Source organism: Paenibacillus sp. ACRSA, assembly GCF_022346845.1.
Lineage (GTDB): Bacteria > Bacillota > Bacilli > Paenibacillales > Paenibacillaceae > Paenibacillus.
In genome coordinates this window covers 173,014-288,356 of the sequence record NZ_JAKRNP010000001.1, presented here as the reverse complement: position 1 = coordinate 288,356, position 115,343 = coordinate 173,014, and the positions used below count along the sequence as shown (strand labels likewise).

At 45.1% G+C, this 115,343-nt stretch carries 113 protein-coding genes and 1 other annotated feature (2 of these 114 only partly in view); of the genes, 100 read left to right on the top strand and 13 right to left on the bottom strand.

The genetic code is table 11. The features are described from left to right. The 11 genes from MH215_RS01335 to MH215_RS28985 all read left to right on the top strand — a co-directional run. Positions 1–552, top strand: partial view of a D-alanyl-D-alanine carboxypeptidase family protein gene (locus MH215_RS01335; protein ID WP_239287170.1) — the 3' end only. It extends 636 nt beyond the left edge of the window; only the last 552 of its 1,188 coding nucleotides appear in the window; the start codon falls outside the window, past its left edge; it ends in the stop codon at positions 550–552. 15 nt (positions 553–567) lie between these two features. Further along, entirely contained in the window at positions 568–1,194 is a 627-nt protein-coding gene (locus MH215_RS01330) for a nucleoside recognition domain-containing protein (protein WP_056696640.1), read from the top strand. Positions 1,195–1,200: 6 nt separating this feature from the next. Beyond that, a complete protein-coding gene (locus tag MH215_RS01325; RefSeq protein WP_056696642.1) occupies positions 1,201–1,734 on the top strand; it encodes a spore maturation protein in 534 nt (177 codons plus the stop codon). Positions 1,735–1,832: 98 nt separating this feature from the next. Further along, positions 1,833–2,651 carry a S1 family peptidase gene (locus tag MH215_RS01320; protein WP_239287168.1) on the top strand — a complete coding sequence of 273 codons (819 nt, stop codon included), beginning with the start codon at positions 1,833–1,835 and terminating at the stop codon, positions 2,649–2,651. A gap of 235 nt (positions 2,652–2,886) precedes the next feature. Then, a complete protein-coding gene (locus tag MH215_RS01315; RefSeq protein WP_056696646.1) occupies positions 2,887–3,636 on the top strand; it encodes a pseudouridine synthase in 750 nt (249 codons plus the stop codon). A 199-nt stretch (positions 3,637–3,835) separates the two neighbouring features. Next, positions 3,836–4,363 (top strand): redoxin domain-containing protein, encoded by a 528-nt coding sequence (locus tag MH215_RS01310; RefSeq protein WP_239287166.1) that lies wholly within the window; start codon positions 3,836–3,838, stop codon positions 4,361–4,363. Positions 4,364–4,377: 14 nt separating this feature from the next. Beyond that, on the top strand, positions 4,378–6,051 hold the full coding sequence (resB, locus tag MH215_RS01305; RefSeq protein ID WP_239287164.1) for a cytochrome c biogenesis protein ResB: 1,674 nt from the start codon (positions 4,378–4,380) through the stop codon (positions 6,049–6,051). After that, positions 6,048–7,310, top strand: a complete 1,263-nt coding sequence (ccsA, locus tag MH215_RS01300; protein ID WP_056696653.1) for a cytochrome c biogenesis protein CcsA — start codon at positions 6,048–6,050, stop codon at positions 7,308–7,310. The genes resB and ccsA overlap by 4 nt, the downstream gene beginning before the upstream one ends. A 143-nt stretch (positions 7,311–7,453) precedes the next feature. After that, entirely contained in the window at positions 7,454–8,170 is a 717-nt protein-coding gene (locus MH215_RS01295) for a response regulator transcription factor (RefSeq protein WP_017687664.1), read from the top strand. Continuing rightward, positions 8,139–9,620 (top strand): ATP-binding protein, encoded by a 1,482-nt coding sequence (locus tag MH215_RS01290; RefSeq protein WP_343224500.1) that lies wholly within the window; start codon positions 8,139–8,141, stop codon positions 9,618–9,620. The genes MH215_RS01295 and MH215_RS01290 overlap by 32 nt, the downstream gene beginning before the upstream one ends. Positions 9,621–9,814: 194 nt before the next feature. Further along, positions 9,815–16,213, top strand: a complete 6,399-nt coding sequence (locus MH215_RS28985; protein ID WP_275445938.1) for a collagen-like repeat preface domain-containing protein — start codon at positions 9,815–9,817, stop codon at positions 16,211–16,213. 106 nt (positions 16,214–16,319) lie between these two features. On the opposite strand, the gene serA is transcribed toward MH215_RS28985, so the two are convergent. Then, positions 16,320–17,912, bottom strand: coding sequence for a phosphoglycerate dehydrogenase (serA, locus tag MH215_RS01270; protein WP_056696662.1), 1,593 nt, complete (start codon positions 17,910–17,912; stop codon positions 16,320–16,322). Between the two features lie 199 nt (positions 17,913–18,111). After that, positions 18,112–18,343, bottom strand: a binding site (T-box leader). Positions 18,344–18,686: 343 nt separating this feature from the next. Here serA and MH215_RS01265 point away from each other — a divergent pair. Then, positions 18,687–19,280: a type II CAAX endopeptidase family protein gene (locus MH215_RS01265; protein ID WP_239287162.1), complete on the top strand. Its 594-nt coding sequence runs from the start codon at positions 18,687–18,689 to the stop codon at positions 19,278–19,280. Beyond that, the gene (locus MH215_RS01260; RefSeq protein WP_056696667.1) at positions 19,277–19,732 is read left to right on the top strand and encodes a hypothetical protein; all 456 of its coding nucleotides are present in this window, start codon (positions 19,277–19,279) and stop codon (positions 19,730–19,732) included. The genes MH215_RS01265 and MH215_RS01260 overlap by 4 nt, the downstream gene beginning before the upstream one ends. 67 nt (positions 19,733–19,799) lie before the next feature. Here MH215_RS01260 and MH215_RS01255 read toward each other — a convergent pair whose 3' ends face one another. Then, complete coding sequence (locus MH215_RS01255) at positions 19,800–20,708, bottom strand: polysaccharide deacetylase family protein (RefSeq protein WP_239287160.1); 909 nt, start codon at positions 20,706–20,708, stop codon at positions 19,800–19,802. 95 nt (positions 20,709–20,803) lie between these two features. Here MH215_RS01255 and MH215_RS01250 point away from each other — a divergent pair, with 95 nt between their 5' ends. The 21 genes from MH215_RS01250 (at position 20,804) to MH215_RS01150 (ending at position 40,569) form a co-directional block, all read left to right on the top strand. Then, entirely contained in the window at positions 20,804–21,157 is a 354-nt protein-coding gene (locus tag MH215_RS01250; RefSeq protein WP_056696669.1) for a hypothetical protein, read from the top strand. Positions 21,158–21,345: 188 nt separating this feature from the next. Beyond that, positions 21,346–21,960 (top strand): genetic competence negative regulator, encoded by a 615-nt coding sequence (locus MH215_RS01245; protein WP_056696670.1) that lies wholly within the window; start codon positions 21,346–21,348, stop codon positions 21,958–21,960. Between the two features lie 44 nt (positions 21,961–22,004). Then, complete coding sequence (gene prsW / locus MH215_RS01240; RefSeq protein WP_056696672.1) at positions 22,005–22,700, top strand: glutamic-type intramembrane protease PrsW; 696 nt, start codon at positions 22,005–22,007, stop codon at positions 22,698–22,700. 409 nt (positions 22,701–23,109) lie between these two features. Then, positions 23,110–24,456, top strand: coding sequence for a germination protein YpeB (gene ypeB, locus MH215_RS01235; protein WP_239287158.1), 1,347 nt, complete (start codon positions 23,110–23,112; stop codon positions 24,454–24,456). A gap of 157 nt (positions 24,457–24,613) precedes the next feature. Next, positions 24,614–25,267 carry a flagellar brake protein gene (locus MH215_RS01230; RefSeq protein ID WP_239287156.1) on the top strand — a complete coding sequence of 218 codons (654 nt, stop codon included), beginning with the start codon at positions 24,614–24,616 and terminating at the stop codon, positions 25,265–25,267. A gap of 395 nt (positions 25,268–25,662) precedes the next feature. Next, complete coding sequence (cmk, locus tag MH215_RS01225; protein ID WP_056696678.1) at positions 25,663–26,367, top strand: (d)CMP kinase; 705 nt, start codon at positions 25,663–25,665, stop codon at positions 26,365–26,367. Beyond that, on the top strand, positions 26,364–26,951 hold the full coding sequence (locus MH215_RS01220; RefSeq protein ID WP_056696680.1) for a lysophospholipid acyltransferase family protein: 588 nt from the start codon (positions 26,364–26,366) through the stop codon (positions 26,949–26,951). The genes cmk and MH215_RS01220 overlap by 4 nt, the downstream gene beginning before the upstream one ends. Positions 26,952–27,093: 142 nt before the next feature. Next, on the top strand, positions 27,094–28,308 hold the full coding sequence (gene rpsA, locus MH215_RS01215; RefSeq protein WP_239287154.1) for a 30S ribosomal protein S1: 1,215 nt from the start codon (positions 27,094–27,096) through the stop codon (positions 28,306–28,308). Positions 28,309–28,494: 186 nt separating this feature from the next. Further along, positions 28,495–29,817 carry a ribosome biogenesis GTPase Der gene (der, locus tag MH215_RS01210; protein WP_239287152.1) on the top strand — a complete coding sequence of 441 codons (1,323 nt, stop codon included), beginning with the start codon at positions 28,495–28,497 and terminating at the stop codon, positions 29,815–29,817. A gap of 11 nt (positions 29,818–29,828) precedes the next feature. After that, on the top strand, positions 29,829–30,452 hold the full coding sequence (gene plsY, locus MH215_RS01205; RefSeq protein ID WP_056696688.1) for a glycerol-3-phosphate 1-O-acyltransferase PlsY: 624 nt from the start codon (positions 29,829–29,831) through the stop codon (positions 30,450–30,452). Further along, positions 30,445–31,485: an NAD(P)H-dependent glycerol-3-phosphate dehydrogenase gene (locus MH215_RS01200; RefSeq protein WP_239287150.1), complete on the top strand. Its 1,041-nt coding sequence runs from the start codon at positions 30,445–30,447 to the stop codon at positions 31,483–31,485. Before plsY ends, MH215_RS01200 begins: the two co-directional genes overlap by 8 nt. A gap of 96 nt (positions 31,486–31,581) precedes the next feature. After that, the gene (locus tag MH215_RS01195; protein WP_056696692.1) at positions 31,582–31,857 is read left to right on the top strand and encodes a stage VI sporulation protein F; all 276 of its coding nucleotides are present in this window, start codon (positions 31,582–31,584) and stop codon (positions 31,855–31,857) included. Between the two features lie 172 nt (positions 31,858–32,029). Further along, positions 32,030–32,209 (top strand): DUF2768 family protein, encoded by a 180-nt coding sequence (locus MH215_RS01190; RefSeq protein ID WP_056696694.1) that lies wholly within the window; start codon positions 32,030–32,032, stop codon positions 32,207–32,209. 87 nt (positions 32,210–32,296) lie between these two features. After that, positions 32,297–32,914 carry a hypothetical protein gene (locus tag MH215_RS01185; protein WP_239287148.1) on the top strand — a complete coding sequence of 206 codons (618 nt, stop codon included), beginning with the start codon at positions 32,297–32,299 and terminating at the stop codon, positions 32,912–32,914. A gap of 17 nt (positions 32,915–32,931) precedes the next feature. Continuing rightward, a complete protein-coding gene (locus tag MH215_RS01180; RefSeq protein WP_239287146.1) occupies positions 32,932–33,285 on the top strand; it encodes a 2Fe-2S iron-sulfur cluster-binding protein in 354 nt (117 codons plus the stop codon). Between the two features lie 79 nt (positions 33,286–33,364). Next, the gene (locus MH215_RS01175; protein ID WP_239287144.1) at positions 33,365–34,135 is read left to right on the top strand and encodes a hypothetical protein; all 771 of its coding nucleotides are present in this window, start codon (positions 33,365–33,367) and stop codon (positions 34,133–34,135) included. 482 nt (positions 34,136–34,617) lie between these two features. Next, the gene (gene spoIVA / locus MH215_RS01170) at positions 34,618–36,096 is read left to right on the top strand and encodes a stage IV sporulation protein A (RefSeq protein WP_056696702.1); all 1,479 of its coding nucleotides are present in this window, start codon (positions 34,618–34,620) and stop codon (positions 36,094–36,096) included. Positions 36,097–36,314: 218 nt separating this feature from the next. Continuing rightward, positions 36,315–37,409: a sugar ABC transporter substrate-binding protein gene (locus MH215_RS01165; RefSeq protein WP_056696704.1), complete on the top strand. Its 1,095-nt coding sequence runs from the start codon at positions 36,315–36,317 to the stop codon at positions 37,407–37,409. 168 nt (positions 37,410–37,577) lie between these two features. Continuing rightward, positions 37,578–39,095 (top strand): sugar ABC transporter ATP-binding protein, encoded by a 1,518-nt coding sequence (locus tag MH215_RS01160; RefSeq protein WP_239287142.1) that lies wholly within the window; start codon positions 37,578–37,580, stop codon positions 39,093–39,095. Continuing rightward, positions 39,092–40,078, top strand: coding sequence for an ABC transporter permease (locus tag MH215_RS01155; RefSeq protein ID WP_056696708.1), 987 nt, complete (start codon positions 39,092–39,094; stop codon positions 40,076–40,078). The genes MH215_RS01160 and MH215_RS01155 overlap by 4 nt, the downstream gene beginning before the upstream one ends. 218 nt (positions 40,079–40,296) lie before the next feature. Next, positions 40,297–40,569 carry an HU family DNA-binding protein gene (locus MH215_RS01150; RefSeq protein WP_024630670.1) on the top strand — a complete coding sequence of 91 codons (273 nt, stop codon included), beginning with the start codon at positions 40,297–40,299 and terminating at the stop codon, positions 40,567–40,569. A 67-nt stretch (positions 40,570–40,636) separates the two neighbouring features. Here the strand turns inward: MH215_RS01150 and MH215_RS01145 are convergent, their stop codons facing one another. Further along, entirely contained in the window at positions 40,637–40,798 is a 162-nt protein-coding gene (locus MH215_RS01145) for a hypothetical protein (protein ID WP_239287140.1), read from the bottom strand. A gap of 149 nt (positions 40,799–40,947) precedes the next feature. Here MH215_RS01145 and mtrB point away from each other — a divergent pair, with 149 nt between their 5' ends. The 32 genes from mtrB to MH215_RS00985 all read left to right on the top strand — a co-directional run bounded on the left by mtrB (position 40,948) and on the right by MH215_RS00985 (position 69,030). Next, a complete protein-coding gene (mtrB, locus tag MH215_RS01140) occupies positions 40,948–41,169 on the top strand; it encodes a trp RNA-binding attenuation protein MtrB (protein WP_056696710.1) in 222 nt (73 codons plus the stop codon). A 98-nt stretch (positions 41,170–41,267) separates the two neighbouring features. Further along, positions 41,268–41,819, top strand: a complete 552-nt coding sequence (locus tag MH215_RS01135; protein ID WP_239287138.1) for a hypothetical protein — start codon at positions 41,268–41,270, stop codon at positions 41,817–41,819. Positions 41,820–41,922: 103 nt separating this feature from the next. Continuing rightward, complete coding sequence (locus MH215_RS01130; RefSeq protein WP_239287136.1) at positions 41,923–42,786, top strand: heptaprenyl diphosphate synthase component 1; 864 nt, start codon at positions 41,923–41,925, stop codon at positions 42,784–42,786. A gap of 11 nt (positions 42,787–42,797) precedes the next feature. Continuing rightward, positions 42,798–43,526 (top strand): demethylmenaquinone methyltransferase, encoded by a 729-nt coding sequence (locus MH215_RS01125; protein WP_056696715.1) that lies wholly within the window; start codon positions 42,798–42,800, stop codon positions 43,524–43,526. Further along, a complete protein-coding gene (locus MH215_RS01120) occupies positions 43,519–44,385 on the top strand; it encodes a UbiA-like polyprenyltransferase (protein ID WP_056696717.1) in 867 nt (288 codons plus the stop codon). Before MH215_RS01125 ends, MH215_RS01120 begins: the two co-directional genes overlap by 8 nt. 2 nt (positions 44,386–44,387) lie before the next feature. Continuing rightward, complete coding sequence (locus MH215_RS01115) at positions 44,388–45,005, top strand: UbiX family flavin prenyltransferase (RefSeq protein ID WP_056696719.1); 618 nt, start codon at positions 44,388–44,390, stop codon at positions 45,003–45,005. A gap of 333 nt (positions 45,006–45,338) precedes the next feature. Beyond that, positions 45,339–46,313, top strand: coding sequence for a polyprenyl synthetase family protein (locus MH215_RS01110; RefSeq protein ID WP_239287134.1), 975 nt, complete (start codon positions 45,339–45,341; stop codon positions 46,311–46,313). A 160-nt stretch (positions 46,314–46,473) separates the two neighbouring features. After that, positions 46,474–46,917 carry a nucleoside-diphosphate kinase gene (ndk, locus tag MH215_RS01105; RefSeq protein ID WP_056696723.1) on the top strand — a complete coding sequence of 148 codons (444 nt, stop codon included), beginning with the start codon at positions 46,474–46,476 and terminating at the stop codon, positions 46,915–46,917. 24 nt (positions 46,918–46,941) lie between these two features. Further along, positions 46,942–47,736, top strand: a complete 795-nt coding sequence (locus MH215_RS01100) for a CheR family methyltransferase (protein ID WP_056696724.1) — start codon at positions 46,942–46,944, stop codon at positions 47,734–47,736. 265 nt (positions 47,737–48,001) lie between these two features. Continuing rightward, positions 48,002–49,171 carry a chorismate synthase gene (gene aroC / locus MH215_RS01095; protein WP_056696727.1) on the top strand — a complete coding sequence of 390 codons (1,170 nt, stop codon included), beginning with the start codon at positions 48,002–48,004 and terminating at the stop codon, positions 49,169–49,171. Between the two features lies 1 nt (position 49,172). Continuing rightward, on the top strand, positions 49,173–50,267 hold the full coding sequence (gene aroB, locus MH215_RS01090; RefSeq protein ID WP_239287132.1) for a 3-dehydroquinate synthase: 1,095 nt from the start codon (positions 49,173–49,175) through the stop codon (positions 50,265–50,267). A 4-nt stretch (positions 50,268–50,271) separates the two neighbouring features. Further along, positions 50,272–50,649: a chorismate mutase gene (gene aroH / locus MH215_RS01085; RefSeq protein ID WP_239287130.1), complete on the top strand. Its 378-nt coding sequence runs from the start codon at positions 50,272–50,274 to the stop codon at positions 50,647–50,649. A gap of 543 nt (positions 50,650–51,192) precedes the next feature. Next, a complete protein-coding gene (gene trpE / locus MH215_RS01080) occupies positions 51,193–52,764 on the top strand; it encodes an anthranilate synthase component I (protein WP_239287128.1) in 1,572 nt (523 codons plus the stop codon). A gap of 49 nt (positions 52,765–52,813) precedes the next feature. Beyond that, positions 52,814–53,875, top strand: a complete 1,062-nt coding sequence (gene trpD, locus MH215_RS01075) for an anthranilate phosphoribosyltransferase (RefSeq protein WP_239288649.1) — start codon at positions 52,814–52,816, stop codon at positions 53,873–53,875. Beyond that, positions 53,865–54,653 carry an indole-3-glycerol phosphate synthase TrpC gene (trpC, locus tag MH215_RS01070; RefSeq protein ID WP_239287126.1) on the top strand — a complete coding sequence of 263 codons (789 nt, stop codon included), beginning with the start codon at positions 53,865–53,867 and terminating at the stop codon, positions 54,651–54,653. The genes trpD and trpC overlap by 11 nt, the downstream gene beginning before the upstream one ends. 38 nt (positions 54,654–54,691) lie before the next feature. Continuing rightward, positions 54,692–55,390 carry a phosphoribosylanthranilate isomerase gene (locus MH215_RS01065; protein ID WP_239287124.1) on the top strand — a complete coding sequence of 233 codons (699 nt, stop codon included), beginning with the start codon at positions 54,692–54,694 and terminating at the stop codon, positions 55,388–55,390. After that, entirely contained in the window at positions 55,387–56,586 is a 1,200-nt protein-coding gene (trpB, locus tag MH215_RS01060; protein ID WP_056696737.1) for a tryptophan synthase subunit beta, read from the top strand. Before MH215_RS01065 ends, trpB begins: the two co-directional genes overlap by 4 nt. Beyond that, positions 56,583–57,389, top strand: coding sequence for a tryptophan synthase subunit alpha (trpA, locus tag MH215_RS01055; RefSeq protein WP_239287122.1), 807 nt, complete (start codon positions 56,583–56,585; stop codon positions 57,387–57,389). The genes trpB and trpA overlap by 4 nt, the downstream gene beginning before the upstream one ends. 73 nt (positions 57,390–57,462) lie before the next feature. Then, positions 57,463–58,563 (top strand): histidinol-phosphate transaminase, encoded by a 1,101-nt coding sequence (gene hisC / locus MH215_RS01050; RefSeq protein ID WP_239287120.1) that lies wholly within the window; start codon positions 57,463–57,465, stop codon positions 58,561–58,563. Positions 58,564–58,590: 27 nt separating this feature from the next. Beyond that, complete coding sequence (locus MH215_RS01045; protein WP_239287118.1) at positions 58,591–59,685, top strand: prephenate dehydrogenase; 1,095 nt, start codon at positions 58,591–58,593, stop codon at positions 59,683–59,685. Between the two features lie 713 nt (positions 59,686–60,398). After that, on the top strand, positions 60,399–60,992 hold the full coding sequence (locus MH215_RS01040; RefSeq protein ID WP_056696744.1) for an RNA polymerase sigma factor: 594 nt from the start codon (positions 60,399–60,401) through the stop codon (positions 60,990–60,992). After that, a complete protein-coding gene (locus tag MH215_RS01035; protein ID WP_239287116.1) occupies positions 60,989–61,624 on the top strand; it encodes an anti-sigma factor in 636 nt (211 codons plus the stop codon). The genes MH215_RS01040 and MH215_RS01035 overlap by 4 nt, the downstream gene beginning before the upstream one ends. A gap of 41 nt (positions 61,625–61,665) precedes the next feature. Then, positions 61,666–62,265 carry a histidine phosphatase family protein gene (locus MH215_RS01030; RefSeq protein ID WP_239287114.1) on the top strand — a complete coding sequence of 200 codons (600 nt, stop codon included), beginning with the start codon at positions 61,666–61,668 and terminating at the stop codon, positions 62,263–62,265. 250 nt (positions 62,266–62,515) lie between these two features. Next, complete coding sequence (locus tag MH215_RS01025) at positions 62,516–63,646, top strand: hypothetical protein (protein ID WP_239287113.1); 1,131 nt, start codon at positions 62,516–62,518, stop codon at positions 63,644–63,646. Positions 63,647–63,690: 44 nt separating this feature from the next. Then, positions 63,691–64,197, top strand: coding sequence for a gamma carbonic anhydrase family protein (locus MH215_RS01020; RefSeq protein ID WP_239287112.1), 507 nt, complete (start codon positions 63,691–63,693; stop codon positions 64,195–64,197). Positions 64,198–64,220: 23 nt separating this feature from the next. Beyond that, on the top strand, positions 64,221–64,400 hold the full coding sequence (locus MH215_RS01015; RefSeq protein ID WP_056696754.1) for an IDEAL domain-containing protein: 180 nt from the start codon (positions 64,221–64,223) through the stop codon (positions 64,398–64,400). A gap of 218 nt (positions 64,401–64,618) precedes the next feature. Beyond that, positions 64,619–65,041, top strand: a complete 423-nt coding sequence (locus MH215_RS01010; RefSeq protein WP_239287111.1) for a DUF2487 family protein — start codon at positions 64,619–64,621, stop codon at positions 65,039–65,041. Positions 65,042–65,234: 193 nt separating this feature from the next. Next, positions 65,235–65,777: a Rieske (2Fe-2S) protein gene (locus MH215_RS01005; protein ID WP_056696757.1), complete on the top strand. Its 543-nt coding sequence runs from the start codon at positions 65,235–65,237 to the stop codon at positions 65,775–65,777. Between the two features lie 15 nt (positions 65,778–65,792). Beyond that, entirely contained in the window at positions 65,793–66,464 is a 672-nt protein-coding gene (qcrB, locus tag MH215_RS01000) for a menaquinol-cytochrome c reductase cytochrome b subunit (RefSeq protein WP_056696759.1), read from the top strand. Between the two features lie 21 nt (positions 66,465–66,485). Next, positions 66,486–67,370 carry a menaquinol-cytochrome c reductase cytochrome b/c subunit gene (locus tag MH215_RS00995; protein WP_239287110.1) on the top strand — a complete coding sequence of 295 codons (885 nt, stop codon included), beginning with the start codon at positions 66,486–66,488 and terminating at the stop codon, positions 67,368–67,370. Positions 67,371–67,468: 98 nt separating this feature from the next. Continuing rightward, positions 67,469–68,095, top strand: a complete 627-nt coding sequence (locus tag MH215_RS00990) for a DUF1405 domain-containing protein (protein ID WP_239287109.1) — start codon at positions 67,469–67,471, stop codon at positions 68,093–68,095. Positions 68,096–68,160: 65 nt separating this feature from the next. Further along, positions 68,161–69,030: a sporulation protein YpjB gene (locus MH215_RS00985; protein WP_239287108.1), complete on the top strand. Its 870-nt coding sequence runs from the start codon at positions 68,161–68,163 to the stop codon at positions 69,028–69,030. Positions 69,031–69,127: 97 nt separating this feature from the next. Here MH215_RS00985 and MH215_RS00980 read toward each other — a convergent pair whose 3' ends face one another. Next, positions 69,128–69,997: a YitT family protein gene (locus MH215_RS00980; RefSeq protein WP_239287107.1), complete on the bottom strand. Its 870-nt coding sequence runs from the start codon at positions 69,995–69,997 to the stop codon at positions 69,128–69,130. Positions 69,998–70,216: 219 nt separating this feature from the next. Between MH215_RS00980 and MH215_RS00975 the strand changes: the two genes are divergently transcribed. From MH215_RS00975 to MH215_RS00855, 25 genes are all read left to right on the top strand, one after another. Further along, a complete protein-coding gene (locus tag MH215_RS00975) occupies positions 70,217–70,546 on the top strand; it encodes a nucleotide pyrophosphohydrolase (protein WP_056696770.1) in 330 nt (109 codons plus the stop codon). A gap of 51 nt (positions 70,547–70,597) precedes the next feature. After that, positions 70,598–71,122 carry a tetratricopeptide repeat protein gene (locus tag MH215_RS00970; protein ID WP_239287106.1) on the top strand — a complete coding sequence of 175 codons (525 nt, stop codon included), beginning with the start codon at positions 70,598–70,600 and terminating at the stop codon, positions 71,120–71,122. A gap of 77 nt (positions 71,123–71,199) precedes the next feature. Next, a complete protein-coding gene (dapB, locus tag MH215_RS00965) occupies positions 71,200–72,003 on the top strand; it encodes a 4-hydroxy-tetrahydrodipicolinate reductase (RefSeq protein ID WP_239287105.1) in 804 nt (267 codons plus the stop codon). Between the two features lie 54 nt (positions 72,004–72,057). Continuing rightward, entirely contained in the window at positions 72,058–72,498 is a 441-nt protein-coding gene (gene mgsA, locus MH215_RS00960; protein ID WP_056696773.1) for a methylglyoxal synthase, read from the top strand. After that, positions 72,495–73,196: a bacillithiol biosynthesis deacetylase BshB1 gene (gene bshB1, locus MH215_RS00955; protein WP_239287104.1), complete on the top strand. Its 702-nt coding sequence runs from the start codon at positions 72,495–72,497 to the stop codon at positions 73,194–73,196. Before mgsA ends, bshB1 begins: the two co-directional genes overlap by 4 nt. Before the next feature lie 96 nt (positions 73,197–73,292). Then, entirely contained in the window at positions 73,293–74,453 is a 1,161-nt protein-coding gene (bshA, locus tag MH215_RS00950) for an N-acetyl-alpha-D-glucosaminyl L-malate synthase BshA (protein ID WP_056696777.1), read from the top strand. A gap of 61 nt (positions 74,454–74,514) precedes the next feature. After that, a complete protein-coding gene (locus MH215_RS00945) occupies positions 74,515–75,822 on the top strand; it encodes a CCA tRNA nucleotidyltransferase (RefSeq protein WP_343224498.1) in 1,308 nt (435 codons plus the stop codon). Continuing rightward, positions 75,809–76,786 (top strand): biotin--[acetyl-CoA-carboxylase] ligase, encoded by a 978-nt coding sequence (locus MH215_RS00940; RefSeq protein WP_239287103.1) that lies wholly within the window; start codon positions 75,809–75,811, stop codon positions 76,784–76,786. Before MH215_RS00945 ends, MH215_RS00940 begins: the two co-directional genes overlap by 14 nt. A 381-nt stretch (positions 76,787–77,167) precedes the next feature. Then, positions 77,168–78,043, top strand: coding sequence for a 3-methyl-2-oxobutanoate hydroxymethyltransferase (panB, locus tag MH215_RS00935; protein ID WP_239287102.1), 876 nt, complete (start codon positions 77,168–77,170; stop codon positions 78,041–78,043). Further along, a complete protein-coding gene (panC, locus tag MH215_RS00930; protein WP_239287101.1) occupies positions 78,040–78,936 on the top strand; it encodes a pantoate--beta-alanine ligase in 897 nt (298 codons plus the stop codon). The genes panB and panC overlap by 4 nt, the downstream gene beginning before the upstream one ends. After that, entirely contained in the window at positions 78,929–79,312 is a 384-nt protein-coding gene (panD, locus tag MH215_RS00925) for an aspartate 1-decarboxylase (protein ID WP_056696783.1), read from the top strand. The genes panC and panD overlap by 8 nt, the downstream gene beginning before the upstream one ends. A gap of 93 nt (positions 79,313–79,405) precedes the next feature. Continuing rightward, positions 79,406–80,038 (top strand): tetratricopeptide repeat protein, encoded by a 633-nt coding sequence (locus MH215_RS00920; protein WP_145047447.1) that lies wholly within the window; start codon positions 79,406–79,408, stop codon positions 80,036–80,038. A 160-nt stretch (positions 80,039–80,198) separates the two neighbouring features. Further along, positions 80,199–83,063, top strand: a complete 2,865-nt coding sequence (dinG, locus tag MH215_RS00915) for an ATP-dependent DNA helicase DinG (protein ID WP_239287100.1) — start codon at positions 80,199–80,201, stop codon at positions 83,061–83,063. 202 nt (positions 83,064–83,265) lie between these two features. Then, positions 83,266–83,919: a redox-sensing transcriptional repressor Rex gene (locus MH215_RS00910; RefSeq protein ID WP_056696791.1), complete on the top strand. Its 654-nt coding sequence runs from the start codon at positions 83,266–83,268 to the stop codon at positions 83,917–83,919. After that, positions 83,906–85,210, top strand: a complete 1,305-nt coding sequence (locus MH215_RS00905) for an amidohydrolase (protein ID WP_239287099.1) — start codon at positions 83,906–83,908, stop codon at positions 85,208–85,210. Before MH215_RS00910 ends, MH215_RS00905 begins: the two co-directional genes overlap by 14 nt. 35 nt (positions 85,211–85,245) lie before the next feature. After that, positions 85,246–85,773, top strand: a complete 528-nt coding sequence (locus tag MH215_RS00900) for a hypothetical protein (RefSeq protein ID WP_056696796.1) — start codon at positions 85,246–85,248, stop codon at positions 85,771–85,773. 343 nt (positions 85,774–86,116) lie between these two features. Further along, positions 86,117–86,644 carry a hypothetical protein gene (locus MH215_RS00895; RefSeq protein ID WP_056696799.1) on the top strand — a complete coding sequence of 176 codons (528 nt, stop codon included), beginning with the start codon at positions 86,117–86,119 and terminating at the stop codon, positions 86,642–86,644. Further along, a complete protein-coding gene (locus MH215_RS00890) occupies positions 86,637–88,139 on the top strand; it encodes an AAA family ATPase (protein ID WP_056696802.1) in 1,503 nt (500 codons plus the stop codon). The genes MH215_RS00895 and MH215_RS00890 overlap by 8 nt, the downstream gene beginning before the upstream one ends. 133 nt (positions 88,140–88,272) lie before the next feature. Continuing rightward, positions 88,273–89,145, top strand: a complete 873-nt coding sequence (locus tag MH215_RS00885; protein WP_056696803.1) for a 3-hydroxyacyl-CoA dehydrogenase family protein — start codon at positions 88,273–88,275, stop codon at positions 89,143–89,145. Then, positions 89,142–90,347 (top strand): acetate kinase, encoded by a 1,206-nt coding sequence (locus tag MH215_RS00880; protein WP_056696806.1) that lies wholly within the window; start codon positions 89,142–89,144, stop codon positions 90,345–90,347. Before MH215_RS00885 ends, MH215_RS00880 begins: the two co-directional genes overlap by 4 nt. A gap of 101 nt (positions 90,348–90,448) precedes the next feature. After that, complete coding sequence (asnS, locus tag MH215_RS00875) at positions 90,449–91,744, top strand: asparagine--tRNA ligase (RefSeq protein ID WP_056696807.1); 1,296 nt, start codon at positions 90,449–90,451, stop codon at positions 91,742–91,744. A 17-nt stretch (positions 91,745–91,761) separates the two neighbouring features. Further along, positions 91,762–92,463 (top strand): DnaD domain-containing protein, encoded by a 702-nt coding sequence (locus tag MH215_RS00870; RefSeq protein WP_239287098.1) that lies wholly within the window; start codon positions 91,762–91,764, stop codon positions 92,461–92,463. Between the two features lie 260 nt (positions 92,464–92,723). After that, positions 92,724–93,215: an RNA polymerase sigma factor gene (locus tag MH215_RS00865; RefSeq protein WP_239287097.1), complete on the top strand. Its 492-nt coding sequence runs from the start codon at positions 92,724–92,726 to the stop codon at positions 93,213–93,215. Then, complete coding sequence (locus tag MH215_RS00860) at positions 93,208–93,654, top strand: hypothetical protein (RefSeq protein WP_239287096.1); 447 nt, start codon at positions 93,208–93,210, stop codon at positions 93,652–93,654. The genes MH215_RS00865 and MH215_RS00860 overlap by 8 nt, the downstream gene beginning before the upstream one ends. A gap of 28 nt (positions 93,655–93,682) precedes the next feature. Beyond that, a complete protein-coding gene (locus tag MH215_RS00855) occupies positions 93,683–94,957 on the top strand; it encodes a multi-tm2 domain protein (RefSeq protein WP_481857417.1) in 1,275 nt (424 codons plus the stop codon). A 252-nt stretch (positions 94,958–95,209) separates the two neighbouring features. On the opposite strand, the gene MH215_RS00850 is transcribed toward MH215_RS00855, so the two are convergent. The 7 genes from MH215_RS00850 to MH215_RS00820 all read right to left on the bottom strand — a co-directional run bounded on the left by MH215_RS00850 (position 95,210) and on the right by MH215_RS00820 (position 102,909). Continuing rightward, entirely contained in the window at positions 95,210–95,863 is a 654-nt protein-coding gene (locus MH215_RS00850; protein ID WP_056696813.1) for a methylthioribulose 1-phosphate dehydratase, read from the bottom strand. Between the two features lie 2 nt (positions 95,864–95,865). Then, positions 95,866–96,543 (bottom strand): 2-hydroxy-3-keto-5-methylthiopentenyl-1-phosphate phosphatase, encoded by a 678-nt coding sequence (locus MH215_RS00845; protein WP_239287094.1) that lies wholly within the window; start codon positions 96,541–96,543, stop codon positions 95,866–95,868. Next, complete coding sequence (locus tag MH215_RS00840; RefSeq protein ID WP_239287093.1) at positions 96,540–97,763, bottom strand: 2,3-diketo-5-methylthiopentyl-1-phosphate enolase; 1,224 nt, start codon at positions 97,761–97,763, stop codon at positions 96,540–96,542. The genes MH215_RS00845 and MH215_RS00840 overlap by 4 nt, the downstream gene beginning before the upstream one ends. Beyond that, a complete protein-coding gene (gene proC / locus MH215_RS00835; RefSeq protein ID WP_186380896.1) occupies positions 97,760–98,620 on the bottom strand; it encodes a pyrroline-5-carboxylate reductase in 861 nt (286 codons plus the stop codon). Before proC ends, MH215_RS00840 begins: the two co-directional genes overlap by 4 nt. Positions 98,621–98,654: 34 nt before the next feature. Continuing rightward, the gene (locus tag MH215_RS00830; protein ID WP_239287092.1) at positions 98,655–99,902 is read right to left on the bottom strand and encodes a glutamate-5-semialdehyde dehydrogenase; all 1,248 of its coding nucleotides are present in this window, start codon (positions 99,900–99,902) and stop codon (positions 98,655–98,657) included. Positions 99,903–99,969: 67 nt separating this feature from the next. Continuing rightward, a complete protein-coding gene (gene proB / locus MH215_RS00825) occupies positions 99,970–101,073 on the bottom strand; it encodes a glutamate 5-kinase (RefSeq protein WP_239287091.1) in 1,104 nt (367 codons plus the stop codon). A 627-nt stretch (positions 101,074–101,700) separates the two neighbouring features. Then, positions 101,701–102,909 carry a pyridoxal phosphate-dependent aminotransferase gene (locus MH215_RS00820; protein ID WP_239287090.1) on the bottom strand — a complete coding sequence of 403 codons (1,209 nt, stop codon included), beginning with the start codon at positions 102,907–102,909 and terminating at the stop codon, positions 101,701–101,703. Between the two features lie 286 nt (positions 102,910–103,195). Here MH215_RS00820 and MH215_RS00815 point away from each other — a divergent pair, with 286 nt between their 5' ends. The 4 genes from MH215_RS00815 (at position 103,196) to MH215_RS00800 (ending at position 107,334) form a co-directional block, all read left to right on the top strand. Continuing rightward, positions 103,196–104,215, top strand: coding sequence for an ABC transporter substrate-binding protein (locus MH215_RS00815; RefSeq protein WP_239287089.1), 1,020 nt, complete (start codon positions 103,196–103,198; stop codon positions 104,213–104,215). 215 nt (positions 104,216–104,430) lie between these two features. After that, positions 104,431–106,116, top strand: coding sequence for an ABC transporter substrate-binding protein (locus MH215_RS00810; protein ID WP_239287088.1), 1,686 nt, complete (start codon positions 104,431–104,433; stop codon positions 106,114–106,116). A gap of 69 nt (positions 106,117–106,185) precedes the next feature. Beyond that, entirely contained in the window at positions 106,186–107,004 is an 819-nt protein-coding gene (locus tag MH215_RS00805) for a carbon-nitrogen family hydrolase (protein ID WP_239287087.1), read from the top strand. Between the two features lie 144 nt (positions 107,005–107,148). After that, complete coding sequence (locus MH215_RS00800) at positions 107,149–107,334, top strand: hypothetical protein (RefSeq protein WP_145047428.1); 186 nt, start codon at positions 107,149–107,151, stop codon at positions 107,332–107,334. Between the two features lie 232 nt (positions 107,335–107,566). Here MH215_RS00800 and MH215_RS00795 read toward each other — a convergent pair whose 3' ends face one another. Continuing rightward, positions 107,567–108,490 carry a LysR family transcriptional regulator gene (locus tag MH215_RS00795; RefSeq protein ID WP_056696987.1) on the bottom strand — a complete coding sequence of 308 codons (924 nt, stop codon included), beginning with the start codon at positions 108,488–108,490 and terminating at the stop codon, positions 107,567–107,569. A 326-nt stretch (positions 108,491–108,816) separates the two neighbouring features. Between MH215_RS00795 and leuC the strand changes: the two genes are divergently transcribed. After that, the gene (leuC, locus tag MH215_RS00790; RefSeq protein ID WP_239288645.1) at positions 108,817–110,238 is read left to right on the top strand and encodes a 3-isopropylmalate dehydratase large subunit; all 1,422 of its coding nucleotides are present in this window, start codon (positions 108,817–108,819) and stop codon (positions 110,236–110,238) included. 30 nt (positions 110,239–110,268) lie between these two features. Next, on the top strand, positions 110,269–110,871 hold the full coding sequence (gene leuD, locus MH215_RS00785) for a 3-isopropylmalate dehydratase small subunit (protein ID WP_056696836.1): 603 nt from the start codon (positions 110,269–110,271) through the stop codon (positions 110,869–110,871). A gap of 120 nt (positions 110,872–110,991) precedes the next feature. Here the strand turns inward: leuD and MH215_RS00780 are convergent, their stop codons facing one another. After that, positions 110,992–111,561 carry a hypothetical protein gene (locus MH215_RS00780; protein WP_239287086.1) on the bottom strand — a complete coding sequence of 190 codons (570 nt, stop codon included), beginning with the start codon at positions 111,559–111,561 and terminating at the stop codon, positions 110,992–110,994. Positions 111,562–111,898: 337 nt separating this feature from the next. Between MH215_RS00780 and MH215_RS00775 the strand changes: the two genes are divergently transcribed. The 3 genes from MH215_RS00775 to MH215_RS00765 form a co-directional block, all read left to right on the top strand. Further along, positions 111,899–113,308, top strand: coding sequence for an N-acetylmuramoyl-L-alanine amidase family protein (locus MH215_RS00775; protein ID WP_239287085.1), 1,410 nt, complete (start codon positions 111,899–111,901; stop codon positions 113,306–113,308). A gap of 253 nt (positions 113,309–113,561) precedes the next feature. Next, positions 113,562–114,968, top strand: a complete 1,407-nt coding sequence (locus tag MH215_RS00770) for an N-acetylmuramoyl-L-alanine amidase family protein (protein ID WP_056696840.1) — start codon at positions 113,562–113,564, stop codon at positions 114,966–114,968. A gap of 35 nt (positions 114,969–115,003) precedes the next feature. Further along, positions 115,004–115,343 carry the beginning of a GerMN domain-containing protein gene (locus MH215_RS00765; protein WP_239287084.1) on the top strand. It continues 350 nt past the right edge of the window, so the window shows 340 of its 690 coding nt (coding positions 1–340); its start codon is at positions 115,004–115,006; its stop codon lies off the right edge, out of view.

Sequence of the window (115,343 nt, the reverse complement as noted above, 5' to 3'; positions counted from 1 at the left end):
AATAAAATGCTGCGATTGTATGAAGGAGCTGACGGGGTTAAGACTGGTTATACCAAAAAAGCCTTCAGGTGTCTGGTAAGCTCTGCGACGCGGGATGGGCAACAGCTAGCGGCTGTAACCCTGAATGATGGAGACGATTGGAACGATCATGCACGTATGCTGGATTTCGGATTCAAAAACTTTCCTTTAAGAGAAATCGCAGAAAAAGAACAGCCTGTGGCGAATACCACGGTCGTTACAGGACGAGGTTTTCAATATCCGCTGGCTGAAAGTGAGATCGACTCTATAAGTAAGAAGCTGATCTTAACGACCAATCGCGGTCAAAATGAATCGCAAAACGAAAGTAAAGCGAATGATCTTTCATTTGGTCTAGCTGGTCGTATTGAAATGCAACTGAATGGGAAGTTCATAGGCTCTATTCCCGTGTATCACAAAGGAAGTTATATTCCTCCCCAACCTGAGATGCAAGAAGCTGCATTTGCTGGAATAGGGGAAATTACAACTTGGGCAGCCGCATGGCGTGCCGTGATAAGTCACTTGTTGTCCCCGTAAAGGAGGTTTTCCTGGTTGATCAATCTAATCTGGTTACTGATGATTGTGATTGGGTTTGTTTTTGCAGCGGTGAATGGAAAGATTGAAGTGGTCACGCAAGCGGCTTTTGATGGGGCGGCCACCGGGGTTACGGTTTGTTTGGGACTGATCAGTGTGCTTGTATTTTGGATGGGTATGATGAAAATAGGTGAAGATGCTGGACTGCTTAGCAAAATTGCTAAGCTTCTTGGTCCAGTCGTTGCCTTCTTGTTTCCAGACGTGCCTCGTAATCATCCAGCCATGGGTTATATCCTATCTAACATGAGTGCCAACCTGCTCGGTCTAGGGAATGCTGCTACACCAATGGGCATTAAGGCGATGCAACAGTTACAAGAACTTAACCCTGATAAAGAAACGGCATCCCCAGCTATGTGTACATTACTCGCGTTAAATACGGCAAGCATTACGCTAATTCCTACGACGCTAATTGCTATTCGGTTGAATTATCAATCCGCCAACGCAACAGAGATTGTGGGAACGACGCTAATCGCAACAATTATCGCAACACTAGCAGCGATTATGGCAGATCGTTGGTATAGAAATAGAACGCTGAACAAACCGCCACGTATCGTGAAGAGCGGCAATCCTGGCATGAAAGGATGAATAACCTTGCTAACCTTCGTCAACTGGATCTCTGCCTGGGCCATTCCGGTTATTATCGCGTTTGTTCCATTATATGCGTTTACCAAGAAGGTTCCAGTCTATGAATCCTTCGTTGATGGAGCAAAAGAGGGGTTCTCCACTGCGATTAGCATTATTCCTCATCTCGTGGGAATGATGGTTGCGATAAGTGTATTTCGTGCTTCGGGAGCCCTTGATTTTGTGATTAGTTGGTTTGCTCCACTTGTATCCTGGATGGGTATACCAGGAGAAGTCCTGCCACTGGGAATTCTTCGTCCGCTAACGGGGACAGGCTCTCTAGCTTTTACAACCGATCTGATTAAGACCTATGGGCCTGACTCCATGATTGGTCGTATGGCCTCTACAATTCAAGGAAGCACAGATACAACGCTCTATGTACTGACCGTATATTTTGGGGCGGTAGGCATTCGAAACGGTCGTTATGCACTCAAAGTAGGTCTGTTTTCAGATGTTGTGGGCTTCATCGCGGCACTTGTCATCTGTTTAATCGTTTTTGGATAAACCTATTTCAATACATTCTATAATTATAGTTAACCAAGTTGCATTCTCCTTCCGATATACAAGATATGCTAGAATGGATAGCGGGAGGAGAGTTGCACATGCATAAGAGATGGAAACGAGTGCTTCAGTTTGGTTTGTCAGGCATGATGGCGATAGGATTGCTAACTGGCCCTACTGGAATGGTGGATGCGCAAGCGGTCAACACGATACATTTTACCGGATACTTTGATAAACAATCACGAGAGAAGTTTGCGGTTACCGCGGATTCTTTTCCAGTCGTTAACGTTCGTTTAGTCAAGCAGGATGAACCGGACGTGGTTTATTATGATGTCGGAACTTCCATTTTGATATCCAAGGACGAAGTGCTTACGAATTATCATGTCGTTCAGGAGTATGCGGAGCTAGCGAAGGGTGATGAGGGAACGTTAACCGTTGCTAGTCCCGGCGAGCTGAAGCGTCCAATTAAAGCCAAAATTATAAAGACTGATCCGGTAACGGATATGGCGCTACTGAAGCTGGACGAAGAAATAAATGCACAACCTGTAACGTTTGCAAACGCAAGGGATAATCAGCTTGTTTACACAATTGGTTTTCCTAAAAATCCTGATGGGGATTTAGTTATTCTCGATGATGAATTCCCTGCGACATACAATACAATTGCTAAAAGCCGGGTTTCCAGTCCTAATGCAACCGATGTTCCAGGTCGAAAAGGCATAGGCAGTATTGTAAAATCCATGGCACAAGGTAACTCTGGTGGCCCTGTGTTGGATCAGAACAATCAAGTCATTGGCATGATGACCTTTGTCTATGGTTCAAGAACGTACTTTATTACATCACAAACCCTGCAAGACTTTATCAAAGACAGCGCAAAACCTACGAGAAAGCAAGTGGTTGTTGCAGGCAAGGTCTCAAATTAATTAAATTATACTTATGAAGCTTTTGAAAAGTAGATCAAACAAAAACTCATAGCTGCATGCTGCTCATCCTTCTTGTTCTGGTAACAGAGATAAGAAGGGTGAGTTTTTTTGCGTTAAAAGTTATACGATTCGTACTCGAAATGGACATTTAGAGCCTCTGTTTACATTTTCCTTGGATTATCCTTGTGATTTCCCTCCTTGATGGGTATCATTAGTGTGAGGTGACATGACAAACATGGAAAGATTACAAAAAATTATTGCTCAAGCTGGTATCGCATCCCGTCGCAAAAGCGAGGAACTGATCCAGTCCGGCAAAGTAGAAGTCAATGGGGAGGTCGTGACCGAACTCGGCACGAAAGCAAACCCTGAAGAGGATATCATTACGGTAAACGGGAAGCCAATCCGCAGTGAGAAAAAAGTGTACTTGCTCATGAACAAACCAAAAGGTGTAATTACAAGTGCATCCGATCCAGAAGGACGGAAAATTGTTTCCGATTACCTTAAAGGGGTCAAAGAACGTGTATATCCAGTAGGAAGACTGGACTATGATACGGAAGGTTTATTGATTCTTACGAATGACGGCGAATTTGCACATTTGCTGACACATCCTAAGCACCATGTACCCAAAACGTATTTGGCAACAGTCAAAGGCGTTCCGCATGGATCGGCTCTGGAAAAATTAAAGACAGGGATTATGCTTGATGATGGTATGACCGCTCCGGCTGAGGTTGAATACAAGGATGTGGATACCGCAAACAATGAGGCCGTAATCTCAATTACTATTTATGAAGGTCGTAACCGCCAGGTTCGACGGATGTTTGAGGCGATTAACCATCCGGTGACACGCTTAAAACGTATTGCTTTCGGTGGGATTTTGCTGCAAAACCTGAAACGGGGACTGACTCGTAATCTATCCAAAGAAGAAGTCAATAACCTAATTCAACTCGCAAAATCAGAACCAGCCAAAAAAATGAAGAAAAGGTAATGTAAGGACACATAATTTTCATAAAACTGCCGCAATTTTGTGACGGAATTCGCTATAATTGTTCATAGGATGTTCACAGATATCTGGGACAGTTACGTATTGCGAATGATCTATATAAATTGAACTAAACATTTACACGGGAGGTTTGTGTACTATTCTTTAGTTCAATTTATATAGTCACCTTAAAAGGAGAGCGCACATGGGGAAATCAAGAAGAACGGTGCAGATCGTCATTTTGTTTTTGATCCTGGTGTTGGGCGGATATGCAATTAGTACATCCGCATCCGGCTCGAATGGCAAGCCAAAAGAAGGAGATCGAGCACCTTCTTTTGAACTGCTGGGCTTGGACGGTCAAGTACATACGTCTGAGGAATACGAGGGCAAGGCACTAGTCGTCAACTTCTGGGGGACATGGTGTGAGCCTTGTGTGAAGGAGATGCCTGCACTTCAAGCACAAGCGGAAAAGTGGAAAGACCAGGGTGTTCAATTTGTCGGGATTAATGTAGGGGAAGATCAGATGACGGTAGAGCATTTTGTGAAGCAGGTTGGTGTTACATTCCCTATTATGCTTGATCGTGACAAAAATTCAGTTCGAGATTATGGGATATCTCCGATGCCGACTACATTCTTCGTGTCTAATACGGGCAAAATTTCTACCATTCACATTGGTCAACTAGATTTAGACACACTTGACGCTCAAATTTCACAACTGGCTAAACAGCCCTGAACGGAGGTCCAGTCGTGTTCCAAAACACAAAATGTGAGTGTGGACACCAAAATCCAGTAGGCACGGTGCTGTGCGAGGCCTGCGGAAAGCCACTGCTTGAAGCTGAGGCCAAATCAGACGAAGTGCTCGAAATGCGTTATGATGGAATGGCTCGACGTTCACAGCGCAGCAATCCTAATATCATTGATAAGGTTTGGAACTTTTTCTCATCCGTAAAAATTGCTGTGTACATGATTGTGCTTACGCTGCTTGGATCTATACTTGGGACAATCTATCCCCAAGAAAGCACGTTTCTTAATATTGACCCTTCCGTGTACTACAAAGAGACGTATGGGCAATTAGGTCATATCTATTATCTACTGGGCTTATCCCATACATACGAATCATGGTGGTTTATACTTTTACTTGTGTTAATTGGTGCTTCGCTAGTCATATGCAGCCTTGACCGTGTACTCCCACTTTACAAAGCGCTGAATAAGCAAAAAATCCGAAAGCATATGCAGTTTCTTACCCGACAACGTCTCGTGTACCAAGGTGCAATTGAGGGTGATTCTGCGGATTGGATTAAGAAAGCGGTTACGCCGCTTAAAAAGAAGGGGTATCGTGTACATACCGAAGGTGATGCATTACTTGCTGAGAAGCAACGATTCAGCCGATGGGGACCTTATGTTATCCACATTGGACTCATCATATTTTTACTAGCTGTGCTTGCTCGGGGATTACCGGGATTGAACTTGGACGAGCATGTGGCATTTCCCGAAGGTGAGATTAAGAAGATTCCGAATACATCTATGTATTTGAAGAATGAACAGTTTAATGTGGAGTTCTACAGTGAGGAAGAGGTAACGGAACAATTTCGTAATTTGAATCGGATGGTACCTAAGCTCTTCGAAACCAAAGTTGTGCTGTATGAATGTACTGCTGATTGTTCGGATCTGACCAAAAAACCTCAGTTGTCTGAGGTTACAAGACATGATGTGCGAGTAAATCATCCACTAAACTATAACGGGCTGAAGGCATATCAATTTGATTACGATTTAACTCCAACCATTCGATCGGTTACTCCTGACTTGGTTAATGCTCAAACAGGTGAGAAGGTTGGCGAACTGAAGATCGATATGGTGGATACACAGCCAAGCTTCCAAGTTGGGCCATATACGTTAGAGGTCAAAAATAAATTTATGGACTTTGCTTTGGATGCGCAAGGTAAACCCACCTCGAAGTCGCCCTCACCGAATGCACCGGCCTTTTTATTTTTGATTACCGGGCCAGAGCTGCCTGAAGGGGGCATTCAATATTTGTATTTTGCCAAGCAAATCGACAAAGAGCGATTTCAACAAGATTCGATTAACCAACAGCTCTCGGGTGATCCAATCCCATTTCAGTTAGAAGTGGATAGTATGGATAAAGTGGACATCATTCAATCGGTAAGTTATCTCAATATCCGAATTGATAAAGCAATGCCTTTTGTCTGGGTAGGGGCTGGAATTGTTATGTTGGGCCTGATTATGGGCTTCTACTGGCATCACCGCCGTATATGGATACGTATTGATGATGGTCATCTTACGCTTGGAGGTCATACCAACAAAAATTGGTTTGGCTTTAGGCGCGAGGTTGCAACTGTGCTAAAACAGATGAATGTGGAAGTAGATGAGAAGTCGTTGGATAACGGGGGGAACCAAGCATGAGTTTATTGGATTTCAGCAGCGACGCATTTATTGTATCTTTTTTTCTCTATAGTGCAGCGTTTATGTTATATGGTGTGGCGGTTATGGGCAAAAAGTGGAGTAATCGTGATCCTCAGGCTCATGTTGAAAAATGGGGCAAGAGAGCCTTTATTGCCTCAACGATAGCACTTGCAGCTCATTTGATCTTTTTCTTCACTCGGTGGGCTGGTGCAGGGCACATACCTGTAAGCAATATGTATGAATTTATGAGCTTTTTATCCATGATGATTATGGTAGCTTTCATCGTAGTCTATGCCATTTATCGTAAAACATTGATTGGACTTTTCGCGTTACCACTTACCATTATTATTATGGCGTATGCGGCCGTATTTCCACAGGAAGTGCAGCCACTCATTCCTGCGCTACAATCTATTTGGTTGAAAATTCATGTCACCTTGGCAGCACTAGGTGAAGCTTTCTTTGCAGTGGGCTTTGCGGCAGGGTTTATGTATTTGTTGCGTACCGTGGATTTCAGTGGCAAGGATAAATCCTCTAGACGTCAGCGTGGTTGGGTCGAATTCACACTGATTACGATTGTGGTTGTCATTGGATTTATCGGTACAGTATTTGCTTTTCGTGCGTCTGGGTATGAAGCTGTGTTCGTCAAAGAAACAGCGAGCATTGACACAGAGGTACAGGGAAATAGTACAATAGAGAAAGTGATTTATCGCATGCCTCCTATTTTTGCACCGTATCAGAGTGAGGTAGAGAGCATGAAACCGTTTCTTGGTATGAAAGAACCGTTACTTGAGACACCATCTTGGATGAACGGGGTAAATGCTGGACGCAAACTGAACACGGTGGTCTGGTCTGTAATCATGGGTCTGATCCTGTATGGCATTATTCGTTTAATTGTAAGAAGACCACTTGGACAAGTCCTACAACCTGCATTAGATGGTATTGATGCTGATGATCTAGATGAGATTAGTTATCGAGCCATTGCCATTGGCTTTCCGATTTTTACGTTAGGCGCGTTGATTTTTGCTATGATATGGGCTCAGATTGCTTGGAGTCGATTCTGGGGCTGGGATCCAAAGGAAGTATGGGCATTAATAACGTGGCTTTATTATAGTGTATACTTACATTTACGTTTATCTCGAGGATGGCAGGGACGAAAATCTGCTTGGCTTGCTGTGTTAGGCTTCTTGGTTGTGATGTTTACATTGGTTGGTGTCAATCTGATCATTGCAGGGCTACACTCTTATGCTGGGGCAGATTAAGGCGGTTGTTTCGTAACGTTCTGGAGAGAAACCCATGAAACATAGGTGTGAGCCCTCACGTTAAAGCGGGCATTCAAATATTGTTCGCCAGATCGAACATAATAGAAGTGACGAGCAGTTATTGCAAAGGGGCTGGAGTTGGAATGGCAGAGCATGAGAATCGAATTCTCGTTGTGGATGATGAAGAACGAATCCGCAGACTTTTGAAAATGTATCTTGAAAAAGAAGGCTACGAAATTGATGAGGCAGAGGACGGAGAGACTGCTCTGCGAAAAGCTACGGCAGGAGATTACGGACTGATTCTTCTGGATGTCATGTTGCCAGGAATGGATGGCGTTGAAGTGTGTACGCGGCTCCGTCAGGTTAAATCAACTCCTGTTCTGATGCTGACCGCAAAAGGTGAAGAAATTAATCGGGTTCAGGGTTTTGAGGTTGGAGCTGATGATTATGTGGTCAAGCCATTTAGTCCACGCGAAGTGATATACCGAGTGAAGGCAATATTACGTCGTTCATCTGCAACAGCGTACTTGTCCAAAGAGAGCAACTCAAGCAACAACATTGTATTCCCACACTTGGTTATTGAACATGATGCTCACCGCGTTACAGCAGGCGGAGAAGAGATTAGTCTTACACCAAAAGAATACGAACTGTTGCATTATTTGGCTACTTCTCCAGATAAGGTTTTTTCTAGAGAAGAGCTTCTCAAGGATGTTTGGAATTATGAGTTTTTCGGTGATCTCCGTACTGTAGATACACATGTTAAGCGTCTTCGTGAAAAATTAAACAAGGTTTCGCCTGAGTCGGCGGCGATGATTACGACAGTTTGGGGTGTGGGCTATAAACTGGAAGTACCGAAATAGTTTTGCGTTCTGGAGATCGCTCGTTGGCAAGTTATGGATTACGATTATTTTCCTTGTGGGCTGTGTACTCATAGCGCTGGGGCTTTTTTTGCTGCCTTACATTGATACCAATTTTGCTGAATCAGAGTCGAGGGATATCAAGAGATTATTTACGTATGTCTGTATTATAGGCTTCAGTTTGACAACATTCTTTGCGTTATTTCTCTTTACTAAAATCACTCAGCCGATGCAGCAATTAATTCAAGCAGCTAACTCCATTCGAAAAGGAAATTATGATACCCGCTTATCACTCGTGACGAGTGATGAAATTGGCGAATTGGCAAACACCTTCAATCATATGGCTGCGCAACTGGAAGATAATATCCGGAATCTTAATCATGAAAAAGAGCATCTAGCTAGTGTGCTACGAAGTATGACGGATGCAGTAGTTACGTTTGATGGTGAAGGCAAAGTGATTCTAACCAATCCTCCAGGCGAGAAAATTATGCAGGTTTGGTGCGATCTAGATTGGTCACAAGCGGATACAGATGATACATCAGAACGGGCAAGTGCTTCTCGGGATGTACCCGAGCCGCTCATTCCGCTGTTCAAGCTCGTTATGGAGCAAGGTGGAGATCAGAGTTCCAACGTTCATGTTCAACAGGGAGTATGGTCTGTTCAGATGACGCCGCTATATGCGGATAGTGTGATTCGAGGAGCTGTTGCTGTACTTCGTGATGTAACGGAGGAAGTGCGCCTGGAGAAGATGCGGCGAGATTTTGTTGCGAATGTATCACATGAAATACGTACGCCTTTATCCATGATGCAGGGCTACAGTGAAGCTCTTTTGGATGGTATGGCAGCATCTCCGGAAGAGAGCGAAGAATTGATTCAGGTTATTCATGACGAGTCTCTTCGTATGGGAAGATTGGTGAAAGATCTATTGGATCTGGCTAGAATGGAAGCAGGTCATACAGATATGGCGATGAGAGAAGTTGATCTGGTGGAAGTACTTGAACGAGTTTATCGCAAATTCTCGGTACGTTCCAAAGAACAAGGGATCTCGCTCCACTTGGACTGTGCACAATCCTCCATTAAGCTGCATCACGCAGATGAGGATCGGCTTGAGCAGGTCTTCACCAATCTGTTGGACAATGCTTTTCGACATACTCCTACGAATAAAAACGTTATGATATCAGCAAAGCTTGTAACAGATAGTCGAATTCCTGCAGCCAAAATCTCGATTAAGGACGAGGGTGTAGGCATTCCAACATCGGATCTACCGTTTATCTTTGAACGGTTCTACAAGGCTGATAAAGCTCGTGTTCGCGGGGAAAGTGTAGGCACAGGTTTGGGACTTGCTATTGTAAAAAACATTGTAGATGCTCATCATGGAACCATACAGGCGAATAGCATTCTTGGCGAAGGAACTGAGTTTATGATGCAGTTTCCTGTTGATTCTCCGAAATAGATTGATTTTATACAAAAAGTGCGAAGACACCCTCCAATGGAGGGTGTTTTTTTGTTGAAGTCTACCGTTTAATCTTGTTCAACGTGGAACAACGATGTCAATAATTTCAGCGAAAAGATGTGTCCAAGATAATTTTTCCTCCACAAGCTCATATGCTTGAGGAATAAGGTCATTAAAGGAGGATTGAATTACGCATGTCCGATCGGCGCAAAAGAGTAAATATTAAGGCATTTTTGGAAGGTAGATCGTTTAGAGCAGGTTCTCCTTTTATTCCAATAACCGAAAGTGAAAGGGAACAGTTTGAAGCGATCTTGCGAACCCTTGCCATTAGTATTCCAGTGGCTATTAGTCAACCTACGGCATCCAATATAAGTACATTACAAACTGGATTGAAGAACTTGCTTGCCTTTGTTAACGATTCAGGATTTCGTGCTGGAGTAAAGGCGGAACTTCAAGCCGTGTTAGAGTTAAGTATTGCAGGTTCGGAAGTTGTTCCGGTAGCTTTGATTAATTTGGCAGGTAACCTACAAAATCTGTTAGATGACTTATTAAGTGTAACTTTGCTGCTTGAAATTGCTCCGGCAGAAAAAGATAATCTGGTAGGATTAATTCGTTCCATATCTGTGTCACTTAGTAGAGCAACGACAACATTTGGTTCATTAGGAATTACTGGCCCAGCTGGGCCACCTGGAGCACCAGGTGTACCAGGTGTTCCGGGCGTTCCAGGCGTACCTGGCCCAGCGGGGCCTCCAGGAACAAATGGCGCTGCGGGAGTAGCTGGGTCAGCTGGTCCGATTGGCCCGCAGGGGCCACAAGGGATTCAAGGACCACAGGGACCGGCAGGCGCTCCGGGTACTGGCTTGAACAACATCACAGTATTTGATCCGGCTCTTGCTCCATCGTACGCCCAAGGTCAGGTTGTTAGTTTCAATGGGAGTGTTTATGTTGTTAATGTAAATGGTCCAATTGGAATTCCAGGCAGTTCTCCAGATTATAGCTTGTTACTTTTGGCTGGCACAACAGGAGCTACAGGTGCGACGGGTATTGGGTTGTCTGGTTCGGTTCCCTTTGATCCAGCATCTGCTCCTTCGTATGCGGCAGGTCAAGTGGTCACGTTTAATGGAAGTACTTATATATCAAGTGTAGCAGGTCCATTGGGGACACCAGGCACATCCTCAGATTACACCTTACTTGCTGGTGCAGGTATAACAGGTGCAACCGGATCAACAGGTATAGGGCTTGGTGGTGCACTTGCCTTTGATCCAGCTCAGGCACCGACTTATCCAGCTGGTCAGGTAGTGACATATAACGGTAGTACGTATATTACGAATGTAGCTTCGCCCACGGGAACACCCGGTACATCGCCAGATTATACATTATTAGCAGGTGCCGGTCCTACAGGGGCAACAGGTGTAACGGGTGTGACAGGAACTACAGGTGTAGGTTTAAGTGGAATTGTACCATTTGATCCAGCATTGGCACCGACGTATCCTTCGGGTCAAGTGGTCACGTTTAATGGAAGTACGTACGTTGCGAATGTTGCTTCACCGACGGGAACTCCGGGCACGTCGCCCGATTACACGTTGTTAGCGAGTGCAGGAGTAACAGGAGGCACAGGGTCAACTGGCGCTACAGGTTTTGGTGCGACAGGAGCAACAGGCGGTACGGGAGCAACGGGTGTAGGATTAAGTGGGATTTTGCCATTTGACCCAGCGGTGGCACCGACGTATCCAGCAGGTCAGGTAGTTACGTTTAATGGAAGTACGTATGTTGCGAATGTTGCTTCACCGACGGGAACTCCGGGAACGTCGCCGGATTACACGTTATTGGCGAGTGCAGGAGCGACCGGGGTAACAGGTTTAGCTGGGGTTACGGGAGCAACAGGAGTTGGTACGACAGGAGCAACTGGTTTAACAGGAGCGACCGGCGCAGGCTTAACCGGTATTGTGGCATTTGACCCGGCGGTGGCACCGACGTATCCAGCGGGTCAGGTAGTTACGTTTAATGGAAGTACGTATGTTGCGAATGTTGCTTCACCAACGGGTGCCCCGGGCACGTCACCAGATTACACATTGTTGGCAAGTTCAGGAGTGACAGGTGGCACAGGGTCAACTGGCGCTACAGGTTCTGGTGCGACAGGAGCAACAGGCGGTACGGGAGCAACGGGTGTAGGATTAAGTGGGATTTTGCCATTTGACCCGGCAGTAGCACCAACGTATCCAGCAGGTCAGGTAGTTACGTTTAATGGAAGTACGTATGTTGCGAATGTTGCTTCACCGACGGGAACTCCGGGAACGTCGCCGGATTACACGTTATTGGCGAGTGCAGGAGCGACCGGGGTAACAGGTTTAGCTGGGGTTACGGGAGCAACAGGGGTTGGTACGACAGGAGCAACAGGTTTAACAGGAGCGACCGGTGCGGGCTTGGCGGGAATTGTAGCATTTGATCCAGCGGTGGCACCAACGTATCCGGCTGGTCAGGTAGTCACGTTTAATGGAAGTACGTACGTTGCGAACGTGGCTTCACCAACAGGCACCCCGGGAGCATCACCAGATTACACGTTATTGGCAAGTGCAGGAGCCACTGGAGTTACAGGAGCAACAGGAGTTGGGACTACGGGAGCAACTGGTTTAACGGGAGCGACCGGTGCGGGCTTAACCGGCATTGTAGCATTTGACCCAGCGGTGGCACCGACGTATCCAGCGGGTCAGGTAGTTACGTTTAACGGCAGTACGTATGTTGCGAATGTTGCTTCACCAACGGGTGCCCCGGGCACGTCACCAGATTACACATTGTTGGCAAGTTCAGGAGTGACAGGTGGCACAGGGGCAACGGGGTCTACTGGAGCTGGAGTAACGGGTGCAACTGGTTTAACAGGAGCGACTGGCGCAGGATTGACGGGCAGTGTACCGTTTGACCCAGCCGTGGCACCAACGTATCCGTCCGGTCAGGTCGTGACGTTTAACGGTAGTACGTATATTGCAAATGTGGCAGCGCCAACGGGTACTCCAGGCACGTCGCCAGATTACACGTTATTGGCGAGTGCAGGAGCGACCGGGGTAACAGGTTTAGCTGGGGTTACGGGAGCAACAGGGGTTGGTACGACAGGAGCAACAGGTTTAACAGGAGCGACCGGTGCGGGCTTAATCGGCATTGTAGCATTTGATCCAGCGGTGGCACCAACATATTCGGCGGGTCAGGTCGTGACTTTCAATGGAAGTACGTACGTTGCGAATGTGGCAGCGCCAACGGGTACTCCGGGCACGTCGCCAGATTACACGTTGATCGCAGGTGCAGGAGCAACTGGTGGCACTGGAGCAACAGGATCCACCGGGGCTGGCGTGACGGGAGCAACTGGTTTAACAGGAGCGACCGGTGCGGGCTTAACGGGTATTGTAGCATTTGATCCAGCGGTGGCACCAACGTATCCGGCAGGTCAGGTTGTGACGTTTAATGGAAGTACGTACGTTGCGAATGTGGCTTCACCAACGGGTACACCAGGCACATCGCCAGACTATACGTTAATAGCGAGTGCAGGAGTCACTGGGGTAACAGGTGTAGCTGGAGTAACGGGTGCAACTGGGATTGGAGTGACGGGCGCAACGGGTGCAGGCTTAACGGGTATTATACCGTTTGATCCGGCTGTGGCACCGACATATCCATCAGGTCAGGTAGTCACATTTAATGGCAGTACGTATGTTGCGAATGTTGCTTCACCGACAGGCACCCCGGGCACGTCGCCAGACTATACGTTGTTGGCGAGCGCAGGAGCCACTGGAGTAACAGGTGTAGCTGGAGTTACAGGAGCAACTGGAATTGGAGTGACCGGTGCAACAGGTTTTACGGGAGCGACCGGTGCAGGTTTGACGGGCATTGTGGTATTTGATCCTGCGGTGGCACCAACGTATCCAGCGGGTCAGGTGGTGACGTTCAACGGAAGTACGTATGTTGCAAACGTGGCTTCACCAACGGGTACACCAGGCACGTCGCCAGACTATACGTTGTTGGCGAGTGCAGGAGCCACTGGAGTAACAGGTACAGCTGGAGTTACAGGAGCAACAGGGGTTGGTACGACGGGAGCAACTGGGTTAACAGGAGCGACCGGTGCGGGCTTAACCGGCATTGTGGCATTTGATCCCGCGGTGGCACCAACGTATCCGGCGGGTCAGGTCGTGACGTTTAATGGCAGTACGTATATTGCGAATGTGGCTTCACCAACGGGAACCCCGGGTACGTCGCCAGATTACACGTTGTTGGCGAGTGCAGGAGCAACTGGGGTAACAGGTGTAGCCGGAGTAACAGGAGCAACTGGCATTGGTACGACGGGTGCAACTGGTTTAACGGGAGCGACCGGTGCGGGCTTAACGGGCATTGTAGCATTTGATCCAGCAGTGGCCCCAACGTATCCAGCGGGTCAGGTAGTTACGTTTAATGGAAGTACGTTTATTTCGAATGTAGCTTCACCGACGGGAACCCCGGGTACGTCGCCAGATTACACATTGTTGGCGAGTGCAGGAGCCACTGGAGTAACTGGTATAGCTGGAGTAACAGGAGCAACTGGGGTTGGTACAACAGGTGCAACGGGAGCGACCGGCGCAGGCTTAACGGGCATTGTAGCATTTGATCCCGCGGTGGCACCGACGTATCCAGCGGGTCAGGTAGTTACGTTTAATGGCAGTACGTATATTGCGAATGTGGCAGCGCCGACGGGCACACCAGGCACGTCCCCAGATTACACGTTGATTGCAGGTGCTGGAGTAACAGGTGGCACAGGGGCAACAGGATCGACTGGAGCTGGAGTGACGGGTGCAACGGGAGCGACCGGCGCAGGCTTAACCGGCATTGTAGCATTTGATCCAGCAGTGGCCCCAACGTATCCGGCTGGCCAGGTAGTCACGTTTAATGGCAGCACGTATATTACGAATGTGGCAGCGCCGACGGGCACACCAGGTACGTCCCCAGATTACACGTTATTGGCGAGTGCAGGAGCAACTGGGGTAACTGGAGTAGCTGGAGTGACTGGTATCACTGGAGCCACAGGCGTAGGCATAACAGGTGAGACAGGAGTAACTGGTGTTACAGGAGCCACAGGTGTAGGCATAACAGGTGAAACAGGAGTGACTGGTATCACTGGAGCCACAGGCGTAGGAGTAACGGGTACAACAGGAGCGACCGGTATCACTGGAGCTACAGGCGTAGGAGTAACAGGTGCAACTGGAGTTACGGGAGCCACAGGCGTAGGAGTAACGGGTACAACAGGAGCGACCGGTATCACTGGAGCTACAGGCGTAGGAGTAACAGGTGCAACTGGAGTTACTGGAGCCACAGGCGTAGGAGTAACAGGTACAACAGGAGTGACTGGTATCACTGGAGCCACAGGCGTAGGCATAACAGGTGAAACAGGAGTAACTGGAGTTACTGGAGCCACAGGCGTAGGAGTAACAGGTACAACAGGAGCGACCGGTATCACTGGAGCTACAGGCGTAGGAGTAACAGGTGCAACTGGAGTTACGGGAGCCACAGGCGTAGGAGTAACAGGTACAACAGGAGTGACTGGTATCACTGGAGCCACAGGCGTAGGCATAACAGGTGAAACAGGAGTAACTGGAGCCACAGGCGTAGGAGTAACAGGTGAAACAGGAGTGACTGGTATCACTGGAGCCACAGGCGTAGGCATAACAGGTGAAACAGGAGTAACCGGTGTTACCGGGGCAACAGGCATAGGAATAACGGGTGAAACTGGAGTGACTGGTGTTACGGGACCTACTGGTGTAGGAGTAACAGGTGCAACTGGAGTAACCGGTGTTACCGGGGCAACAGGTGTAGGAATAACAGGTACAACAGGAGCGACAGGAGTCACCGGAGCCACAGGTGTAGGAATAACAGGTGAGACTGGAGTAACGGGATCAACAGGATCAACAGGTATAACTGGAGCAACCGGCGTAGGTGTAACGGGAGTCACAGGATCAACAGGTGTAACCGGAGCAACCGGCGTGGGTGTAACGGGATCAACAGGATTAACAGGTATAACCGGAGCAACCGGCGTGGGTGTAACGGGAGCTACAGGATCAACAGGTATAACCGGAGCAACCGGCGTGGGTGTAACGGGAGCTACAGGATCAACAGGTATAACCGGAGCCACAGGCGTAGGAGTAACGGGAGCTACCGGATCAACGGGAGTGACAGGTACTTCGGTAACAGCAACTTCTTCGTATGCGGAAAATACCAATGGAACAATTATCGTTCTCTTGGGAGGGATTGCGGTAGCTCTTCCTTCAAACCAAAATATAGGAACTGGTATAACAGTAAGCGCGGGAAATGATACATTCACGCTGTCCACAGCGGGTCGCTACTATATTAGTTACAAAATTAATCTCACAGCTGCCTTAGCTGTTCAGAGCCGTATTTTACTCAACGGAGTGGCTATTCCTGCGAGTGTTATTTCACCGTTACTTTCATTGAGCCAGTTAGGTACTGACTTTATAGTTACAGTGACAGCCGGATCAACAATCCAGCTTCAATTATTCGGCGTTGCTGTTACGGCGGTTCTTTCACCACCAGGTGCTACGCTGAATATTATTCGATTAAGCTGAGTATAAGGGAGAATATTATCGTTATTGGTTGTAATTTGAGATGAAAAAAAGAGGCGAACCTGCAATGGTTCGTCTCTTTTTAGCGCAATTGTTATTGTTCAGTCCATTACAGAACGATCTCAACCGCGGTATTTAATTCTGGAAGAGCCGTGAGTTGAACAAGGACATCTTTTGGAACTTCTTTATCGACAGTAAGAATCATGATAGCTGCTCCACCGATAATTTTACGTCCTACTTGCATGGATGCGATGTTTACGTCATTTTGACCAAGCAAGGTTCCCACACGTCCGATAATTCCCGGTTTATCATTGTGAGAAATGAGGATTTGGTGGCTCTCTGGAGCGATATCCACTGGGAATTTATCCAGACGTACAATTCGCTCACCGTAACCTGCAAGAAGTGTACCTGCTACGCGGCGTTCTTCAGCTTCCTGTGTTGTCACCAGAGTAACGGTGATCAAGTTCGTGAATCCTTTTGTCGTAGATGTTTGGCTAACTACAACGTTCAGATCTCTTGTTTTGGCCAAATGCATGGAGTTAACGATGTTAGCTTCTCCACCCAGATGTCTAGCAAGGATGCCTTTGACGATGTAGCGAGTTAATGGTTGAGTATCGACCTCTGACAGATCACCCGCATAATCAATTCGGATCTCTTGAACCGCATTTTGAGTGATTTGAGCTGCAAAACTACCCAGTGTTTCGCCAAGTTTAAAGTAAGGCTGCAATTTGTTCATAACCGTAGGAGCTACCGCAGGCATGTTCACTGCATTTTTGAAAGGTTCGTTACGCAAAATGTGAAGCACTTGTTCCGAAACGTCGATCGCTACATTCTCTTGTGCTTCAACAGTAGATGCACCTAAATGTGGTGTCACGATAATGCTCGGATGATTTAGGAATGGATGATCCGCTGCTGGCGGCTCGCTCTCGAATACATCAAAGGCTGCACCAGCAACGATACCTTCATCAATAGCTTCCACGAGAGCCATTTCATCAACAACCCCACCGCGGGCACAGTTCACAATGCGCATACCTTTTTTCATAACTTCGAATTGAGGGCGCGAGATCATATGACGAGTCTCAGGCGTTAACGGCGTGTGAACAGTCATAAAGTCTGCATTGCGAATGATATCATCAACGCTAGCTAGCTTAACTTGCAGCTTCTCTGCACGCTCTTGTGTAAGGAAGGGGTCATAAGCAAGAATATCCATACCAAATGCTTTGGCACGCTTGGCTACCTCGCTACCGATTCGTCCCATACCAAGGACACCCAATGTTTTGTTCCGTAATTCCACGCCTAAGAAGGTTTTGCGATCCCATGTACCTTGAATTGTTTTGGCATAAGCTTGAGGAATATGACGCGCGAGCGCCATCATCATTGCAAAGGTATGCTCACATGTGGTAATCGTGTTACCGTCAGGTGCGTTAATTACAATAATTCCGCGTTGTGTAGCAGCTTCCAGATCAATGTTATCTACACCGACGCCTGCGCGGCCAATAACCTTAAGGTTGGTACCAGCAGTCATAATACGATCGGTAACACGTGTCTGGCTTCGAACGAGTAAGGCATCATATTCGCCAATAATGGCAACAAGTTCATCTTCACTAAGACCGGTTTTCTTTTCAACAACCACATCATTTGCATCCACCAATTGCTGAATTCCCAGATCACTAATCGGATCCGACACTAACACTTTGTACATGGTTTCTTCCTCCTTAGGTATGTGTATCTATATCGTTAAGGCTATTCCTCATCGAAGAGGATTTCCTTAAAACCAGTTTAACCCTTCCCTCCAACAACGCGGTGTCGCAACAGAGGAGGAAGGTGTAACAATAGGGTGAATTCCACGTCTATATTCCTAAAATAATCAAAAAACTCTCAATCCACATACTGCTTGCGCAATAAGGGACGAGAGTTGTCGTGGTACCACCCTAATTCACCGCCGTTTCGCAACGACAGTCTTAGCGGTCAATGAAGACCGAAGAGGATAACGGGTCTAAACCGATTGCACCTACTCCAATGTTCAATGCAATAACTCAGGAACGCTCAAGATCATTTGCCAGCCACCGATTCTCACCAACCATCGGCTCTCTGAAAGACACAGCAACATCTTTTTTCCATCATCGTGTTTAACGTGACTAATTTTTTCATAATGTATCATGGCTAACATGACCGTGTCAATAGGCATAAATGTTTTAGTTTGAAAGTGTAGATACAGTTTGCCTATCATGGAAAACACGAATGATTTTTTATGGAAGTGGTTATCTAAGGCATATATTTAGCTTGTTTACTAATTGTTTTGTGAAATGAATTTTCAAAATTCGCTTTTTAGCTTATATGAGTTTATAGGCTTCTTAAACCGGGACTTGGGGCAGGTCTTGAACCAATTTGATTTTTTGGCTATCATTTAGTATACGATCCTATTGGATCGGGTTTTTTGTCCATCAAATTTAAGTCAAGAGGATAGACACAGTCAATGAAAAAATGGAAGTTTCCCAAGTTTAAGATTCAGAAGGCTGAACCCCAACAGCTTACCGAGCGCTTACTTCTGATCAATTTATACTTTACACAAGGTTTGACTTTAATTATTGGCATTGTGTGGATTTTATTGCAGAAGAGAAATTTGCTTGATGTGCTTGCATTGCCTGACAATCTTCATTTTATTTGGTGGGGACTTGGTCTTGCAGGGACTATGCTTGTTATGGATCTGATTTTGTCTTATGTCATTCCTCAGGAAAGCATGGATGATGGCGGCATTAATGAGATGTTGTTCAAGAATCGACCTATTTGGCACATTGTATGTATTGCAGCCGTTGTCGCGATTTGCGAAGAATTGTTATTTCGTGGAGCGATACAACATGCAATCGGCCCTTACTGGACAAGTATTTTATTTGCAGTGATCCACATACGTTACTTACGGCATTGGATTCCAACAGGGTGGGTGTTTGTTTCAAGCTATGGATTGGGTTGGATATACTTGCAATCCGGCACATTGTGGGCGCCTATACTATGTCACTTTATAATTGATTTGGTGTCCGGATTAGCGATACGTTTTCGGAGGGGATCATGAACCAGCAATTGAGTAGAATGAAAACATACGGAAGTCAACGTCATCGGAACTTGGAACAAAAAGAGAAATCCGAGCCTACTTTGACGCCAGAAGTGAGCATGTTTGCTGAAACGGCCGTAGCCGTTGACCAAGGGGGAGCAGCGCCGATTACTGCTATCTCCATACCTAGATCCAAACGCAAACCCCTATCAGCATCACTGGAGAGCCCGGTACTTCCAAGCCGTGCCCCAGCACGCTCCAAAACATCTCAGAAGCAGAATGAAGAAGAAAGCGTATCGGAAGCAGGTTCACTTCCTACACGTACGGAGCTTCATCCTTCTCGCCGTTTGCGATTAAGCAAACGTTTTGTTAATTCGCTTATCCTTCTTTTCGTTCTTCTCACAGCTAGTTTAGTGTGGTGGGGAGTAAAAGGAGCACCGCCTCTGCATACGTTCTTACCTTGGCCGGGGTAGTAGACATAGTCTGAAATGAAGAAAAAGCAAAAAAACAGCCTGTAGTTAGGCTGTTTTTTTTGTTTATTTAACGTACTTTCAGTTCGATGGAGCGAGGATCTACAAAGGAGTATCCTTTCTCTTTAAGTTTTATGAGTAGCTCATCTAAAGCTTCAACCGTCCATGGCAGCTCATGCATTAATATGTTGCTCCCAGGGTTCAGTTGATCTAGCACATTTTGAATCACTTTATCCGGTCGATCCTTCGTGCTTTTATCCCAATCAAGTGATCCGTTAGACCAAGTCATGTAGAGCATGTCGTTTTTATCGACAACCGCTTTGAGTGCATCATTCCCAGAACCAAAGGGTGGACGGAAAAATTGAGGCGTTATGCCAATCGTTTCTTTAACGATGTCTTGTACGGATTCCACCTGCCTCACAGCATCGGCATTGGACATTTTTTTGAGATCTTCATGATCCCATGCGTGATTACCTATGATTTGACCTCGTTCATGGATGAGCTTGAGTAAGTCCGGATTGTTTTGGACTCGATAACCATTAACGAAGAAAATTGCTTTTGCATCATGTTTATCCAACGTGTCGATTAATTGGTTAATCATGTCTTCTTCTTTAGGGCCGTCGTCAAATGTCAACAAGACCACTTTTTTCTCCAAAGAATCGTCATTGGGCTTAATAAAATAATTTTCATTCATATGATACATTTTTGGGATTTCTTCTTGTGTCGATTCTGCGTCAGCATTCTGCATGGTATCAGAATTTTCTTCACGGGCAGTTTGCGAAGAAGAAGCCTCCGAAGGTTTAGACTTATCAGGATTGTTAACTCGATCTGTATCTTCGGTTTCATTGGAGTTGGCAGTCGTATCAACGGTTGGGCTAGACGTATCCTTAGGATTTTGAAGAACCGTTTCGGTTTCGTTGCCACAAGCTGTCAGAAGCAAGCAAGCGGCGATTAAGCATGTTGCGGTATGTCTAAACATCAGTAACAACTCACTTTCCTGTATTTATGCGGAATGAGATGCTGTCATCCAGCAAACAATAGTTATGATTTTAACATTTAGAGGAGGTTGGTGTAATGAAGGCTTCATCCTTTTTCTGGGGTATCGTCATTGGCGTTGCTGCAAGCTCATGGATCGCCAGAGGCAAAGTACCTATGCTGTCTTCTGGTTCGTCACGTAACATGATGGATCAGGCTAAGCATAAAATGATGGAAATGACATTTCCAGGCATGGACGGATTTAATGTTAAACCGAATGCACATAGTGACAACCATAAGAGCCCATTAAAGAAAGAAGCAAGACCGGTTACGCCGCAAGAAAAAGAAGAAAATATGAAAATGCTCAAGGATTTTATTCGTTCTAATCCAGAAGTGAAAAATGAAGTTGAGCAAATTTTGAGTCAAACACACACAACTGTACCGGGTTTATAAACCAAAACTTCTGTTTAGAATCAACCACAGTCTTTATTTGCTGTGGATTGATTCTTTTTTTTGTCGATTTTACTTCGTGCATTTACAGGTATAAAATGATAACATAACTACATAGATTTATTTTCAGCACATATTGTTTTGTGCTTCATAATCTGTTATAAGACTTGCTTATAAAGGGGAGATCCTGTATGAAAATAGAACGATTAAGTCACGATAAGATACGGATTTTCCTGACCTTTGACGATCTGAGCGAGCGCGGAATACAAAAAGAAGATATGTGGCAGGAGATACCTAAAGTTCATGAACTGTTCACTGAAATGATGGATCAGGCTTATTCCGAACTTGGGTTTGATGCCACAGGTCCACTTGCTGTCGAAGTATTCGCACTTCCCGCTCAAGGTATGGTTGTCATTGTTACCCGTGGGAAATATGATCCGCAACAATATGGCTCAGGCAATGAGGATGATCTTCCTGAGGAAGTATATGAGATGGAAGTTACGCTTGAACAAAGTGATACCATCGTTTACGCCTTCAAAGATTTCGAGGTGCTCATTGAAGCAGCGCATATGCTGCGTCAACATGTCACTAACGCCGGAACACTGTATTCATATAAAAACAAATGGTTCCTACACTTGGAGCCCGATGATGTTGATTCCACCAAACATGCAGCATTGATCGCATTGCTCGCTGAATTTGGTGAGGGATCATCCGTTACACCGGCAGTGATGGAAGAGTACGGGAAAGTGATCATTCCTGAACAAGCCATTGAGGTTATCTGTACACATTTCAAACGTCAAGATTAAGTTCATCATTGTAATCGCGTCTTAGTCAGAGGAGGGAATTTTCGGTGCTTTTGTTCTCGGTATTAGCGGCAGCAGTAGCTCCGGGTCTCGCCTTGTTAACATACTTTTATCTGAAAGACCGTTATGATTCTGAGCCACTTCACATGGTATTGAGAGTGTTCGTGATGGGTGTCTTGATGGTGTTACCTATCATGATCATTCAACGTGGCATGACGATTTGGCTCGGAGACAATCCTTATCTTGAATCCATCGTAATTTCTGGTGGTGTTGAAGAATTTATCAAATGGTTTGTGATATATCACATCATTTATAATCACACCGAATTTGATGAACCTTATGACGGGATATTGTATTCAGTAGCGGTATCGCTCGGATTCGCAACTGTTGAGAATGTGTTGTATGCCTTTGCGGGGAATGCCTCAGTCTCAGCGATGTTTCTCCGTGCACTGCTCCCTGTTTCAGGTCATGCGATGTTTGCAGTGATTATGGGATACTATATGGGGCGGGCTAAGTTTACTGATGGTAAGAAAAAGCGTTGGTATCTAATGTTATCCTTGATCTTACCGTTTTTCTGGCATGCACTCTACGATGTGATTATGAACACGATGGTTAATCATTGGCTATGGTTTATTGCTCCGCTCATGGCGGGATTGTGGTATGGTGCAATCGGCAAAATTACACGAGCCAATAATCGTTCTCCATTTCGTTTTGTGAAGCGAGAGGAAGAGGTTAAATTATAGAAATACGGACACACTGGTGGACATGAAGCGCATGCTGCGCACAATGCCCCGGTGTGTTTTTTTGTATGAAGATAGAAGATCTCCGGGGAAATCTAACAGAAACGGGGATTAAGCTTATATGCGGATTAAAATTAAAATTAGATGCAAGCAGTGTGGGGAGCGTTTTACGTTGAGGGGGAAGAAAGAAAGAGGACGGATTGAAACGGGATTTAAGCAATGTCTTTGTGATAATCGGGATCAATTTGAGATTGAAGAAGAAGGAAGAGCCTCATGGGTACAATTAAATTAGGTGAATTAAATTAGGTGAGTGTGTTTACTAGGGCATGTGACTGAACTGGAAATTCGATGCATAAGAGGTCTTTCTTCGATCCACAATATAGATAGCGGTTCAGAAGAAAGGAGACTTCCGATGTATAAACGTTTAAGTTCAGTCATGTTTCCGATCGTCGCAGTCCTGTTGATCGGTGCTCTCGTTTGGGGTTACCAAGAGAACCAGGAGAAAAACGCGATTCTAATTAAAGCGGAGAATCAATATCAACGTGCTTTTCACGATCTATCTTTTCATATGGATAAGTTGCATTCCGAGATTGGTAATACCCTTGCTGTTCACACAAGCTCACTTGGAATGCATCGTAAAGGTCTGATGAACGTGTGGCGACTTACCAGTGAGGCTCAAAATGAGATTAGTCAGTTGCCTCTGACCATGCTGCCTTTCCATGAAACTGATGATTTTCTTTCGCGAATCTCTAACTTTGCCTATAAGGCATCGATGCGAGATCTAACGAATGAACCTCTGAGTGAAAAAGAACTGGGCAACCTGAAGCAGCTGTACCAAAATTCATCTGAGATTACGAAGAACTTAAAAGAAGTGCAGCAAAAAGTTCTATCGGATCGTCTGCGGTGGATGGATGCAGAAACAGCTATGGCAGCCCAAGGTAAAGTCAATGACAATACCATTGTAGATGGATTCCGGTCTGTTAACCAAAAGGTACAACAGTATCCTGAATTGGACTGGGGGCCGTCGGTTTCTAGTATGTACACCAAGCGAACAGTCAAGAAACTAGATGGTATTCCGATGACCAAAGAACAGATTCAGAATAAAGCTGCTAAATTCTCCAATCAATCGGTGGGTAATATCCAAGTACAAGAGAATGGCAAGGGTACAGAATGGGAATCATTTACTGCGTCTGTCGGACAGGCGAATGACAGTAAACTCATGATGGATTTCACACGTAATGGTGGAATGCTGATCTCGTATAGCGACACACGTCAGATTGGAACAAAGAAAGTTTCACGTAATGAGGTTATGGCTAAAGCGGATCAATTTTTGTCCGACAAAGGGTATAAAGATATGAAAGCTGTCAACTACGATGAGTATGGGAACTTGGCTAACCTGACCTATGTGCGCAAGCAAGGCGATACCTTGATTTATCCTGAGAAAATTTCTGTTCGTGCTGGCTTGGATACAGGTGAAGTAACAGGTTTTCAAGCAAGTGACTTTGTCAACGAACATAAAGATCAACGCAACATTCCAAAAGCGCGTCTTACAGCTGAGCAAGCTCGGAAGAAATTGAATCCTGATTTTGAAGAGAGTTATGTCCGTAAATCACTTATTGAGAATGAATTCAGTAAGGAAGTGCTGTGTTACGAATTCGGTGGACGGATCAATGGAACCCGATACCGAATTTACATTAATGCGGACACAGGCATGGAAGAAGCTGTTGAGGAAATTAAACCGGTGAATGCGACTTCGTAGGATATTCACACTTAAGAGCCTCACCTAATTTTTAGTAACAGAAAGAACAGATCGCAAGACGGTCTGTTCTTTTATTTTGTTATTCACTATGATAAAGGTCATGGTATAATGGTCCTTGTACATATGAAGACAATACATAAAGTGACGGTGAGCAATCGTGTATCCCAAAATAAACGAAATCTTATTCATTCAAATAGCCTCAGCAGATGAAAAAGAAGCGATCAAAGAATACAAATCCCGTATTGCTGATGTGGAAGATAACAGTTTTCTGATTGAAGTTCCGATGCAGCAAGGAAGCAGCAGACTGAAAAGACTCTTTTTTGGTGAGGAATTATCGATTTATTATATTACTGAAGATGGCGTCCGGCATTATTTTAATACGTATGTTACTGGTTTTGAAGAAGATATCGTTCGACTTGTTCGTATTCGCAAACCGTTACCAGATGAAATTTCCAAAATTCAGCGCCGAAGCTTCTTACGTGTTCACGCAAATCTTGAGTTAGCTATTCAAATTGAGGATCTGACGAGAGCAGTAGCTCTGACTGAGGATATTGGTGGTGGGGGGTTATCCATCTACGGGGAACCTAATTTCTCGCTGGTTGAAGGACAAAAGTTGAATTGTTGGTTACTCGTTCCTTATCGCAACTCTGCAATCGAACATGTCGCTTTTGAGGCAGAGGTTGTGCGAATCAAAGAATTAGAGACAGGTAGACAGCTCTGTATGTTGAAGTTTGTGCAAATCACGGATTCTGAGCGGCAGAAGATCATTAAATTTTGTTTCGAGCGCCAACTCGATTATCGCACCAAATAAATAGTTGTAATGTTGGATAAATACGGATTGCGGTGGGTAACGTAATGGAAAAACAGAGGAGTGCGTTATGGATAACCACCGGAATTCTCTTCGATACGAACGCCTCTATTATGTGTGGTCTCATCGTATGGAAAAACGATTTCTCAAACTGATTGCGGTTCTTTGTTTGCTGCTAATCTTATATCAATTGCTTCTGCAAATTCCGTATTTGAGAAATAAAATGACGATAATCGATCACATGGAAGGAACGCCGATTCAGAACCAAATCTCGACATGGAAACAAAATTATTGATTTGCCTGTTTTTGCATCCCTCTTTATAGTGTGGTATAATTTTCACGATGCAGGCAATGCCTGTTTTTTTATTGAGGCTTAACGTTTGAGGAGGAATGCCCCGTTGGCAAGCCAGAACACATCAGAGAACGGGAAGATGAACGTCGCAATTGACGGTCCTGCCGGTGCCGGGAAAAGCACGGTGGCTCGATTAGTTGCAGAGGCGCTCGCGTACATTTACGTTGACACTGGCGCGATGTACCGTGCGGTAACTCTTCACATGATTCGGAATGAAATAAAGCCGGAGCATGTCACAGAGGTGCTTCAGGAAGCCCAGAAGCTGGTCATTGAATTACAACCGGATCCCGACGGACAGAAAGTGTTCTGTAATGGGGAAGATGTAACCTCGGAAATCCGCTCCCGTGAAGTAACGGGAATCGTGTCACGATATGCGCAAATCGAGGGGCTGCGTACACAATTAGTGGATACTCAGCGGCAAATGGCTTTGCGCAAGGGCGTCGTTATGGATGGACGCGATATCGGAACGACAGTACTGCCCGATGCGGAAGTGAAAATCTTCATGACTGCCAGTGTGGAAGAGCGTGCACTTCGCCGCTTCAAAGAACTGGATCCCTCTGAAGGACTGACGTTGGAGCAACTAGAGCGAGACATTGCCACCCGTGACAAATTGGATGAAGAGAGGGAGATTTCCCCACTTCGGTGTGCAGAGGACGCCACTGTTCTTGACACAACTGAGATGAGCATCCATGAAGTGGTTGACAAAATCGTATCTTATTGCACAATGGTCAGAGGAGAGATCGGTCTATGATTTACACATTTTGCAGCACTTTACTGCGGATCATCTACACCATTCTTTTCCGTCTTGAAGCAGTTGGTCGGGAGAATATCCCGAATGAAGGCGGCGTACTTTTATGTTCCAATCATATCAGTAATTTTGATCCGCCAACGGTGGGAATTAAGATTCGTCGTCAGGTTCGTTTCATGGCCAAAAGCGAATTGTTTGATGTTCCCGTCTTCGGCCGTATTATCAAGGCTGTAGGAGCCTTTCCTGTTAAGCGGGGAGGCGTAAGCAAGGAATCCATCAAAACCTCACTCAATATTTTGCGTGGTGGTGAAGTGCTAGGGATTTTCCCTTCGGGAAGTCGCCACAATGATGGTGGAATTGGTAAAAAAGGTGCAGCGAGCTTTGCTCTTCGAAGTGGTGCTACTGTAATCCCTACTGCTATTATCGGCAACTACAAGCTTTTTCGTAAGATGAAAGTGGTGTATGGTGCACCTGTGAATTTGGACGAGTTCAAGGAAGACCCTTCGGGTGATGCACTCGAAAGAGCAACTGAGAAAATCATGTCCAAAATCAATGAAATGGTTAAAACAGGCGTACCGAGTAAATAAGGTTATGACCTGAATTGCTGGGTGTATGTTTCCATTTTACCTGTGGGAAGCTATAGAAGCATCTAGTACTGAAAGTGTTTTGAACTCTGCTATAGGCAGGTTTGAATATAATGGGGTTTTTGAATTGAGGAGGGTATTTGACATGTCGGAAGAAATTAAAAATCAAGAAGCAACCCAAGATGAGTTGGATCAATTCGTTTCCTTGAAAAAGGGAGATACCGTAAAAGGAACCATCGTCAAATTGGAAGATAACCAAGCTTATGTAAGCATTGGATATAAATATGACGGTGTTATTCCAATTCGTGAATTGTCCTCTTTGCATGTAGACAGCGCGTCTGATGCAGTTGAAGTTGGGCAAGAAGTTGAGGCAAAAGTCCTCACTATTGACGACGAGAAAGAAAAACTCGTTCTGTCTAAGCGTGCAATCGACAGCGAAAACGCTTGGGATCAATTGCAAAAGCATTTTGAAGACCAAGACGTATTTGAAGTTGTTGTAGCTGATGTAGTTAAAGGCGGTTTGGTTGCAGACGTGGGCGTGCGTGGATTCATTCCAGCATCCATGGTTGAGCGCCATTTCGTTGAAGACTTCAGCGACTACAAAGGCCGCACACTGCGTGTTAAAGTGAAAGAGATCGATCGTGAGAACAATAAAGTGATCCTTTCCCAAAAAGACGTATTGGAGCAAGAATTCGAAGCAAACAAAGTCGAAGTTATGGCTGGTTTGCAAGAAGGTCAAGTTATCGAAGGTACAGTTCAACGCTTGACACAATTCGGTGCATTTGTTGATGTAGGCGGAGTTGATGGCTTGGTTCACGTATCCGAGCTTGCATGGACTCACGTTGAAAAACCATCTGACATTCTGTCCGAAGGTGACAAAGTTAACGTGAAAGTGCTCAAAGTTGATCCTGAAAAAGGTAAAATCAGCCTGAGCATGAAAGCTGTTCAACCAGGTCCTTGGGAAACAGCTGGCGACAAATTCAATGCTAGCGATATCGTAACAGGTGTTGTAAAACGTCTGGTTGACTTCGGGGCATTCGTTGAGATCGCTCCTGGCGTTGAGGGACTTGTGCACATCTCACAAATCTCCCACAAACACATCGGCACTCCACATGAAGTGTTGAAAGAAGGTCAAGAAGTTCAAGTTAAAATCTTGGACATGAACCCTTCTGAACAACGTGTAAGCTTGAGCATCAAAGAAACAGAAGAAGCTCCAGCCCAAGCACCTAAAGCAGAAAGACCTGCTAGAAACAATGCTCCACGTGAAGAAATCAACAACCCTAACGTTTCCTTGAGCAATCAAGGTATGAGCACTACGCTAGGCGAACTGTTTGGAGACAAACTCAGCAAATTCAAATAAGTTATCTGTGCATGGTTCTTAGTTATATACTGCATATTTTGCTGAACAATAAAAGCAAGATCGGCGAGCCCCAGGCGGGTTCGCCGATTGTTGTTATTACGAGGATAACGGTACGAAAGGTTAGCCAAGACAAGTGTTTTTTGCTATGATGAGTATCGTAAAGTATGGACAGGAGGAGTGGAATGTATGGCAAGACCCGTTGTGGCAATTGTCGGACGACCGAACGTGGGTAAATCCACTATATTTAATCGGATTATCGGCGACAGGCTGGCCATTGTGGAAGACAAGCCGGGCATTACCCGAGATCGGATTTATGGAATCGGTGAATGGAACGGCAAAGCATTCAGTATTATCGATACAGGTGGTATCGAGATTGATGGCGAGGACGTTATTATGAAATCCATCCGCATGCAGGCAGAACTTGCGATTGAAGAAGCGGATGTTATTGTATTTATGTGTGATGCCAAAGCGGGTATTACGCAAGCGGATGAAGAAGTTGCAGAGATGCTGTACCGCTCAGGTAAGCCTATCGTTGTAGCCGTTAACAAAGTGGATAATATCGGGCGCAGCGAACTGATTTATGAGTTCTATGGTTTCGGGTTCGGTGATCCAATTGGGGTCTCAGGTAGCCATGGTACAGGCGTAGGTGATCTTCTCGATGCAATCGTAGAGAAGTTACCAGAACTTGAAGAAGAGACGTATGATGATGATGTTATTCGTGTAGCACTGATCGGCCGTCCGAATGTAGGTAAATCCTCACTTGTGAATGCGATCCTGGGCGAAGAGCGGGTTATTGTTAGTGATGTTGCGGGAACTACGCGTGATGCCATTGATACCCCGTTTGAAAAGGATGGTCAGCGTTATGTATTAATCGATACAGCAGGTATGCGCAAACGTGGTAAGGTGTACGAAACGACTGAGAAGTATAGCGTTATGCGTGCGATGCGTGCTATTGAACGTGCCGATGTTGTTTTGATTGTTATTAATGGTGAAGAAGGCATTATTGAACAAGACAAACATATTGCAGGTTATGCATTTGAAGCAGGCAAAGCTTCACTGTTTGTAGTGAACAAATGGGATGTTGTGGACAAAACAGATAAGACCATGAATGAATTTGAGAAAAAAATTCGGGATCACTTCTTGTTTATGACGTATGCTCCCGTGGTCTTTTTGTCAGCCAAAACAAAACAACGCTTACAAAAATTGCTACCGGTTGTTCAACATGTGGCTCAACAACATGCACTACGTATTCAGACGCATCTGCTTAATGATGTCGTATCTGATGCTGTTGCGATCAATCCACCACCAACGGATAAAGGTCGCAGAATGAGAATTAACTATGTCACGCAGGTAGCAGTTAAACCTCCAACAATGGTTATTTTCGTAAACGACCCAGAGTTGATGCACTTCTCATATGAACGGTACCTGGAGAATAAAATCCGTGGTGCGTTCGACTTTGAAGGTACGCCAATTCGTATATTTACTCGGAAGAAGTCCGACGAAAGTTAGGGGAGAAGTTTGTGATTTTACAAATCGCAGCGATTGTACTGAGTTATCTACTCGGTTCAATCAGCTTTAGTGTCCTCCTTGCCAAGGCGATTCGGGGGATCGATATCCGTCAACACGGCAGCGGTAACGCAGGAGCTACGAATACATTGCGTATTCTGGGGAAAGGGCCAGCTATCCTGGTTCTGCTCCTTGACGTGCTCAAAGGGATCGCTGCGGTATGGATCGGAGTTTGGCTTAGCGGCGGTTCGGAATGGATTCCAGCGATCTGTGGTATAGCAGCTATTGCAGGGCATAACTGGCCACTATACTTCCGTTTCCGCGGGGGAAAAGGAATTGCAACGGCGATTGGTGTACTTGCCACACTCTCTCTTGTTCCTGCATTGTGCGCCGGAGTTTTCGCAATCCTGTCCATCGTATTGACACGGTATGTTTCATTGGGATCACTGATCTTTGTTGCATTGACACCTATCTTTATTCTTGTTTTACCCGGATATTCAATGACCATCTTCTGGGGAAGTCTGATTATTTGTCTGTTTGCATTCTGGAGACATCGTACCAATATTGCGAAGCTCGCCAAAGGACAGGAAAATAAATTGGGATCGAAAAACCCTGGAGGGGGAAAACGCGTTGTCTAAAAAAGTTGCTGTACTGGTTGCGGGCAGTTGGGGAACTGCTCTTGCCAGTGTGCTCGCTGCGAATCAGTTGAATGTAATGATGTGGACACGTGGGGAAGAACAAGCTGCGGAAATTAATGAGCAGCATACGAATGCTCGCTTTCTCCCTGGTGCAGAACTATCTCCGCTGATTCAGGCAACGACGGATATGGGTGCTGCGGTTGAAGGGGCATCAGCAATCGTCATTGTAGCACCTTCTTCAGCAATGAGAGCGGTGGCACAACAACTTAAGGCTCACTACAAGCCGGAAATGCTCGTTATTCACGCAACCAAAGGGTTTGAGACGGAGAGTCTGAAACGGATGTCAACCGTTATCTCCGAAGAGCTTGAATGTGAAGAAGGACAAGTCGTTGTCCTCTCAGGTCCGAGTCATGCGGAAGAAGTGGTGAAGCGTTGCCCAACAACAGTAGTTGTCGCATCACTGGACAAGACTGCTGCTGAGTCAGCCCAAGGATTGTTTATGAATGCCTATTTCCGGGTGTATACGAACCGAGATATGCTTGGTGTTGAATTGGCAGGAGCCTTCAAAAATATCATTGCACTAGGTGCGGGAATGTCCGATGGACTTCAGTTTGGTGATAATGCCAAAGCGGCGTTATTAACACGTGGTCTTGCTGAAATTACACGCATTGGTGTGGAGATGGGTGCGAATCCACTGACGTTCTCTGGTTTGGCAGGGATCGGCGATCTGGTCGTTACAGCTACCAGTCAACACAGTCGAAACTGGAGAGCAGGCTCTATGCTGGGTCAAGGTAAGAAATTAGACGATGTTTTGAACTCAATGGGCATGGTGGTTGAGGGAATTCGTACTACACAGGCTGCTTATTTTATTTCACAAAAATATAATGTGCAGATGCCAATTGCTGATCAATTGTATCATGTTCTTTTTCAGGAGAGACTGCCACGAGATGCGGTTGAGGCGCTGATGGGCCGAGATCCCAAAACGGAGATGGAAGTCATGAAACTTGAAACTTGGGAGCAATGGCACTCCTAATCGGTGTGTCTTGTTGAACGGATATTGAAGCTTATTCACCTTTTCTGTGGTGCACTCATACTATACACATGAGTATTACCGGAGGAGGGGAGACGAATGGGTAACAATATTTCTAAGGATGCACTGAAAGCGATCAACAAAAAAACAGGCAAAACGATTACGGAAGGTGCTGTCAAGAAATTGGCCAGTACAGTGAAACCATCCACAATGCAGAACGAAGCTCAGTTGCGCCAATTGATTAAACAGGTATCCGCTATGGCGAAAGTTCCGGTGTCGGAAGATACGGTTCAGGATATTGTAAGTGCGGTCAAGAAGAGCGGATTGAACCCGAACAGCATGGAATCGCTTATGAAAATGATGATGAAAAAATAATAGATCGTGCCTGCATAGGCAGTGGATGAATAAGATGAGAAAGTGAGCTGGCTTCTGCCAGCTTGCTTTTTGTCTTTTTTTTGGAAAAAACCGTTGAATTTCGTGTTATAATAATTGCAATTGTCACGGTGTCAGTGATGAATTAACGGACTGAAGGGGAGACTGTTGGATTATGAGCGCAATGGACAAGATGTGGCTGTCATTGGTTGCGATTCTGATTATGGGTTTATCTGTATTCCTGATTACGTTTGCTCGTGCCAAAACGAAAGGTATTATACGCGGGGTATTGTCCCTTATTGCATTTCTGATTATGTTAATTGGCTTTTTCGGCGGAATTGCATCTCTAACCTGAGCCTATCCAGAGCCTGAGGGATAACATCCGAATAAGCACATCATAAGAACTGACACAATGAACACGGATGAAAGAAGGTGAGCCCGGATGGAGCTGAATAAAACGGGGGAACGAACAGCGGATTATCCGGAATTACATGCTGCTCTGCTGGAAATCGCGAAGGGCTGGAGTAATGAACCATTCACATGGCTGCTTGGCGGGAGTTGTGGGCTGCTATTGCAAGAGGTAGAATTGCAACAGGCGCCAAGAGACATTGATATTTATGCGGATATTGCTGCGGCCAAAATGTTACATAGAACTGTACCTGGAACAATTCTGGATGAACCACAGATCGATAAGACAGGTCCGTACGCTTCCTTACTTAGCCATTACCAGGTGGGAGAGTGTGCGTTGGAACTGGTCGGTGGTTTTGAGATATGGGCAAGAAAGAGCTGGTATCGGGTAGAAATTGATCGTTTACTCGCTGCACATGCGCCCTGTGTACAGATGGGTGCATTCACAGTCAAACTAATGCCGCTAGCTCATGAATTGTTATTCAACGTATTGAGGGGACGCGCGGATCGGTATGAAGCAATTGCGAAGCAGATTCGGAAGCAGCCACATGAACACCAATCCCTCATGCTTCAACTTAGTGAGCAAAATGTGTGGACAAGTCGTTTTCGATCCGAAGTTAGTGAACTTATCGGGTTTGATTGGAATGCGTAATAGAAAGGAGGGAGCACATGGAGCAGATCATTACATTTTTGCCTGATCAGAAGAGCATTCGTTTGAAAGCAGGCGTAACCTTACTGAATGCCGCACGTCGTGCAGGCGTAAAAATAACGACGCGTTGTGATGGGAAGGCGGCTTGCCTGATGTGTAAGGTGAGAGTCGATGAAGCGTATGCCCATGCGTTGTACCCTCCGACCGATGCAGAGAAACGTAAACTGGGGCAGTTATTGGAACAAGGAACGAGACTGGCCTGCCAAGCCAAGGTCGGGGCTTCAGTGTCTGTTCACGTGCCTGAAGATCCTCTCAAAGCCGCGATTCGCAAACAGCTGGAGCGTCAGCAGCAGGAAGATGATGACTGGTTCTAAACTTATTCTAGTAGCCAGCAAGTTTAACAATTTTTTTGGTTAATTACGTTGTACTTCATGAGATCCAAGGAGGATACGGATGATCAAGAACTCGTCTAATACGCAGTGGAGTAGAAGAAGTCAGCACATTAACATTTTATTCTTATTTCTGTTATTTGCTTTTGTGGGTAGTGGCTGTATGTATCAATCTCAAAGTGGAGCAGATCCCAAAGTCGCTTATCGGGAAAGTGTTAGCCGAATACAGCTTGCAGTGGAAGCCTTTCAGCAAGATCAGGGAATATTACCTATCCTTAATGCCGATGAGGAAACGCCCAAATTCGAAAAGTTCAGAGTTGATCTGGCTAAGCTGAAGCAGCAGGGGTACATCGATGAAATACCGTTAACGGCTTTTGAGAATGGTGGTAGCGCTTACTTCCTAATTCAAAATGAAGAGGTAGAGCCTACGATCAAAGTTATGGATCTGCAGACTGTGCAGAAGGTTAATGATGTACAACGAATGGTTAACCAGTATAAGTCCGTACATAATGGCAAGTTACCTCTAGGAGAAGAGTTATATCCTGGTCTGCATGTTGTAAATATGAAAGAAGCTGCTGTTGCTGGGGCACCTGAGGTAACACTGAACAGTGTGTATTCGGGGCAAGAGCTGCCCTTTATGGTGGATGAGGTAGGCAATGTATATGTGGATTATGCTTTTGACATTATGCAGGCTGTGGAGAAATCAGAAGAATCACCTACAGAAACGACGGACGTAAGGGACTATCTGTTGGAACACTCGTATTTTGTCCCTGTAAAATCAGTCACTTATGTTTGGGAGAGCAATGCTCCTGTAGCAAAAAGTAATTCATTATAATCTATATGAGATAAGTTTCACCTAAAAGGGAGAGTTCCGATCCAAGGAATATCTCCTTTTTGGTATACGTTGGTTCGAATAAGGCCGGGTTCCTTGACTGTTAGGCGTCTCCAATGAAATTCAAAGAATCCAATAAAAACGAAGCGTCATAAATATTGCACAGCGCTCATAAGGTAGATTGTAATAAAGACGCGCAGTCCGGGAGCTGGGCAATTTTCTGAGGACAAAAACCTTAAGAAAAAAACAAAAATACGCGTCATAATGCTGCATACGGATACATAAGATGATACTAGTCCAATTGCATGTACGAGTTAACGCCGCTTTCGCCGGTTTCATCAGAATGCAACGTTCGGCGGCGGACGACTTCCGGGCACTCACAAAGGCGGCTCTACCGTTGCAGGGATTTCAGTCTTCTGATTGAAAAAACGAAGCGGATGCTCTTTAGCATTTTTCCTTCGGAGTAATTTAGGGAGGGGATTTCATTGGAGAAAGTAGACATTTTTAAGGACATTGCTGAGCGGACCGGAGGGGATATCTATCTCGGGGTTGTCGGCGCAGTCCGGACGGGGAAATCAACATTTATTAAACGATTCATGGAAACAATCGTACTGCCTAACATCGCAAGTGAGGCTGATCGTGCCCGTGCAGTGGATGAACTTCCACAGAGTGCAGCAGGTAAAACGATCATGACCACCGAGCCGAAATTTGTACCTAATAACGCAGTTCAGATTAAAGTCGCCGAGGGATTGGATGTCAATGTACGTCTTGTGGACTGTGTAGGTTACGCTGTAGAGGGTGCTAAGGGATACGAGGATGAGAATGGCCCACGTATGATCTCTACACCTTGGTTCGATGAGCCAATTCCGTTCCAGGAAGCGGCAGAGATTGGCACACGAAAAGTCATTCAGGAACATTCTACACTGGGCGTTGTTGTTACAACAGATGGTACAATCGCTGAGATTGCACGGAGTTCCTATGTAGAGTCCGAAGAGCGTGTTATTGCTGAACTGAAGGAAGTGGGTAAGCCGTTTGTGCTCGTCATCAACTCTACTCGTCCGCGCAGTGAAGAGGCACTTCAATTGCGTAACGAGCTTGCCGCGAAATACGACATTCCAGTGATGACGCTGAGTGCAGCGACAATGACGGAAGACGATGTGACAGGTGTTCTTCGTGAAGTATTGTATGAGTTCCCAGTACATGAGGTGAATGTGAATTTACCGAGCTGGGTTATGGTGCTGAATGATACACACTGGTTGCGTAGCAACTATGAAAATTCTGTCCGTGACACTGTGAAGGATATTCGTCGATTGCGCGATGTGGATCGAGTGGTAGCCCAGTTCATGGAATATGAATTCATTGACCGTGCTGGACTGAGCGGAATGAATATGGGTCAGGGTGTAGCTGAGATTGATCTGTATGCACCGGATGAGTTATATGATCAGATCCTCGTGGAAGTTGTGGGGATCGAGATTCGAGGCAAAGATCATCTGTTACAACTGATGCAAGAATTCTCTCATGCCAAAAGAGAGTATGATCGCTTCGCTGAAGCACTGGAGATGGTCAAAACGACCGGCTACGGCATTGCGGCACCTTCTCTGGCTGAGATGGCGCTGGATGAACCTGAACTGATTCGTCAAGGGACTAAATTCGGAGTTCGCTTAAAGGCAACCGCACCTTCCATCCACATGATTAGAGTCGATGTGGAGTCTGAATTCGCACCTATTATCGGTACGGAGAAACAGAGCGAGGAACTGGTGAGATACCTGATGCAGGACTTCGAAAATGATCCGATCAAGGTATGGGATTCAGATATGTTCGGACGTTCCTTGCACTCCATCGTGAGAGAAGGCATTCAGGGCAAGATCGCTATGATGCCGGATAATGCACGCTATAAGCTGCAGGAAACGCTCGGAAGAATCATTAACGAAGGATCAGGCGGATTGATCGCCATCATACTGTAAAATCAAAGACCGCAAGGGATGCCTTGCGGTCTTTTTAATGTTCTTTTTTCTTGATTCTGGTGGATTTGGATGGAAGTCTAGCTTTCCTGAAAAAAACTTAGCGATTTTTAGCTTTAAATTACTAAAACCCATTTACATACTAGGGATTAGCCGTTATATTAATATTCAACTATTGTGATCAAGATCACACAGAGAGAGAATGACTAGGGGGAATAGAGATGAAGAGAAAAGCTACGAAATGGGTTTGGTTAAGTGTACTGCTCGTGTTTACATTGGCACTGTCCGCATGCGGAATTAAAAAAGAGCCAGCAGCGACACCAGCTTCTGGCGCGGAGGACAAGCCTGCGACTGAGGCAGTTACTGGCCCGCTAAGTGGTAAACGGGTTGCTCTGATTATGGAATTCAACACAGGTACATTCTCACAACAATACGTACAAGGTGTTCGAGAAGAAATTGAAAAATTCGGCGGCACGCTGACGACGTTTGTTGCCGATAACGATAAAGCGAAAATGGTATCATTGCTCGATAGTGCGATTAACCAAAAGTTTGATGCCATTCTGACGGATCATGGTGATTCATTGCTTGAACCAGGTGTCAAAAAGGCTGTAGAACAAAACATTCCAGTTGTTGTATTTGATGCGGATATCAGCGTTCCGGGTGCTACAGTGCTGTCTCAGGATGATCAAAAGATGGCGGAGCTTACCTTAGAACAAATGAAAAAAGACATTAATGGTCAAGGTAATATTGTTAAAGTATGGGTAGCTGGATTTGCACCGATGGAACGACGTCAGGTGTCATACGCTAAGTTTATGAGTGAAAATCCTGATATTAAAGAAATTGCAACATTTGGCTCTGCTCAAAATCCAGCACTTGATACTCAAGCAAAAATGGAAGCAATTCTGAAGCAATATCCAAAAGGTGAAATCACTGCAGTGTGGACAGCATGGGATGAATTTGCTAAAGGTGCAGCACGTGCAATTCAACAAGCTGGTCGTGATGAAATTAAAGTTTATGGTATCGATATGAGTGATGAAGATTTACAAATGATCCAAGATCCTAAAAATCCATGGGTTGCATCTGCAGCGGTTGATCCAACTGACATTGGACGAGTTCAAGTTCGTTATGCTTATCAGAAGATTAATGGTGACGAGACTGAGGATGCAGTGGTACTCAATCCGGTTTATGTACAACGTGAAGCATTGCCTGAGAAACAAATTTCTACTTCCGAGCTGTCAGAGTATGTAGAAGGCTGGGGTGGAAGTACGCAGGGTATCAAGGATTGGATGAAGGATTACGGCATTACTGCCAAATAAACCTGATCCTGTTGTTCATTAATAGCAATCAACAAGCGTTAGTCGAGCGCGCCGAGAGGCGCGCTTTTTCCAGCAACAGAAGATCAGACGAACATAAGTTAGTACGCTCTAACGAATAAACAAAAAAATAACAAATACACCCATAGGAAGTGATTGGAGGTATACATCATGACAACGGCATCTATTCTGCTGACAATGGAACATATCCATAAACAGTTTGCTGGCGTTCCTGCACTTAAAGATGTGAATTTCTCTGTAAAAGGTGGAGAGATTCATGCACTTCTTGGAGCTAATGGAGCCGGAAAGAGTACATTAATGAAGATTCTATCCGGTGCTTATCCGCTGGATCAGGGCACGATTAACCTGAACGGCCAGATCCTACGCTTGAACTCCCCAGGTGATGCCAAAAGCCAGGGGATCCACTGTGTGTATCAAGAAGTGGATGCAGCCCTAGTGCCTCAATTAACCGCAGCAGAGAATATTATGTTAGATCAACTTGCCTCTTCTGCTGGGGGGTGGTGGAAGAGTCCGCGAAAATTGCAGCAGCGCGCTAGCGAGGTGTTGAAGCAGTTGGGAGCAGACATTTCTGTGCACAAGAAAGTGGCCGACCTTACACTTGCAGAGAAACAGATGATTTTGCTCGCGCGTATCTTGGTTCAAGAAGCCAAGGTTATTATTTTTGACGAGCCGACTGCCCCCCTTAGTCAGGAAGAGACCGATGCATTTTTTCGTATCGTTCATTTGCTGAAGGATCGTGGAGTCGCATGTATTTTCATTACTCACCGCCTTGTTGAAGTCACGAGTCATTGTGATCGAGTAACGGTGATGAGAGATGGTCAACATGTGTTTACGGGGGATACGAATGGACTGACGATTAACGATCTAGTTACTCAGATGTTAGGTAAGTCCTTTGATGAAGAATTTCCTAAGATCGAGGCGCCAGTTGGTGATCTGTTGCTCGAAGCGCGTGGGCTCCGTCGTGGGCTTAAGGTTAAAGGTGTTGATCTTTCCGTACGCCGAGGTGAGGTGCTTGCTGTAGTAGGGCTTGTAGGTGCGGGCAAGACGGAATGTTCACGACTCTTAATTGGAGCAGACCGGCTGGAGGCAGGCGAGATTCGGTTGAACAATAACAAGCTTCGAATGGCTGAACCCGCTGATGCTGCGGCAGTGGGAATCGTCTCTGTGCCTGAAGAACGTCGTAAGCAGGGTATCCTGATTCATGAGAATGTTGAACGCAACTTAAGCTTACCATTGCTTAGCAGGCTCAGCAGGCTTGGCTTTGTAAGTCGTAAAAGGGAACGAGAGAACGCGGAATCATTGATTCAGCAACTTGGTATTAAAACCTCTTCTGTTCGTCAGGAGGTTAAGTATTTAAGTGGCGGTAACCAGCAGAAGGTAGCCATTGGTAAATGGCTAAACGCGGAGGCCGATGTATTTATTTTTGATGAGCCAACAAAAGGGGTAGACATCGGAGCTAAAAGTGATATTTTTCGGATCATTAACCAACTGGCTCTTGCAGGAAAAGCGGTCATTTATTTCACATGTGAATTGGATGAAGGACTTGGCATTGGAGACCGGATTGCTGTGATGTGTGAAGGCGAGATTGTAAAGGAATTCAAACGAGGCGAAACTAACCAAGAACAGCTGCTATACTATGCAAGCGGTGGACAAGAGGTGCAAGCATGAAGGACAAATCATTAGATTTTGCGTTCCGTTATGGAGCGATTATCGTTATTATTGGTGTTATTGCATTTTTCGGCATTAAATTGCCTTATTTCTTTACGTACAGCAACTTAACCGATATTCTAGGTTCTATCTCGATCGTGACATTCGTGGCGATTGGTGTCACATTATCTCTAATTGTGGATGGATTCGACCTTTCTGTAGGCGCAACTGTATCACTAACGACGGTGGTTACTGCCTCTTTGATGATCTGGTACCAACAGCCGTTAGCAGTCGTTATCATCGTTCCGCTGGTGATCGGCGCTGTCATTGGTCTTCTTAATGCGCTGCTTATTGTGAAACTGCGTATCCCTGATCTACTGGCTACACTAGCCACGATGTATATCATCGGTGGGATTCACAAAACGTACGCACAAGGCTATACCATCTATAATCACATGCAATTTCCGGATGGAAGCAAAGCTGCGGGGGAGATGGATCCAACGTTTTTGCAGATTGGACAGGGTAAATGGCTGGGCATGCCGATTTCAGTTATCCTTTTGCTCATTGCGGTAATCGGCGTTCACATCTTTTTAACGTATACGAAGTATGGTCGCCAAATGTACATTACGGGGGGGAATGAAGAGGCTGCAAGATTGTCTGGAATCAAGGTGAAAAAGGTAAGAACACTAGCCTATGTGGCAGCAGGTGTGTTTGCTGCAATCGGTGGTATTATCTATGCTTCCAAGGTTGGTTCTGGTCAGATTGATGCGGGTTCTCCGTTGTTAATGGAATCCGTAGCGGCTGTATTTGTAGGGTTCTCTGTGTTCGGTGCGGGTAAACCAAACGTGATTGGAACATTTATAGGTTCGGTTTTAATTGGTGTCTTGGTCAATGGTTTGACGATGATGAATGTACAGTATTTTACACACGATATTGTAAAAGGTGGCGTTCTTGTCCTAGCCTTAGCCGTTACATTTTACGTGTTAAACCGCAACCGCACTTGAAATTGTGTGCTGTCTGTATTAGTATAAAATTTGTTCCGCGTATGGAGCGCGCTTGGTTTCAGGCGGCATTCTGCCGGAAAGAACTGTTAACCGCAAGCGGAGAATGGTGTTCATCACGCTCAAGATGTACGTAGATTTTTTGCGTATGAACGTATATTTCGCGATAAAACGGAAACACAGTATAACATTCAGGACATTGATTCAGGAGGTGAAAACAAATGAATAAATCAGACTTGATTACACACGTGTCTGAAGCTACTGAACTGTCCAAAAAGGATGTAACGAAAGCGGTTGATGCCGTGTTCGAAGCAATCTCTGAGGCTCTTCAAAGCGGAGACAAAGTACAATTGGTTGGTTTTGGGAACTTCGAAGTTCGCGAACGTTCTGCTCGTAAAGGACGTAACCCGCAAACAGGTGAAGAAATCGAAATTCCTGCGAGCAAAATTCCTGCATTCAAACCAGGTAAAGCGCTCAAAGACGGAATTAAATAAGATTTCTACATATTCCATATGTCGACAAAAAGACCGTGACTTGTTCACGGCCTTTTCTTTTGCCCTTTTAAAGTGGATCTGAACGGCTGTCTGACGGATTCGTTTCTTCCGGCTGCAGGCTATAAGCGATTAGAATCAGTTCTTTGCCTGCGGCATCAGAGAGATGCTGTTCAACCTCTTGAATCTGGTGCACATGTTCTTCTGTTAGTGTTGCTGGAGTGTATTTCAAGAGTAATTCTCCTTTCTGTAACTAGATATTTTGTAGTATGACCCGTCATTGAATAATTGTTGCGTTCCATATGGATAGGACTCTGTTGACAAATGCAACGATTTTAATCATCATTAACGCTATTGAACTAGGAGAGGGGACGTTACGTGATGGACCATCCAACCGGCAGTGATTATATTGTTATTCGAGCGGAGGAGAACGGTGTACAGGTAATCGGCTTAACTCGGGGCCAGGATACGCGTTTTCACCATACAGAGAAGCTCGACAAGGGAGAAGTGATGTTTGCTCAATTCACGAATCATACTTCTGCCATCAAAATCCGGGGCAAAGCTACACTGATTACCAAGCATGGTGAAATTCAGTCCGAATAATGAAAATTGCAGGCATAGCCTGCTTTTTTTCATTGTACAATGAGGTATGAGCCTTTACCGGACAGACTACACTAACAGGTGAGGGCAGGGAGGCGTTTATGAAACCCGGAATGATCCTTACGACTTCAGTGTTAGCAACGGTTGCGGCAGTTTTTCTGCTTGTGGCGATACAGAATTTACATATACGTACATGGGGCGAGGATCACGTACTGCCAGTCACAGCAACAAAAGCACCAGACGAATTGTCCGATGGAAATTTGGTAGATGTGCTAAATTCTATGCATTTAACAACTCCCATCGCAAGAGTAGAATGGAAGCAATCCATTTTGAAACTCGACTTAAAGGTAATTGGAACGGGAACAAGTTATAGTGAAATATACGCCAACATGGCTGCGATTGCCGAGCTGAGTTTTCGGAGCTTGGACAATGTGGAACAAGTATTGCTTCGTGTTATGGCCGAGGATGAATGGCTGCATAAACAACATCTGTTGCTTGCCGCAGATATTCGCCGTAATGAATGGCCGATGGAAGCAATTGATAGCCTTCGAAATTGGAATAGTCCAGCGTTATCTGACGAATTAAAAGCCTGGTTTCATATTATGGAGACGGAACTCTGGAGGAAGCAGTTCGAAATGTTGAACCAGGGGTAATAGAATAGCAGGATTCAGTGCGTGTCCGATAAACATATGCTATAATATATAAGATTGTAGTGCAGAAAAAGGTTTAACAATGCAAAGTCTCGGAGGCTGGAGAATGAATTCATATCGCGTACCCCAACTAGCAAAAAAATATACGGATTACGACATGATTCGACAACATACGGAAATACCACCGTTTCCGGATAGCCGAGCGCGTCTGTTGCAGGTGTTTGTGAGCCGCACAGATGAGAAGCAGCATGATGAAATTTATGCTTTAGCTACCTCGCTCGTTCAGTTGGCCATGGATACGCATGATCGTATTGATACTTTATCCGGAGCACGTAGAGAACAGGAGATGCGATCTCGTCAGTTGAATGTGCTCGCTGGCGATTATTTCAGTAGTCGATTCTATCAATTGCTTGCCCATGCCAACCGGATTGAAATGATCGGTAAACTTAGTGGTGCAGTCGCTGAGGTTAACGTGGGTAAGATGTCATTATATGAACGTATGAAGAAGCTCGTCGTTTCGCCTGATGAATACTTACGTGAAACGGTACAGCTGAAAATGCAGCTGTTTCTTTCTTTTACAGACATAATCAGAGAAAAGGATCAGTCGATCTGGAAGCATCTGCTTGCTGAATTTAGCACCTGTGAGAACATTGTGGCAGAATTGCAGAAGCTAAATGATGAGAAAAGCTTTGTTTACAGTTATGCCTTCTGGAGTATCAATGAACAGGGCAGTGATGAGGAACGGAAGGTTCTTCTTCAACCTGAGCCAGATATGCGTGCGTGGGCTGGACTGGTTCTGAAGTATCGAATTGGTGAAATCTTGCTGGACAAGCTTCGTAATAGCACACACCGCATACAGCAATTATTGCAAGATAAGGTGGAGGGTGAAAGTTTGCATGAAGTGCAGGCAATTTTGGAACCTTACCTCACCTATTTGCAGCCTTCACATGCGGTAGTTAGGGAAGATTGAGGGGGAGACGAATGGGTAGCACAGAGACCAAACCGAAAGAAGAATTTGTCCATTCGGTTTTTCAGAGTATTGCGGGTAAGTATGATGTCATGAATGATATCTTAAGTTTTCGTAGGCACAAAGCTTGGCGTAAGTTCACCATGAAAAAGATGAACATGTCCCAAGGAGACACAGGGCTTGATCTGTGCTGCGGAACCTGCGACTGGACGCTTGCCATGGCGGAAGCAAGTGAAACGGGTCACATGCATGGTCTCGACTTCAGCAGTAACATGCTGGAGGTAGGTCAAACGAAGATTAATGCAGTGAATCGTGATAAGCAGATTACACTTGTGCAAGGGAATGCAATGTCACTTCCATTTGACGATAATACGTTTGATTACGTGACGATAGGTTTTGGTCTTCGAAATGTACCGGATCTGAGACAGGTTCTGTCTGAGATGCAACGAGTTGTGAAGCCAGGAGGCAAGGTGGTATGTCTAGAGCTATCCAAGCCAACATGGCAGCCTTTTAAAGGCATTTATTATTTTTATTTTGAACATATGTTGCCTAATATGGCCAAGCTATTTGCTAAGCGTTATGAGCAGTACAAATGGCTACCAGACTCGCTGGCACTATTTCCGGGAAGAAAGGAACTGGCGAGCATTTTTGAAGAAACCGGATTACAGCAAGTGCAGGCCTATCCTCTGACCGGAGGCATCGCGGCACTGCATATTGGAACCAAGGAGAATCAGCATGTTTAGGAAAATTCGTATCTTTTTAGAAATGATCAAGATTGAACACACGCTTTTTGCATTACCTTTTGCTTTTATGGGAGCTATTCTCGGTTCCATGTTAGTCAATGGCACATTTCCATCCTGGATGCAAATCTTCTGGGTACTACTAGCTATGGTAGGTGCGCGAAGTGCAGCATTTGGTCTCAATCGTATTATTGACCAGGCCATTGACGGCAAGAATCCGCGTACGGCAATGCGAGCTATTCCGGCTGGATTGCTGAAGAACGGCGAAGTTATTATTTTCATTATCGTCTCATTTGTATTGTTATTCTGGGCATCATCCAATCTTAATGTATTATCCATGCAATTGTTGCCTATTGCTGTATTTATGCTAGTACTGTATTCATATACCAAACGATTCACATGGCTATGTCATATCGTGCTTGGTATGACGATTGGTCTTGCTCCACTTGGAGGCTGGGTCGCGGTTACGGGTTCGATGGATTGGACAGCTATTGTACTCTACGTTACGATTGTATTCTGGACAGCAGGCTTCGATATCATCTATGCATGTCAAGATCTGGAGTTTGATCAGGGAGAAGGCTTACATTCCATTCCTTCTCGCTTTGGATTGATTAAGTCGCTGAAGATCGCAAGGTTCTTCCATATCATTACGGCGATCGGTTTCTTAGCACTCTTGTTAATGACGGATCTGAGCTGGTGGTATGGTGCCGGTATGTTGATTACGTACGGTATTCTATTCTATGAGCATTACATCGTATCACCTAATGACATGAGCCGAGTTCAAACGGCATTCTTTACGATGAATAGTGTGCTCAGCCTTGTGGTGTTTACGTTCACTTTGATTGATCTGGCGGTGAAGTAACGATGCAGCAGCCGGACAATAAACGCCTCGTCGTTGGTATAACTGGAGCCAGTGGAAGCATTTATGGCATTAGGCTGATTGAAACGTTACTTGATCTGAACTACACAGTGCATCTCGTGATTTCTAATGCGGGCTGGCGTGTGTTGAAAGAGGAAATGGACTGGGATATTACGAGCCGTGACGCTGTGCTTGAGGAAAAATTCGGCGGTCGTTCTGGCTCAATCATCTACCATCCCGTTAGCGATATTGGAGCTTCCATTGCAAGTGGATCTTATCTTGCCGATGGTATGATTATTATGCCTTGCTCCATGGGAACTCTCTCATCTATCGCGCAAGGATCATCTGATAATCTGATGTCTCGCGCAGCTGATGTGATGATGAAGGAAGCGAGACCGTTAATTCTCGTTCCACGAGAGACGCCGCTGCATGCAATCCATTTGGAGAACATGTTGAAGCTATCTAGATTAGGTGTACGCATGATTCCGGCGATGCCGGCTTTTTATTACAAACCTCAGAGTATGGAAGAGTTGATTATGTTTTTGGTGGGTAAGGTGCTGGATAATCTGCGCATACCGCATCAGCTCTTCAAGCGATGGGGAGAACCGGATGAACGGGGTTAACAACTGGAAGCTGGCTATGTTCCTGTGGCTAGTAAGAAGATTATGCTTCTGTTGTTGCCCCGCACCCGGGGTATTGGTGAGTGCTGATGATTGCTCGAGATGGCACACAGCCTTGACCCATACTCCGGCAACTTCTGTATCTTTGTTTCAGAATACGTCGAAGAGTTTAAATCCCGGATGTCGGTCATGGCATTCGAAGAAATGTGGCACGACATATAGAACACAAGTAGGGACGGCGAGCCCGGGCTTTCGTTATGCCTGCAGGCCGGAATTGCTGGAGGGGAAGGTAAGCATGGATTTTTGGACTGACAATACGCTGATACGGGTGAACGAATGAAACTATTAGATATTTTCGGGTTGCTAAAAAAAGATATGGATTACATTGAAAAAGAGTTATATCGCAGTGTTCAAGGGGAACAAAAGTTACTGAGTGAAACCTCACTCCACTTGCTCAAAGCAGGTGGGAAACGTTTGCGCCCAGTATTTGTGCTGCTTGGTGGGAAATATGGTACATATGATATTGAGCGGCTGAAGCTCATTGCGGTTCCGCTCGAATTGATACATTCGGCTTCCCTTGTACATGATGACGTCATTGATAATGCGGCAACCCGTAGGGGTAAGCCGACAGTGAAATCCAAGTGGGATAATCGGATTGCTATGTACACCGGGGATTATATTTATGGGAAAGCGCTCCAAATGACAGCCGGTTTATCCGACCCGGCAATTCATCGTATTCTGGCCAAGGCAATGGTTCAGATGTCCATCGGGGAGATGGAGCAGATTCGCGACTTTTTTAACACTGGACAAAGTGTACGTAATTATCTTCTTCGTATTCGGCGTAAAACGGCGTTGCTGATAGCAGTGAGCTGTCAATTGGGAGCTCTTGCGACTCGTGCACCCAAGGAAGTTTCTTCTCTGCTATATACCTACGGATATAATGTGGGCATGGCGTTCCAGATTCAAGATGATGTGCTGGATCTAGTCGGAACAGAGAAGCAACTGGGTAAGCCTCCGGGCAGTGATATGAAGCAGGGAAACATTACGCTACCTGTGCTCTACGCATTACAAGAACAGCAGTTACGTGAACCACTACTAGAAGAAATTGCTCGTGTCCAGCACGAGGACGGACGTGCAAGCGCATCAGATGCAATTGGAATGATTCGCCAAAGTCAAGGAATTGCTAAAGCAGAAGCACTCGCTGACCGATATATGAAGAAAGCGCTCGATGCTCTGGATCAGCTGCCTAACATCAAGACCAGCAAGAATTTACGTGATATTGCTCATTTTGTCGTTAAACGTACTCATTAATATCAGGTGTCGATTCAATTCAGGATTGGCATTTGAATGACTCATGAACGAATGTAGAAGTGACAATCCTCATTGGGAGGAAATGCACTTGTATGTTACAATCAAAGGGATTGCGTCTACATATTGAAATAACTTTGAACCGTGAGTGAGGAGTGAGCCAATGGATCGTACATTTTTAATGGTGAAGCCTGATGGTGTGCAGCGTGGTTTGATAGGGCGTATTGTTAGCCGTCTGGAAGACAAAGGGTTTAAAATGGTTGCGGGCAAGCTGGTGCAGATGACGGAGGATCAGGCTAAACGACATTATGCCGAACATGAAGGCAAGCCGTTCTTCGATGAATTAGTTGGATTTATTACATCTGGACCTGTATTTGCGATGGTTTGGGAAGGTGACGATATCGTGGCATTAGCGCGGATCGTAATCGGCAAGACCAATGTGAAAGAAGCAGCTCCAGGTACTATTCGTGGAGATTTTGCTAGTCACACACCGCATAACCTAATTCATGGGGCAGATTCGCCGGAAAGTGCTACCCGTGAAGCAGCAAACTTCTTTAGTTCTGAGGAATTGGTAACGTACGACAAGAGCATCGCAGCCTGGTTGTAATTTATTAACCAGAAGGGTGATACGATGCTGGAGCAGGAACAACAACTAGACCCGGATTATACCGGATTCATTCGTAAAATCAAAGAGAGCACAGGCATTGACCTTGCTCAATACAAGGAAGGCCAGATGAAAAGACGGCTGACAACACTTCGCAACAAAAACGGATTTAATACATTTTCTATTTTTTTTGATGCAATGCAGAAGGATAAGTCCCTATTCTATGAATTTTTGGATCGTATGACGATTAACGTATCCGAATTCTGGCGTAATCCGAATCGTTGGGAAGTGCTTCGGGATCAGATTTTACCTGAACTGGTAGGTTCCAAGCGTAAAGCTAAGGTATGGAGTGCGGCTTGTTCAACAGGTGAGGAACCGTATACGTTAGCTATGATTCTTGATACGATGGGGATTCTCAAGGATAGCTCGATCACAGCAAGTGATTTGGACGAAGGAGCAATTGCCAAAGCCAAAGAAGGTCGTTATATGGAGCGTTCGCTCAAAGATGTACCTAAGGAAACGGCTGAGCGATACTTCAAGCAGGATGGCTTGGTGTACCGAATTGATGAGAAGCTCAAAAGTTCGGTTAAGTTTGTGAAGCAAAATCTGTTGTTGGATCGTTTCGATGATGGGTACGACCTGATTGTGTGCCGGAACGTAATGATCTATTTCACTGAGGAAGCCAAAAACTTGTTGTATCACAAGTTTGCAGCAAGTTTGCGTCCAGGCGGTGTTTTATTCGTGGGTAGTACGGAGCAGATTTTCTCTCCTGGGCAGTATGGCTTGGAGACAGCGGAAACATTCTTTTATCGTAAGAAATAAGTTCATTTCGCAATTAATAAATATTGTTCATAGCCGTCTGGGTTACACATGTTCATGTGTATGCTCAGGCGGTTATTTTGCAAAGCAAGGAGAAATGAATCGAGAGCAGTACAATAATTCAGAAGAATGAACGGAGTCGAAAGTTCGTTTTGATGCAAGAAAACGTGTGCTTTCTTGTCAAAGCGGGTCAGCTATACTATAATGAGCAAAGAAATTATGGGATTTTAGCAATGTGCAGTTTAACAGTTTAAAGGGGGAACGTATTATGAGTTTACGTTATTTGACCGCAGGGGAAACGCACGGACCCCAATTGACCGCTATTATTGAAGGATTGCCGAGCAATCTGAATATTGATTTTGAAGAATTGAACTTCCAGCTTCACCGTCGTCAAAAAGGATACGGTCGTGGACGCCGGATGCAAATTGAAAAGGATCAGGCAACGTTCGTTGGTGGAATTCGCCATGGATATACAACAGGAGCACCTGTAGCACTTGTTGTTGAAAATAATGACTGGAAGCACTGGCAGAAGATTATGAATATTGAGCCAATCGAAGGCAGTGACGAAGAGAAGCGTCGTGTGCATCGTCCACGTCCAGGACACGCTGATCTTAACGGTGGACTCAAATATAACCTGAAGGACTTGCGTAACGTACTAGAGCGTTCTAGTGCACGTGAGACTACAGTACGTGTAGCATGTGGTGCAATTGCACGACAATTTCTAGCAGAATTCGGAATCAAAGTTGCTGGACGTGTCCTACGTATTGGAGAGATTGAGGCTCCGTATCGTGATCTGCCAATTGATGAATTGATCGAGGTAACAGAAGCTTCGTCAGTACGTGTAACGGACGCAGAGACGGAGAAGAAGATGGAAGCATACATTGATCAAATCAAACAAGAAGGCGACTCGATCGGCGGTATTGTTGAATGTATCGTTGAAGGAGTACCTATTGGTCTCGGTAGTCATGTACAGTATGACCGCAAATTGGATGCCCGAATTGCTCAAGGTGTAATGTCCATTAATGCCTTTAAAGGGGTAGAAATCGGAATCGGGTTCGAAGCAGGTACGATTCGTGGATCCCAAGTGCATGATGAGATTATGCATACGGATGAGCGTGGCTACCATCGTGCTACGAATCGTTTGGGTGGGTTCGAAGGTGGTATGACTAACGGCATGCCTGTCGTTGTAAGAGGCGTAATGAAGCCAATTCCAACTCTTTATAAGCCGCTTCAGAGCGTGGATATCGATACGAAGGAAGCTTTTTCAGCTCAGGTTGAGCGTTCTGACGCATGTGCAGTTCCAGCAGCGAGTGTTGTTATGGAGCATGTGGTTGCATGGGAGATCGCAAAAGCATTCCTAGAGAAGTTTGGTGGAGACTCCATGGAGGAAATCCGCGCGAACGTTGCAAGCTACCAAGCTCAATTGGAGAACTACTAAAATGCGCCAGTTAACAGTTCAATTGGAGGAAAGATCATACCCGATTCTGATTGGTTCTGGTTTATTGGCACAAGCACCTCAATTTTTTGAGCAGTATGGTCTAACGAAGAAGAGCCCGCTACTCATTATTACGGATGCAAATGTGGCTCCTAAATATTTGTCCATGCTTGAACAAACGCTGAGCACGGCTGGATTTACAGTTGTCTCAGCCGTTGTTCCTGCTGGTGAAACATCGAAGTCACTATCCGTTTACCAAGACATGATGACAGCTGCAATTGAAGGCAAGCTAGATCGAAGCTCAGCCATTATTGCTCTGGGCGGTGGTGTGGTAGGAGATCTGGCTGGATTCGTTGCAGCTACATATATGCGTGGAATCAAGTTCGTTCAAGTACCAACAACGATCCTGGCTCATGATAGCAGTGTAGGCGGTAAGGTTGCTGTCAATCATCCGCTTGCCAAAAATATGATCGGTGCATTCCATCAGCCGGAGCTCGTGCTCTATGATGTAGATACACTGCAATCGCTGCCACCTCGTGATGTATCTGCTGGTTTATCCGAGATGTTGAAGCATGGCTTGATTCGTGACGAAGCGTTTGCACATTGGTGTGAAGAGCATGCAGAGCAGCTGCTTGCACTTGATCCAGAAGCTCTTGGGTATGGACTTGAGCGTGGATGCGGAATTAAGGCAGAGATTGTATCTAGAGATGAACGCGAAAACGGAGAACGTGCGCTGTTAAACCTGGGTCATACGATTGGTCATGCCATTGAAGCAATTGCTGGATACGGCGAATTCCTGCATGGCGAAGCTATCTCAATTGGTATGGCTGGATCAGCATTACTTGGAGAGAAGCTGGGTGCCCCAGCGGGACTGTATGATGATACGATCCGTATGCTTCGTGCCTTACGCCTTCCCGTAACTTTGCCGAGCCATCTGGGTACAGATGCATTAATGGAAGCGATGATGCATGACAAAAAGTTCCGTGAAGGACATATGGTCTTCATTATTCCTGATCGAATTGGCGCAGCTCGAATTGTAAAAGACGTGCCTGTGTCAGCTGTCATCGAAGTGATTGAATTGCTTAAGAAGGGAGATTAACAACATGGTGACACGCGGAATTCGCGGGGCTACAACAGTCACGCATAACACCGAAGAACATATTTTGCAGGAAACGGCCGTATTGTTGCAAGAGATCGTGGATCGTAATGATATTAAGCCAGAAGATATCTGTAGTGTCTGGATTACGATGACAGGAGATTTGGACGCAGCTTTTCCAGCAAAGGCCATTCGCCAGTTGGAAGGCTGGGAGCTAGTGCCGCTAATGTGTGCACTGGAAGTTCCAGTACAAGGGGCATTGCCACTATGTATTCGTTTTATGGTGCATGTGAACACAGCCAAAGCACAGAATGAAATAAATCATGTTTACCTGAATGGTGCGCAGGCATTGCGTCCAGATCTCGCAACACCTTCCGGTTCATAATCCCAGTGGTTGTCAAACCGAATGGAATCATGTATAGTGAGAAGCAGTTGAGTAGAGTTGAGATTGAGCTGAGAGCAGCTGAGCTAGTGGAGTAATAGCAGAGTCCAGCGGGTGGTATCCGGAGTAACATAGGCCGGTCAACTGATTCGCGGTACGTCGCGCTAGAGGATTACAGGATTAAGGAAAGAGACGTGTCTAGTGACATCGTTTTGTTTGGTATAACCTGGTCAAATTGAGACAGATTCTATGAGTATTCTCATGGATGAATGGATTTGATTCAGTGCACCTGAACGGAACACGTGTTAATGGATGTACGTTTAATCTACCGATAACCTGATCAATCCAGCAAATGATGTATAGGGACTTGTTATTTATAAAACACGAACTTGTTGAATACAGCTTATAACCAAACCTCTACCTGATGGTAGAGGTTTTTTTGTATACTTCCTGTCTATATAGGCTCAACTATCGTTTACACGAGAACGGAGTGGCAAGTGTAACCCAAGTTGAGCATATGTACCTAATCTGAAAGGACGTGATCTAATGATAACGCCAAACGTTAATCAAGTACTGAAAATGTCAAATGAATATAATCTGATTCCCGTTGTTAAACGGATCTTGGCTGACATGGAGACGCCAATCCGAATCTTCCGCCGTTATGCCGACAATGACCGAGCATTCCTGTTGGAAAGTGTCGAGGGTGGAATTCAATGGGCGAGATATTCTTTTATCGGTACAGATCCGTTCCTGATGATTTCCGCCAAAAAAGGCCGCATCGTGGTAGAAGAGGCAGGGCATACTCGGGAGCTTCCCGGTAAGCCGATTGAAGAACTGAAGGCTCTTTTGCGAAAGTACCGTAGTCCTAAAGATGATGAGCTTCCTCCATTTACAGGCGGAGCGATTGGATTTTTCGGTTACGACCTTCTGCAATATTATGAGAAGCTTCCAGCACACACACTGGATGATCTCAATATGGATGATATTCGCTTCATGTTCTGTGACCAAATTATCGTTTTTGACCATGTGAAGCAACAGATGCTGCTTGTAGGTAATGTGCATATAAGAGATGGAGCTACGGATGATGAAATACGCCAAGCTTACACACTTACTTCTGAGAAGCTGGAGCAGGCTGCGGAGCGTTTGCAGCAACAAGGGCCTGGTGAAAACTTGAATCCTCGTTCGATCCCAGGTGATGTTGAGCTAGGAGATATTCGTTCCAATTTGACGAAAGAGCAATTTATTGGCAATGTGGAGCAGGCTAAAGATTACATCCGTGCGGGAGACATTTTTCAAGTGGTACTGTCCCAGCGCTTTCACATTGATACTGAAGTTTCTCCGCTTCACGTATACAGAGTGCTGAGAACGTTGAATCCATCACCGTATATGTACTATCTGAAGATGGATGATGAAATTATCGTAGGAACCTCGCCTGAGGCGTTGGTTAAAATAGATGGAAATCGAGTGGCGACACGACCCATTGCTGGCACACGTCCAAGAGGTGCAACAGAAAGTGAAGATCGTGCGCTTGCTGCAGATTTGCTACAGGATGAGAAGGAGCGTGCAGAGCATTTGATGCTGGTTGACTTGGGTCGTAACGATCTGGGTCGGGTATCAAACTTTGGCACCGTGAAGTGTGACATGTTTATGGAGATCGAGCGGTACTCTCACGTTATGCACATGGTATCGAATGTGACAGGTGAGCTTAGAGAAGATAAAGATTTCTTCGATGCATTTCTATCCTGTCTGCCTGCGGGAACTGTATCTGGTGCACCGAAACTGCGGGCAATGGAAATTATTGCGGAACTTGAGCGTGAGGCACGTGGGGCATACGCGGGAGCGATCGGTTATCTTGGTTTCTCGGGAAATATGGATTCTTGTATCACGATCCGAACCATTATTTTCAAAAAGGGAAAAGCTTATGTGCAGGCTGGAGCGGGAATTGTATGGGATTCTGTGCCTGAGAAGGAATATGAAGAGACGGTGAATAAAGCCAAAGCGCTACTCAAGGCGATTCGGACAGCGGAAGCGATGTTCCCAGCCAAGAGCAAACATCATGGATTGAAACTTGCCAATGCTGATTATTTTGTAAGTCCAGCAGGCGCCGCAAAAAACTGAGAGAGAGGAGAGACCGGATATGAACATGAATCCTGTAATGAATGATAACATGCAGCAACTGACTTCAAAGCCTCAATCGGAAGAGGGGATGAAACAAGGTTTAGCTAAAATTTTGGAGGGACATGATCTCCAGCAAGCTGAAGCACGTGACCTGATGTACTCCATTATGAAAGGTGAAGCTACTCCGGCTCAAATCGGAGGTTTGTTGATGGCGCTGCGGATGAAAGGTGAAACCGTGGATGAAATTACTGGTTTTGCCGAAGCAATGCGCGGTCAAGGTGGCAGAATTCTTACCGATGGTAATGGGCTGTTAGATACTTGTGGTACAGGAGGCTCGGGAATTCACAAATTCAATATCTCCACAGCTTCGGCAATTATAGCATCAGCAGTTTCTGTTCGGGTTGCCAAACATGGCAATCGTTCTGCATCAGGTAAAGCAGGCAGTGCCGATGTGCTTGAGGCGTTAGGGGTTAATATTCATCTGAATGGAGAGCAAGCGAGACAATGTCTTGATGAGATTGGAATTTGTTTCTGTTTTGCTCAAGTGTATCATCCATCAATGAAGCATGCAGCTGCACCACGCAAAGAGCTGGGTGTGCGTACAATCTTTAATATGCTCGGACCATTAACTAACCCTGCGGGCGCAGACCGCCAACTGCTTGGTCTGTACGACCGCAGCCGCACACCGATGATTGCTGAGGTTTTGAATCGTCTGGGCTTAAAGAGAGCATTGGTAGTTGCTAGTCATGATGGTTTGGATGAAATCAGTATTTCTGCGCCTACGCAAGTATCGGAATTAAGAAATGGAGAAGTACACACATATGACATAGATCCACGCAGTATGGGCTTAAACTTGCATCCACTTGATTCGGTACTGGGAGGAGATGCAGCCCAAAATGCCGAAATTATTAAACGGATCTTCCAGGGAGAGCGGAGCGCGTATCGTGATGTTGTGTTGCTGAATGCTGGGGCATGTATCTATGTGTCTGGTCTTGCGGATAGCATTGCGGAAGGTGTGACTATGGCTGCTGAGGCTGTAGATACGGGAAAAGCTGCTGGGAAACTGGAACAGTTAATATACACAACGGAGGCGTACAGTCATGTATCTTGATCGAATCGTTGCAACCAAACAGCAGGAAGTCGAAGTCCTCTCACAAACGTTTAACATGGATGAGGCGCTTAAAGAGATTGAGCAGTTGCCAGCAACACGGGGGTTTGAACGGGCTTTAGCAGAAGGGCGTAACCGGAAACTAGGGCTTATTGCCGAAGTGAAGAAGGCTTCCCCGTCCAAAGGATTAATTCGACCGGACTTTGATCCGGTAAATATTGCACTTGCGTATGAACGAGCTGGAGCAGATTGTATCTCTGTACTCACAGATGTTTCTTATTTTCAAGGAAGTGCAGCGTATTTGAAGGAGATCCACCAAGCTGTGAATATTCCATTGCTTCGTAAAGATTTTATTATAGATGAGCGTCAGATTGCCGAGGCAAGACTGCTAGGAGCAGATGCAATTCTGCTGATTGCTAGTATATTGACACAAGATCAGATTCGACGTTACTTGGATTTTGCCAAAAGTATAGGTCTGGATGCTTTAATTGAAGTGCATGATCAAGCTGAACTAGAGCAAGTATTGGAGATACCGCAGGCAACGCTAATCGGGATTAACAATCGAAACCTAAAAACGTTCGAAACCAGTCTGAATACAACGCTGGATCTCATGAAGTTGATTCCATCAGGGGTGACACTTATCAGCGAAAGTGGTATTGATGGTGCTGAACGGTTGGAGGAACTAATTACAGCGGGCGTTCACGGAATCCTCGTTGGGGAGCATCTGATGCGTAAGGATGATGTTGAAGCGGCTGTGAACGAATTAATGGGTTCTCGATGATGAATGAATATACAAACGACGGTACGGGGAGCAGAGACATGAATCTGCACAAGCAACCGGCTGCAGCCGTAAAAATTTGTGGACTTCAGGACGTTGAAGTGCTAAAATCGATGATAAACTTGCCCGTTGATTATATTGGTGTTGTTTTTGCTAAATCTCGTCGCCGTATTGAACCCAAGCAGGCTGCTGAATTAAAAGAAGTATTGTTTGCGTGGACGACATTGGATCGACCGAAGTTAACCGGGGTATTTGTTAATCCTACATTGGAAGAGCTTGAACACGTCATGGACGCGGTACAATTAGACGTGATACAGCTACATGGACAGGAAACGCCGGCGTTCTGTGAGCAGGTGAAACAACGTTGGCAGACTGAAGTTATCAAAGCTTTTTCTTTCCCGAAAAATGAGTCGGGCACCGAAGTGGATGATACCACATTAACGACACTTAATAGTTACGCGCACACAATAGATGCTATATTACTCGATACGTATGATCCTCAATATGTGGGTGGTTCTGGTCATACCTTTGCTTGGGAGCGGATTCCAACCTATGCGAAGTGGGCGAGAAATCACGGCATTGTCTTGTTTGTGGCTGGAGGTTTGCAGCCTGATAATGTTCAACAATTAATTCAGACATATGCACCGAATGGTGTCGATGTCTCAAGTGGAGTAGAGACGGACGGAATAAAAGATATCGCAAAAATTACAACATTTGTAGAGAGGGTGAAGCAGGCATGACACATCAATTGCCGGATCAGCATGGGCGTTTCGGCTCCTTCGGAGGCCGCTTTGTTCCAGAGACACTAATGAACGCATTAATTGAACTAGAGGAAGCGTACAGCCGCTTTTCAGAAGATGAGGAATTCAATAAAGAATTAAACTATCTTCTCAGTGAGTATTCTGGTCGGGAGACACCACTGTACTATGCAGAACAGCTCTCTCGTCGTTTGGGTGGCCCTAAGGTGTACCTGAAGCGCGAGGATTTGAACCATACGGGTGCACATAAAATCAATAATGCCATCGGGCAAGGCTTGCTTGCTAAACGGATGGGCAAAAAGAAAGTTATTGCTGAAACAGGAGCAGGTCAACATGGAGTAGCTACAGCAACGGTTGCTGCTTTGCTTGGTTTAGAGTGTAAGGTATTCATGGGTGAAGAAGATACAGAGCGTCAACAATTGAATGTATTCCGGATGAAGTTGCTCGGTGCAGAAGTGATACCAGTAACGTCAGGAACGAGGACATTGAAGGATGCAGGGAATGAAGCTCTGCGCTATTGGGTTAGCAACGTAGAAGATACATTCTATGTCTTGGGTTCAGTTGTAGGGCCACACCCATATCCAATGATGGTGCGTAACTTCCAACGGGTGATTGGAGATGAGACTCGTCGTCAGATTCAAGAGCTTGAAGGTCGTCTGCCTGATGTTATTGTTGCAGCGGTAGGTGGAGGAAGTAATGCCATCGGTATGTTCTATCCATTTATTGGTGATGCAGATGTGAAGCTTGTGGGTGTCGAAGCAGCAGGCAAAGGTGTGGATACTGAATTTCATGCGGCAACGATGAGCAAAGGAACACATGGTGTATTTCAAGGCTCTATGAGCTATTTGCTGCAGGATGAATATGGACAGGTTCAGCCGGCTCATTCCATCTCTGCTGGATTAGATTATCCGGGTGTTGGACCAGAGCATTCTTATCTCAAAGATATCGAACGTGCGAAATATGTTCCAATTACGGATCAGGAAGCATTGGATGCGCTGCAATTGCTCTCAAGAACCGAGGGAATTATACCTGCTCTAGAGTCTGCTCATGCCGTTGCACAGGTAGTTAAGCTTGCTCCTGAACTCACGTCTGATGATATTGTCGTGATTTGTCTATCAGGTCGTGGAGATAAGGACGTTGAATCCATCATGAAGTATACGGGAGGGCAATTCGCATGAATTTAATGGATCAAACCTTCCAACAATTGAAACAACAAAATCGGACAGCGCTGATTCCTTTCCTAACAGTTGGAGATCCCAATGTGGATACAACGGTAGAGATTATTAAGGAGCTTGAACAAGCAGGTGCAGATATTCTGGAGCTTGGTGTACCTTACTCAGATCCTCTTGCCGACGGCCCTGTCATTCAGCGTGCTTCCGAGCGGGCACTGAAAAGCCAGATTACCATTCGTACTTGTATGGAGACGGCAGCTAAGGCGCGTGAGGCTGGAGTGAAAATGCCTTTTGTCTTGTTTACGTATTACAATCCTGTGCTACAGACAGGGCTTGATGTATTTTTTGATGAATTGCTCAAGCATGACATCAGTGGCATGATTATCCCGGATCTTCCGATCGAAGAAGCTGAAGAGATGCGTCGCCGTGCCGAAGTAGCTGGGGTGCATTTGGTACCGCTGGTTGCTCCTACGTCCAATGCGAGAATTGAACGAATCGTCTCAGGTGCACGCGGCTTCATCTATTGCGTATCTTCCCTGGGTGTAACCGGAGAAAGAGCATCCTTCTTTGAAGGAGTTGAGCAGTTTATTGAAACGGTAAAAAGCTTAACTGACATTCCGGTAGCTGTTGGATTCGGTATCTCTAGCCGTGAACAGGTAGCGCATTTCTCCCGTATTTGTGATGGGGTTGTTGTGGGTAGTGCCATTGTTCGTCAGGTGGAGGAAGCCATCCCGCTCCTGGAGAATCCTGAGACTCATCAGGCAGGACTGTTGCAAATTCGCAACTTTGTGGCACAATTAAAAGGATAGGGACTTTACTTTAGTTTTTCTTCGTTATGTAATGGCATCATGATCCTTATTTGATGAACAGGCGGTGGTCGGATTGAAACCTAAATCCCAGATTGTTAATTTGCCGGTGTACCAACCAGGCAAACCGATTGAAGAAGTGAAACGTGAACTGGGGCTTGAGCAAGTCATCAAGCTGGCTTCCAACGAGAATCCATACGGTAGCTCTCCTGCTGCAGTGGAAGCTATAACTAGGGAAGTTGTGAATGTTAGCATATATCCGGACGGTAGCTCTGCAGAGCTTACAGAGGTTCTTGCTGAGCATCTTGGTGTGAATCGTAATAATCTGATTTTTGGCTGTGGATCAGATGAGATCATTGCTCTGATTACACGGGCGTTCTTCCTGCCCGGAGACGAGACAATCATGGCAGATCAGACGTTTTCGGTGTATAAAAGCAATGCCGATATTGAGGGGGCGGTGAGCATTGAGGTTCCATTGAAGGATGGGACACATGATTTGGCATCTATGCTGGCACAGATCAATGATAAAACAAAAGTGGTGTGGGTATGTAACCCTAATAATCCTACAGGCACAATCATTTCCGAACAGGAATTGACTGCGTTTATGGATCGGGTGCCTTCCCATGTCATGGTGGTGCTGGATGAAGCCTATTATGAATTCGTAACGGATCAAGCTTATCCTCAAAGTATTGCTATGTTAGATCGCTATCCTAACTTGGTTATTTTGCGGACGTTCTCCAAAATCTATGGTCTGGCTTCCTTGCGGATCGGATATGGAATTGCGAGCCCGCAGATTATCGACTTAATTAATCGTGTGCGTGAGCCATTTAACACCTCGCGGTTCGGTCAGGTGGCAGCGACAGCAGCGATCAGGGATCAGACTTTTGTGAAAGAGTGTGCTCAGCGCAATACGGAGGAACGTGAATTCCTGCAAAATGAGTTCTTACGTCTTGGCTTGCCATACTTCCCATCGCAAGGTAACTTCATTATGGTTGATTTGGATATACCATCAGCGACAGCATTTCAATCTTTGCTTAAGCAAGGAATTATCGTGCGTCCAGGTTTCAAAGTGTATCCAACTTACATTCGTGTGTCCGTTGGAACAACAGAACAGAACCGTGCATTTATTGCGGCACTGGAGAACACGCTGGCAGAGAAGGCGGTAGCACGCCCTTAATTCTAGCGATGAAAGAGTGAGGACTACATGAAACTAAAAATTGCAATGATTGGTGTAGGGCTCATCGGTGGTTCCCTGGCGCTTTGCTTCAAAGGCAAGCCAGGTGTATCGGTGATGGGCTACGCCCATCTGCCTGAACTAAAGGACAAGTACATAGCAAGTGGTGTAGTAGATGATGCTACGCTATCACTGGAGGAAGCGGTGCAGGATGCCGACTTCATTTTTTTGTGTGTACCTGTAGGTTTATTGGAATCATATTTTCAACAATTAGCGAAGCTTCCCTTGAAGAAAGGATGCATCATTACGGATGTTGGCAGCACCAAGGCTTCAATTGCTGCGTGTGCTGAGCATGTTCGAATGACCGATGCCTATTTCATTGGAGGACATCCGATGGCTGGATCAGAGCGTGCAGGCGTTGACGCAGCTTCTGCTGTATTGTTTGAGAATGCTTATTATGTATTGACTCCTTCTGTGCATGTACCCGAGGAAGCTTATAGTCGATTGTCTGAGCTCCTAACATATACTAGAGCACAGATTGTTCGAGTCGAACCCCTGTTACATGATGATATTGTGGGAGCAATCAGTCATTTGCCACATGTTATCGCAGTGGCACTTGTCAATCAGGTGCGGGAGTACAACGAATCAAATCCACTCTATAAAATGCTGGCAGCAGGTGGCTTCCGGGATATTACCCGGATCGCATCAAGCGATGCAATTGTATGGAGGGACATTTTACTTAGCAACCGAGAGGTGCTCTTAGGCTTAATGAAGGATTGGAACAGCCAGATGTCTACGTTTACGGATATGTTGGAACAGCAGGACGGGGAAGGGATTGAAGAGGCTTTTCGTCAAGCCAGGGAGTTCAGAAGTGTGCTTCCTGAGCGCCGGAAAGGGATGATCTCGTCTTTATATGATCTGTACACGGATGTTCAGGATGCGCCAGGTATGATTGGTAAGATTGCTACCGAACTTGGGGCAAATGACATTAACTTGAGTAACTTGGAAATTATCGAGAATCGTGTGGACGTACCTGGCATCATGCGGCTATCCTTCCGACAAGAAGAGGATATGGAGCGAGCGAGAACATTACTTGCTTCCCTTGGATATCAAGTTTGGGTCTAAGCATGCATAGAGGAAAGTGAAGAAGAGGGCGACAGCCCTCTTTATTTGCGTGCAAAATTTTCTTGTTCTTAAGTTGTTACTTGAAATTTGAGAAAAGAACACAAAAAAAAGACCGCTTACATAAGCGGCCATTGCTCACGTGGAGCAATACAGTTATTGGATAGGAGTGGAGAGAAACCATACTGTACCTTTATTATATGTATACGTTTTCATTTTGTCAACAGATAAAGCGTAATTATTTTAAATAATCATAGCTTCCGTCAATTCAGGAAAAAGTTTGTATAAACGCAACCATTTTCATTCTTTTTACGTTTGAAGATATAGAAGGTTTTATGAGACGAAACAAGCCTGAGTGAAATAGGGGTTCGTTTCCTGTTAGAGTTCTGTAATGGTGGTTCATTGGCATTGGAGGATTATTTTGAGTCAACGGGGTCATAGACGAGAAAAAGAAAGCATATGAATGTCTGGTCGGGTTCCTGTTGAACGGAATAGATTTGCCAGCAACGGCTGACCGTTGTACAATAAATACTGTTAATGTAGAAACGTTGGGGAAATTGCCATTACATAGGGGAATTTGGCGGGAAGGCCTGTTTTGGCGCTGAACGCTGTTTATATGCGGTGAGAACCGCAACTTTTTTGTGCCTGTTCGGTAATACATGGATAGAGTCGAACGGGGAGAAGCACATGGATGGGCGAGGAGGGGTCGCACTCAAATGACGGATTCCCAGTTGATTCGAGAGATCAAGGAAGGTAACCTGGAGTTATATTCCGAGCTGATGCGTCGTTATCAGCGTAAAATACTGGCTTTCGTATATCATATGTTGAAAAGTTCCAATATGGAGCTGCTTGCGGAAGATCTCTGTTCTGAGACTTTCTATAAGGCGTTCCGCAGTTTACACTCATTTCGTGAGGTGGATGCCTCTTTCTCTACGTGGTTGTATACTATTGCGAGAAATACGGTATTGAGTGAGCTTCGCAAACAGCGCAGTGGTAATGTTCCACTTGAAGAGAGTGGCGTCGTACCGATTGCTCCTTTGGAGAATGCTCCAGAGCATGCTGTATTGCGCAGTGAGCGGGTGATGCTGGTTAGGGATGCCATTAACAATTTGCCGGAGAAGCAGCGTTCTGCCATTATACTCCGTGAGTATGATCAGTTAGACTACCAAGAGATTGCTAATATTCTTGGGCAGAGCGTAAGTTCTGTAAAATCGTTATTGTTCAGAGCAAGATCAAGCGTAAAAACTCAATTGGAGCCTTATTTCTTCGAACCGGTCTACGAGCCATATGAAGGGATGAAGAACCGATGAATTGCAATGAAGCCCAGGAACTGTTTGCAATGGTTTGGGACTTGCCGGCAACTCATCCTCAGCAGATTGCATTTCATGCTCATCTTGCTGGTTGTGAGGAGTGCTCACAGCAGTTTGAAGTTTGGCATGAAGCTCAACTTCTGCTGCATAGCATACCGACACCCGTAACAGAGCAACAAGCAGAGCGAGTAAATCGAAATGTAATGGATCGCATTTATGCGGAGTCACCATGGCTCTTGCCTGAAGAGGCAAAAGTAAATCGATTCTCTGCTGCAGTGCGCAAGCATATGTCTTTGTGGATTGCTGCGTTTCTGGCTATTTTTTTGTGCAGTTTCCTGTACATGGCGATGTTTAAGCCGGCTGTATCGGAAGCAGAGCAACCACGCGTCATCTCCACAGGTATTTTGGAGACAGCCGTTGCTGGCAACGAACCATCTTCATCTGGGATGTATCAGTATAATATGCCAGGGGCGGATCGGGGTAGCATCATTGAACCGTTTGTCGTAAGTATGGGTCCTACCTATCCAGGATACTGGATGGCTCTATCCTTACTGGCCATTGGCATGGCGTTATTCTCGCTTGGACGTATGCATCGTACAACGAGCAAGCGTAAGCAGGGTGCACGTGCTTAGTTTCAATGATCATTACTGTGTATTAAGAAATGAGGGATAAGATGCGGATCGGGCTTATACGTCATGGTTTAACAGATTGGAATGCTGCAGGACGTATTCAAGGGCAGACAGATATCCCTTTGAATGCAGAAGGTCGTGAACAAGCAGAGCGTTTGGGTAAACGTCTTCTCACTGAGAAGTATCAATGGGATTATATCATTACTAGTGGTTTATCTCGTGCTCAGGAGACGGGTGAGATTATTTCCAAGCTGCTGAATGTACCAATGCTAGAACCGGATGTAAGGCTTAAGGAGAGAGCGTTCGGCCAGATCGAAGGTTTAACCTCAGAAGAACGAATCGCTCGCTGGGGTGCAACCTGGGAGACACTGGATCTAGGACAGGAGCATATCTTGGATATCCAAGCGCGTGCATTGGCGTTTCTGGAGGATCTATGGTCGGCATATCCGGACAAGAATGTCCTGATTGTATCCCATGGAGCATTTCTGGCAAATCTGTTATCCGCTATCTTTAAAGACCGGTATACAGAGCGTATAGGTAATCTTTCACTTACGATTCTGGAGAAAACCCAGCGTGACTGGAGTCCTCTCCTGTACAACTGTACAGAACATCTTATAATGAATTCAGCCAAACAATCTGAGTAATGAACTCGGGTTGTTTTTTTTGTCTGCTGCGAATTGTTTAAGTAGGACTAATAGGAATACTTGTCTCTTGTTTTTCTTCTGATCAGGCACATCGAGGCATAGGATGGTTACTAACAGATAAAAGATTTAATAAAAGATTTGAAAAAAGAGGTTTAGATCATGGGAATTCCGTCAACGATGTTTACAAAACCAAACTACTCTAGGCTCTGAATCAATAGTCATAAGTAGTTAGCTGGCGAGGCGATGACCCATGAATCTAGCGGATATGCTTACTTTTGCAGATATTGGCCAACTGAATCGAATAGCAGATTATTACCAGTGTGAGTGTAAGCCCAATTCCAAACATGAACTCATCCAGAGTATTCTCACCACACTGGGAAGCAGATCTTTTTTTGAACAACAGGTTCATGAACTGAATCCCGTTCAATTACGTTTTTTGAACAATCTGTTATTTGATTCCCGCCAATATCTCGGTATTGAGGAACTGGTTGCTATAGCACGTCAATCTATGGATAAAAAGGAAAACGAGACAGGTGCTAGTCCACGTGATCTGATCACTCGTTTCCATAAGAGTGGTTGGTTGTTCAATGGAACGACGCAGCATACAAAATATTTGTACCAAGTCCCTCTTGATCTGAAATTAAGATTCCGAGATGTGTTATCGAACCATCTGAGATTAGGCATTGCGAACACAAGCGAACCGACAATGTATAGGGACGAATATCACTTGCTTGTCGATGATCTTCGGTTGTTTCTGCAATATGTGCAGCAACATGAGATTGCACTTAATGCTGAAGGCATGATGTATCGTCGTTCACAGCAGCAGGTGATGGAGCATCTACATGTTAGCGAAGAGCTAGTTGGCAAAGCAGGCTGGAGATTTGGCTATGGTCGCTCCTTCAAGGATTATCCAGATCGATTCGCCCTCATGTATGACTATGCATTTCACTATCGGCTCATCCGTGAGGAACAAGGAATACTGCAACTGACGTCCGCTGGCGAGGAAAAACGAGCTGCTGAGAATTCAACAGAGAAAACTTCGGAAATGATACAGCTATTTCGATTTTGGTTAAGACTGTATAAAGGTGCTATTCCAAACTTATCCTCCATTGTATATTGGACAGGGGAATGTGCCGATGAATGGTCTAGTACAGAGTCGCTGTTTCGCCAAATAGGCCCGTTCATTCAGCCCTTCTACTACGATACGCCCGAGACAATCTACGACAACCGGATCATCAAAATGATGCTGCATCTCGGGATGCTTCGGATGGGGGAAGTTGCGAATGGACGAACTGTACAAATGACGGCATGGGGTTCGCGTCTTGCTGCATCCTGTCGTTCGCTTTCTGGAGACATCTCACCCGTTTTGTTTGACAAATGAAGGACAAGTTGCTAAAATCACTCCCAAATTAAGGAGTGATACGAATGATAATTCCATATCAAGGCATACTGCCGCAGCTTCATCCTTCAGTATACGTAGCTGAAGGTGCGAAACTTATTGGCGATTTGAGAATGGGCGAGGAGTCTACCGTTTGGTTTAACGCTGTGCTAAGGGCAGATTTAGCGCCGATCATCATTGGACAGCGTTGTAATATACAAGATAATACGGTTGGTCACGTGAACACAGATCAGCCCTTGATTCTGGGAGATGATGTTTCAGTCGGGCATTCTGCTATTATTCATGGCTGTCAGATTGGAACTGGCTCACTGATTGGTATGGGAGCCATACTTCTTAATGGAGCCGAAATAGGGGAACACTCCTTAATCGGCGCCGGTTCAGTAGTTACTGAGAATACGAAAATTCCGCCCTATACTCTTGCTTTGGGAACACCAGCCAAAGTGATACGTGAATTGACGGATGCTGATCTTGAGCGGATGTCCAGAACTTCACTAGGTTATGTTGCCAAAGGAAAGGAATATAGGAGCTCTTAAATCCGTTTTGGAGGTGCATCCTATTGGATAAAATGAAAGTTACGTATGAAGTCATGTTGGGGCTGGCTGCTGAGATGGTGTGGGACGAGGCGCTTCGTAAACAGCGTAGCGAAAAGCTGTATATGGAAATCGACAAAGCGCTGGCTACTGGAGACGAAGTAGCTTTCCGGAGTCTAACGGATGAACTGAAGGCCATAAGCTGATATTTAATGTTTAAATAAACATTCATATAGAATGGAACCAACAAGGAGTGTGTATATCGCATTCCTTGTTTTTTATTGAAATTTTTTTGGGATCGTTAACCCTGTTTGGTACGAATTATGCGGTGTTAATAAGAAAGGTCAAATTTAAATCAATAGATTTATGTGAAATGCTCATATATAATATGGGAATAAAATGGATGGAGAGGGGAAATAGGGAAGTGAAATTCAGTGAGATGACTCAAGACAGTTGGGCTGAGCTGCAACTCTATCTGGACACCTGTCTAATTCCTTATACAGCCCTCAGAGGTAATCAATCGCCAGTTGATGCTACTGAAGCGTTGGAGCGGCTTCGAGATTTTCTAGACTTGGTAGAGATCCCATTCAAAGGGCGAATTATGACCTATCCGGCGTTCCATTTTGAAATTCCGGAAATGTCAATGGCATTAAACACAGTGTGTAAACAGCTTAAAACGTCTGGTTTCAAATATGTGGTTATAATGTCATCGGATGGACTATTGGATAAAGAACAAATGCCTGATGCTGATTTGATTTTACTTCGCTCAGACATCATTCAGAACGTGGAAAAAAACGAAATCCCTCGGTATGTTGGGGAGAAAATCCGTGACTTATGGAAAAGATGAATTCGAATTGGTAAATGTGACAAAAAATCGACACTTTTGTAATAACGCTTACAATTGAACCTTAAAAAAGTGTGACAAATTCTTGACGGTGTTCTGGGGCTACTATATGATTATGTATGTTCTAGTAAGACGTGGAATTTCTGATAATGAAAACGGTTGAGAGAGTTGGCTGAAAAAGGGGGTTGGAGACAGTATGAGCAGTGAGCATGACCAGCACGAAGACTCAAAGAGACCGCCAAGCAGGATGGAAATGTCACGCAGGCAGTTTTTGACGTACACGCTTGGTGGAGCTACAGCCTACATGGCCGCCGGTGCAGTTCTGCCCATGATCCGTTTTGCGGTGGATCCGATTTTGCAGCATAAGGGAGAAGGTACCTCTGTCAAAGTAGCAGAAATCAGCAAAATTACAACTGAACCTCAAGAATTTACATTTGAACTACAACAACAGGACGGTTGGTATCTAAGCAATGCTTCGTTGGTGGCTTGGATTCGCAAAGACGAGCAGGGTAAAATTTATGCGCTTTCGCCTATTTGCAAACATCTAGGATGTACCGTAGGTTGGAACAGCGACAAGAATTATCCTGATGAGTATCATTGCCCTTGTCATGGTGCGCATTATGACAAGGAAGGGAAAAATCTTGCCGTGGCCCCGAAACCGCTGGATGAGTACGTGGTCAAAGAGGAACAAGGCTGGGTATACCTCGGCGAGATCGTTCCGAACACCAGAGTGAATTAGGAGGCGTGGACGCAGATGTTTAAAAATATCTATGACTGGATTGACGAACGTCTCGATATCACGCCCATCTGGAGGGACGTTGCGGATCATGAGGTTCCAGAGCACGTGAACCCGGCACATCATTTTTCCGCATTCGTGTACTGTTTTGGTGGGTTGACGTTCTTTATCACTGTAATTCAAATTTTGTCAGGAATGTTCCTGACGATGTATTACGTGCCTGACATTATTAATGCTTATGCGAGTGTCGAGTATTTGCAAACCAAAGTAGCCTTCGGTCAAATTGTACGCGGAATGCACCACTGGGGAGCGAGTCTTGTCATCGTAATGATGTTCTTACATACGATGCGTGTGTTCTTTACAGGCTCTTACAAGGCACCGCGTGAAATGAACTGGGTAGTAGGAATGTTAATCTTTTTCGTCATGCTTGGTCTTGGTTTGACAGGATATTTGCTACCATGGGATAACAAAGCGTATTTTGCTACAAAAGTTACTTTGGAGATTGCGAATACAGTTCCGTGGCTCGGCCCGATTATTAAAGAATTTTTACAAGGCGGTACCATTGTAGGTGCACAAACGTTAACTCGTTTCTTCGCCTTACACGTTTTCTTCCTCCCCGCAGTGCTTCTAGTGCTACTGGTCGGACACTTTATTATGATCCGCAGACAGGGTATTTCAGGACCACTATAATTTGAGAAGGGAGGAATCGTAATGGCTCACGGACCGAAGTCAGAGGATGAGGAAAAGATTATCTATGTCGGTGATTCACGTGTCCGCAAGGGTGCGGGTTTCATCACGCCGCCAGACTACACGGCTTATCCGGGCAAGTCTGAGGCGTTCATCCCTAACTTTTTGCTGAAGGAATGGATGGTTGGTGTCGTGGTATTGGTCGGTATTCTCGTACTAACCATATCTGAACCTGCACCTTTAGGTTATCCGGCCAATCCTAGCGCATCGGTTATTCCGATGCCTGACTGGTACTTCCTATTTCTGTATCAGTACTTGAAATATCCGTATGCCTCTGGTGACTATGTGTTGCTCGGTGTACTGGGGGTAAGTGGAGTTGCGTTTGGTGCCTTGTTGCTGGCGCCGTTTCTGGACACTGGTAAGGAGCGTCGCTTCTATAAGCGCCCTATTGCTTCATCGCTGATGATTCTGTCTGTCCTTTCTGTATTCTATCTCACGAATGTTGCTTGGACGCACTACAAGCATGAGCTTGAGGCGTCAGGTCAGAAGCCTGAGCACATACAACGTGAAGAAGAAGCACATGAGAGGGCTGAACAGGGACTACCTACTTCCAATGCACCAGGACAGCAGCAGGAAGTTGCCATCGTCGAAAAGGATGATCCGGCGATGGAAACGTTCAAGAAGGCGGGCTGTATTAATTGTCATGCAGCCGATATGAAGGGTGGAGCTGCAGGCCCATCCCTTCGAGGTGTAGGTGACAAACATAGCCAGGAAGAGATTCTGACGATTATCAAAGAAGGATATAATACGATGCCTAAGATGTATGACCAAGCTATTGCTCAAGGTGTTACCGACGAGGAGATTACCCATCTGACAGAATGGCTTGCGAAACAGAAGGCAGAACAGTAAAATCGAATTAACCAATGAAACCTGATCGTTTATACGGTCAGGTTTTTTGGAGACTTTAGCTATACTTGAAAACAAGGATGTAGGAAGGGGAAGCGAACGTGTCTTTATCGTTTTTTTGGAGTAAGGAATTTCTGACTAACCGTTATTTCCTGTGGCTTCTATTTTGGTGTAATGCATTCGGAACAGTATATGGATACATATGGTATGGTGATCAGTTGGTAGACACGCTGGAGAAGCAGCCGCTTTGGCAAATTGTATTTGTGCCTGACAGCCCAACGGCAAGTTTATTCTTTACGCTGTCCTTATTATGGATTTTGTATAAACCGAAATCGCAATGGGTTAATCGTATTGGACATGTGATACAAGCGTTAGCGGTAGTGACCTCTGTGAAGTATGGTGTGTGGGCAATTTCTATTATTTTCGCTGGATGGTCGCAGGGAAATGCGGCAGCTTGGCAGGATTGGATGTTGATTGCATCACATGGCGCTATGGCTATTGAAGCTTTGTTGTATGTTCGATTTTTCGGTTTCCGCTGGGTGGCACTTCTAATCGCGGCGTTGTGGACTTTACTTAATGATGTGATGGATTACACATATGATATTTATCCATGGCTACCTTATACCCTTTGGGATCATGTAGATCTGGTGCGCAATTTTACAGTGGTCTTAACGCTGTTAAGTATTCTGGTGTCATGGCTTGCATTGAGGCAAGCCAAACGGAGTTAATTTCACGTACGAGCCTGTTCTAAGGAAGGAAAACCTGCCATAGATTGATGGTGGGGGGGATGTCCATGAAGAGAAGGTTCAAGAGTACATTAAGGTTATGGATAATATCGTTCATGGCTCTACTGTTCTGGGCGAACTTGTCATATAGTGGTTCTGCGCAAAGTAATAGTGAGAATGGTCAAGTCGAAGAATCTGTTTCAGCCAATCTTTCGATTCAGCAGATGAATGAAGAAGCAGCTCTATTATACCGTTACGCACTGGAGCAGGATGTGGAGAAGGTCAGAGGTAGTATTCTTAGGATCAGTAATGGGCTGGAACATATATCGTTCGAAGGTCAAACGACGGTGGAGGGCATTCATGCCTTATCTGAGACGGTGGTTGAAGTAAAAGAGGCTGCTGTACGAATTAAAAGTGATACTACAGCTCTACAGCAAGCTTCAGCGAAATTAAGACTGGCTGCCGATAGCCTGGCTAATCCTGCAAAACCATTATGGCTTCAGTACTATAAGATTATAAAAGACGATCTTCAGGCTTTGTCTTTAGCGGCGAACCAGCGACAAAATGCTGCAACATTGTTAAGTCGGTATGCTGCGCTGGAAGAGCATTATGAGACCGTTCGTCCAGCAGCACTGATTCGGCGTGAACCCTACGAGATTGCGCAACTGGACGCCTGGATGTCCCATACAAAAGGGCTAACGATGGGAAAACAACCTGATCTCTCACAACTACAGGCTATGATGATACATGGTGAAGAGTTGGTGAATCAGTTGTTCGGACGTGAAAAAGACGAAAGTGCCTTCGTTCCATTTGTACAAGGGCCTGATCGGAGAGCAGCAGGGATGTTAATTACGTCAGTGATTGTTGCGGCTCTAAGTTACGCAGGATTTCGGAAATACCGGGCTCAGCAACAAGGGATATTTCCTTTTCGGAGATAAGCAAGAATACATCTAAGATATGAAGAGACCTCTGTCCACAAGGAAGGCCGTCGTACGGCTGATTTCTTGGAGTAGAGGTCTTTTTATTATGAGTAGTTTAGTTTTCCTTGAAACCCTCACCGTGCACGTCATGTACGTCACTGATAATGACAAATGCACGTGGATCAACAGAACGCACGATCGTTTGCAAACGTCTAAATTCCTGACGAGAAATAACGCAGTATGCCACGTGCTTAGCTTGTTTGGAGTAGGCTCCAATAGCGGGAATGAGTGTTACTCCGCGATCCATTTCCCGGGTAATCAGATCAGCAATTTCGGGAGCGTGGTCACTGATAATCATAAACGCACGAGCAGAGTAAGCCCCTTCTTGAATAAAGTCAATGACTTTCGAAGCGATGAATACAGCCACGAGCGTATAGAGAATTTTTTCTTTTGGGATGTAAATCAGAGAGATCCCGATAATGATAAAATCAATCCCCAGCAGTATACGTCCCATACTCCAGCCATATTTTCGATTCAGAATGCGAGCGATAATATCAGAGCCACCTGTCGTTCCGCCCCAGCGAAAGACGATCCCGAGGCCTGCGCCAAGTGTAACACCAGCATATAACGCAGCAAGCAAGAGGTCATTTTCCGTATGGAGGGGTTCAATCCACCCCAAATGAATCATTTTTTCAAACAACCATAGGAAAATAGTGAGCGCGCCGATCCCCACGCCGGTATAGATCATCTGTTTGCCACCCAAAATTTTGAGTCCAATTAGGAAAAGTGGCACGTTCAGAATTAAGGTTGTGAGTGAAGGTGAGATGCCAAATGCATAGTTAACCAACACGGTGACGCCGGTGACTCCGCCTTCCATCAACTGGTTAGGGATGATGAAATAGAGCAGTCCGAACGCGTACAAGGCTGTACCGAGCAAAATAGGCAGAATTAATTTAAATTGCACCAACGATTTAATTGTACTCATAAGATCCCTCACCGTATGTAAATTTAGAATGTTAAAGAGGTTGTTCAAAAAGTCCGCTTTCCTTTTTGAACACGCACTTAAAGCAATCATTCCCATCTTAGTATACCTTTTTGTAGATTCTTTAAAAATGATTTGTGGTTTATATTGTGGAAGTGTATCTAAATAACTGATATTATTATGAACAAATACGACATTATTTCAAAAGGAGAATCCGTTCTCATGGAGAAAAGCATCGCAGAAATGCAGCGTGAGGTTGATCTCTATATCTCACAGTTCAAAGAGGGGTACTTCAGTCCACTCGCCATGCTGGCTCGCATGTCAGAAGAAGTAGGGGAGCTTGCACGGGAAGTGAATCATGAGTTTGGTGAGAAGCCGAAGAAGGCTTCTGAAGCAGATAACTCGATTGAACTGGAACTTGGAGATATTTTATTTATCACGATTTGTTTTGCCAATTCGCTCGGCATTGACCTGGCTCAGGCACATGATAAAGTCATGCATAAATTTAATACACGCGATGCTAATCGGTGGACTCCAAAAAACACCGATTAGGCGTAGATTACATATGCTGTACCATCACCCGATTGGGGAGGGACAGCTTGGATGATGAAGCCGGAAGATTACATGCAGCAAGCTTATCGCTGTATTTTGCAAAATGATTTTGAGCAGGCGATTCGGTGGTTCGAATCAGCCATTCACGCTCACCCGGAACATGCGGAGCTCTACTATCGCTGTTCCATCACGCATGCGCGCAGTCAGCACCTTAGTCCTGCATTGCAATATGCTCGCAAGGCTGTGGAGTTGTCTCAGGACACGGAGGAGTACAGATTGCATTTGCAGACGCTCGAAGCGAAGCAACTGAGCATTCAAGCAAAGGGCATGTTAGAACAGGCAGGAAGTGGGACACATGAACGTTATGTGCAAGCCGCTAGGCTGCTGAAGCAAGCCGTTAAGCTCGATCCCTTATCTGTGGAGGCACATGTGATGCTAGCTCTTGCATACAGCGATCTGAACGAGTTCGATCTTGCAACGAAAGCTGTACGTGATGCATTGTCTCTGGATCCGCAGAATGGGCAATTGCATCTATTGCTCGACCAAATCAAACAACGCATGAATTCTATTCAATAAGAATCCATTCTAATGGCGACATTAGCATAGAACGGATTCGGACTACTGATCAAACATAGCGAGGAGATGCAGCCAAGATGAGTGAAACAATCAGAGTTGCCGTAATTGGAGCGGCTGGCCGGATGGGCCGAGAAGTGGTGAAATTGGTGCTTCAAGATCCTGAATTAGAATTGGCAGCAGCAGTTAACCGTTCCGGCGCCGGCACAGATCCCGGAACACTCGTCGGTCTTCCAGAGTGTGGAGTATCGGTGACCGACGATATTGAAATGGCTTTTGCTGAGTCTAAACCGCAGGTTATGGTTGATTTTACAATCCCACAATATGCGTTTAAACATACTGAAATTGCGATCCGATATGGGGTAAGACCCGTTATGGGCGTTACAGGGTTTACAACCGAACAAATTGAGCAACTGGACAAGCAGTGTCAGGACAAAGGTATCGGAGGTTTGATTGCCCCTAACTTCTCCATTGGAGCTATTCTAATGATGAGATTTGCGGCACAAGCAGCCAAACATATGCCTAACGTGGAGATCATTGAGTACCACGGGGATCAGAAGCTGGATGCTCCATCAGGAACGGCCATCAAAACGGCTGAGCTAATTGCAGCCAACCGTGAGGAACTTCGCCAAGGTAACCCGAATGAAGAAGAGCTTATCGAGGGATCTCGTGGTGGATATTATAATGGCTTCCGCATTCATAGCGTTCGTCTACCTGGCGTCTTTGCACAACAGGAAGTTGTATTTGGTGATTTTGGCCAAACGCTCAAAATTCGTCATGATTCCTATGAACGTGCAGGTTATATGCCAGGTGTTAAAATTGGTATCCAAAAAGTTATGGAATATACAGGACTCATCTACGGTTTCGATAACTTTATCGACTAAAAGAGGCTGTTCAGAACCCGGACGTTTTGAACCTGAACCCAAAAGGAGATTGTCATGCTAAAAATTGCATTTATTGCCCATGATCGCAAAAAAGAAGAAATGGTCAACTTCGTGACAGCATATGAACCTGTATTTACTGACCACCAATTATATTCCACCGGCACTACAGGTCTTCGTATAATGGAAGGAACATCTCTACAGATCCACCGATTCGAATCCGGCCCGCTGGGTGGAGATCAACAGATTGGTGCGTTGGTTGCGCAGAATGAGATGGATCTTATTATTTTCTTGCGTGATCCACTGATGGCACAGCCACACGAACCAGATATTAATGCACTTCTTCGTCTATGTGATGTTCAAGGTATTCCTCTGGCAACCAATATTGCAACAGCCGAGATTCTCGTTAAAGCATTGGATCGTGGTGACTTTGCATGGAGAGAGCTTGTTCACAAATATAAGCCAGAGGCGGGTATAGAACCAGGTGATACGCAATGAGTTTAGATATACTCATTTTCGGTGCTCACGCGGATGATGCGGAAATTGGTATGGGTGGAACTATCGCGAAACACACGGCAGCCGGATTAAAGGTTGGCGTGTGCGATTTAACCCGAGCTGAGATGTCATCGAACGGTACGGTGGAGCGCAGGGCCGAGGAAGCGGAGGAAGCCTCCCGCGTCCTCGGTCTTTCGTGTCGGTCAAATCTGGGACTGCCTGATCGAGGCCTATACATAACGCCAGAGCATATTCAAGCGGTAACGGCTGAGATTCGTCGCCATGCCCCACGTGTGGTATTTGCTCCATATTGGGAGGATCGCCATCCGGATCATGTGATGTGCAGTAAAATTGTGCAGGAAGCTGTATTTAATGCGAAACTAAGAAATTACATGCCGGAATTGCCAGCTGTGCAAGTAAAGGAATGTTATTTTTACTTTATTAACGATATTGGCAAAACGGATTTGATTGTAGATATTTCGGAACACTATGAACAAAAGGAAAATTCACTGCTATGTTACCGTTCACAGTTTGAGAGGGGGGTCGGCACTGTCTCCACTCCACTGAATCAAGGATACATTGAGCGGGTAAGAGCAAGGGATTCTCTATTAGGGCAGCGTAGCCTCATCCCTTTTGCTGAAGGTTTCGCGACTTTAACACCTTATGTTGTTCGTCAGTTTGGTTCAGCAAATCATAAATAACGGTGAATCTTCTTATTATAGATGATGAATGATGATTCGTTTTCCGTTGCATTACATTAACCTGCACTCGCGGGGGATCAAAGGAGCGTCCATTGGATGGATCAAAAGTTAAAGATTGGCATCACCTGTTATCCGTCCCTAGGAGGGTCTGGCGTTGTCGCAACGGAGCTAGGCAAATTGCTTGCCGAACAGGGGCACCAGGTTCACTTTATTGCCAACAGTATCCCGTTTAGACTGGGTTCGTTTCAAAAAAATATATTCTATCATGAGGTAGAGGTTAACGACTATTACGTGTTCCGTTATCCGCCTTATGATCTCTCTCTCGCGACGAAGATGGCACAAGTAGCGAAGGCACAGCAACTCGATTTGCTTCATGTACATTATGCGGTTCCGCATGCCGTATGTGCTTTCTTAGCTAAGCAGATGGTGGGAGATGACCTGAAAGTAGTCACAACCCTTCATGGTACAGATATAACAGTGCTTGCACAGGATGAATCATTGAAGGATCTTATCCGTCTGGCGATCAATGAAAGTGATGCGGTAACCGCTGTATCTCGTGATTTGATTCGTGAGACGGTGGACTTGTTGGATATCCAACGTCCAATCGATCTCACGTATAATTTTATTGATAAACGAATTTATTATCCACGTGATGCGGCCAGCTTACGTCGTGATTTTGCAGCACCGAATGAGAAAATATTAATGCACATCTCTAACTTCCGACCAGTGAAGAGAACGCAGGATGTGGTAGAGGTATTTCGGCAGGTGCAGGAACAAGTTCCTGCTAGATTATTGTTTGTGGGCGAAGGGCCAGACCTCCCCAAAATTCAGTGGAAGATCAATGAAATGGGCTTGAGTGATCGCGTGCATTTTCTGGGTAAACAGGATGATATCGCGCAAGTGATCTCCATGGCTGATGTCCTGATGCTACCATCGGAAAAAGAGAGCTTTGGCCTTGTTGCGCTTGAAGCAATGGCTTGTGGTGTGCCAACGATTGGTTCACAGGCTGGCGGTATTCCTGAACTGGTGTTACACGGCAAAACAGGATTCTTGTCTCCGATCGGAGATACGCAGTCCATGGCGGAGAATGCAATCCGTTTGTTAACCGATGATCGTCTAGCTGCTGAATTCAGAGAAGCTTGTTTACATCGAGCACATCATGATTTCTGCAATGATGCTATTCGTCATGAATATGAAGAAATTTATTACCGCGTGCTGGGACGTGAAGTTCCGAGTCTCAAGCCGGTATGTGGTTGATACAATCCTGACCTCGTAAGAGCACATGGTCGTGCTTAGCGAAGTGCAGGATAGTAATGAGGTGAGTAAAGTGGTTCAATGGGTACAGGTGGATCAAGAGATGGCACGACAAAGTGAATGTGTGATTCGTACGTTGAACGAGCATGGTTATGAAGCTTATTGGGTGGGTGGTTGTGTACGCGATGAGCTCCTAGGAAGAGCAGTGGATGATATGGACATTACGTCTTCGGCTTCTCCTGAGCAGGTGATGCAGTTGTTCGAAGACTGTATCCCAACTGGGCTTCAGCATGGTACAGTGACCGTTCGCTCTGGTGGCTATTACTTCGAAGTAACAACATTCCGCACAGAATCGGAATATAAGGATAATCGAAGACCCTCAGCCGTACACTTTGTGAAGGATATCAAAGAGGATTTGCAACGGCGCGATTTCACCATGAATGCTCTCGCAATGGATTCAGACGGAAATATCGTTGATCCTTTCGGTGGTCAAATTGATATTCGCGAGGAGCGAGTTCGTTGTGTGGGAGAAGCCAAGGCGCGATTTGGTGAAGATGCACTGCGAATCCTTCGGTGTGTGCGTTTTGCATCAGTTTTCCACTTTAGCATTGCCTATAACACGTGGAAGGGACTTCTCCTTCAGAGAGATCTGTTAAAGCATATCGCTATGGAACGAGTGCGGACCGAGATGGTCAAAATGATGGCAGGTTCACAACCGCTCGCAGGTATGGAGCTTCTGCTTCGCAGTCGAATACTGGAAGAAGTCAAAGCCCCTGTCGATGCCAAACGGTTTAATAGAACACTTCTGATGAATCTTGAAGAGCTCAAGGGTGAGCATGTCATACTCCGTTGGGCATTACTTCTGCTGGCAGGCAACTATTCAAAGGATGAGGCGGATACGCTGTTACGTCAATGGACTTTCTCTAACGACGAACGTACCCGTATGACTGGAGTTCTCCAAGTGGAATGGATGACCAGAAGTCTGGTGCAGGAAAATAAACCTGTAGAGGCGCTGCGAGCGGAGTGGATCCAAGCGGTACTGGTATGCGGTATCCGTGCCACTCAAGACTGGCTGATGATTCAATCCATTCTTCCAGCCGCTTGGAGAGAACTGCCGATCTCAATGGAAGATCAGTTCAACTATATTCAAGCCCACGCTTCAGAGTGGAGCCAGTCTATGCAGGTACAGGAATTAAAGGATCTGAATATTACTGGCGAGGCGATTCTCGGTTTACTAGGACGCAAAGGCGGGCCTTGGTTGGGACAGCTCATGAAGCATCTGCTGAGAGAAACCGCAATTGGAAATATAGCAAATCAGTCTGAAGCGCTGAGTGCAGAAGTGAAGCGGGTGGGAGCCATTGACCAAGCATGAAGAACTGCTACATATGTTACTAAAAGCGGATGGACAGTTTGTATCTGGGGAAGAGATTAGCAAATATTTACTCATCAGCAGAACTGCCGTGTGGAAGCATGTGAATAAGCTACGCGATCTTGGTTATGAGTTCGAAGCTGTCTCTCGAAAAGGATATCGGCTTCTTACAAAGCCTGATAGCATTGATGAAGCAGGGCTCCAGTTGGCGTTGCAAACAGAAGTATTTGGACGTAAGGCGATTATTATGCAATCGACGCCATCTACTCAGGGAGAGGTGCAACAGCTCGCAGACGAGGGTGTCAGCGAAGGGGTTGTTGTACTTGCAGAGGAACAAACCAATGGACGAGGCCGTTATGGTCGCAGATGGTATTCTCCTCCAGGTAAGGGCATATGGATGAGTATCTTGCTGCGGCCACAGCAATCTCTTCGTAACACACCGCAACTAACATTGTTAACAGGGCTTGCCGTTTGTCGCGCGATTCGTTCATTTACAGGCGTAGATGCTGGAATTAAGTGGCCGAATGATGTGCTGGTTAATGGTCGTAAAATATGTGGAATTCTAATGGAGTCAGCTCTAGAAGATCATGAACTGAGATATTGTATTGCAGGAATCGGGGTCGATGTTAATTTTGACAAGCAAGATTATCCTGAGGAACTGTCACCGATTGCGACGTCTCTCCAAATAGAAACAGGCAAAACGGTAGACCGAACTTTACTTGCAGCAGCAATTCTAACAGAGCTAGAGCAATTATATGATATGTATCAAAAACAAGGCTTTAATGTGATTGCTGCTTTGTGGGAAGCATTATCCGTCTCGCTCCATCGTGATATTAAAGTATCCAATGCTCATGGCATTGTTGAAGGAACGGCACTGGGTATTGATTCTTCTGGTGCACTAATTGTACAGAAAAAGGATGGAGTACGGATTACGGTTTTCTCTGGCGAAATTTCGTTAACTGACTAGAGAATTGTCGAATTTCCAAGATTAAAATGAACATAAGACGTGAAGTTTAAGCCGAACTTTGGTATACTGTGTTTGTGAGGCGATATCGGCTAATGTAGACCGAATTGCACTCCACGCAACAGTATGCCTTATTGGCTTGAATCGAACAGTATTAGGAAATGTTCCAAAAGATCGCGTTTGATTGCGAAACTTTTGAACATGTAACCAGCAATTGAATTGATGTTGAAGTGAGATGTTGGATTCTGCTCTGAGCCGAAGAGGACCGAGACAGAAGGGACGATCGCAAGTGACTCTTTTTTGACTTTTCGGGACTTTTTAGTGGAAAACTAAAAGGTTTTTTTGTTGTGTTTACATTGAAAAGGTGAAAGGAGCCATGACCAAATGGCAAACAAACAAGCATTAAATATTGTGAAAATGAAAAAATATAAACAGGATGGCGTTCCGCTAAGTATGATTACTGCCTATGATTTTCCAACCGCACAACTTGCCGAAGAAGCAGGTATTGACCTTATTTTGGTTGGAGATTCACTCGGTAATGTTGTGCTTGGCTATAACTCAACGCTTCCTGTAACGATTGATGATATGGTGTATCACACACGCTCCGTTGTACGCGGGGCAGAGAATACCTTTATCGTTGCAGATATGCCTTTTATGACCTATCACGGCAGCGTTGATGAGACACTTAAAGGCGTGCGTCGCCTAATGCAGGAGGGGCATGCTCACGCCGTCAAAATGGAGGGCGGAATGGAGATTGCGGATACCGTGAAAGCGGTAGTTCAATCAGGTGTGCCTGTTCTGGGGCATATCGGTCTGACCCCTCAATCTGTTAATCAAATCGGAGGTTATCGTATTCAGGGTAAGGATGCGGCTGATGCGAAACGTCTCATGGACGAAGCTAAGGCGCTTGAAGCGGCAGGTGCGTTCGGAATTGTTTTGGAATTGGTAACGGAAGAAGTGGCAAGAGCGATCTCAGAAGAACTTTCAATTCCTACGATTGGTATCGGAGCGGGACGTGGCTGTGATGGTCAGGTGTTGGTATTCCATGATGTGGTGCAATACGCTTCACCTTATACGCCCAAACGTTTTGTCAAAACTTACGGGGATGTAGGAGAACTGATTCGTAACAGCATCAGTGCATACGTGAAGGAAGTCAAAGACCGTTCATTTCCAGCACAAGAGCATGTATTCACAGCAGCAGATGGCGTACTAGACCAATTATACGGACATCTCAAAGAAAAGGTGGCGAACAACGGATGAAAGTAATCCGCACAATAACCGAAGTAAGACAGGAAATTAGCAGATTGCGCCAGAGCAGTGGTTCGGGTGAAGCTACGGTTGGTTTTGTGCCTACTATGGGTTATCTCCACGAGGGACATGCGAGCTTGATGCGAGCAGCGAAGGAGCAGAGTGATATCGTTGTACTTAGTATCTTTGTGAATCCAATTCAGTTCGGACCAAACGAAGACTTTGATAGCTATCCTCGTGATGAAGCTAGGGATGTGGAAACAGCAAGGCTGCAAGGGGTGGATATCGTATTTATTCCCTCTGTGAGCGAGATGTATCCAGAGCCTACGAAGACAACAGTGTCTGTTTCCCAATTAACGGATCGTTTGTGCGGAGCATCCCGCCCAGGGCACTTTGATGGGGTCACAACGGTGGTTTCTAAGTTATTTAATATCGTGCAACCGCAGCGTGCATTTTTTGGCATGAAGGATGCGCAACAGGTGGCAGTTATTCAGCAAATGGTCAATGATTTGAACATGGCGGTGGAGATTGTACCTTGCCCAATCGTGCGTGAAAGCGATGGTTTGGCTCTAAGCTCAAGGAACGTCTATTTAAGCGAAGAACAGCGTGAGCAGGCACTCGTGCTGTCACAGGCACTGCGATTAGCTCAAGAGACTATAGATACCAATTCCTCGGTAACTGCGGCGGACATTCGCGAGATGTTACGTAAGGTAATTCAGGCGTCACCACTGGCAGTTATTGATTATGCCGAAATTCAAGCTTTTCCAAGCTTACAGCCACTAGCTGATCATGAAATGGTGTACGGACGTGAGGATGTCTTAATTGCCCTTGCAGTTAAATTTGGAAAAACAAGATTGATTGATAATATTAAGTTGCACAAATCGGAGGTGCTGTCTCATGTTTAGAACACTGATGAAATCCAAAATTCACCGCGCTACCGTCACGGAAGCGAATTTGAACTATGTGGGTAGTATAACCATCGATGAAGATCTGATGGAAACATCCGATTTGATGGAAAATGAAAAGGTTCAAATTGTTAACAATAATAATGGAGCACGTCTGGAAACGTACGTCATTCCTGGCCCGCGTGGCAGTGGTGTGATCTGTCTCAATGGAGCGGCTGCTCGGTTGGTTCAACCTGGTGATACCGTAATTATTATTTCATATGCGATGATGTCTCAGGAGGAGGCTAATGCTCATAAACCAACCGTTGTCTTTGTAGACGAGCAGAATAAGCCTGTTCAAACCTTGAAACAAGAGATCCACGCAACAATTATGTAATCGACTGGTAAGGGGAATGAAATCGGTGCATCAAGCAAAAAATGAGTACAGGTCACTGCACTAATTCATTTTTTCAAGGGTGGGGATGCATCGATGTTCCAGCATGTTTTCGCAGAAATGAACGACATGTTAGATGAAATTATCAAGCGCTACCCTTCCGCTGAAGGCCTGAACAAACAGGAGTTGCTTCAAAAGTGGAATTTGCTCAAGCGGATGAGTGATGGCATGATTGATGAGTGGCTGATGTTTGAGGAGAAGATGAGTCAGGTACGTGAACAAGAGCTGGTCAAACCTGCGTCGCTTGAACCGGAGCAGGAAGCCGTTACGGCACTACCTGAAATTCATTTGGAGTGCTTTAGCCGCGGTCAAGGTTATTTCAAATTGCAGATGTACCCGCAAGCCATTACCCAATTTTCGCGGATTGTAGCCGACTATCCAGATAGTGCATTGACTCGTTATTATCTGGCGCTTGCTCATCTCAATTTGGAACAAAATACAGAGGCATTAGCACACTTACATCGTATATTGCGACTTAAGGGATCACCACGTCTAAAGGGGCTAGTCTGCAATGCCCTTGGATGTATTGAAGCCAAGCTTGCGAATCCACAAGGAGCATGTTCGTTGTTTGCACAGGCGCTTCAGCATGACCCAACGTTGACCGAACCACTGTATAATATGGAAGCTTGCAGGCAAAACAAAGGACAATTGCAATTCGGAATTGGCTGACTGCAATGGGATAAAAAAATGGAGTAGCCAGCATGAAGACGGTGTTTCTTCCTCGGGGATTACGGAGGAGGCACCGCCTTTTTTTGTCAGTTAATTTTCAAACGTCCTTTTTTTTGCTATGCTGTAACATAGACTGGAATGGAAGGGATCGTACATTGCAATGAAATTTGCCGTATTGGATTTCGAAACAACCGGCACGCAGTCCGACGGTGAAATTATACAGGCCGGACTTGCCATCATAGATCATGACTACAGCATATCTCAAATATATAGCTCTTATGTGAATCCGGGCGTACCGATTCCACCGTTTATTACGGGGTTGACTGGTATTACCGAAGAAGATGTTGCGGACGCTCCTTCATTAGAAGAGATGATGATGGAGATGGTTCCACTGTTGAACGATGTCGTTCTGGTTGGTCATAACGTCGCATTTGATTTTCATTTTCTTCAAAATGCGTTAGACCGTTGTGGATATTTGCCATTCACAGGACGAATTTTGGATACCATTGATTTTCTCAAAATCTCATTTCCTTCACTTAGCTCCTACCAGTTAGGATATGTATCGACTGAATTCGGATTTGAGCATGACCGTCCGCATCAGGCGGATAGCGATGCGTTAGCTACCGCGCATGTACTGCTGAAGTGCTTGGATGAGCTACGGGAATTGCCACTTATTACGATTCAGCGTTTGTCTGACTTGTTTGCACCAGAGGATAGCGATTTCGGTTGGTACCTCGATGGTATGCGAAGTGAGAAGGAAGCTGAACCTATTCAGGACCTGGATGGACACACCTATTATCGCCAATTAGCGCTTAATGTGAGTGATTGGATGGACATTGGTGCTCCACGCAATGAGTTGGAGGGTAATCCGCTGGATGGTGTCAGTTTTGAGCAATTCATGGATCAGGTTCGAAGCAATCTCAGAGATACCCTGGATCACTACGAGGAACGGGAAGCACAGACTTTAATGTTCAGCAGTGTGAGACAGGCTCTGGATGAAGAGAAGCACCTGCTTATTGAAGCAGGTACGGGGACAGGTAAGTCTCTGGGGTATCTGTTACCAGCCATTTATGAAAGTGTGAAGCAAGAACAGAAAGTGATGGTGAGCACTCACACCATTAATCTGCAGGAGCAGCTTAGAGAACGGGATATACCAATGCTTACTGAAGTTGTACCGTTTCCGTTTAAAGCTGCTGTATTCAAAGGTCGGGGTCATTATTTGTGCCTGCGCAAATTCGAACACAAAATCAACAAACGTGAATTTGCTACACCCAAAGAGGACTATTTCACAGCAGCACAGATGATTGTTTGGCTTGCTCAGACAGAAACAGGGGACGACGAAGAACTGAACCTGAGCGCGCGTGGTGGGGACTTCTGGGAGACGGTTCAGAGCGAGTCCGAATCCTGCCTTGGGCGATCTTGTCCATGGTTCCGCAAATGTTTCTATCACCGGGCGAAGCATGAAGCAGGCTTATCAGATATCGTAATTACGAATCATTCCAAATTATTTACCGATGTGAAGGCAAGTCATCAGCTTCTTCCTGCGTATGAAAGTCTTGTTATAGATGAGGCTCATCACCTAGAGGACGTAGCAGGTAAACATCTAGGCTTGCATATGAAATATTTCACGATGGTTCATACACTCACACGTCTATTTAAAGATAGCCGTAACGGTCAGTTGCCTATGCTTCGCTCCCAGCTATCAAGCCATGAAAAATCAGTACAATGGGGTTCAGCTATTGATCAGATGTTCCCGCTTGCTGTTGAAGTCAAGGACATGTGGGACAGATTGAGCGAATCTTTATTTAATCTTCTTCCTGAGCGTAGCGATGCTTCCCCAGGGGAGACAGGTCAATTCTCTCTTCGATTGAAGCCGTCGCAGAAACCTGATAAGTGGCAGGCGCTTCAAGAGGATGAGAATCAAATTTACGTAACGTTAGGTGACTTGATTCGTAAGGGTGATAAGCTGTTACTTGAGATCAAGGAAGAACAAGATGACTATCAATCCGATAGCTTGATTACGGATATTACAGGCCTTCTGAAGGATCTTGCCCTACTCAAAGAGAATCTACGTTTCTTCATGCGTATGGATGATGTCAATACTGTTTATTGGATGGAAGCAAGTGGACAGTTCCGAAGTAAATCGCTACAGCTCTATGCGGTTCCTGTAGATGTCAGCGCACAACTGAAGGAATTGTTCTTCGACAAAAAGAAAAGCGTTGTTCTGACTTCAGCTACACTTTCTGTAGATAAGTCATTCCAATTTATGATTGAGCAACTAGGATTGCAGGAAGCAGCAGACCATAACCGTCTGCTTACGTCCTTGCTACCGTCTCCGTTCCGTTATAGGGATCAGGCCTTGCTTGTTATTCCACGTGATTTCCCAAGTTTAAAAGGCAGCGTAGGGGATGCACACTTTGTTGATATGTTGGTGCATTCATTAGCCGAAACGGCCATTGCGACACGTGGACGAATGATGGTGCTCTTTACGTCATATCGGATGCTGAGACAAGTGTATGATCCGCTCAAGGAAGCCTTGGCGGGTAACGATATCTCGCTGCTCGGTCAAGGGGTGGATAGTGGTAGCCGTTCGAAGCTCACACGCCGCTTCCAAGACGCCAAGGCAACAGTACTTTTGGGTACCAGCAGCTTTTGGGAAGGTGTAGACATTCCAGGGGAAGCACTCACTTGTCTTGCAATTGTTAGATTGCCATTCCAGCCGCCTAATCATCCATTATTGGAAGCGAAAAGCGAGCTGTTGCAACAACAGAAGAAAAATCCATTTATGAAGCTATCTGTGCCACAAGCTGTTATTCGTTTCAAGCAGGGCTTCGGAAGACTTGTACGGACAGCGAAGGACAGAGGCATCGTCATTGTATACGATACACGGGTCATTGAAGCATATTACGGTAAGTATTTCTTATATTCGTTACCAGGCCCCAAAATGGAGCATATGCTAACCGAACAGATGGTTCCACGAATTCGTGAGTGGTTAGACCAGCCTACTGATGAGGCTTCGGAATAGGGCTATACGCGCAAGCGTTGCACCATGATCACAATTAGTTGTAAAATTTATAAGATTCAATAATTGAGAAATAAAGATTACTGCTATCATAATGTATATCATTGAGGCATCCTGTCCACGTAAACCGTGATTTTGTATGGCATGCAGGGTGCCTCCTATTTAATCTATCTACAGGGTCACATTGGTAAAGGGGAGTAAACGAATGAAATCAGATAAAATATCAGAAGCTGTCGTGCGGCGTTTGCCAGTTTACTTGCGTTATTTGAGTGAATTGAGTCAACGTGAGGTTACTACGGTTTCTTCTCAAGAACTAGGACTACGCTTGGATCTTAATCCAGCTCAGATCCGGAAGGATCTAGCCTATTTTGGTGATTTTGGTCGCAAAGGGATTGGCTATGACGTTTCCTACTTGATCGAAAAGATTCGTCACATCCTGAAGATCGATCAGCAAATCAACGTGGCATTGGTTGGTGCGGGTAATCTTGGACACGCCTTGTCTAATTACAATGCATACTTGAAAGATAACATGAAGATTGTTGCCGTGTTTGATGCCTACGGTCCCAAGATTGGCACTCAGATTAATAGCTTGAAAGTTCAACCGATGAATGAATTATCAGAGTCTGTCCAAAAGGATAATATTCGTATCGGCATAATTACAGTTCCAGATACAGAAGCTCAGAATGTAGCTGATCAACTGGTCGAGTCGGGTATCGAGGCTATACTTAATTTTGCGCCAACGATCTTGAAAACGCCGCCGCATATTCGCATTCACCATGCTGACTTTACGACGGATCTGCTCAGCCTTGCTTATTACCTGGAGAATGGAAAGGACGACGAGGAAGATGACGACAAATAAATGGGTTATTCATAACGGCAAATTTGCAGTAAATAGTGGTTTGGACTGGAAAGTGGTTCAAGGTTATATGGTTGTGGAAGATGATAAGATTGTGCATATTGGTGAGACACTGCCGGAAGGGGACGAGAGCCTGCCCAAAGTGGATGGGAAAGGACTTCTTTTCCTACCGGGTCTGATCAATACGCATGGTCATGCGGCAATGTCACTACTAAGAGGACATGGAGATGATCTAGCGCTGCAGGTATGGTTACAGGAAAAAATGTGGCCAATGGAAGCCAAAATGACAGCTGAAGATGTGTACTGGGGATCATCCCTATCCGTGTTAGAAATGCTAAAAGGCGGAACTACGGCTTTCCTCGATATGTATGATCATATGGATCAAGTGGCTAAAGTGGTAGAACAATCCGGTATTCGCGCTTCTCTGGCTCGTGGAGTTATTGGTCTGTGTTCAGAAGAAGAGCAGATGCGTAAGCTGGAAGAATCGGCTGCATTTGCCCGTGAGTGGCATGGACAAGCGGATGGCCGTATTACAACGGTTATCTCACCGCACGCTCCATACACATGTCCGCCGGATTACATAGAGAAGCTTGTACAAGTTGCGCACGACTTGAATCTGCCTCTGCATACACACATGTCAGAAACGATCCGAGAAGTGGAGCAAAATGTGACTGATTATGGACTTCGTCCTGTTGCTCATCTGGAGAAACTGGGATTCTTCTCCCGTCCCTCCCTTGTTGCTCATGCGGTACACCTGAATGACGAAGAAATTGAAATTTTGGCTCGAAATCATGTTGCAGTTTCCCATAATCCGGGTAGTAACTTGAAGCTTGCTTCAGGTGTCGCTCGTGTACCGGATCTTCTGAAAGCTGGTGTAATGGTATCCTTGGGAACCGATGGCCCTGCAAGCAACAACAACCTGGATATGTTTGAAGAGATGAGACTGGCAGCTCTGATTCATAAAGGCGTATCGGGTGATCCAACAGCTGTACCAGCTGGAGAAGCTCTTCTGTTAGGAACGGCTTATGGCGCCAAATCTATTTTCTTAGATGATACAGGGTTATTAGAAGAGGGGATGAAGGCAGACTTTATCGCCCTTAACATTGAACAAGCTCATTTCTATCCGCATACGGATCTAATCTCACATACCATCTATTCAGCTTCAGCGAAAGACGTGGAGCATGTATGGGTGGATGGTAAACAAGTGATTAAACACGGCGAATGCCTCACGATGGACGAAGAGCGCATCTTGCGTGAGTCTCAATCGGCATTTAATGGTTTGCTTGCCCGTTAATCATGCAGCGTTTTAGAGGAAAGGAAGTTCGGCTTTTGAAGAGAAAAAAGAAGTGGATCTGGATATCGTTGCTGGTTCTAGTTCTGCTCCTGTTTGGACTTCAACGTTATTATGTCTATGTCACTCAGGATCAGCGCAATGAAGAAGCTATGGCTATTGAAGCTGCACAGCAGCAAGACATTACGTTCACTCAAGATATTCGTAAGTATGTCTGGGGAGGTAAAGAGGGCGCAGACAACATTTATTGGACCTTTCTAGGTAAAAATAAGGACAAGCAGGATGTTCTCGTATGGGTGAAGTTCGACAATACAAACAAGCCGGTAACAGGCTCTAATGTAGTGCACAGTGAACTGGTTCAGAATGGCATGTCTGAAACCCAGATTCGCAATCGATTTAGCTCAGAGGTACCGGGTGGAGAAATAAAGCGTATTATGCCTGGTGTTGTGAACGGAATCTATGTATGGCAAGTGTATTATAATGATGATACCCACAATTATTATCGTTTCTATCGATTTAGCAATGGGGAACAGGTAGATTTGGTCTACACTTTACCCAATAGCTAGCCTACGCTACAGTTGGACAACATTACATTTTACTAAAACTATAATGAGGTCTAACTCGTTTAATACCATAAAACACCAAAGTACCGGCAGATAATAGCAGACTGCACGGTTCTTTGGTGTTTTTGTCATTCTATTGGATTTGAATAGTTAAAATTAATAATTTATTCATATTTTAGCCTTCGAAATTGTATATACGATGTGATATACTCAGATATGTATTCAACATTACATGATGAATAAACAAAACAAATAAATCCTGTTAATTACGACACAGGACTTTGGTTGCAAATTTTATTAACGCCTACAGGCTATAGTATAGGCCAAATTTGGGAGGGAAACTCATTTGAAGCTAAAAGTATTACCGATTGCTTTAACTGTCGTCATTTCTGCCGTCCTGTTGTTTGGAGGTTGGTTTGTGTATCGCCAAGTGGCCATGCAGAATCCAATCGAAAAAATGATTACCCAGTATGATGGAGTCAATGATGTTCATTTAACTATTAACCGCAATAGCGTACAAATGAAACTTGATCTTGAGCCAGACGTTGATTTGGGGAGATTAGTTCAATATATTCACAAAGAAGGACAGACCCTTATTGGCAATCGTACTCTTAAACTTGACGTCATTGATCACTCCAACGAGGCATTAGAAAATTGGTGGGGTGATGCGATGTTCACCGTAGCTCAAGCGATGGAAAACAAACAATATACCGAGATCACACCAACGCTGTCTAAGATGGCTACCAATGGAATTAAAGTAAATACCGCTATGGATGATAATAACGTATACGTTAGTCTACGAGATGGAGACGCAAGCAAGTTTATTATTCTACCACGTGTGCCAGGACAGATAGGAGTGTGGCCAAATGCCTAAGTGGACTAAAGAAGTTGTAATTGGATTTGTTCCAGTGCTAATTATCTTTCTTGCTTTTGTGGGTGTAAATATCATCCCAATTTTGTTTGCTGTATTGTTGGTCGGCGGATTGCTGTTCATGATGCAGATGCGTGGTGGCATAACCGTTGGGGCAAGTCAAGAGCGTAAACGGAAGAAAAAAGGGCCATCCAAGCTGACATTTGAAGAAATTGGTGGTCAGGATAGTGCCAAGCAAGAATTACGAGAAGCGCTAGATTTCCTTATTCGGCATGAAGAAATTCAAAAATTCGGGATTCGCCCACTGAAAGGTATTTTGCTCACAGGGCCTCCGGGAACAGGTAAAACCTTAATGGCCAAAGCTGCCGCTCACTACACGGATTCCGTATTTGTCGCTGCATCAGGTAGTGAATTTGTGGAAATGTACGTCGGCGTCGGTGCGGGTAGAATTCGTGATTTATTCCGTGATGCAAGAACGCGTGCAACCAAAGAAAATAAAGAAAATGCTATTATTTTTATCGATGAGATTGATGTCATTGGTGGTAAGCGTGAAGGTGGACAACAACGTGAGTACGACCAAACGTTGAACCAACTTCTGACTGAAATGGATGGAATCTATTCATCGGAAACACCTCGAATCTTAGTGATTGCTGCAACGAACCGCAAAGAAATGTTAGACAGTGCATTGACTCGTCCGGGACGTTTTGACCGTCATATTCAGGTGGATATGCCTGATAAGAAGGGTAGAAAGCATATCTTGGAACTGCATGCGGTTAATAAGCCTATAATGACGGATGTAAGCCTTGAGAAGACGGCTGAAGAGTCTTATGGGTTCTCTGGAGCACAACTTGAAAGTGTGATGAATGAAGCTGCGATTTACGCGATGAGAGATGGATTGTCTAGTATCGAACAGCGTCATCTGTCGATGGCAATTGACAAAGTTATGATGGGTGAGAAGACCGATCGTGAATCCACTGTGGAAGAAAAGAAACGGGTAGCTATCCACGAATTGGGACATGCCATTATGGCGGAGTTAGTTCGTCCGGGTAGTGTTAGTCAGGTAGCGCTCAGTCCCCGTGGACAGGCTCTTGGTTATGTACGTCACACTCCACAACAAGAACAGTATTTATATACTAAACGTTTCTTGGAAGAACAGATTATGATTGCCCTTGGTGGTGCGGCTGCAGAGGAAATGTATTACGGTGGTCGTAGTACGGGGTCGCGCAATGACTTTGAACAAGCGACAAATGTTGTACAGACGATGATGGCTTCTGGTCTGACATCGCTCGGTATTGTGAATATGGATATGGTTACTACCGAAGAGTTGATGCGTGAGAATAAAGTCATTTTGCAGGAGCTTATGAACCAAACGAAACGAATGCTTGAAGAGCAACGGACAATATTCGACAACTCTCTGGATACCTTGATGAGAGAAGAAGTGTTGTCTGGGGAGCAATTTCGTTGTCAATTTCGTGACAGCGCCCTTTTACCGGCATAATTTATTTATGTCGGTTATTTTTTTTTACATTTCAGTCGTGCTAAGATATTATTATATGTTGGGTCGAAATTTGTAATTTTCGGCGAACAGGGTACAATAGAGAAATAGAGAACCGAAAGGATGGAACAGAACCATGTTTTTTAAAAAAATAGGAGTTGTCGGCGGCGGTACGATGGGGCAAGGTATTTCCCAAATGCTCGCAGCCAAAGGACTTGATGTGCTTCTGGTGGAGCATACAACGGAGAAGCTTGATTATGCCTATAATATGATCGAGACCAACTTGGATAAACAACTAGAGAAATGGGCAATTACGAAGGCAGAGAAAAAACTGATCCTTTCCCGTATTAACAAAGTTGCTCATTTGGCGGAACTGGGTTCTTGCGATATGGTCATTGAGACGATTACGGAAGACCTGGAAGCTAAAAAAGCAGTGTTTAGCCAACTGGATCAAGTTTGCCCAAGTAATGTTATTCTTGCAAGTAATACATCCACGCTGAGTTTGACCGAGCTTGCAAGCTCGACCAAGTACCCAGAGCGTGTTATTGGTATGCACTTTATTCACCCGGTATCCCGGGTTGATCTTGTTGAAATTATTCGTGGCTTGAAGACGTCTGATTCCACATTTGATGAGACTAGACGTTTTGTTGAAGAAGTGGCTGACAAAAAAGGCGTTATGATTTATGAATCCCCAGGATTCGTTACATCACGTTTGATCTGCCTTCTGATCAATGAAGCACTGCATGTATTGCAAGAAGGTGTTGCTTCTGCTGAAGACATCGATGATGCAATGCGTATCGGATATAACTTCCAGCATGGTCCACTTGAGATGGCTGACCGTTTCGGACTTGATTCCGTTGAAGCAGCACTCGAAAGAATGTTCCGTGAATTCGGGGAATTGAAATATCGTCCTTCGACTGTCCTGAAGAAAATGGTACGTGCAGGACACTTGGGTGTAAAAACGGGCGAAGGATTCTTCAAGTACGACAAGGATGGTGACAGACTGTGAAAGTATTAGTAATCAACGCGGGGAGCTCCTCGCTTAAATATCAATTGTATAATATGACAGACGAATCCGTACTCGCAAAAGGTCTTGTTGAGCGGATCGGAATGGACTCCTCCATTCTCACTCACAAGCCAGCAGGTCGCGAAGACGTGACTGAAGTTAGCGAAATTCTGGAGCATACGACTGCAATTCGTAAAGTTATCGATATGCTGACAGACAAAGAAAACGGAGTATTGGGTTCCGTAGACGAAATTCAAGCTGTGGGACACCGCGTTGTTCATGGTGGTGAAGCATTTAAAGAATCCGCATTGGTTGATGATGTAGCCAAAGCTGAAATTCGCCGTTTGTTCGACCTCGCACCGCTTCATAATCCTGCAGCGATGATGGGTATTCGTGCGGCTGAATTGAATATGCCGGGCGTTCCTCAAGTTATGGTCTTTGATACAGCATTCCATCAAACAATGCCTGAAAAAGCTTATCTGTATGCAATTCCGCGTGTACTTTACAAAAAATATAAAGTTCGTCGCTACGGAGCGCACGGTACTTCCCATGATTATGTAAGTAAAGCAGCAGCAGAATATCTGGATCGTCCGCTCCAAGACCTGAAAATTATCACTTGTCACGTGGGTAACGGTGGTAGTGTAACAGCAGTTAAAGGTGGTCTTTCTGTAGATACGTCCATGGGTATGACTCCGCTCGAAGGTTTGATGATGGGAACACGTAGTGGTGACCTTGATCCAGCGATTGTACCTTATGTAATGAACAAGGAAGAACTGAGCGTAAGTGAAGTAAACTCCATGTTGAACAAGCACAGTGGATTGCTCGCGATCTCTGGGATCAGCAGCGACATGCGAGAGATTACTGAAGGTATGGAGAATGGCGATGCTAACTCCACACTGGCTTTCGAAATGTACGAATATCGTCTGCGTAAATACATTGGTTCATATGCAGCAGCAATGAATGGTGTTGACGTAATCGTCTTTACAGCAGGTGTAGGTGAGAACTCTGTTGTTCTACGCCAAAAAGTATGTGAACAACTGACGTACCTAGGTGTTGAACTAGACGAAGCTTTGAATGCGATCCGTTCCGGCGAACCACGCCGTATCACAACTAGCAATTCCAAAGTGGATGTTCTTGTTGTGCCAACGAACGAAGAATTGGTGATTGCAAGAGATACACACCGAATCGTATTGAATTCTCAGTAATCTAATTGTAAAGTGAATATAGCATGACAAGGAAGTGCAGGGGACAGGCATAAGCCTGCCCGCTGCATTTTCAAATTCAGCACTAAGGGAGAGATATGGGCATGAGCACGGAGTGTGTAATTCGTAACGTGAATGAACATGTAGGCGAGACCGTAAAGATCGGCGCCTGGATTAACAACAAACGTTCCAGCGGCAAAATTCAATTTTTGCAACTGCGTGATGGAACCGGATATATTCAAGGGGTCGTCGTAAAGAGTGAAGTTAGCGAAGAGATCTGGAATGCAGCAAAGAGTCTTACCCAAGAGAGCTCGCTATATGTTACAGGTATTATTCGTGAAGAGCCGCGCAGCAACTCCGGCTACGAAATGACGGTTACCGATGTCGAAATTATTCATCTCACGGAGAACTATCCAATTACGCCTAAAGAGCACGGTGTTGACTTCTTGATGGATCATCGTCATCTGTGGCTGCGTTCGACTAAACAACGTGCGGTTATGGTGATTCGTGCAGAGATCATCCGCGCTGTTCAGCAGTTTTTTGATGGTAACGGATTCACACAGGTTGATCCACCAATTCTGACACCATCTTCAGCAGAGGGTACTACGAATTTGTTCCACATTAAGTATTTTGATGAAGATGCATATCTGACACAAAGTGGACAGTTGTACATGGAAGCAGCAGCGATGGCACTTGGCAAAGTGTATTCCTTTGGGCCTACGTTCCGCGCAGAGAAATCCAAAACGCGTCGTCACTTGATTGAGTTCTGGATGATTGAGCCGGAAATGGCGTTTGTAGATCATGAAGAGAGCTTGCGAGTACAAGAGAAGTTCATTGCGCATGTTGTACAATCCGTGGTGAAGAACTGCCGTGCAGAGCTAGAATCAATTGGACGTGATGTCAGCAAACTTGAAGGTATTGTTGCACCATTCCCACGCATCACATATGATGAGGCGATTGAGTTCCTAAATGGACAAGGCTTCGATATCCCTTGGGGAGAGGACTTCGGTGCACCGCACGAAACAGCGATTGCTGAGAAGTATGATACACCGGTATTCATCACTCACTATCCAGCAGGCATAAAAGCATTCTACATGAAGCCTGACCCGAATCGACCTGAAGTTGTCCTCTGTGCAGATATGATTGCACCAGAAGGTTATGGAGAGATCATCGGAGGTTCGCAACGGATTGATGATCCAGAACTGATGAAACAACGCTTTGATGAGCACCAGCTTTCGGATGAAGCATATCAATGGTACTTGGATTTGCGTAAATACGGATCGGTACCTCACTCTGGTTTCGGTCTGGGATTGGAGCGGACGGTAGCTTGGATCTGTGGATTGGATCATGTACGTGAAACAATTGCATTCCCTCGTATGCTCTATCGTTTGTATCCTTAATGCTTAACCGTGATTCTATGGAAAATACCGGCTCTAAAGCATGGATCAATGGAGCAGCTTATGGGATGACATCGGGAACAGCGCAGCTTCCTTATGCGTTATTACGCTATTATCATCAGTTAGGTCTATCCGATGCAGAGGTGCTCTTGCTCATTCAACTTCTGGGCTTTCAACAGGCAGAATTCAATGAGTTTCCTACCTTGGAAGAGCTTGCTAGTCGTATGGGACTAGCCCCTGAAGGCATTGCGAGAATGCTGCAACGTTTGATGAAGGATGGATATGTTACCATTGATGAGCACCGGGATGAGGAACGAGATATTCAGTACGAACGTTATGACCTGCATGGGCTGTTTGCACGATTAGCGACTTGTGTGGCTGAGGATGTTGCCGCTCTACAGAAACAACAGATGGAACATAACGCACGTTCGAATTCGAACAGTGTTCAAATAGAAGAGGAAGAGCGTAATATGTTTTCCATCTTCGAAAAAGAATTCGGACGTCCGCTTTCACCCATGGAATGTGAAACGATCTCCAGTTGGTTGGATCAGGATCGGTATCAAGAAGAATTAATTCTGATGGCGCTGAAAGAGGCTGTGTTTGCAGGCAAAGTACATTTCCGATACATTGATCGAATCTTACTTGAATGGAGCCGTAATCGAGTGAAGACGGTTCAAGACGCCAAAGCGTATACGCAACGTTTTCGCAGTGGTGGTCGTTAATTCAACGTATAGAAGTATCTCTATTCAGACAATCAGACAGGCCAGATGTTATTCTGTGCCTGTCTTTTTATTGTGGTATGATTCAGAATGAAAATTCCGCTTTTCAGGCGAAAGGCAACCATGTTATTAAAAAAATGAAATAATATGCAGGGGCAGAGTGAAGCTTTGTCGTCTAATGTAATGGAGAGGAGGGGAGAGTTATTGATGAAGCGCGCATAATTGAACGAATCCGTGAAGGAGACACATCTCAGGTTCGCTTATTGATCGATAAGTATAGCCAGCATGTATACCATGTGGCTTACTCGGTACTACGAAACGATCAAGAAGCTCAGGATGCAGCTCAGGAAGCGTTCATACAGATGTACAAATCTCTCCCTGATTACCGATCCGAAGGCTTCAAAACATGGCTTACCCGCATTGCGTTTCACAAAGCAATTGATGCCAAGCGTAAGCTCGGCAGACGAAGCAATGAAGATCTAGGTGGAGAAGAGAGAATCCATTACTTACCTGGACGAGAAGAAGATGTCCTTACAAGGCTTATTCGAGAAGAACGTAAGGAAGCTCTACGAGCGCGAATTAGCCAGTTGCCTGCTCAGCATCGTGATATCATCACGGCATATTATTTAAAAGAGAAAAATTATGAGCAAATTGCCCACGATGCCCAAGTGGCTGTGAAAACAGTAGAGTCCCGATTATATCGTGCGCGGCAGTGGATACGAAATCATTGGAAGGAGGATGAGTGGCGTGAATAAATCAGGTGTATATACCGTTCAGGAATGGTCCGAATATATAGAAGGTCGTATCCCCCCCAACCAGTCACTGTATATGGAACAAGCACTTATAGACAATCCAGACGAAATGCACAATTATCTAGAAGCTCTCGATGTTCATGGAGAATTGCCTTCCTTGAGTGATCCAACGGGATTTGCCGACTCGATCATGCATCAGATTAATCAAATGCAACCGTCCAATGTCCGGCCTCTACCACGTTCGCATCGTTACCGCTGGCTTGAACATAAAGTATTTCATTACGCTGTGGCAGCCTGCCTGACGCTGATTTTCCTATCATCGGGGTTGTTTGACAAGGTAGCTCCTTATCATCTTCAAGATGGTGAGCATGGCGGATCATTTACGGAGAAATGGACGGAGGCAGCCACATCATGGCTGGATAACTTCAAACCGAAACCATAAATTAGTTCGTATTGCCTGAAAAGAAAGGATGACGTTTGTGCAATCAGATCGTAATAAATTACTCGCATTTCTACTAAATATGATTCCTGGGCTTGGATTCTTATATTGGAGAAGACCTATTCGGGCAGTAGTCTACCCGCTTCTCTTTTTTGGAACACTTGTCGGTTTCTTCATGTTGGGTATTGTATTGTCGGAACATGATTTGGTGATCTTTGGTGCTGTGGCATCCGTATTATTCTGGGGGATCAGCATGCTTGATATGATTATCGTGCTGTTGAGTTCGACAAGCTATCGAGAAGAACAATATAAAGGATATAGGGCACCTTACGGCCGGGTGAGTGACTCTTATCATGACCGAAGGGTAGATTCGCTTGAGCCGAACGAAAGCCATGCAGATCACGTCTATGAAGGATATGATCGTCCTGAAGGGGCATACGGTAATCCGATGTATCGCAAAGGTACTGAAGGTGAACGATTCTTCACGATACTCCTTTCATTTATACCTGGACTTGGACATCTTCATATGGGGCTGTTGCATCGAGGACTATCGTTCTTAATTGCTTTCTTTGGATCCTTTGCAATGATGGTGTTTGTAGCATCTATTACGAATGAAGAGAACTTCTTAATGTTCCTGCTCATTCTACCTGTCATTTGGGTGTACTGTATGTTTGATGCGGTACAGCATATTCATCGCAAGCAAGCAGGTGAGGTAATAGAAGACCGCACGCTGTTTGAAGAGTTGGAAATGGGAAAAGTGAATGGGCGACGTAGCAGAATGCTAGCAACGCTTTTGTCGGCATTCCCAGGCGCGGGGCATCTCTACTTAGGTTTACAAAAAAGAGGTATGCAGCTCATGTTTTTGTTCCTAGGCAGTATATACATTCTAGATTTGCTTCGTTTATCCGTATTTTTGTTTATGATTCCACTCATCTGGTTCTATAGCTTCTTTGACGGTCTTCAATGCTCAAGCCGGTATGGGCGGGAAACGTTAGAGGATCATCCCATCTTCAAGGATTGGGCGCGCCATCAACGACTGATTGGGTTCGGCATTGCAGCACTGGGCTTGTACTACTTAGCAATTCGTCTTATTATTCCGCAACTCAGTGAGATGTTCCCCAACGTATTCTTGACGTACGAGATTCGATCCTACCTGAATACAATGATTGTCTCGCTATTGCTTATCGTTGGAGGATTGAAGCTGCTCTTTGGGAAGCAACGTCCGATCAAGAGTGGAAGTGGCAAAAATCCCGACGATGAACTCGACAGTCTCTTCTTGTTCAAAGATCGTGAAGATCGATCCTAAATCAAAAACACGCCATAGTTCCTCATTGGAACATTGGCGTGTTTTATGTTTTTTGAAGCGAAGCGTTCGTCTGAAAGCTTTCTCCAAGAAAGCTACATCGGAAGCATACGCTATCCGCGGATTTTCCCCTTTGTCATAGGGATCAAAAAAATCTGGGGATAACAGCGATCGGAATGTTGTTCTGTCATCGTAGTGGTCAGTGTAAAAATGATTAGTTCAATCTATAATAGCTTAATCAATATCACATATTAATTACGATGTAGCCCCTTTAAGCAATAGCTGACGATACATCACTTCGAACAAAAATTCGAAGGCCTCTAGATGTCTTTTGGCTTCAAAAGCATCTTTACCCCATGCATAAATACCGTGATTACGCAGCAAGATACCCGGTACTTTGGCATCAAGTACATCTGGAACCAATTCAGCAATTGAAGGAATATCAGCAAAGTTAGGCAGAATCGGTACACGAATCTCCGCATTTTCCTCCCAAATGTTGAATGCTTTGATCAATTCGATTCCTTGGATTGGCACTTGGCCATCAGCGCCGAAGAACTCACTAATTAGATTGTTATACACGGTATGTACGTGGAATACCGCGCCGCAACCCGTTAAGCGGTAGATTTCGCAGTGGATTAGCGTTTCTGCACTAGGCTTCAGGTTTGTTGTTTCAATCGCTTTACCTTGCTTGTCCACGAACAGGAAATCTTCTGGCGTACGCAGAGATTTATCTTTGCCGGAAGCTGTTACTGCAAAATAAAACTGTTCCGGATCAAAATCGCCAACACGCATGGACAAGTTTCCACTTGTACCTGGGAACCAGTTACGGCTGGCAAACAGTGCTTTAACATCCGCTAGTTCTTCGAGAACTTGACGTTTGTGTTCCAAAGTAATTTTCTCAAACCCCATCTTTACAGCACTCCTTGTGTTTGCTTCTGTTTCATATCTTCGATGATATCGTAAAAGGTAGTGAATGGCACATGATCGACACCAAGTTCAATACATTTATCCGTTAAAATAGAACGAGAATAGACCAGATCGGCAATTTTGGCACCTTCAAAATCAGTAAGGCTATCGCCAATCAAAATTCGATTATATTGTTCTGCCGGGAAAGTACGGATGACTGTAGTTTTGCACATACCGCAGCCGTTCTCGCAAGGAGGCTGGCAAGGATGCGGCCATTCAATTCGAATGGTTTCACCCGTAAAATCAGCTCCGTTACAATATACATGATCCTGTGGGATATCAAATGGTGCGAGCAAAGGTTCGATGAAAAAGTCCATGCCTCCGCTGGTCACATTGAATTCAATGCCTTCACGGCGAACAAATTCTAGAAATTCGCTGAAGCCTTCACGAATACCGGCTTGTCCAAGCACAAATTCCACAATCTCATTTTTTTGTGAGGAGGGTAGGAGGGCGAACATTGCCCCAACGCCTTCACGCAACGTTATTTTTTGTTCAATGGTATCTTTCATAATAGCCTCAATACCAGGAGGATTGAATTTTTTCATAATGGCAACGATATTGTCCGAAAGCGTAATGGTTCCATCAAAATCACAGAAAATGACGGTTTGTTTATCACTTCTCATCGTTCACCACCCCATAGATCCAATGCACTTTTGAGTTCTGGATGCTCCATTGCATGTTGTGCCAGAGGAATCGAACGCTGCGATGCCTCGATTGCCTGCAAGAATGCACGTCCACCAGCTTCAGTGCCCATAGGATGTCCATGAATGCCTCCACCAGCATTTACAATCACATCAGTACCGAAATCCCGCAGAATCAGCGGTACAAGGCCAGGATGTATTCCTGCAGAAGGAACTGGCATGCTTGCACGCATAGGAAGCTCAGTCGACAGCAATTGTTCAGTAATCGCCATATTCTCTTCTTTTGGCATCGTTACTGAGCCATATGGAGATGGGAACAAGACGATGTCTGCACCCGCAAGTCGCATCAATTGGCCAAGTAAGACGGAAGCGGAGATACCGTAATGTGGAGATGGATACACCGCGCCAGCAAGGGCTGGATGAGCCATAATTGGCACATTGATATCCGGGTCGCTGCTAAGCTCGTGTAGAACGTCATATCCGTAAGCTAATACGTTAAATAACAAGGCATTAGCTCCGGCGTTAATGGCACGTTCAGCCTGTTTTTTCAGTTGTGAGGTCGAACCGGTCAGATTCGCTGCATATAGCAGTTTCTTTCCAGTTTCTTGACGAGCCTGCTCGGCTGCTTTCATACAAACCTCGACTCTTTTTTCGATCGGAGTTAGTTTGTTCTCAAACAGAATTTCATCATCTTTGATGAGATCAACGCCACCGAGCGCTTGACGGATAAACTGCTCACGTAACTCGTCCGCATCTAGTCCGATAACGGATTTGAAAATACTCATTAACAGCGGACGATCATGTACACCAAGCAGATCACGAACACCGTTTAGTCCAAATTTAGGACCAGGGAATGCGCTCAGGAAATTGTCTGAGAAGCCAAGCTGTGTAAGCTTAATGCGCCCATCCATCGATATTTTACCAAATACGGTAACAAGCAGAGCGGGAATATCTCGGCTAAAGTTTACATCGGGATACCCAATTGTGATATCAGCATAACGCTCACCAGGAGACATACCGTTAGGCTCATGCACTTCAACCTTAATGACTTCTCCTAGATGCTTCTGCATCGCTTCGCGTTTGGCCTGTGGTAATTCAGTCCAGCTGCCAACAGTCATGCCAACGGCAATGGATTCCGCTTTTTTACGAAAATCGGCATGATCGTCATGCAAACGATATGTAGCAGTACACATGTTATTCATTTAAAATCTCCTTCCAAAGCAGCCCCCATTTCCCGTGAGCGCTCAGCACAACGGTTAACGGCTGCAATTACATTTTCAAAGAAGTCGCCTTCGTCGAGCTTCTTCAGTGCAGCTTGAGTTGCACCTCCAGGAGACGTAACATCACTGCGAAGCTTCATTGGCTCCAGACCTGTCTGCTGAACCATTCGGGAAGCACCAAGCACCGTCTGAACGGTTAGATCACGTGACTGTTGACTGGACAAACCGCCTCGAATACCTGCAGCGATCATAGCCTCCATTAGATAGTATACATAAGCCGGCCCACTTCCCGAAATCCCTGTAAGAATCTCTAACTTATCTTCAGGCACAATGGTCACGATCCCGACAGCTTCAAACATGGTCATAACCGTGCTACGCTGCTCGTCTGTTATTTCGGCCGAGAAGGCAAGGCCTGTAGCGCCAAGTCCAATTGTACTTGATGTATTTGGCATTGTACGAGCGATAGGCTGTTTACGACCAAGTAGCGTTTGCATCGTACGTATAGATAATCCGGCAATGACGGATACGATCAGTTGATCTGGTGATAAAAGGGGACCCAATTCCCGCAGAGCAGCAGCGGCATCCTTTGGTTTCATAGCCAATACAATAACGGGAGAACCCGAGAGAATCTCCTGGGATTGTGCCGCAGTTCCGGTATGAACCGCGTAACGGCTGCTGAGTTCCTCCTGACGTTTCTGGTTGCTGCGGTTCAGCATCGTAATATCCTGTGGACGTACGACAAGGCGGGAGATTAATCCGCGTACGATGGCTTCGGCCATCGCACCTGCTCCGTGGAAAGTGATTTTCTGTTGTAATAACGTCTGTTGTTCTTGACTCATGATTATCGTCCTCCTAAATAACTAAACTGCGAACTTATTGACGGATCTGACCATCGCCAGTAATACGATATTTGGTTGATGTAAGTGCAGGTAATCCCATTGGACCACGTGCATGTAACTTTTGAGTACTGATGCCTATTTCGGCTCCATAACCAAACTCGAAGCCGTCTGTGAAACGGGTAGAAGCATTATGATACACGGCTGCGGCATCAACATCATGCAAGAAACGCTCAGCGTTTTCTGTATTCGCCGTTACGATACATTCGGAATGCTTGGTGCCGTATTGTGCAATGTGCTGCATGGCTTCCTCCAGGCCGGATACAACCCGGATATTCAAAATGTAGTCGTTATACTCTGTCGCATAGTCTTCTTCGCTAACTGGTTGGGCAGAAGGGACAATACGTCGCACAGCATCGCAACCTTTTAATAGCACGTTTAGTTCACGGAATTGTTCCGCAATGGTTGCAAGATGTTGCTCTGCGAAAGCAGCGTGTACTAATAGAGTTTCCATAGAGTTACATACGGATGGACGTTGCGCTTTGGCATTAATCGCAATCTCTGCTGCCATAACCGGATCGGCAGATTCATCCACATAGGTATGGCAGATGCCTGCACCTGTTTCAATGACTGGTACTGTCGCATTCGCAACTACATTTTGAATGAGTGAAGCTCCGCCGCGTGGAATAATGACATCTAGCAATCCATTCAGTTTAAGCATCTCGTCCACAGACGAACGATTGGCATCTTCCACAAGCTGTAGGGCGTCTGGAGGTAAATCTGTCTTTGCCAATGCCTCGTGTAATACCTCTACAATTTTGCGATTGGAGGAGAGGGCAGATGATCCGCCGCGAAGTAGAACTGCATTGCCCGTCTTGAGGCATAACCCTGCAGCATCAACTGTAACATTAGGTCGTGCTTCATAGATAATACCAATCAGCCCGATCGGTACTCTTAACTTCTGAATGTGCAAACCATCTGGACGCGTAAAAGTTTCAAGAACTTCACCCACAGGGTCAGGCAGATCCACGATCTGACGAAGTCCCTCTGCGATTCCCGCAATTCGTTCTTGATTTAACGCTAACCGGTCAAGCATAGATTCTGGCGTTCCTTGTTGTCTACCGCGCTCCAGATCTTCACCATTTGCAGTAATGATGATATCTGACTTCTCTAGGAGAGCATCTGCCATGGCAAGGAGAGCTTTATTTTTCTGATCTGTAGTCAATCGGTTCAATTGTGGAACTGCGGCTTGTGCCTGAATGGCTTTTTGTCTTACTTCACTCATTGTTTTATTCCTCCCATTTTCTCTGATTCGTATGAAAAATAAATCAACCTAAGGCTGTTACCCAGCCTTATTTCAAAGTAATCCACTCATCCCGATGGATAACCTCAAGTCGATGAATACTATTTAATGTTTTGATAACCTCACCACTAGGTAGCCCTGCTATAAGTCGCAGTTGGTCATCATCATAATTTACAATCCCTCGGCCAAGTAGTGTATCATCGGGTCCAAGGACTTCGACGACATCACCGGCATGAAAGGTGCCAAGCACCCGCCGAACACCGACGGGGAGAAGACTATGTCCGCCATGCACAAGAGCTTCCTCAGCACCAGCGTCTACAACGACGGTTCCAAGAGGAGTAGACATGAAGCCGAGCCATTGTTTCTTACGGGATAGAGAAGCAAGCTTGGTTTCGAAATAGGTTCCTTTACCTGTGCCCTCCACAGCTTGGAGCATATCACCAGGCTCATTCACACGGCCAACAAAGACAGGCACGCCGCCACGAGTTGCTACTTTGGCTGCATCGACCTTAGAGCGCATACCCCCTGTACCCACAGATGATCCAGAACCTCCTGCATAGGCATAAATTTCAGCTGTAATTTCTGTAATACGATCATACCGCGTAGCAGAAGGATCTTTGCGTGGATCTGCAGTGTAGAGGCCATTGGTATCCGTCAGAATAACCAGGTGTTGCGCCTTCACTAAATTTGCGACCAGAGCAGATAATAGATCATTATCTCCAAATTTGAGCTCATCGACAGATACCGTATCATTCTCATTAAAGATCGGAATAACACCTTGTTTCAGCAATTCCTCGACGGTCATACCCGCGTTACCCATCCGTTTTCGGCTATGAAAATCGGTTCGAGTCAGAAGGATTTGTGCCGTAGTAACGCGGTGCGCCGCAAAAGCCTGTTGATATGCTTGCATCAGCAAAGCCTGCCCAACAGCCGCCGCTGCTTGTTTCTCATGGAGCAATTTAGGGCGGTGTGCGTATCCGATCTCTCGGAATCCTGCGGCAACTGCGCCTGATGTGACGAGAAGCACTTCATGACCATTTTGCATCAACGCAGCAATCTCTCCAGCAAAAAAAGCAATGGAGTCGCGGTCGAGTCCGCCTTCTTCCGTAGTAAGCGAGCTACTACCAATCTTAACAACTATACGTGAGGACATGCTTTCACTTCCTTAAACATAATGAATGACTCGTTACAGAACAATGTTCAAAAAGTATCGTTTTCAGAGCCTATAGAAGACTCGTAAGCCGCAGTCATGCATCGTCATGCAATGCGAATTTCTGAACAACCTCTTAAAGGAAAATCTATACAGGTACAAAAAAAACTCCCGCCCTTTTTGTTATAAAAAGGACGAAAGTTTGTTACTTCCGCGGTACCACCTTTATTGATGAGTGTATCATCCGGCTTCATGCCCTGTAACAGAAGGCACTGTCCTGCTCATATCGTGTTTGTTCAAAAAGTTCACCAGTTTCATCCCATCTTATCGATAGCCCAAACGGTATATTTGAACACGCATATATAAAAACAGGCCGCTCAGGGGTAGGTTTCGGAGAGAAGTCACGGTAAATTCTTGCAGCCTCATGGAATTTACTCTCTGTGCGTGTCTTGTTCCTCTCGTACTGGTCCCGTCATCACGTTTCGTTCAATATTTCTCTATAACATACCATGGAAACTCCCCAGATGCAAAGGGATATACAGGCTATAATGCTCCCCATTTCTAGCTTCTTTTCATCTTCTCGGACTGAAAAGCGATCAATCTCAAGACAAACGATAAAAGCTACGATTATTACTTAAATAAGTTGAGCTTACCAATGCGCTCTACAGCTTCTCGTAACCGTGTCTCATCACTTAATAGCCCAGCACGAACATAACCTTCGCCATGCGTACCAAAACCAATTCCAGGAGCTACAGCAACCTTGGCTTCTCGTAAGAGTAGGTCAGCAAAAGCAGCAGATGTGAAACCTTCAGGCACAGGTAGCCAACTGAAGAATGAACCACCTGGCTTGGCAGCCTGCCAACCGATATGCTCAAGTGCATCATAAAACGCATTGCGACGAGATTCATACCGTGCCACTAGATCTGTGACACATTGCTGAGAGGAGGTCAATGCTGCAGCAGCAGCTGATTGAATACCACCGAACAGACTGACATAAATGTGATCTTGCAATAAATTGATTTTCGAGATAATGTCCGCATTCCCAAGGGCGAAACCTACACGCCATCCAGCCATATTATACGTTTTGGATAGGGTGTAGAATTCAATTCCGACTTCCTTAGCCCCTGGTGCTTGGAGGAAGCTCACAGGGCGGTGCCCATCGTATCCGATTGCACCATAGGCAAAGTCACTTGCTACAACAATCTGATTCTGAACAGCAAATTCCACTGTATCTTCATAGAAAGAAAGAGGAGCTGTGGCAGATGTCGGGTTGTTCGGATAGTTCAGATACATTAGCTTAGCCTTCGCTCTGTTCTCAGCAGAGATTGCTTCGTAATCAGGCAAAAAAGCATTGGACTCCAGCAGTGGCATAAAATGCATATGTGCTTTGGCGAGAGCTACACCAGACCAATAATCGGGGTATCCCGGATCTGGAACCAAACATACGTCATCTGGATTAAGTAATACTTGCGGTAATTGAACGAGACCCGTTTTGCCACCAAAAAGAATGGCAACTTCTGTGTCTGGATCAAGATCGACATCGTAATCTTCCTTATATCGCTTCGCAATCGCTTCCTTCAAGAAAGCATATCCACTGAATGGTGAGTATTTGTGATAGAGCGGGTTTTCAGCCGATTCCTGCAACGTTTTTACGATATGAGGTGGCGTTGGTGTATCGGGATTGCCTTGTCCGAGATTAATGACATCATGTCCAGCGTTAATTTCGCGATTCACATTCTGCACAAGACTAGCGAAGAACTGTGTAGGCAACTGTGTCATTACATCAGATGTAGGTATCGTAAAGGCTGAACGACCTGAATTATGCTGTGAATTCGTCATTAGTATCATCACTCCGGTTATTTAAAAATGGAAATAAGTATTCATTAATTTATCACGTCAATCCCGAGCTGTATAGAGGGAAAAGAGCACTGATATTTCCTAACTACGTGGTTGTTTCGGTTTTTTGTACAAAACGAAAAGTAGGAAATTACGTTTGTCCATTGAGCATAAACGATGATTTGTTTTATGATACAACTCGATAATGATAATCAATATCATTAATAAGATTGATTTGTCTTTTACAGAGAAATAAAGTATTTGAACAGATCTAGGGGGAGAAATGGGAATGAAAAAAGGTATACGACATACGGCAGTTCTACTGACACTAACATGGCTATCCATGCTTCTACTTGCTTGTGGCAACGAGGCATCGACTTCTACAGCCAATTCAACAGAACAATCTAGCACAGCCAGTGAGACACAATCTGGTGCAACAGCAGAGAGTGAGCAAACAACGACTTCAACCGATAACGATGAAGCTCAAACTCGAGTATTTACAGACTGGACAGGCCATGAGGTAGAGATCCCTGTAACACCCAAACGTGTAATTTACCATGGTGAGGTTACGGGAGATCTTCTGGCACTCGGCGTTGTTCCAGTAGGCATACTTCGTCAAGAAGGAACCGTGTATGATGATCAAGTCACTGAAGCTGAGGATGTGGGATTCCCGATTAGTGTAGAGAAGTCTCTCTCTCTTAATCCCGATCTGATTATATTCTCCAACAGTGATGAAAACCAATATGAGGCACTCTCTAAGGTAGCACCAACAGTAACATTTAATTCATTTGATTCCATTGAAGATCGTATGCACGCATTAGGTGACATTTTGAATAAAAAGGAAGAAGCTGAGGCTTGGATTACGGCACATCAGCAAGCAACAGAAGCGATGTGGCAGCAACTCCATAATAATGGGTTGCAAGCGGACGAGACTGCATCGGTGTTCACGATGTATCCAGGCAATCGACTGTTCGTCATGGCGGGTGCAGGACTGCCACAATTGTTGTATGGACCAGGGGGGCTGAAACCAACAGCTGAGATCCAGAAAGTATTGGATGAAGAGTTAGGATTCGTTGAGATTTCAACAGAGAAGTTGCCTGATTTTGCGGGTGATCGAATATTTATTCTAAATCCTGTACCAGAGGAAGCGAAACAATCAACCAAAGAACTGCTTGATAGCTCCGTGTGGAAGAACTTGCCTGCGGTCAAAGCGGGTCATGTGTACGAATTTGATATTGTCAAAGCTTCAAGCGATGCGGTATCGCGAGAGTGGCTTTTGAAAGAACTTCCTAAACAAATCACGCCATAACCTGCAGGATAGCAAATGTAATTTCAAATTAGTTTACGGGATATCCTGATCGTTGTTCGTTGTGAACACTCACACAAAAAGAACATTCAACATTTTGTTGATATGTTCTTTTTGCTGTATAAATTCGTGCGATGTTCTGGATTAATGTGTATACCTACGATATAATCCAAAAGTATAATAAAGTGATAATTATTCTCAATATAGGTGAAAGAAATATGAATATAGATGATGAGGTGAGCCCAATGCCTGTTTTGAAGCAGGTTGAGGACACGTTGTTCTTTTCGGCATTTATGTTCCGGTTTGGCAGTATAGAGCAACGAAAGGAACAACCTGAACAAAGGATGCTGGAGAAGGATTGCCTAAAACACACATTTTTGATCTGTGAGGAAGGTACGGGACGTCTGTATATTGGTCACAAACAGTATGCATTTTCATCCGGAAGGATATATCCGCTGGCTCCAGGAGAGAGTTACCAGATCGAACATGATGATAAGGCTACTCTGCATTATGTGGCGGTTGAGTATGATGTATTTCATGTGTTAACGGATGATCCAGAATTATACACGCGTTCATTATTCGAGCATCGAAATAAACTGGGTGGGTATGCATACGCTCAGTTGAGCGGGATACTAGAATCCATGCTTCCTATGCGTGAATATCGTACAGACAGCGAATATGCTGGGTTGAATGTGCAATTTCAGAAGCTGATGGGGTTGATGATCAACAGATATACTTCATTGGAGACGGAACTGAGTCCAGAAGGAAAAGTAAACAGCACGATAAAGTATGTGGACGAGCATTATGCCGAGGAGATCACTGTACAAAAACTTGCAAAGCTAGCAGGGTTACGGCCTGCTCAATACACGACATTGTTTAGGCAGCTCACAGGGCGTAAGCCACTGGATTATGTGAATCATGTGCGAATCCAAATCGCCAAAGAATGGCTAGGCAAATCCGATGAACCACTGAGAGATATTGCAAGTAGGGTTGGTTTTAAAGATGAATACTATTTTAGCAGACGTTTTCGCCAATCAACAGGTTTCACGCCCCGCCAATATGACCGATCTCTTCAGCGTCAGACACTTGTTCAAGACTTCTCTTCTCATGATGTGAATATTCCAGCCATACCTGCACGCATCATGTACTACGGGGAATCGGCAGGGGATATGCTGATCATGGATCTTCCGATACTGAATCAACGGGCATATGATGCGGTGCAGCCGATTAACGTGGAAGAAACCGTGGAGATGAAGCCAGACCTGATCATTTTTGACAGCAGTGATGAACAGCAATTTGAACAATTCTCTCGGATTGCACCGACACTTGCGTATAACTCTCATGCCACGCTAAGCGATCGAATTCACACGATTGGAAGTTGGTTTGGAAAATATGCTGAAGCAGAAGATTGGTGGTCAAAATATACCGAAAACGAGATGAACATGTGGCAAAATCTGCAGACATTCATTCAAACAGGGGAGACCGCTTCTGTCTTTGTCTATCATCGGGGTGCACGGTTGTTCGTGATGGGTAACATTGGACTTGCTCCGATGTTATATCATCCTCTCGGATTCAAGCCAGTTGCGAAAGTACAGGAAGCGCTCGCTGCAGGTAGAGCTTATAAAGAAATTGCTGCTGAAGCGTTGCATCAATATGCAGGAGACCGGGTTTTTCTTATGTTACCGGAAGATCCAATTGCAAGACAGGCGACGGAAGTTTTAATGCAAAGTACTGCCTGGCAAGGGCTGAACGCAGTGAAAAAGGGTCACGTATATCTGCTTGAAGAGACGATATGGAACTTGGGAGATGCGCTTACCCGTATGAATCTATTGAGCCTGCTGCCCGAACTGTTAGGTCGTCGTTCTGATAGACAGTCAAAAGTGGACTTTTGGAACAACCTCTAAAACGCACTTGCAGACGTCAGGATGATCAAGCTATGATATCCAATATTATATTTCGGAGGAGCGCTGGTCATGACACAACAACAAGGAGAACTGCGAGTAGCCTTGATACAAGCTGATATTCAATTAGGAGATCCTGAGGCTAATCATCAACATATGCAATCATTGCTTGAGCGAGCAGTGGAACAATATCCTGATCTAGGCTTGGCTGTATTGCCTGAGATGTGGAATACAGGCTACGCCTTGGAGCAAATTCATGAGCTGGCTGACCCGGAAGGAGAATATTCGCGAGCATGGTTATCTGCTTTTGCCAAAAAGCATCAAATCTCGATTGTTGGTGGCTCCATTGCTGAGAAACGCAATGACCAAATTTACAATACGATGTATGCTTATGATCGGGAAGGTCGTGAGGTAACACGTTACGATAAATTGCATTTATTCCGATTAATGGATGAAGAAAAGTATTTGCAGCCTGGCGCAGAGCCGGAAATTTTTGAATTGGAAAATGGTCTTACGGTAGGGGCTTCCATCTGTTATGATATCCGCTTTCCGGAACTTGCGCGGACGTTAGCTCTGAATGGGGCCAAAGCTCTGATCGTACCAGCTGAATGGCCAAAACCTCGCTTGCATCACTGGCGTACACTTCTGACGGCTAGAGCTATTGAGAATCAGATGTATGTGATCGCATGTAATCGTGTAGGAATGGGAGGGGACACGGAATTCTTCGGGCATTCTCTCATTATCGACCCTTGGGGGGAGATTGTAGCTGAGGGCGGAGAAGGGGAGGAGATCGTAACGGGAATGATTTGTCCTTCCTTGGTGGATGAGGTTCGTGGACGTATTCCAGTATTTGAGGATCGGAGACCGGGACTTTATTTTGGTAAGAAATAAAATCTGTAATTAGATGAATCAATTTCATAATACCTATAGAGTTATGAAATTGGTTTAAATCTATAAAATATTGAGAATAAGTGTTTATCCTCTCAGTGGACGGGTAATGATAACTATCCCGTCACCAAGGAGGATGATCAATCAATGGACAACCATGTGAAAGATACGCTCAGGAGACTGGAACAGGATAACACAAGGGTAGATCACTTAAGACAATTCTTAGAGAATGGTGCAGGAGGGCTATCACCCCCTGAACAAGGAACGCCAGATGAAGGACGTCTAGTTAATCAGCAGAACAGGCTGACGAGTGATCGTAATTTACGTAAATAAACCGCAAGATCGAAACGACCTATGTACGTTTCTACGTTAACTTAGATGATTAAACAATAAACGTGTGAAACATTGTGCTCGAACAGTGCAACACGCTCGAATAAGTTGAAGAATGCTTGCTGTAATAGGCAAGCGCTGTATGAAATAAAAGGGAAGACCCTCAGGTCTTCCCTTTTATTTGTCTTGAGTAGAGTGTAAGTCAACGCAGCACTGTACTTCGAATGATATATGTCTAATGATCATCTTCAGACAGCTTCGCAACCGTCTGCTTGAAGGTATGGATGAAGGCTTCAGCGGCTTTGGATAATACTCGTCCCTGACGATACGCAACAACTAAAGTACGACTCGGTACAGGCTCAGCCAGAGGCACATATACTGGTACAAATTCACTGCGAGGTGCTCGTGCGATAAAGCGCGGAACCAGAGTAATACCCATGCCTGTGGCTACTAGGGATTGTACGGTTTCAATGTTATTGCTCTCGAACACGACATTGGGATCAAAACCAGCCTGCTCACATAGGTCAAAGGTTAGTTTGCGGAAACCTTGTCCTTTCTTCAAGACAACAAAAGACTCTTCACGAAGCTCCTCCATCCTTACGGGAATGGGATTGGTAGGATCACCTCGCTGTGCTAATGGATGCGTTGGAGGCACGGCCAAATCAATTCGTTCTTCACCGATCACAACATAGGATAAACTTGGTTCTTGTAGCGGAAGGGATAACAAGCTAAGATCGGCTTTGCCGCTTGCTGTTAGTTTCTCTAGAGTAAGACCCGAGTCCTCCAGCAACGTTACTTCAATCTCAGGATAGGTTTGTTGAAATGCAGGCAGAACATGCGGTAGTAGATGGGAGCCGGTAATTGGCATACTGCCTACAACGACTTTGCCTTTACGAAGTTGTGAAATGTCTGACATTTCCTGTCTGAGCAACTCAACCGCATCCACGATTTTCTGAGCCTGTTCAACAAAGGTAACACCAGCATGGGTCAGTTCCACTGTGCTCGTATTTCGTTGAAAAAGGAGCACGCCCAATTCTTTTTCTAATTTGGATAATTGCTGGCTTAACGAAGGTTGTGCGATATGTAGCTTCTCTGCTGCACGGGAAAAATTACGTTCTGCCGCAATCTGCAACGTATATTGGAGCTGTCTAAATTCCATCGTCATTGGTCATTCCTTTCATCATTGCCACTATTATATCACCCTCAAGTCGTTTAATCCTTTTTTGCTAAAATACATTGACACAATCCGTTTAGAAACGTAGTATAGGGTTATGATAATGATAATTGTTATCAATTGAAACCTCTGCTGAGAGCAGTGGTTTATTTGGTTTTTCCTCGTTATAGGTTAATCCTATTACATCTATAGATATTATATCTTGGAACAATGAATGGACGAGTGATATATTTATGTCATTCAAGAGCTTCACTGATGTGAACGAAACAAGAGGCTCTTCCAAGGAACGAACTTATAATGAGGTGAAAATGATGAGTAAAAAAACGATGTTTGAGAAAATTTGGGAAAACCACGTAATTCATCAGGAAGAAGGCAAGCCAAGCATTCTTTATATCGATCTGCACCTTGTACACGAAGTAACTTCTCCACAAGCATTTGAAGGTTTGCGTTTGAGCGGTCGTAAAGTTCGTCGCCCTGAACTGACATTTGCAACAATGGATCACAACGTTCCAACGAAAGATCGTTTTAACATTACTGATCCAATCTCCAAACAACAAATTGATACGTTGTCGCAGAACTGCCGTGATTTCGGCGTTAAGCTATATGACTTGGACACGATTGATCAAGGTGTCGTACACGTTATGGGTCCTGAATTGGGTCTGACTCATCCAGGTAAAACGATTGTTTGTGGTGACAGCCACACCTCAACCCACGGTGCGTTTGGTGCACTTGCCTTCGGGATCGGAACAAGTGAAGTAGAGCATGTTATGGCGACTCAATGTTTACAACAAGCCAAAGCCAAAACGATGGAAGTTCGTTTTGTTGGTAAACGCAACCCGGGTGTAACGGCGAAGGATATGATCCTCGCAGTAATCGCTAAATATGGTACTGACTTCGCAACTGGATACGTTATCGAGTACACAGGCGAATCTATTCGTGAACTGAGCATGGAAGAGCGTATGACTGTCTGCAACATGTCCATCGAAGGTGGCGCAAGAGCAGGTATGATTGCTCCAGACGAAACAACATTTGAATATCTGCGTGGCCGTGAATATGTACCTGCAGATGCAAAATTCGACGAAGCTGTTGCAGCTTGGAAAGAGCTTGTGACCGATGAAGGCGCGGAGTTTGATCGCGTAGTTGAGATCGATGTAGAGTCATTGATTCCACAAGTAACTTGGGGCACTAGCCCAGGTATGGGAACTGACATTTCTTCCAAAGTACCTGTTCCTGCGGAACTACCTACTGAAAATGAACGTAAAGCGGCAGAAAAAGCGCTTGAATATATGGGTCTTACCCCTGGAACACCAATCTCCGAAATTCCAGTGGATTATGTGTTCATCGGTTCTTGTACTAATGGACGGATCGAGGATTTGCGTGCGGCTGCACAAGTAGCCAAAGGTCACACGGTTTCCGGTAATGTTACGGCAATTGTCGTTCCGGGATCAGGACGTGTCAAAATCCAGGCTGAAAAAGAAGGACTTGATAAAATCTTCACAGAAGCTGGCTTTGAATGGCGTGATGCAGGATGCAGTATGTGTCTTGCGATGAACCCAGACGTATTGAAACCAGGTCAACGTTGTGCTTCAACATCCAACCGTAACTTTGAAGGACGTCAAGGACGCGGAGGACGTACGCATTTGGTATCTCCAGCAATGGCAGCCGCAGCGGCGGTTAAAGGTCACTTTGTTGATGTACGTGACTGGAATTTCAAAACGGAAGCAGTTATTTAATTGTAACGAATAGAAGGGAGAACGGATCATATGGAAGCTTTCAAAACACTGCAAGGCATCGTTGCACCGGTTGACCGGGTCAATGTAGATACAGACGCAATTATTCCTAAACAATTTTTGAAACGGATTGAACGCACTGGATTTGGACAATTTTTGTTCTACGAATGGCGTTTTGACGAAGAGGGCAACAACATTCCTTCTTTCGAAATGAACAAAGCGCGTTATGAAGGGGCATCAGTTCTGATCTCTCGCGCTAACTTTGGCTGTGGATCTTCTCGTGAACACGCACCATGGGCGATCATGGACTACGGATTCCGTTGTGTCATTGCACCATCTTTTGCGGATATCTTCTATAACAACTGCTTCAAAAACGGGATTTTGCCGATCAAGTTGTCAGAAGAACAGGTGGAAGATCTGTTCCAACGCACTGCAACTCATGATGGCTACGAATTGAATGTAAGTCTTGAAAACAAAACGATTACAGATGCACACGGGTTGCGTATTGAGTTTGACCTGGATGAGCACCGTCGTCAGTTCCTATTGCAAGGACTGGATGATATCGGTTTGACACTTCAACATGACGATGAAATCACAGCATATGAGCAACGCCATGCGGCAAAATTGTTTGGTTAATTGCTAATATTATAGGAGTAAAAGCTTCTGTTTCACAGTCGGAACCTTGTTCCCGTCTGTGATTCAGAAGCTTTTTTCATTGCGTCATATCTCTTTGTGCAATAATCATCTATCGATCTCTTAAACGTAGAATACGGGGTCTTTCTTGGATGAATATTGTAGCACATATGCTGCATCACTGTTCATTGCTCTCGATGCGATTTTAATCTGAGTGTAATCTAACCTTGTTTCTCTGAGTACACGCTTGACGGCTTGAATGCCGAGCTTCTCATCTACAACATGGCAGTATATGTTCAAGGCGTATTGTATTACCGGATTGCTGGTCTTGCCCATATCGAAGCCGTCTACGAATCCTAAACCTCTCCAGCCCAGCTCACTTGTTAATGCCTCCATTACTTTGTCCTTAAGCCATAGATCACGTTTGCTCCCTGATATGCTCTTCATAGGATATTGGATGAGTAAGATGACAGCCTCTTGCTTGGAAGCTTCTTCATAGCCTTGACTAGTATACCGTGATAGAAAATCACGTTTGAATTCGTCTGTATGATGATATTCCCCGGGAAAATCAATTCGACTTGTTGTGCCTAATGTGCCAACGGTTCCAGCATGTTCGACAAGCTGTCCATCTTCGATCCAGTATTCTGCGTACAATAGTTTACCATCCGGTTTCTTCTTATATAAAGTAAACACGCCATACCTCCATGTGGATAGATTGTAATTGTAATATCTTAGACCTCGTGATCTATTTGAAGTTCCATAATATGTATAATCAAAGTTACCTCATTAAAAGTGCTAACGTCAATACAAACACGATTGATAGATTCTACATTCACAAATAGAAAACATCTATCGACGTTTATTCTTTTTCGCCATATTTCCGACCAATTATGACAACGTTGTAACCGGAATATGACAGGATATCTGATAAACTGGTTAGTAGATTATGGAAGGCTACATAACGTTAGACATGTGCTTATACCTAGAGATATTGGAAATCTCAACAGACCAACAGAATGGTGGATGATGTATGAGAAAATGGTCGGCAGTCTTTGTATTTATTTTATTCCTGTGCGTATTTCCTACAATGGTACATGCTGACACGCCTCCTTCCATCGTACTGGACGGTGTAACGATTGAGCAGCAAACGGGAGCTCCTGCTGAAAATACGGGCAAGACAGTGATGGTTCCCATCCGAGTGGTGTCCGAAAATTTGGGCTATGAAGTGAAGTGGGAGAAAGCGACGCAGACGGTTAGTGTGCTAAAAGGAGCAAGAAGTATTCAGATGGTTGCTGGGCAAGAGGAAGCTACTGTTAATGGAACCAAAGTAAGCTTGGATGCGCCTCCTTTAATCAAACAAGGAACGACTTTAGTTCCGTTGCGCTTTGTTGGTGAGGGCATGGGTCTAAATGTAGGTTGGGACAATGGAACCAAGACCGTAAGCCTATCCAGCCTTCCTCCTGTAGTAGAAGTAGATAACGAAGAAGATTTGATAGAAACACCTGTATCGGTCAATCTTTCAGAGCTAAATAGCATTAACTTTAGCGGAAATCAGCTTAGCTTGGGAATCAACGGAAACATCACTCCAAAGCTGTCCACGCTTACGAATCCGGATCGTATCATTGTAGATTTGCCGGGAACTACATTCTCACAACAATTTATTCAAGGACAAGCTTCCAAGCCAGATGGAAGCGGCAGTTTTCTAGTCACAGACTCTGTATTTGTTACCCAGATTCGGTATGCTAACTTTAGCAATTCTCCCGCTACTGTACGAGTTGTCTTTGACTTAAGTCATGTCGCTACTGCGAAGTGGTCACTGGGAGACAATCAAAAGATACTGATCGATCTTAGTAGTGATGAAACAACAATCACTCCGCCTCCTGCTGTGCAAGTTCCTAACGGGACAAAGGTTGTTATCATCGATCCAGGGCATGGAGGAAGACAGTCTGGGGCGGTTAGTGTGACAGGCAAATATGAAAAGGACTTTAATTTGGCTGTAGGGCTCAAAGTACAAGCATTACTCCAGCCCTATACGGACATTCAGACTGTCATTACACGGAAGGATGATACGGAACTGTCCTTGCAGCAGCGTGTTGATTTAGCTGAAATGAATCATGCTGATGTTTTTGTGTCCATTCACGGTAATAAATTTACGACACCTGTGCCTAATGGGGTAGAAACGCTGTACACTCGCTCAGAGAGCAAAGAGTTGGCGGATATCCTACATAAATATGTACTGCCTATTACGGGACTTAAAGATCGTGGCATTAAGACGGCAAGTTTGCACGTGACGAGGGAAACAACAATGCCAGCCGTTCTTCTAGAGCTTGGATTTTTAAGTAATGAATCGGATGAAGCGATAATGTTCACCGAAGATTATCAGAACAAATGTGCACAAGCCATCGTCGATGGAATAGTAGAATTTTTGAACAAAGATTGAAATAGTCGTAATTTTAATGATTAGGCCAGTTCGTTGTTTCAAGATGCATAGTTGTGAATAATGGGAAATTAAAACCATAAAAATGTAGAAAAAGCTTGATTTAACAACGTTTTTTTTCAGTGATGATGGAATATATTCGCAACTTTTGCGTGTTGGAGGCGTCTAATAGGTGTCTGGTAATGCCCAAGTAGTCAGTCAGAGCTGAAATTCCGCAACGTGTGGCAAAAAAATATGAGAATGGTAGGGGTGAAGGATGAAGAAGTTCGGTTTTTTGGTACTGTTATTTGTCTTTGGGCTCGTTTTCCCGGGCTATAGTCATGCAGCAACAGATACGAAAATTATCCTAGATGGGAAAGAGATTGTGCAGCCTTCGGATGCCAAAGCGGAAAACATCAACAGCAGTGTGATGGTTCCAATTCGGGTCATTTCCGAAAGCCTAGGATATGGTGTGGACTGGCAACAGAAGACAAGCACCGTGACTATAAGCAAAGACAACACTGCCATGCAGATGATTGTTGGACAGAAGACGGCAACGGTGAACGGCAGTAACGTGAACCTGGATGTCCCGCCACTCGTGAAAAATGGTACGACACTTGTTCCGCTCCGATTTGTTGGTGAACAAATGGGTCTTAAGGTGGGTTGGAACAATACCACGAAGACGGTAACATTAGTTACCCAGAATTCAGGTTCCGGAAACGGAACGACTACTCCCCCGAACTCCGGCAATAACAGCGGAGATACGCAGGAAGGTCTTGTACTGGTGAACGGCATCAGCTTCAGCGATAACCGCTTCTTAATTGCAACGAGCGGAGATACGAAGCCGAACGTCTTCACGATGACAGGACCGGATCGAATTGTTATCGATCTGCCTAATACGGCATTTGCTGATTCTTTCAGTCAAGGACAAGCTCTTGATAGCAATCAGAATGGACAACTTGTTGTGAACGGATACCCAGACGTATCTAAGATTCGTTATTCGTTATACAGCAATACGCCATCAACCGTAAGATTTGTTATTGATTTGTCAGGTAGCAAAGGTTATGACGTGCAGAACGACTCTGGCTTAGTTATCGTTGACTTGAACAAAGAAGGCGCAACACCACAGCCACCAGTAGGCAACAATGGTAAAAAGGTAGTTGTTGTTGATGCAGGGCACGGTGACCAAGATCCAGGTGCGATCGGCGTAACAGGCAAACGAGAAAAAGACTTTAACTTAGCAATGGCACTGAAAGTAGAAGCCTTGTTAAAGAAAGAATCGAACATTGACGTTGTGCTGACGCGCAGCGATGATACATTTTTAGCGTTGAAAGAACGTGTGAGAATCGCTGAAAGTCTGAAAGCAGATATTTTTATCTCTATCCATGCTAACAGTGGACCTGCGGCGGCGAATGGTGTAGAGACATTTTATTCTCGTGCTACCAGCCAGGCATTAGCAAAAGTAATGCATAAGCATTTGTTGCAATCATCAGGGTTGAAGGATCGCGGTGTTAAAACGGCTAGTCTCCATGTAACTCGCGAAACTACGATGCCTGCTGTTCTGCTGGAAGGTGGATTCCTGAGCAACAAGAGTGACGAAGCAGCACTGTTTACGGAAAGTTTCCAAAATAGTGTAGCCAAAGGTATCGTTGCAGGGATCAAGGAGTATCTGGGAATCAAATAAGGGTGAATTCCTTATGTACAGGAGGCGGAGTTAGAATGAACAAAAAATTATGGATTGCAGCACTACTAGTAACAGTTATGGCGGTCGCTGCGGGATGTGGAAGCAAGCCGACAACCGCTCCACCTCAGACGCAAGGTGCAGGCTCCGAAGATACTGTGACAGAAGTACAAGGTGAGACGGAGATTACCGAACCTACCACTGTAGAGCCAGATGAAACGACTTCGACAACAACACCAGACACAACGACGTCTGAAACAGAAGGAACGAATTCATCAGGGGGGACAAGCCCAAGCTCGGAAAACACAGGGAAAACGGATGCTTCGCAAGCGACAGAGAAGAAGACGATCAATGTTTTCTTCACAGATGCAGAGGAGT

Excerpts from the sequence above, each read along its gene's own strand:
- MH215_RS01320 (WP_239287168.1), top strand. The coding sequence starts at position 1,833 with ATGCATAAGAGATGGAAACGAGTGCTTCAGTTTGGTTTGTCAGGCATG.
- MH215_RS01315 (WP_056696646.1), top strand. The coding sequence starts at position 2,887 with ATGGAAAGATTACAAAAAATTATTGCTCAAGCTGGTATCGCATCCCGT.
- MH215_RS01310 (WP_239287166.1), top strand. The coding sequence starts at position 3,836 with ATGGGGAAATCAAGAAGAACGGTGCAGATCGTCATTTTGTTTTTGATC.
- ccsA (WP_056696653.1), top strand. The coding sequence starts at position 6,048 with ATGAGTTTATTGGATTTCAGCAGCGACGCATTTATTGTATCTTTTTTT.
- MH215_RS01295 (WP_017687664.1), top strand. The coding sequence starts at position 7,454 with ATGGCAGAGCATGAGAATCGAATTCTCGTTGTGGATGATGAAGAACGA.
- MH215_RS28985 (WP_275445938.1), top strand. The coding sequence starts at position 9,815 with ATGTCCGATCGGCGCAAAAGAGTAAATATTAAGGCATTTTTGGAAGGT.
- serA (WP_056696662.1), bottom strand. The coding sequence starts at position 17,912 with ATGTACAAAGTGTTAGTGTCGGATCCGATTAGTGATCTGGGAATTCAG.
- MH215_RS01265 (WP_239287162.1), top strand. The coding sequence starts at position 18,687 with ATGAAAAAATGGAAGTTTCCCAAGTTTAAGATTCAGAAGGCTGAACCC.
- MH215_RS01260 (WP_056696667.1), top strand. The coding sequence starts at position 19,277 with ATGAACCAGCAATTGAGTAGAATGAAAACATACGGAAGTCAACGTCAT.
- MH215_RS01255 (WP_239287160.1), bottom strand. The coding sequence starts at position 20,708 with ATGTTTAGACATACCGCAACATGCTTAATCGCCGCTTGCTTGCTTCTG.
- MH215_RS01250 (WP_056696669.1), top strand. The coding sequence starts at position 20,804 with ATGAAGGCTTCATCCTTTTTCTGGGGTATCGTCATTGGCGTTGCTGCA.
- MH215_RS01245 (WP_056696670.1), top strand. The coding sequence starts at position 21,346 with ATGAAAATAGAACGATTAAGTCACGATAAGATACGGATTTTCCTGACC.
- ypeB (WP_239287158.1), top strand. The coding sequence starts at position 23,110 with ATGTATAAACGTTTAAGTTCAGTCATGTTTCCGATCGTCGCAGTCCTG.
- MH215_RS01220 (WP_056696680.1), top strand. The coding sequence starts at position 26,364 with ATGATTTACACATTTTGCAGCACTTTACTGCGGATCATCTACACCATT.
- rpsA (WP_239287154.1), top strand. The coding sequence starts at position 27,094 with ATGTCGGAAGAAATTAAAAATCAAGAAGCAACCCAAGATGAGTTGGAT.
- der (WP_239287152.1), top strand. The coding sequence starts at position 28,495 with ATGGCAAGACCCGTTGTGGCAATTGTCGGACGACCGAACGTGGGTAAA.
- MH215_RS01195 (WP_056696692.1), top strand. The coding sequence starts at position 31,582 with ATGGGTAACAATATTTCTAAGGATGCACTGAAAGCGATCAACAAAAAA.
- MH215_RS01190 (WP_056696694.1), top strand. The coding sequence starts at position 32,030 with ATGAGCGCAATGGACAAGATGTGGCTGTCATTGGTTGCGATTCTGATT.
- MH215_RS01185 (WP_239287148.1), top strand. The coding sequence starts at position 32,297 with ATGGAGCTGAATAAAACGGGGGAACGAACAGCGGATTATCCGGAATTA.
- MH215_RS01180 (WP_239287146.1), top strand. The coding sequence starts at position 32,932 with ATGGAGCAGATCATTACATTTTTGCCTGATCAGAAGAGCATTCGTTTG.
- MH215_RS01175 (WP_239287144.1), top strand. The coding sequence starts at position 33,365 with ATGATCAAGAACTCGTCTAATACGCAGTGGAGTAGAAGAAGTCAGCAC.
- MH215_RS01165 (WP_056696704.1), top strand. The coding sequence starts at position 36,315 with ATGAAGAGAAAAGCTACGAAATGGGTTTGGTTAAGTGTACTGCTCGTG.
- MH215_RS01160 (WP_239287142.1), top strand. The coding sequence starts at position 37,578 with ATGACAACGGCATCTATTCTGCTGACAATGGAACATATCCATAAACAG.
- MH215_RS01155 (WP_056696708.1), top strand. The coding sequence starts at position 39,092 with ATGAAGGACAAATCATTAGATTTTGCGTTCCGTTATGGAGCGATTATC.
- MH215_RS01150 (WP_024630670.1), top strand. The coding sequence starts at position 40,297 with ATGAATAAATCAGACTTGATTACACACGTGTCTGAAGCTACTGAACTG.
- mtrB (WP_056696710.1), top strand. The coding sequence starts at position 40,948 with ATGGACCATCCAACCGGCAGTGATTATATTGTTATTCGAGCGGAGGAG.
- MH215_RS01135 (WP_239287138.1), top strand. The coding sequence starts at position 41,268 with ATGAAACCCGGAATGATCCTTACGACTTCAGTGTTAGCAACGGTTGCG.
- MH215_RS01130 (WP_239287136.1), top strand. The coding sequence starts at position 41,923 with ATGAATTCATATCGCGTACCCCAACTAGCAAAAAAATATACGGATTAC.
- MH215_RS01125 (WP_056696715.1), top strand. The coding sequence starts at position 42,798 with ATGGGTAGCACAGAGACCAAACCGAAAGAAGAATTTGTCCATTCGGTT.
- MH215_RS01120 (WP_056696717.1), top strand. The coding sequence starts at position 43,519 with ATGTTTAGGAAAATTCGTATCTTTTTAGAAATGATCAAGATTGAACAC.
- MH215_RS01115 (WP_056696719.1), top strand. The coding sequence starts at position 44,388 with ATGCAGCAGCCGGACAATAAACGCCTCGTCGTTGGTATAACTGGAGCC.
- MH215_RS01110 (WP_239287134.1), top strand. The coding sequence starts at position 45,339 with ATGAAACTATTAGATATTTTCGGGTTGCTAAAAAAAGATATGGATTAC.
- ndk (WP_056696723.1), top strand. The coding sequence starts at position 46,474 with ATGGATCGTACATTTTTAATGGTGAAGCCTGATGGTGTGCAGCGTGGT.
- MH215_RS01100 (WP_056696724.1), top strand. The coding sequence starts at position 46,942 with ATGCTGGAGCAGGAACAACAACTAGACCCGGATTATACCGGATTCATT.
- aroC (WP_056696727.1), top strand. The coding sequence starts at position 48,002 with ATGAGTTTACGTTATTTGACCGCAGGGGAAACGCACGGACCCCAATTG.
- aroB (WP_239287132.1), top strand. The coding sequence starts at position 49,173 with ATGCGCCAGTTAACAGTTCAATTGGAGGAAAGATCATACCCGATTCTG.
- aroH (WP_239287130.1), top strand. The coding sequence starts at position 50,272 with ATGGTGACACGCGGAATTCGCGGGGCTACAACAGTCACGCATAACACC.
- trpE (WP_239287128.1), top strand. The coding sequence starts at position 51,193 with ATGATAACGCCAAACGTTAATCAAGTACTGAAAATGTCAAATGAATAT.
- trpD (WP_239288649.1), top strand. The coding sequence starts at position 52,814 with ATGCAGCAACTGACTTCAAAGCCTCAATCGGAAGAGGGGATGAAACAA.
- trpC (WP_239287126.1), top strand. The coding sequence starts at position 53,865 with ATGTATCTTGATCGAATCGTTGCAACCAAACAGCAGGAAGTCGAAGTC.
- MH215_RS01065 (WP_239287124.1), top strand. The coding sequence starts at position 54,692 with ATGAATCTGCACAAGCAACCGGCTGCAGCCGTAAAAATTTGTGGACTT.
- trpB (WP_056696737.1), top strand. The coding sequence starts at position 55,387 with ATGACACATCAATTGCCGGATCAGCATGGGCGTTTCGGCTCCTTCGGA.
- trpA (WP_239287122.1), top strand. The coding sequence starts at position 56,583 with ATGAATTTAATGGATCAAACCTTCCAACAATTGAAACAACAAAATCGG.
- MH215_RS01045 (WP_239287118.1), top strand. The coding sequence starts at position 58,591 with ATGAAACTAAAAATTGCAATGATTGGTGTAGGGCTCATCGGTGGTTCC.
- MH215_RS01040 (WP_056696744.1), top strand. The coding sequence starts at position 60,399 with ATGACGGATTCCCAGTTGATTCGAGAGATCAAGGAAGGTAACCTGGAG.
- MH215_RS01035 (WP_239287116.1), top strand. The coding sequence starts at position 60,989 with ATGAATTGCAATGAAGCCCAGGAACTGTTTGCAATGGTTTGGGACTTG.
- MH215_RS01030 (WP_239287114.1), top strand. The coding sequence starts at position 61,666 with ATGCGGATCGGGCTTATACGTCATGGTTTAACAGATTGGAATGCTGCA.
- MH215_RS01025 (WP_239287113.1), top strand. The coding sequence starts at position 62,516 with ATGAATCTAGCGGATATGCTTACTTTTGCAGATATTGGCCAACTGAAT.
- MH215_RS01020 (WP_239287112.1), top strand. The coding sequence starts at position 63,691 with ATGATAATTCCATATCAAGGCATACTGCCGCAGCTTCATCCTTCAGTA.
- MH215_RS01005 (WP_056696757.1), top strand. The coding sequence starts at position 65,235 with ATGAGCAGTGAGCATGACCAGCACGAAGACTCAAAGAGACCGCCAAGC.
- qcrB (WP_056696759.1), top strand. The coding sequence starts at position 65,793 with ATGTTTAAAAATATCTATGACTGGATTGACGAACGTCTCGATATCACG.
- MH215_RS00995 (WP_239287110.1), top strand. The coding sequence starts at position 66,486 with ATGGCTCACGGACCGAAGTCAGAGGATGAGGAAAAGATTATCTATGTC.
- MH215_RS00985 (WP_239287108.1), top strand. The coding sequence starts at position 68,161 with ATGAAGAGAAGGTTCAAGAGTACATTAAGGTTATGGATAATATCGTTC.
- MH215_RS00980 (WP_239287107.1), bottom strand. The coding sequence starts at position 69,997 with ATGAGTACAATTAAATCGTTGGTGCAATTTAAATTAATTCTGCCTATT.
- MH215_RS00975 (WP_056696770.1), top strand. The coding sequence starts at position 70,217 with ATGGAGAAAAGCATCGCAGAAATGCAGCGTGAGGTTGATCTCTATATC.
- MH215_RS00970 (WP_239287106.1), top strand. The coding sequence starts at position 70,598 with ATGATGAAGCCGGAAGATTACATGCAGCAAGCTTATCGCTGTATTTTG.
- dapB (WP_239287105.1), top strand. The coding sequence starts at position 71,200 with ATGAGTGAAACAATCAGAGTTGCCGTAATTGGAGCGGCTGGCCGGATG.
- mgsA (WP_056696773.1), top strand. The coding sequence starts at position 72,058 with ATGCTAAAAATTGCATTTATTGCCCATGATCGCAAAAAAGAAGAAATG.
- bshB1 (WP_239287104.1), top strand. The coding sequence starts at position 72,495 with ATGAGTTTAGATATACTCATTTTCGGTGCTCACGCGGATGATGCGGAA.
- bshA (WP_056696777.1), top strand. The coding sequence starts at position 73,293 with ATGGATCAAAAGTTAAAGATTGGCATCACCTGTTATCCGTCCCTAGGA.
- panB (WP_239287102.1), top strand. The coding sequence starts at position 77,168 with ATGGCAAACAAACAAGCATTAAATATTGTGAAAATGAAAAAATATAAA.
- panC (WP_239287101.1), top strand. The coding sequence starts at position 78,040 with ATGAAAGTAATCCGCACAATAACCGAAGTAAGACAGGAAATTAGCAGA.
- panD (WP_056696783.1), top strand. The coding sequence starts at position 78,929 with ATGTTTAGAACACTGATGAAATCCAAAATTCACCGCGCTACCGTCACG.
- MH215_RS00920 (WP_145047447.1), top strand. The coding sequence starts at position 79,406 with ATGTTCCAGCATGTTTTCGCAGAAATGAACGACATGTTAGATGAAATT.
- dinG (WP_239287100.1), top strand. The coding sequence starts at position 80,199 with ATGAAATTTGCCGTATTGGATTTCGAAACAACCGGCACGCAGTCCGAC.
- MH215_RS00910 (WP_056696791.1), top strand. The coding sequence starts at position 83,266 with ATGAAATCAGATAAAATATCAGAAGCTGTCGTGCGGCGTTTGCCAGTT.
- MH215_RS00905 (WP_239287099.1), top strand. The coding sequence starts at position 83,906 with ATGACGACAAATAAATGGGTTATTCATAACGGCAAATTTGCAGTAAAT.
- MH215_RS00890 (WP_056696802.1), top strand. The coding sequence starts at position 86,637 with ATGCCTAAGTGGACTAAAGAAGTTGTAATTGGATTTGTTCCAGTGCTA.
- MH215_RS00885 (WP_056696803.1), top strand. The coding sequence starts at position 88,273 with ATGTTTTTTAAAAAAATAGGAGTTGTCGGCGGCGGTACGATGGGGCAA.
- asnS (WP_056696807.1), top strand. The coding sequence starts at position 90,449 with ATGAGCACGGAGTGTGTAATTCGTAACGTGAATGAACATGTAGGCGAG.
- MH215_RS00870 (WP_239287098.1), top strand. The coding sequence starts at position 91,762 with ATGGAAAATACCGGCTCTAAAGCATGGATCAATGGAGCAGCTTATGGG.
- MH215_RS00855 (WP_481857417.1), top strand. The coding sequence starts at position 93,683 with ATGACGTTTGTGCAATCAGATCGTAATAAATTACTCGCATTTCTACTA.
- MH215_RS00850 (WP_056696813.1), bottom strand. The coding sequence starts at position 95,863 with ATGGGGTTTGAGAAAATTACTTTGGAACACAAACGTCAAGTTCTCGAA.
- MH215_RS00845 (WP_239287094.1), bottom strand. The coding sequence starts at position 96,543 with ATGAGAAGTGATAAACAAACCGTCATTTTCTGTGATTTTGATGGAACC.
- MH215_RS00840 (WP_239287093.1), bottom strand. The coding sequence starts at position 97,763 with ATGAATAACATGTGTACTGCTACATATCGTTTGCATGACGATCATGCC.
- proC (WP_186380896.1), bottom strand. The coding sequence starts at position 98,620 with ATGAGTCAAGAACAACAGACGTTATTACAACAGAAAATCACTTTCCAC.
- MH215_RS00830 (WP_239287092.1), bottom strand. The coding sequence starts at position 99,902 with ATGAGTGAAGTAAGACAAAAAGCCATTCAGGCACAAGCCGCAGTTCCA.
- proB (WP_239287091.1), bottom strand. The coding sequence starts at position 101,073 with ATGTCCTCACGTATAGTTGTTAAGATTGGTAGTAGCTCGCTTACTACG.
- MH215_RS00820 (WP_239287090.1), bottom strand. The coding sequence starts at position 102,909 with ATGACGAATTCACAGCATAATTCAGGTCGTTCAGCCTTTACGATACCT.
- MH215_RS00815 (WP_239287089.1), top strand. The coding sequence starts at position 103,196 with ATGAAAAAAGGTATACGACATACGGCAGTTCTACTGACACTAACATGG.
- MH215_RS00810 (WP_239287088.1), top strand. The coding sequence starts at position 104,431 with ATGAATATAGATGATGAGGTGAGCCCAATGCCTGTTTTGAAGCAGGTT.
- MH215_RS00805 (WP_239287087.1), top strand. The coding sequence starts at position 106,186 with ATGACACAACAACAAGGAGAACTGCGAGTAGCCTTGATACAAGCTGAT.
- MH215_RS00800 (WP_145047428.1), top strand. The coding sequence starts at position 107,149 with ATGGACAACCATGTGAAAGATACGCTCAGGAGACTGGAACAGGATAAC.
- MH215_RS00795 (WP_056696987.1), bottom strand. The coding sequence starts at position 108,490 with ATGGAATTTAGACAGCTCCAATATACGTTGCAGATTGCGGCAGAACGT.
- leuC (WP_239288645.1), top strand. The coding sequence starts at position 108,817 with ATGAGTAAAAAAACGATGTTTGAGAAAATTTGGGAAAACCACGTAATT.
- leuD (WP_056696836.1), top strand. The coding sequence starts at position 110,269 with ATGGAAGCTTTCAAAACACTGCAAGGCATCGTTGCACCGGTTGACCGG.
- MH215_RS00775 (WP_239287085.1), top strand. The coding sequence starts at position 111,899 with ATGAGAAAATGGTCGGCAGTCTTTGTATTTATTTTATTCCTGTGCGTA.
- MH215_RS00770 (WP_056696840.1), top strand. The coding sequence starts at position 113,562 with ATGAAGAAGTTCGGTTTTTTGGTACTGTTATTTGTCTTTGGGCTCGTT.